The organism is Leisingera sp. ABM4_060 (assembly GCF_056158765.1).
This window is the reverse complement of sequence record NZ_JBSWTX010000001.1, coordinates 3,237,910-3,348,629: the sequence shown is the minus strand read 5'-3', so window position 1 is coordinate 3,348,629 and position 110,720 is coordinate 3,237,910. Positions and strand designations below refer to the sequence as shown.

At 63.8% G+C, this 110,720-nt stretch carries 109 protein-coding genes, 1 tRNA gene and 1 pseudogene (2 of these 111 only partly in view); 55 read left to right on the top strand and 56 right to left on the bottom strand.

The features are described from left to right. Positions 1-404, top strand: partial view of an IS5 family transposase gene (locus ACXAEH_RS16060; RefSeq protein WP_475030626.1) — the 3' end only. The gene continues 769 nt to the left of window position 1, outside the view; the window shows 404 of its 1,173 coding nt (coding positions 770-1,173); the start codon falls outside the window, past its left edge; the stop codon is at positions 402-404. Positions 405-661: 257 nt separating this feature from the next. Continuing rightward, positions 662-1,324 carry a hypothetical protein gene (locus ACXAEH_RS16055; RefSeq protein ID WP_475034171.1) on the top strand — a complete coding sequence of 221 codons (663 nt, stop codon included), beginning with the start codon at positions 662-664 and terminating at the stop codon, positions 1,322-1,324. Positions 1,325-1,634: 310 nt separating this feature from the next. On the opposite strand, the gene clpB is transcribed toward ACXAEH_RS16055, so the two are convergent. Next, positions 1,635-4,253 (bottom strand): ATP-dependent chaperone ClpB, encoded by a 2,619-nt coding sequence (gene clpB, locus ACXAEH_RS16050; RefSeq protein WP_475034169.1) that lies wholly within the window; start codon positions 4,251-4,253, stop codon positions 1,635-1,637. A 343-nt stretch (positions 4,254-4,596) separates the two neighbouring features. Here clpB and pyrF point away from each other — a divergent pair, with 343 nt between their 5' ends. Further along, entirely contained in the window at positions 4,597-5,313 is a 717-nt protein-coding gene (pyrF, locus tag ACXAEH_RS16045; RefSeq protein ID WP_475034167.1) for an orotidine-5'-phosphate decarboxylase, read from the top strand. Between the two features lie 397 nt (positions 5,314-5,710). Here the strand turns inward: pyrF and ACXAEH_RS16040 are convergent, their stop codons facing one another. Then, a complete protein-coding gene (locus ACXAEH_RS16040; RefSeq protein ID WP_475034166.1) occupies positions 5,711-6,133 on the bottom strand; it encodes an NUDIX hydrolase in 423 nt (140 codons plus the stop codon). A gap of 86 nt (positions 6,134-6,219) precedes the next feature. Here ACXAEH_RS16040 and ACXAEH_RS16035 point away from each other — a divergent pair, with 86 nt between their 5' ends. Further along, positions 6,220-7,473 carry a DNA polymerase IV gene (locus ACXAEH_RS16035; RefSeq protein ID WP_475034164.1) on the top strand — a complete coding sequence of 418 codons (1,254 nt, stop codon included), beginning with the start codon at positions 6,220-6,222 and terminating at the stop codon, positions 7,471-7,473. A gap of 27 nt (positions 7,474-7,500) precedes the next feature. Here the strand turns inward: ACXAEH_RS16035 and ACXAEH_RS16030 are convergent, their stop codons facing one another. Beyond that, positions 7,501-8,361, bottom strand: coding sequence for an N-formylglutamate amidohydrolase (locus tag ACXAEH_RS16030; protein ID WP_475034162.1), 861 nt, complete (start codon positions 8,359-8,361; stop codon positions 7,501-7,503). 162 nt (positions 8,362-8,523) lie between these two features. On the opposite strand from ACXAEH_RS16030, the gene ACXAEH_RS16025 reads away from it, so the two are divergent. Continuing rightward, positions 8,524-8,598, top strand: a tRNA-Val gene (locus ACXAEH_RS16025). Between the two features lie 78 nt (positions 8,599-8,676). Next, the gene (ykgO, locus tag ACXAEH_RS16020; protein WP_005648635.1) at positions 8,677-8,802 is read left to right on the top strand and encodes a type B 50S ribosomal protein L36; all 126 of its coding nucleotides are present in this window, start codon (positions 8,677-8,679) and stop codon (positions 8,800-8,802) included. 239 nt (positions 8,803-9,041) lie between these two features. Here ykgO and ACXAEH_RS16015 read toward each other — a convergent pair whose 3' ends face one another. Continuing rightward, the gene (locus ACXAEH_RS16015; protein ID WP_475034160.1) at positions 9,042-9,704 is read right to left on the bottom strand and encodes a LysE family translocator; all 663 of its coding nucleotides are present in this window, start codon (positions 9,702-9,704) and stop codon (positions 9,042-9,044) included. 229 nt (positions 9,705-9,933) lie between these two features. Between ACXAEH_RS16015 and ACXAEH_RS16010 the strand changes: the two genes are divergently transcribed. Both ACXAEH_RS16010 and ACXAEH_RS16005 read left to right on the top strand, forming a co-directional pair. Next, positions 9,934-10,950: a Fe(3+) ABC transporter substrate-binding protein gene (locus ACXAEH_RS16010; RefSeq protein ID WP_475034158.1), complete on the top strand. Its 1,017-nt coding sequence runs from the start codon at positions 9,934-9,936 to the stop codon at positions 10,948-10,950. Between the two features lie 220 nt (positions 10,951-11,170). Continuing rightward, positions 11,171-12,031: a CobW family GTP-binding protein gene (locus ACXAEH_RS16005; protein ID WP_475034156.1), complete on the top strand. Its 861-nt coding sequence runs from the start codon at positions 11,171-11,173 to the stop codon at positions 12,029-12,031. Positions 12,032-12,109: 78 nt separating this feature from the next. On the opposite strand, the gene ACXAEH_RS16000 is transcribed toward ACXAEH_RS16005, so the two are convergent. From ACXAEH_RS16000 to ACXAEH_RS15975, 6 genes are all read right to left on the bottom strand, one after another. Next, on the bottom strand, positions 12,110-13,789 hold the full coding sequence (locus ACXAEH_RS16000; protein ID WP_475034155.1) for an ABC transporter permease: 1,680 nt from the start codon (positions 13,787-13,789) through the stop codon (positions 12,110-12,112). A 146-nt stretch (positions 13,790-13,935) separates the two neighbouring features. Then, on the bottom strand, positions 13,936-15,153 hold the full coding sequence (locus ACXAEH_RS15995) for a phenylacetate--CoA ligase family protein (protein WP_475035605.1): 1,218 nt from the start codon (positions 15,151-15,153) through the stop codon (positions 13,936-13,938). Between the two features lie 17 nt (positions 15,154-15,170). After that, entirely contained in the window at positions 15,171-16,016 is an 846-nt protein-coding gene (locus tag ACXAEH_RS15990) for an ABC transporter ATP-binding protein (protein ID WP_475034153.1), read from the bottom strand. A gap of 115 nt (positions 16,017-16,131) precedes the next feature. Beyond that, positions 16,132-17,415: an ABC transporter substrate-binding protein gene (locus ACXAEH_RS15985; RefSeq protein ID WP_475034151.1), complete on the bottom strand. Its 1,284-nt coding sequence runs from the start codon at positions 17,413-17,415 to the stop codon at positions 16,132-16,134. Positions 17,416-17,508: 93 nt separating this feature from the next. Then, positions 17,509-18,585: a branched-chain amino acid ABC transporter permease gene (locus tag ACXAEH_RS15980; RefSeq protein WP_475034149.1), complete on the bottom strand. Its 1,077-nt coding sequence runs from the start codon at positions 18,583-18,585 to the stop codon at positions 17,509-17,511. 71 nt (positions 18,586-18,656) lie between these two features. Continuing rightward, the gene (locus ACXAEH_RS15975; RefSeq protein WP_475034148.1) at positions 18,657-18,920 is read right to left on the bottom strand and encodes a hypothetical protein; all 264 of its coding nucleotides are present in this window, start codon (positions 18,918-18,920) and stop codon (positions 18,657-18,659) included. A 102-nt stretch (positions 18,921-19,022) separates the two neighbouring features. On the opposite strand from ACXAEH_RS15975, the gene ACXAEH_RS15970 reads away from it, so the two are divergent. After that, entirely contained in the window at positions 19,023-19,355 is a 333-nt protein-coding gene (locus ACXAEH_RS15970; protein ID WP_475034146.1) for an SHOCT domain-containing protein, read from the top strand. A gap of 27 nt (positions 19,356-19,382) precedes the next feature. Here ACXAEH_RS15970 and ACXAEH_RS15965 read toward each other — a convergent pair whose 3' ends face one another. Together ACXAEH_RS15965 and ACXAEH_RS15960 are read right to left on the bottom strand one after the other, a co-directional pair. Next, complete coding sequence (locus ACXAEH_RS15965; protein ID WP_475034145.1) at positions 19,383-20,369, bottom strand: branched-chain amino acid ABC transporter permease; 987 nt, start codon at positions 20,367-20,369, stop codon at positions 19,383-19,385. 102 nt (positions 20,370-20,471) lie between these two features. Further along, positions 20,472-21,290: an ABC transporter ATP-binding protein gene (locus ACXAEH_RS15960; RefSeq protein WP_475034144.1), complete on the bottom strand. Its 819-nt coding sequence runs from the start codon at positions 21,288-21,290 to the stop codon at positions 20,472-20,474. Between the two features lie 88 nt (positions 21,291-21,378). Between ACXAEH_RS15960 and ACXAEH_RS15955 the strand changes: the two genes are divergently transcribed. Next, a complete protein-coding gene (locus ACXAEH_RS15955) occupies positions 21,379-21,564 on the top strand; it encodes a hypothetical protein (RefSeq protein ID WP_475034142.1) in 186 nt (61 codons plus the stop codon). A gap of 53 nt (positions 21,565-21,617) precedes the next feature. Here ACXAEH_RS15955 and ACXAEH_RS15950 read toward each other — a convergent pair whose 3' ends face one another. Next, positions 21,618-23,582, bottom strand: a complete 1,965-nt coding sequence (locus ACXAEH_RS15950; protein ID WP_475035603.1) for an AMP-binding protein — start codon at positions 23,580-23,582, stop codon at positions 21,618-21,620. A gap of 445 nt (positions 23,583-24,027) precedes the next feature. Here ACXAEH_RS15950 and ACXAEH_RS15945 point away from each other — a divergent pair, with 445 nt between their 5' ends. From ACXAEH_RS15945 to ACXAEH_RS15930, 4 genes are all read left to right on the top strand, one after another. Beyond that, a complete protein-coding gene (locus ACXAEH_RS15945) occupies positions 24,028-25,929 on the top strand; it encodes a hybrid sensor histidine kinase/response regulator (protein WP_475034140.1) in 1,902 nt (633 codons plus the stop codon). Further along, complete coding sequence (locus ACXAEH_RS15940; protein WP_475034139.1) at positions 25,926-26,630, top strand: response regulator transcription factor; 705 nt, start codon at positions 25,926-25,928, stop codon at positions 26,628-26,630. The genes ACXAEH_RS15945 and ACXAEH_RS15940 overlap by 4 nt, the downstream gene beginning before the upstream one ends. A gap of 67 nt (positions 26,631-26,697) precedes the next feature. Then, positions 26,698-27,096, top strand: coding sequence for an MAPEG family protein (locus ACXAEH_RS15935; RefSeq protein WP_475034137.1), 399 nt, complete (start codon positions 26,698-26,700; stop codon positions 27,094-27,096). A gap of 41 nt (positions 27,097-27,137) precedes the next feature. Beyond that, positions 27,138-27,365 (top strand): WGR domain-containing protein, encoded by a 228-nt coding sequence (locus ACXAEH_RS15930; RefSeq protein WP_475034136.1) that lies wholly within the window; start codon positions 27,138-27,140, stop codon positions 27,363-27,365. A gap of 87 nt (positions 27,366-27,452) precedes the next feature. On the opposite strand, the gene ACXAEH_RS15925 is transcribed toward ACXAEH_RS15930, so the two are convergent. Beyond that, on the bottom strand, positions 27,453-28,661 hold the full coding sequence (locus ACXAEH_RS15925; protein ID WP_475034134.1) for a hydantoinase/carbamoylase family amidase: 1,209 nt from the start codon (positions 28,659-28,661) through the stop codon (positions 27,453-27,455). 144 nt (positions 28,662-28,805) lie between these two features. Here ACXAEH_RS15925 and ACXAEH_RS15920 point away from each other — a divergent pair, with 144 nt between their 5' ends. From ACXAEH_RS15920 to ACXAEH_RS15905, 4 genes are all read left to right on the top strand, one after another. Next, positions 28,806-29,456, top strand: coding sequence for a histidine phosphatase family protein (locus ACXAEH_RS15920; RefSeq protein ID WP_475034133.1), 651 nt, complete (start codon positions 28,806-28,808; stop codon positions 29,454-29,456). A 21-nt stretch (positions 29,457-29,477) separates the two neighbouring features. Beyond that, positions 29,478-30,092, top strand: a complete 615-nt coding sequence (locus tag ACXAEH_RS15915; protein ID WP_475034132.1) for a glutathione S-transferase family protein — start codon at positions 29,478-29,480, stop codon at positions 30,090-30,092. An 11-nt stretch (positions 30,093-30,103) separates the two neighbouring features. Further along, positions 30,104-31,156, top strand: coding sequence for a saccharopine dehydrogenase (locus ACXAEH_RS15910; RefSeq protein WP_475035601.1), 1,053 nt, complete (start codon positions 30,104-30,106; stop codon positions 31,154-31,156). A gap of 145 nt (positions 31,157-31,301) precedes the next feature. Continuing rightward, positions 31,302-32,444 (top strand): saccharopine dehydrogenase family protein, encoded by a 1,143-nt coding sequence (locus ACXAEH_RS15905; RefSeq protein WP_475034130.1) that lies wholly within the window; start codon positions 31,302-31,304, stop codon positions 32,442-32,444. 157 nt (positions 32,445-32,601) lie between these two features. On the opposite strand, the gene ACXAEH_RS15900 is transcribed toward ACXAEH_RS15905, so the two are convergent. The 4 genes from ACXAEH_RS15900 to mutL all read right to left on the bottom strand — a co-directional run bounded on the left by ACXAEH_RS15900 (position 32,602) and on the right by mutL (position 37,703). Continuing rightward, positions 32,602-32,925: a DUF3775 domain-containing protein gene (locus ACXAEH_RS15900; protein WP_475034129.1), complete on the bottom strand. Its 324-nt coding sequence runs from the start codon at positions 32,923-32,925 to the stop codon at positions 32,602-32,604. An 87-nt stretch (positions 32,926-33,012) separates the two neighbouring features. Continuing rightward, positions 33,013-34,317 (bottom strand): adenylate/guanylate cyclase domain-containing protein, encoded by a 1,305-nt coding sequence (locus ACXAEH_RS15895; protein WP_475034128.1) that lies wholly within the window; start codon positions 34,315-34,317, stop codon positions 33,013-33,015. Next, on the bottom strand, positions 34,318-35,718 hold the full coding sequence (locus tag ACXAEH_RS15890) for a DNA recombination protein RmuC (protein WP_475034126.1): 1,401 nt from the start codon (positions 35,716-35,718) through the stop codon (positions 34,318-34,320). Positions 35,719-35,750: 32 nt separating this feature from the next. Then, entirely contained in the window at positions 35,751-37,703 is a 1,953-nt protein-coding gene (gene mutL, locus ACXAEH_RS15885; RefSeq protein ID WP_475034124.1) for a DNA mismatch repair endonuclease MutL, read from the bottom strand. 245 nt (positions 37,704-37,948) lie between these two features. Between mutL and deoC the strand changes: the two genes are divergently transcribed. Together deoC and ACXAEH_RS15875 are read left to right on the top strand one after the other, a co-directional pair. Beyond that, complete coding sequence (deoC, locus tag ACXAEH_RS15880; protein ID WP_475034122.1) at positions 37,949-38,938, top strand: deoxyribose-phosphate aldolase; 990 nt, start codon at positions 37,949-37,951, stop codon at positions 38,936-38,938. Positions 38,939-38,949: 11 nt separating this feature from the next. Further along, positions 38,950-41,286, top strand: coding sequence for an aldehyde dehydrogenase family protein (locus ACXAEH_RS15875; protein ID WP_475034120.1), 2,337 nt, complete (start codon positions 38,950-38,952; stop codon positions 41,284-41,286). 66 nt (positions 41,287-41,352) lie between these two features. Here ACXAEH_RS15875 and ACXAEH_RS15870 read toward each other — a convergent pair whose 3' ends face one another. After that, complete coding sequence (locus ACXAEH_RS15870) at positions 41,353-42,279, bottom strand: permease (protein WP_475034119.1); 927 nt, start codon at positions 42,277-42,279, stop codon at positions 41,353-41,355. A gap of 106 nt (positions 42,280-42,385) precedes the next feature. Here ACXAEH_RS15870 and ACXAEH_RS15865 point away from each other — a divergent pair, with 106 nt between their 5' ends. Continuing rightward, a complete protein-coding gene (locus ACXAEH_RS15865; protein WP_039125703.1) occupies positions 42,386-42,691 on the top strand; it encodes an ArsR/SmtB family transcription factor in 306 nt (101 codons plus the stop codon). Between the two features lie 79 nt (positions 42,692-42,770). Here the strand turns inward: ACXAEH_RS15865 and rpsO are convergent, their stop codons facing one another. The 3 genes from rpsO to ACXAEH_RS15850 form a co-directional block, all read right to left on the bottom strand. Next, on the bottom strand, positions 42,771-43,040 hold the full coding sequence (rpsO, locus tag ACXAEH_RS15860) for a 30S ribosomal protein S15 (protein WP_024088374.1): 270 nt from the start codon (positions 43,038-43,040) through the stop codon (positions 42,771-42,773). Between the two features lie 150 nt (positions 43,041-43,190). Next, entirely contained in the window at positions 43,191-44,153 is a 963-nt protein-coding gene (locus ACXAEH_RS15855) for a calcium-binding protein (RefSeq protein ID WP_475034117.1), read from the bottom strand. A 124-nt stretch (positions 44,154-44,277) separates the two neighbouring features. After that, positions 44,278-44,802 carry a DUF1643 domain-containing protein gene (locus ACXAEH_RS15850; RefSeq protein ID WP_475034115.1) on the bottom strand — a complete coding sequence of 175 codons (525 nt, stop codon included), beginning with the start codon at positions 44,800-44,802 and terminating at the stop codon, positions 44,278-44,280. A 132-nt stretch (positions 44,803-44,934) separates the two neighbouring features. On the opposite strand from ACXAEH_RS15850, the gene ACXAEH_RS15845 reads away from it, so the two are divergent. Further along, positions 44,935-46,191, top strand: coding sequence for a calcium-binding protein (locus ACXAEH_RS15845; RefSeq protein WP_475034113.1), 1,257 nt, complete (start codon positions 44,935-44,937; stop codon positions 46,189-46,191). 123 nt (positions 46,192-46,314) lie between these two features. Here the strand turns inward: ACXAEH_RS15845 and truB are convergent, their stop codons facing one another. After that, positions 46,315-47,226: a tRNA pseudouridine(55) synthase TruB gene (gene truB, locus ACXAEH_RS15840; RefSeq protein WP_475034111.1), complete on the bottom strand. Its 912-nt coding sequence runs from the start codon at positions 47,224-47,226 to the stop codon at positions 46,315-46,317. Positions 47,227-47,376: 150 nt separating this feature from the next. Between truB and ACXAEH_RS15835 the strand changes: the two genes are divergently transcribed. Further along, positions 47,377-48,030 carry an RluA family pseudouridine synthase gene (locus ACXAEH_RS15835; RefSeq protein ID WP_475034110.1) on the top strand — a complete coding sequence of 218 codons (654 nt, stop codon included), beginning with the start codon at positions 47,377-47,379 and terminating at the stop codon, positions 48,028-48,030. Positions 48,031-48,037: 7 nt separating this feature from the next. On the opposite strand, the gene ACXAEH_RS15830 is transcribed toward ACXAEH_RS15835, so the two are convergent. Beyond that, positions 48,038-48,586: a helix-turn-helix domain-containing protein gene (locus ACXAEH_RS15830; RefSeq protein ID WP_475034109.1), complete on the bottom strand. Its 549-nt coding sequence runs from the start codon at positions 48,584-48,586 to the stop codon at positions 48,038-48,040. A 111-nt stretch (positions 48,587-48,697) separates the two neighbouring features. On the opposite strand from ACXAEH_RS15830, the gene ACXAEH_RS15825 reads away from it, so the two are divergent. Both ACXAEH_RS15825 and ACXAEH_RS15820 read left to right on the top strand, forming a co-directional pair. Then, entirely contained in the window at positions 48,698-49,408 is a 711-nt protein-coding gene (locus ACXAEH_RS15825; protein ID WP_475034107.1) for an AzlC family ABC transporter permease, read from the top strand. Then, a complete protein-coding gene (locus ACXAEH_RS15820; protein ID WP_475034105.1) occupies positions 49,401-49,694 on the top strand; it encodes an AzlD family protein in 294 nt (97 codons plus the stop codon). Before ACXAEH_RS15825 ends, ACXAEH_RS15820 begins: the two co-directional genes overlap by 8 nt. Before the next feature lie 169 nt (positions 49,695-49,863). Here ACXAEH_RS15820 and ACXAEH_RS15815 read toward each other — a convergent pair whose 3' ends face one another. Beyond that, complete coding sequence (locus tag ACXAEH_RS15815) at positions 49,864-51,303, bottom strand: aldehyde dehydrogenase family protein (protein ID WP_475034104.1); 1,440 nt, start codon at positions 51,301-51,303, stop codon at positions 49,864-49,866. 313 nt (positions 51,304-51,616) lie between these two features. On the opposite strand from ACXAEH_RS15815, the gene ACXAEH_RS15810 reads away from it, so the two are divergent. Continuing rightward, on the top strand, positions 51,617-52,267 hold the full coding sequence (locus ACXAEH_RS15810) for a peroxiredoxin (RefSeq protein ID WP_475034102.1): 651 nt from the start codon (positions 51,617-51,619) through the stop codon (positions 52,265-52,267). Between the two features lie 45 nt (positions 52,268-52,312). Here the strand turns inward: ACXAEH_RS15810 and ACXAEH_RS15805 are convergent, their stop codons facing one another. From ACXAEH_RS15805 to ACXAEH_RS15760, 10 genes are all read right to left on the bottom strand, one after another. Beyond that, positions 52,313-52,990 (bottom strand): hypothetical protein, encoded by a 678-nt coding sequence (locus tag ACXAEH_RS15805; protein ID WP_475034101.1) that lies wholly within the window; start codon positions 52,988-52,990, stop codon positions 52,313-52,315. Between the two features lie 2 nt (positions 52,991-52,992). Next, entirely contained in the window at positions 52,993-53,706 is a 714-nt protein-coding gene (locus ACXAEH_RS15800; protein ID WP_475034100.1) for a glycosyltransferase family 25 protein, read from the bottom strand. Positions 53,707-53,793: 87 nt separating this feature from the next. Beyond that, positions 53,794-55,935: a polyribonucleotide nucleotidyltransferase gene (gene pnp, locus ACXAEH_RS15795; protein WP_475034098.1), complete on the bottom strand. Its 2,142-nt coding sequence runs from the start codon at positions 55,933-55,935 to the stop codon at positions 53,794-53,796. A 294-nt stretch (positions 55,936-56,229) separates the two neighbouring features. Beyond that, positions 56,230-57,549, bottom strand: a complete 1,320-nt coding sequence (locus tag ACXAEH_RS15790) for a M16 family metallopeptidase (RefSeq protein ID WP_475034096.1) — start codon at positions 57,547-57,549, stop codon at positions 56,230-56,232. Continuing rightward, a complete protein-coding gene (locus ACXAEH_RS15785) occupies positions 57,546-58,889 on the bottom strand; it encodes a M16 family metallopeptidase (RefSeq protein ID WP_475034095.1) in 1,344 nt (447 codons plus the stop codon). The genes ACXAEH_RS15790 and ACXAEH_RS15785 overlap by 4 nt, the downstream gene beginning before the upstream one ends. Before the next feature lie 166 nt (positions 58,890-59,055). Beyond that, entirely contained in the window at positions 59,056-59,577 is a 522-nt protein-coding gene (locus ACXAEH_RS15780) for a DUF3035 domain-containing protein (RefSeq protein ID WP_475034093.1), read from the bottom strand. 55 nt (positions 59,578-59,632) lie between these two features. After that, positions 59,633-60,115 carry a signal peptidase II gene (gene lspA / locus ACXAEH_RS15775; protein WP_475034092.1) on the bottom strand — a complete coding sequence of 161 codons (483 nt, stop codon included), beginning with the start codon at positions 60,113-60,115 and terminating at the stop codon, positions 59,633-59,635. A 13-nt stretch (positions 60,116-60,128) separates the two neighbouring features. Next, on the bottom strand, positions 60,129-61,718 hold the full coding sequence (gene purH / locus ACXAEH_RS15770; RefSeq protein ID WP_475034090.1) for a bifunctional phosphoribosylaminoimidazolecarboxamide formyltransferase/IMP cyclohydrolase: 1,590 nt from the start codon (positions 61,716-61,718) through the stop codon (positions 60,129-60,131). A 24-nt stretch (positions 61,719-61,742) separates the two neighbouring features. Beyond that, complete coding sequence (locus ACXAEH_RS15765; protein ID WP_475034089.1) at positions 61,743-63,485, bottom strand: heparinase II/III family protein; 1,743 nt, start codon at positions 63,483-63,485, stop codon at positions 61,743-61,745. Positions 63,486-63,585: 100 nt separating this feature from the next. Further along, positions 63,586-64,848: an RsmB/NOP family class I SAM-dependent RNA methyltransferase gene (locus ACXAEH_RS15760; protein ID WP_475034088.1), complete on the bottom strand. Its 1,263-nt coding sequence runs from the start codon at positions 64,846-64,848 to the stop codon at positions 63,586-63,588. Between the two features lie 79 nt (positions 64,849-64,927). On the opposite strand from ACXAEH_RS15760, the gene ACXAEH_RS15755 reads away from it, so the two are divergent. Further along, positions 64,928-65,119 carry a DUF1674 domain-containing protein gene (locus ACXAEH_RS15755; RefSeq protein ID WP_475034086.1) on the top strand — a complete coding sequence of 64 codons (192 nt, stop codon included), beginning with the start codon at positions 64,928-64,930 and terminating at the stop codon, positions 65,117-65,119. Positions 65,120-65,276: 157 nt separating this feature from the next. Here ACXAEH_RS15755 and dapB read toward each other — a convergent pair whose 3' ends face one another. Beyond that, positions 65,277-66,086: a 4-hydroxy-tetrahydrodipicolinate reductase gene (gene dapB, locus ACXAEH_RS15750; protein WP_475034085.1), complete on the bottom strand. Its 810-nt coding sequence runs from the start codon at positions 66,084-66,086 to the stop codon at positions 65,277-65,279. A gap of 95 nt (positions 66,087-66,181) precedes the next feature. Here dapB and rbfA point away from each other — a divergent pair, with 95 nt between their 5' ends. After that, positions 66,182-66,577 carry a 30S ribosome-binding factor RbfA gene (rbfA, locus tag ACXAEH_RS15745; protein ID WP_039162831.1) on the top strand — a complete coding sequence of 132 codons (396 nt, stop codon included), beginning with the start codon at positions 66,182-66,184 and terminating at the stop codon, positions 66,575-66,577. Then, on the top strand, positions 66,574-67,323 hold the full coding sequence (locus tag ACXAEH_RS15740; RefSeq protein WP_475034084.1) for a phosphodiester glycosidase family protein: 750 nt from the start codon (positions 66,574-66,576) through the stop codon (positions 67,321-67,323). The genes rbfA and ACXAEH_RS15740 overlap by 4 nt, the downstream gene beginning before the upstream one ends. A gap of 7 nt (positions 67,324-67,330) precedes the next feature. Here ACXAEH_RS15740 and rarD read toward each other — a convergent pair whose 3' ends face one another. From rarD to mutM, 5 genes are all read right to left on the bottom strand, one after another. Continuing rightward, on the bottom strand, positions 67,331-68,233 hold the full coding sequence (rarD, locus tag ACXAEH_RS15735) for an EamA family transporter RarD (protein ID WP_475034082.1): 903 nt from the start codon (positions 68,231-68,233) through the stop codon (positions 67,331-67,333). 164 nt (positions 68,234-68,397) lie between these two features. Further along, positions 68,398-69,807: a chromosomal replication initiator protein DnaA gene (gene dnaA / locus ACXAEH_RS15730; protein ID WP_475034081.1), complete on the bottom strand. Its 1,410-nt coding sequence runs from the start codon at positions 69,805-69,807 to the stop codon at positions 68,398-68,400. A 547-nt stretch (positions 69,808-70,354) separates the two neighbouring features. Continuing rightward, the gene (gene rpsT, locus ACXAEH_RS15725) at positions 70,355-70,618 is read right to left on the bottom strand and encodes a 30S ribosomal protein S20 (RefSeq protein WP_475034080.1); all 264 of its coding nucleotides are present in this window, start codon (positions 70,616-70,618) and stop codon (positions 70,355-70,357) included. Between the two features lie 212 nt (positions 70,619-70,830). Then, positions 70,831-71,607, bottom strand: a complete 777-nt coding sequence (locus ACXAEH_RS15720) for an enoyl-CoA hydratase (RefSeq protein ID WP_475034079.1) — start codon at positions 71,605-71,607, stop codon at positions 70,831-70,833. 63 nt (positions 71,608-71,670) lie between these two features. After that, on the bottom strand, positions 71,671-72,522 hold the full coding sequence (gene mutM, locus ACXAEH_RS15715; protein ID WP_475034077.1) for a bifunctional DNA-formamidopyrimidine glycosylase/DNA-(apurinic or apyrimidinic site) lyase: 852 nt from the start codon (positions 72,520-72,522) through the stop codon (positions 71,671-71,673). An 86-nt stretch (positions 72,523-72,608) separates the two neighbouring features. Between mutM and ubiE the strand changes: the two genes are divergently transcribed. Further along, a complete protein-coding gene (ubiE, locus tag ACXAEH_RS15710; RefSeq protein ID WP_475034076.1) occupies positions 72,609-73,361 on the top strand; it encodes a bifunctional demethylmenaquinone methyltransferase/2-methoxy-6-polyprenyl-1,4-benzoquinol methylase UbiE in 753 nt (250 codons plus the stop codon). Between the two features lie 3 nt (positions 73,362-73,364). Beyond that, positions 73,365-74,894, top strand: a complete 1,530-nt coding sequence (gene ubiB, locus ACXAEH_RS15705; protein ID WP_475034075.1) for a 2-polyprenylphenol 6-hydroxylase — start codon at positions 73,365-73,367, stop codon at positions 74,892-74,894. Positions 74,895-74,986: 92 nt separating this feature from the next. On the opposite strand, the gene ACXAEH_RS15700 is transcribed toward ubiB, so the two are convergent. Then, positions 74,987-76,162: an acetyl-CoA C-acyltransferase family protein gene (locus ACXAEH_RS15700; RefSeq protein ID WP_475034073.1), complete on the bottom strand. Its 1,176-nt coding sequence runs from the start codon at positions 76,160-76,162 to the stop codon at positions 74,987-74,989. A 194-nt stretch (positions 76,163-76,356) separates the two neighbouring features. Between ACXAEH_RS15700 and ACXAEH_RS15695 the strand changes: the two genes are divergently transcribed. Both ACXAEH_RS15695 and ACXAEH_RS15690 read left to right on the top strand, forming a co-directional pair. Then, positions 76,357-76,923 carry a helix-turn-helix domain-containing protein gene (locus tag ACXAEH_RS15695; protein WP_475034072.1) on the top strand — a complete coding sequence of 189 codons (567 nt, stop codon included), beginning with the start codon at positions 76,357-76,359 and terminating at the stop codon, positions 76,921-76,923. Between the two features lie 245 nt (positions 76,924-77,168). Then, positions 77,169-77,375 (top strand): cold-shock protein, encoded by a 207-nt coding sequence (locus tag ACXAEH_RS15690; protein WP_475034071.1) that lies wholly within the window; start codon positions 77,169-77,171, stop codon positions 77,373-77,375. A 63-nt stretch (positions 77,376-77,438) separates the two neighbouring features. On the opposite strand, the gene ACXAEH_RS15685 is transcribed toward ACXAEH_RS15690, so the two are convergent. Beyond that, positions 77,439-77,840: a VOC family protein gene (locus tag ACXAEH_RS15685; protein WP_475034069.1), complete on the bottom strand. Its 402-nt coding sequence runs from the start codon at positions 77,838-77,840 to the stop codon at positions 77,439-77,441. A gap of 160 nt (positions 77,841-78,000) precedes the next feature. Here ACXAEH_RS15685 and ACXAEH_RS15680 point away from each other — a divergent pair. Both ACXAEH_RS15680 and tdh read left to right on the top strand, forming a co-directional pair. Beyond that, positions 78,001-79,186: pseudogene (locus tag ACXAEH_RS15680) on the top strand (glycine C-acetyltransferase). A gap of 17 nt (positions 79,187-79,203) precedes the next feature. Beyond that, positions 79,204-80,232: an L-threonine 3-dehydrogenase gene (gene tdh / locus ACXAEH_RS15675; protein ID WP_475035599.1), complete on the top strand. Its 1,029-nt coding sequence runs from the start codon at positions 79,204-79,206 to the stop codon at positions 80,230-80,232. A 77-nt stretch (positions 80,233-80,309) separates the two neighbouring features. Here tdh and ACXAEH_RS15670 read toward each other — a convergent pair whose 3' ends face one another. After that, the gene (locus ACXAEH_RS15670) at positions 80,310-81,038 is read right to left on the bottom strand and encodes a metallophosphoesterase family protein (protein WP_475034068.1); all 729 of its coding nucleotides are present in this window, start codon (positions 81,036-81,038) and stop codon (positions 80,310-80,312) included. 158 nt (positions 81,039-81,196) lie between these two features. Between ACXAEH_RS15670 and ACXAEH_RS15665 the strand changes: the two genes are divergently transcribed. Further along, positions 81,197-81,676 carry a hypothetical protein gene (locus ACXAEH_RS15665; protein ID WP_475034067.1) on the top strand — a complete coding sequence of 160 codons (480 nt, stop codon included), beginning with the start codon at positions 81,197-81,199 and terminating at the stop codon, positions 81,674-81,676. Here the strand turns inward: ACXAEH_RS15665 and serA are convergent. After that, positions 81,648-83,243: a phosphoglycerate dehydrogenase gene (gene serA, locus ACXAEH_RS15660; RefSeq protein ID WP_475034065.1), complete on the bottom strand. Its 1,596-nt coding sequence runs from the start codon at positions 83,241-83,243 to the stop codon at positions 81,648-81,650. The two genes, ACXAEH_RS15665 and serA, sit on opposite strands and share 29 nt — an antisense overlap. A 63-nt stretch (positions 83,244-83,306) precedes the next feature. Then, the gene (locus ACXAEH_RS15655) at positions 83,307-84,488 is read right to left on the bottom strand and encodes a phosphoserine transaminase (RefSeq protein WP_475034064.1); all 1,182 of its coding nucleotides are present in this window, start codon (positions 84,486-84,488) and stop codon (positions 83,307-83,309) included. A 279-nt stretch (positions 84,489-84,767) separates the two neighbouring features. Between ACXAEH_RS15655 and serB the strand changes: the two genes are divergently transcribed. The 4 genes from serB to ACXAEH_RS15635 all read left to right on the top strand — a co-directional run bounded on the left by serB (position 84,768) and on the right by ACXAEH_RS15635 (position 86,998). Continuing rightward, on the top strand, positions 84,768-85,643 hold the full coding sequence (gene serB, locus ACXAEH_RS15650) for a phosphoserine phosphatase SerB (protein ID WP_475034063.1): 876 nt from the start codon (positions 84,768-84,770) through the stop codon (positions 85,641-85,643). 245 nt (positions 85,644-85,888) lie between these two features. Beyond that, positions 85,889-86,209, top strand: a complete 321-nt coding sequence (locus tag ACXAEH_RS15645; protein ID WP_475034061.1) for an ArsR/SmtB family transcription factor — start codon at positions 85,889-85,891, stop codon at positions 86,207-86,209. After that, positions 86,206-86,643 carry an SRPBCC family protein gene (locus tag ACXAEH_RS15640; RefSeq protein ID WP_475034059.1) on the top strand — a complete coding sequence of 146 codons (438 nt, stop codon included), beginning with the start codon at positions 86,206-86,208 and terminating at the stop codon, positions 86,641-86,643. The genes ACXAEH_RS15645 and ACXAEH_RS15640 overlap by 4 nt, the downstream gene beginning before the upstream one ends. A 34-nt stretch (positions 86,644-86,677) precedes the next feature. After that, positions 86,678-86,998 carry a YciI family protein gene (locus ACXAEH_RS15635; RefSeq protein WP_475034058.1) on the top strand — a complete coding sequence of 107 codons (321 nt, stop codon included), beginning with the start codon at positions 86,678-86,680 and terminating at the stop codon, positions 86,996-86,998. Between the two features lie 68 nt (positions 86,999-87,066). Here ACXAEH_RS15635 and ACXAEH_RS15630 read toward each other — a convergent pair whose 3' ends face one another. Further along, on the bottom strand, positions 87,067-88,065 hold the full coding sequence (locus tag ACXAEH_RS15630; RefSeq protein WP_475034056.1) for an asparaginase: 999 nt from the start codon (positions 88,063-88,065) through the stop codon (positions 87,067-87,069). A 191-nt stretch (positions 88,066-88,256) separates the two neighbouring features. Here ACXAEH_RS15630 and ACXAEH_RS15625 point away from each other — a divergent pair, with 191 nt between their 5' ends. The 3 genes from ACXAEH_RS15625 to rlmN all read left to right on the top strand — a co-directional run bounded on the left by ACXAEH_RS15625 (position 88,257) and on the right by rlmN (position 90,598). Continuing rightward, a complete protein-coding gene (locus tag ACXAEH_RS15625; protein ID WP_475034055.1) occupies positions 88,257-88,787 on the top strand; it encodes an invasion associated locus B family protein in 531 nt (176 codons plus the stop codon). A gap of 97 nt (positions 88,788-88,884) precedes the next feature. Beyond that, positions 88,885-89,280 carry a lysozyme inhibitor LprI family protein gene (locus ACXAEH_RS15620; protein WP_475034053.1) on the top strand — a complete coding sequence of 132 codons (396 nt, stop codon included), beginning with the start codon at positions 88,885-88,887 and terminating at the stop codon, positions 89,278-89,280. A 130-nt stretch (positions 89,281-89,410) separates the two neighbouring features. Further along, a complete protein-coding gene (rlmN, locus tag ACXAEH_RS15615; protein WP_475034051.1) occupies positions 89,411-90,598 on the top strand; it encodes a dual-specificity RNA methyltransferase RlmN in 1,188 nt (395 codons plus the stop codon). A 44-nt stretch (positions 90,599-90,642) separates the two neighbouring features. On the opposite strand, the gene ACXAEH_RS15610 is transcribed toward rlmN, so the two are convergent. Further along, positions 90,643-91,788: a M10 family metallopeptidase gene (locus tag ACXAEH_RS15610; protein WP_475034049.1), complete on the bottom strand. Its 1,146-nt coding sequence runs from the start codon at positions 91,786-91,788 to the stop codon at positions 90,643-90,645. Between the two features lie 385 nt (positions 91,789-92,173). Between ACXAEH_RS15610 and ACXAEH_RS15605 the strand changes: the two genes are divergently transcribed. Further along, positions 92,174-92,383, top strand: coding sequence for a hypothetical protein (locus ACXAEH_RS15605; RefSeq protein WP_475034047.1), 210 nt, complete (start codon positions 92,174-92,176; stop codon positions 92,381-92,383). Positions 92,384-92,407: 24 nt separating this feature from the next. Here ACXAEH_RS15605 and ACXAEH_RS15600 read toward each other — a convergent pair whose 3' ends face one another. After that, a complete protein-coding gene (locus ACXAEH_RS15600; RefSeq protein WP_475034046.1) occupies positions 92,408-93,256 on the bottom strand; it encodes an LOG family protein in 849 nt (282 codons plus the stop codon). 161 nt (positions 93,257-93,417) lie between these two features. On the opposite strand from ACXAEH_RS15600, the gene ACXAEH_RS15595 reads away from it, so the two are divergent. The 4 genes from ACXAEH_RS15595 (at position 93,418) to ACXAEH_RS15580 (ending at position 97,541) form a co-directional block, all read left to right on the top strand. Further along, on the top strand, positions 93,418-94,338 hold the full coding sequence (locus ACXAEH_RS15595; protein WP_475034045.1) for a threonine/serine dehydratase: 921 nt from the start codon (positions 93,418-93,420) through the stop codon (positions 94,336-94,338). A 48-nt stretch (positions 94,339-94,386) separates the two neighbouring features. Beyond that, entirely contained in the window at positions 94,387-94,986 is a 600-nt protein-coding gene (locus tag ACXAEH_RS15590) for a GntR family transcriptional regulator (RefSeq protein ID WP_475034044.1), read from the top strand. A 118-nt stretch (positions 94,987-95,104) separates the two neighbouring features. Beyond that, complete coding sequence (gene dapD, locus ACXAEH_RS15585; RefSeq protein WP_475034042.1) at positions 95,105-95,932, top strand: 2,3,4,5-tetrahydropyridine-2,6-dicarboxylate N-succinyltransferase; 828 nt, start codon at positions 95,105-95,107, stop codon at positions 95,930-95,932. 241 nt (positions 95,933-96,173) lie between these two features. After that, complete coding sequence (locus tag ACXAEH_RS15580) at positions 96,174-97,541, top strand: formimidoylglutamate deiminase (protein WP_475034040.1); 1,368 nt, start codon at positions 96,174-96,176, stop codon at positions 97,539-97,541. Here ACXAEH_RS15580 and ACXAEH_RS15575 read toward each other — a convergent pair. Further along, positions 97,538-98,071, bottom strand: a complete 534-nt coding sequence (locus ACXAEH_RS15575; RefSeq protein ID WP_475034039.1) for a HutD/Ves family protein — start codon at positions 98,069-98,071, stop codon at positions 97,538-97,540. The two genes, ACXAEH_RS15580 and ACXAEH_RS15575, sit on opposite strands and share 4 nt — an antisense overlap. 120 nt (positions 98,072-98,191) lie before the next feature. Here ACXAEH_RS15575 and ACXAEH_RS15570 point away from each other — a divergent pair, with 120 nt between their 5' ends. Further along, positions 98,192-98,539, top strand: a complete 348-nt coding sequence (locus ACXAEH_RS15570; protein ID WP_024092300.1) for a hypothetical protein — start codon at positions 98,192-98,194, stop codon at positions 98,537-98,539. 9 nt (positions 98,540-98,548) lie between these two features. Here the strand turns inward: ACXAEH_RS15570 and ACXAEH_RS15565 are convergent, their stop codons facing one another. The 3 genes from ACXAEH_RS15565 to ACXAEH_RS15555 all read right to left on the bottom strand — a co-directional run bounded on the left by ACXAEH_RS15565 (position 98,549) and on the right by ACXAEH_RS15555 (position 102,351). Then, positions 98,549-99,568, bottom strand: a complete 1,020-nt coding sequence (locus ACXAEH_RS15565; protein ID WP_475035597.1) for a transporter substrate-binding domain-containing protein — start codon at positions 99,566-99,568, stop codon at positions 98,549-98,551. Between the two features lie 134 nt (positions 99,569-99,702). Further along, positions 99,703-100,776, bottom strand: coding sequence for a Hint domain-containing protein (locus ACXAEH_RS15560; RefSeq protein ID WP_475034038.1), 1,074 nt, complete (start codon positions 100,774-100,776; stop codon positions 99,703-99,705). A 3-nt stretch (positions 100,777-100,779) separates the two neighbouring features. Further along, positions 100,780-102,351, bottom strand: coding sequence for a Hint domain-containing protein (locus ACXAEH_RS15555; protein ID WP_475034036.1), 1,572 nt, complete (start codon positions 102,349-102,351; stop codon positions 100,780-100,782). 331 nt (positions 102,352-102,682) lie between these two features. Here ACXAEH_RS15555 and dapE point away from each other — a divergent pair, with 331 nt between their 5' ends. Genes dapE through rnr form a run of 4 tightly spaced genes read left to right on the top strand, consistent with a single transcriptional unit; the run spans position 102,683 to position 107,145 of the window. Continuing rightward, a complete protein-coding gene (gene dapE / locus ACXAEH_RS15550) occupies positions 102,683-103,828 on the top strand; it encodes a succinyl-diaminopimelate desuccinylase (protein ID WP_475034035.1) in 1,146 nt (381 codons plus the stop codon). Then, positions 103,825-104,250: a GNAT family N-acetyltransferase gene (locus ACXAEH_RS15545; protein ID WP_475034033.1), complete on the top strand. Its 426-nt coding sequence runs from the start codon at positions 103,825-103,827 to the stop codon at positions 104,248-104,250. Before dapE ends, ACXAEH_RS15545 begins: the two co-directional genes overlap by 4 nt. Further along, positions 104,247-104,819, top strand: coding sequence for a TIGR04282 family arsenosugar biosynthesis glycosyltransferase (locus tag ACXAEH_RS15540; protein WP_475034031.1), 573 nt, complete (start codon positions 104,247-104,249; stop codon positions 104,817-104,819). The genes ACXAEH_RS15545 and ACXAEH_RS15540 overlap by 4 nt, the downstream gene beginning before the upstream one ends. A 52-nt stretch (positions 104,820-104,871) precedes the next feature. Beyond that, positions 104,872-107,145, top strand: coding sequence for a ribonuclease R (gene rnr / locus ACXAEH_RS15535; RefSeq protein WP_475034030.1), 2,274 nt, complete (start codon positions 104,872-104,874; stop codon positions 107,143-107,145). A gap of 35 nt (positions 107,146-107,180) precedes the next feature. Here rnr and ACXAEH_RS15530 read toward each other — a convergent pair whose 3' ends face one another. Both ACXAEH_RS15530 and ACXAEH_RS15525 read right to left on the bottom strand, forming a co-directional pair. After that, positions 107,181-107,603 carry a DUF1801 domain-containing protein gene (locus ACXAEH_RS15530; RefSeq protein ID WP_475034029.1) on the bottom strand — a complete coding sequence of 141 codons (423 nt, stop codon included), beginning with the start codon at positions 107,601-107,603 and terminating at the stop codon, positions 107,181-107,183. Then, positions 107,600-108,298: a glutathione S-transferase family protein gene (locus ACXAEH_RS15525; RefSeq protein WP_475034027.1), complete on the bottom strand. Its 699-nt coding sequence runs from the start codon at positions 108,296-108,298 to the stop codon at positions 107,600-107,602. The genes ACXAEH_RS15530 and ACXAEH_RS15525 overlap by 4 nt, the downstream gene beginning before the upstream one ends. An 84-nt stretch (positions 108,299-108,382) precedes the next feature. Between ACXAEH_RS15525 and ACXAEH_RS15520 the strand changes: the two genes are divergently transcribed. Together ACXAEH_RS15520 and ACXAEH_RS15515 are read left to right on the top strand one after the other, a co-directional pair. Continuing rightward, positions 108,383-109,075, top strand: coding sequence for a helix-turn-helix transcriptional regulator (locus ACXAEH_RS15520; RefSeq protein ID WP_475034026.1), 693 nt, complete (start codon positions 108,383-108,385; stop codon positions 109,073-109,075). 112 nt (positions 109,076-109,187) lie between these two features. Next, the gene (locus ACXAEH_RS15515) at positions 109,188-110,528 is read left to right on the top strand and encodes a lytic murein transglycosylase (RefSeq protein ID WP_475034024.1); all 1,341 of its coding nucleotides are present in this window, start codon (positions 109,188-109,190) and stop codon (positions 110,526-110,528) included. A gap of 126 nt (positions 110,529-110,654) precedes the next feature. Here the strand turns inward: ACXAEH_RS15515 and ACXAEH_RS15510 are convergent, their stop codons facing one another. Then, positions 110,655-110,720, bottom strand: partial view of an ABC transporter permease gene (locus tag ACXAEH_RS15510; RefSeq protein ID WP_475034023.1) — the 3' end only. Its footprint extends 1,146 nt past the window's final position; only the last 66 of its 1,212 coding nucleotides appear in the window; its start codon lies off the right edge, out of view; its stop codon occupies positions 110,655-110,657.

Sequence of the window (110,720 nt, the reverse complement as noted above, 5' to 3'; positions counted from 1 at the left end):
TTGTGCAAGGCGACCTAACCCACGCTGACGGCCGCGCCGAGCGAAAGGCTGCGCTGGACATGCTGCACCGCCACTCCCCCGGATCGACCCGGCGGCTGACCTTGGGAGCCGACAAGGGATACGATGCGGCCGAATTCGTCGCAGATCTCCGCCAGGCCTGCGTCACCCCGCACGTCGCCAGGAAGGCGCGGCATTCAGCAATCGACGGTCGCACAACCCGGCACAAAGGCTATGCCCTGTCCCAGAAGCACCGCAAACGGATCGAGGAGGCGTTTGGCTGGGCCAAGACCGTTGGCGGCATGTCCCAGACCGTCTATCGCGGCGCCGAACGGGTGCAGTCGCGCTTCATCCTGACGCTCGCAGCCGGAAATCTCGCCCGGCTGCCCCGGTTGCTGGCGGAATGAGGCTGGAGGGGGGGACGCAGGCCTGCTTCCAGCCACCCAATCCGGAAGACCGATGAGAGAACTCATTCCACCACGGAGAACAGCGTCCCACTGGCCTGACTAATTCAGCGGCCTGTTAAGGTCAGGCCTTTTCCTTTTTTTACGACGCCTAAATTGTTTCCCTGTTATTCCTAGACCGCGAGACGGGCGGATCACTGCAAAGATCACCCTGCCTGCCGCAATCTTTTTTGAACAGGAATTCAGGTCCATTACTGCCGATGAAGCTTTTTCTGCACATGCCAAAATGCGCTGGCACATCCATAAGAGACATGGTGGCCCGCCTCGCTCCGCAGTCCTTGAAGCTGGACTACCAAAGCCATTTCAGAATTCCGGCGGCACAAAGATCAGAAACAGTTCTGTCAGCGCTTCTTAACCCTGTGCCGGTTGAACAAGACAAAATTGTGTTCGGGCACTTCTTCCCGGTTAAGTACCTGGGGGACCGCTCAGCGGAAAGAAAGGGCCTGACGCTGGTCACAATTTTACGCGACCCCCTCCAAAGGATGTATTCTCATTACAAATACTGGGTCTCCCTGGATCATGCAGATCATTACCTTTGGAAAACCATGCGGCGCGAAGACTGGGGGTTTGAAGACTTCGCCTTCAGCCAGGAGATGCGAAACTTTTACGCTCAGTATCTCACGCACACGCCTTTAGGAGCGTTTTCGTATATCGGAACCTATGAAAACTTGGAGGCCTCGACCCGGCACTGTCTGGATTTGCTCGGAATAAAGCCGGAAGAGAGCGCCACTCTGCCCAAGATCAATATCACCGAAAACAAGCAAGAGCTTTGCATGGACCCAGGTCTGGTGCGTGCGTTTCGCGACTTCCATTGCGAAGATTACCTGATTTACGACTACGCCTTAAGCAAATTCAACCGCTAGGGCCAGGATCCGTCAATCCTGCGGACAGGGGGCCAGCACAGGATAAATGGAACCCGCCGTCAAGACGGGCGGCATTTCCATTGAAAGATGCCTGGGCGGGTGGAAAGCGCGGGAAAGCCGCGCTTCTGCTTCTTTCTGGTTGAAAATACTCCGGGGGTTTGGGGGCCGGCCCCCAATCGGCAACGGATTCGGCTCCTGACCCCAATCCACCGCCAGACCCCCCTTGCCATTTAAAACTGCATCGGCCTTCGGCAAGGCCAAAAGCGGAAGAGCCCGCCATCACTGGCGGGCTTTCCTCAGTCTCTCCCCCTCAATGCACCACGGCATCGTCGGGCCTGGGCCGTTCCGACGTCCCCAGCCGGTCGCCGATGATCAGCCCGTCGCTGCCGGCCGAGACCGGGACGGTGTCGCCGTCCTTGATCTCGCCGCCCAGCAGGGCCTCCGCCAGCGGGTTCTGCAGCGCACGCTGGATCACCCGCTTCAAAGGCCGGGCGCCAAACACCGGGTCATAGCCCTCATCCGCCAGCCAGGTCTTGGCGGCCCCGTCCAGCTCCAGCGCGATCTTGCGGCCGGCCAGCCGCTTCAGCAGCCGCGCCAGCTGGATCTCGACAATGCCATCCATATCGGCACGCGCCAGACGGTCAAAGATGATGGTCTCATCCAGCCGGTTCAGGAACTCAGGCCGGAAATGCGCCTTGACCGCATCCATCACATCGCGCCGCGCGTCCGAGGCATCTGCGCCCTCCGGCAGCTGGCTCAGCGCCTGCGCGCCGAGGTTCGAGGTCAGGATGATCAGCGTCTGCTTGAAGTCCACGGTGCGGCCCTGGCCGTCGGTCAGCATCCCGTCGTCCAAGACCTGCAACAGCACGTTGAACACATCCGGATGCGCCTTTTCCACCTCGTCGAACAGCACCACCTGATAGGGGCGGCGGCGCACGGCCTCGGTCAGCACCCCGCCCTCGTCATAACCGACATAGCCCGGCGGTGCGCCGATCAGACGGGCGACCGAGTGCTTCTCCATGAACTCCGACATATCAATGCGCACCATCGCGTGCTCATCGTCGAACAGGAAACCGGCAACCGCCTTGGTCAGCTCCGTCTTGCCAACGCCGGTCGGCCCGAGGAACAGGAAGGAACCCAGCGGCCGGTTCTCGTCGTTCAGACCCGCACGCGCCCGGCGCACCGCATTGGCCACCGCAGTCACGGCAGCATTCTGGCCGATCACCCGGCGGTGCAGCTCATCTTCCATGCGCAGCAGCTTCTCGCGCTCGCCCTCCAGCATCTTGGAGGTCGGAATGCCGGTCCAGCGCTCCACCACCTCGGCGATCTGCGCAGGCCGCACGGCTTCCTCCACCATCAGGCCCTTTTCCTCGCGGCCCTCGGCATCCGCCAATTGCTTCTCCAGCTCCGGGATCACGCCATATGACAGCTCGCCTGCACGGGCCAGATTGCCCTCGCGCTTGGCAATCTCCAGATCGGCGCGGGCGCGGTCCAGCTGCTCCTTCAGGTCGCGGGCCGAGGCCAACTTGTCCCGTTCCGACTGCCACTGCGCGGTCATCTCGGCGGATTGCTCCTGCAGGTCCGAGAGTTCCTTCTGCAGCGTCGTTAGCCGTTCCTTGGAGGCCGCATCATCCTCCAGCTTCAGCGCTTCTTCCTCGATCTGCATCTGCAGGATCTGCCGGTCCAGCGCATCCAGCGCCTCAGGCTTTGAATCCACCTGCATCCGCAAGCGCGAGGCCGCCTCATCCACCAGGTCAATCGCCTTATCCGGCAGGAAGCGGTCGGTGATATAGCGGTTCGACAGCGTCGCCGCCGAAACCAGCGCCGCATCGGCAATCCGCACCCCGTGGTGCAGCTCGTACTTCTCCTTGATGCCGCGCAGGATCGACACGGTGTCCTCCACCGTCGGCTCGGTCACCATGACGGGCTGGAACCGGCGGGCCAGGGCCGCGTCCTTCTCCACATATTTGCGGTACTCATCCAGCGTGGTCGCGCCGACGCAATGCAGCTCGCCGCGCGCCAGGGCCGGCTTGATCAGGTTGGCCGCATCCATCGCGCCATCCGATTTTCCTGCCCCGACCAGCGTGTGCATTTCGTCGATAAACAGGATGATCTCGCCCGCGGCCTCAGTGACCTCGGTCAGAACCGCCTTCAGGCGTTCCTCGAACTCGCCGCGGTATTTCGCACCGGCAATCAGCGCACCCATGTCCAGCGACAAGAGCTGCTTGTCGCGCAGGCTCTCCGGCACATCGCCGTTGACGATGCGCAGCGCCATGCCCTCGGCAATCGCCGTCTTGCCCACGCCCGGCTCGCCGATCAGCACCGGATTGTTCTTGGTGCGGCGGCTCAGCACCTGCATAGAACGGCGGATTTCCTCGTCACGCCCGATAATCGGGTCGATCTTGCCCTCGCGCGCCGCCTCGGTCAGGTCGCGCGCGTATTTCTTCAGCGCGTCATAGCCTTCCTCAGCCGTTGCCGAATCAGCGGTGCGCCCCTTGCGGATATCGTTGATCGCCTCATTCAGCTTCTGCGCTGTGACGGCGCCGGCCTCCAGGGCCTCCTTCGCCTTGGATTTCACCATGCACAGCGCCATCAGCAGACGCTCAACCGGGACAAAGCTGTCGCCTGCCTTCTCGGCAATCTTGGCGGCCTCATCCAGCACCTTGGCGGTCTGCCCATCCAGATAGATCTGGGCCGCATCGCCGCTCACCTTGGGCTGCTTGGCGACAGCAGCCTCCACCGCCTCCGCGACACGTGCAGGCGCGCCGCCCGCGCGGGAGATCAGGTTGCTCGCCAGCCCCTGATCATCATCCATCAGTGCTTTCAGAATATGCTCCGGCACCAGCCGCTGGTGCCCCTCGCGCATCGCAATGGTCTGCGCGGCCTGCACGAATCCCCGTGCACGCTCCGTGAACTTGTTCAAGTCCATCTTGCTCTCCTTTATCAAGCGCCCTGTCTTTGGCAGCGCCCGCTAGGCGGCACGCCCCGGTCCGGGCCTCAAGGTTCAATTTGGGAAGCGATCCCGCCGCTTCAACCCATAGTCGCCGCAAAAGGTGAGCAAATCCCTGACCTGCGTCAACTTTGCACCCAGCCCGCCGCCACCGGGCGCAACCGCGCCGCGCGCCAGCGCGGCGCCCGGCCCAAAACTGCAATCTGTCCCGCAGGGGCAGCTTCAGGTGCGGGAGCGCCCCGCTGCGCCTTGCCGAACCGCCGCCCCTTGCGTATGAAACGCCAGTTTCACGCCAAACCTGCCAGCCACAAAGGACCCCGCCATGACCCAAGCCCCGCGCGCCGACGACCGCCTGATTGTTGCCATGGATGTCCCCAACGCGATTGCAGGTCTTAAACTGGCCGAACAGCTGGGCGATGCGGTTTCCTTCTACAAGATCGGGCTGGGAATGCTGACTGGCGGCGGGCTGGCGCTGGCCAATGAGCTGAAGCAGGAACACGGCAAGCGCATCTTCCTCGACATGAAACTGTTCGACATCGGCGCCACCGTGGAAAACGCGGTGCGGGGCCTGGCGCAGTTCGACCTCGACTTCCTCACCGTGCATGGCGACCCTTATGTGGTGCGCGCCGCCAAGGAAGGCGCGGCCGGCAAGGGCCTCAAGATCCTCGCTGTCACCATCCTCACCTCGCTGGACCGCCAGGACCTGGATGGCGCCCTGATTAAAGACGGTGCAGTGCGGGATTTGGTACTGGAGCGCGCAGGCAACGCCTTTGCCGCCGGCGCCGACGGGGTGATCGCCAGCCCGCAGGAGGCCGCCCTGATCCGCGCCCTGCCCGAGGCGGAGGGCAAGCTGATCGTGACCCCGGGCGTCCGCCCCGCCGGTGCCGCCCTTGGCGACCAAAAGCGCGTCGCCACCCCGGCCAATGCCATTGCCGATGGCGCCGACCACATCGTGGTGGGCCGCCCGGTCTGGCAGGCCGAAAGCCCCCGCGCCGCGGCTGAGGCCATCCTGGCCGAACTCGCCAGCGCCCAAGCCTGACAGCTGAACCGCAGTTGAAACACTCCGTTCAGGCGTGATTTGCCTGCGCCGGCAGCGGTGCAGGCCGCTTCTGCCTAAAAATTAGGCAGAAATAAATCTTTTGCGATAAGCACATGCTGCCGCCTCTGGCTATGGCGCAAAAGTATAGTGACGCCACGTCAACCCCCTCTTTTCGCTCAAGAAACCCGCCAAAGCCAGGCGTTCTGCACCCAATCGTCCTGTGCCCCAAAAACCACACAGGATTTGCCGCTGGCTGCCCTCTGCCCCCGCATTCTTTGCGAAACAGCGGCGCCTGCGCAATTCTATGCCTGAGACACTCCCCAGACGGGCTTTTCTTCCTGAGACCCGTCACCTTCCCCCCGCATACCAGCGGGGGATCTTTCTTTTCAGGCCACAGTCACACAGACCGCACCGCAAGGTATTCCCGCAGCCGCTCGGCAAAATGCGGCACCGCCAGCGGGTGCGCGCAATAGGCCTCCGGCGCCATCAAGGCCCAGCCCTGCCCTTCGTTGCCAAACCGGATGTCCGCAGCCGCTGCCGCAGGCAGATGCGCGGCAAAGAACCAGACCCGCCCGTGCGGCCGCTGGTACGCTCTGGACCAGATCAGCACATCCGGCTTCAGCGCAAGCCCCACCTCTTCATAGGTCTCGCGCAGCGCACAAGCCGCCGGGCTTTCTTCCGCCTCGCGCCCGCCGCCGGGCAGGTCCCAATGGCCGGGATAGGGAATATCCGGCTTGTCATCGCGCTGGATGACCAGCAGATCCTGCCCTAGAAACACCGCCAGCTTTGCGCCGGCAAAATTGTCGCCTGATGCTGTCATGATCTGTCACTTGGCAACCTGCCGCGCTAAAGACAAGGCCTGCGACGCAAGCTAGACTTACCCTGCCCGAAACCAGCGACCGCCCGATGCACGCCCTCTGCCGAGACTGCCTGAGCCAGATCCCTCCCGCCCGGCGCTGCCCCCATTGCGGCAGCCCGCGGATCAAGGCGCATGCGGAGCTGTTCTCCCTCACCATCGCCCATATGGACTGCGACGCCTTCTATGCCAGCGTCGAAAAACGCGACAATCCGGACCTGGCCACCAAGCCGGTGATCATCGGCGGCGGCAAGCGCGGCGTGGTCTCCACCGCCTGCTATGTCGCCCGCATCCGCGGCGTGCGCTCTGCCATGCCGATGTTCCAGGCGCTGAAACTCTGCCCCGATGCGGTGGTGATCAAACCCCGGATGAGCGTTTACGTCGAAGTCAGCCGCGCAATCCGCAAGATGATGAATGAGCTGACCCCGGACGTAGAGCCGCTGTCGCTGGACGAGGCCTTCATGGACCTCACCGGCACTGAAAAACTGCATGGCGCACCGCCCGCAGTGATGCTGGCCCGGCTGGTCAAACGCATGAAGGATGAACTGGGCGTTACCGGCTCCATCGGCCTCTCCCACAACAAATTCCTGGCCAAGGTTGCCTCCGATCTCGACAAGCCGCGCGGCTTTTCGGTGATCGGCAAGGCCGAGACCGCGGATTTCCTGCGCGAAAAACCGGTGCGGCTGATCTGGGGCATCGGCCCGGCCGCCCAGGCCAGCCTGGACAAGGCGGGCATCCGCAGCTTCTCCGACCTGTTGCGCTGGGACCGCGAAGCGCTGCACAGCCGCTTCGGCTCCATGGGCGACCGGCTCTGGCACCTCGCACGCGGCCAGGACCGCCGCCGGGTCTCCGCCAATGCGCCGGTCAAATCGATCTCGAAGGAAACCACTTTCTTTGAAGACACCGCCAGCCTGGAGGTGCTCGACGGCCATCTCTGGCGGCTGGCCGAGCAGGTCTCGGACCGGGCCAAGGCGCGGGAGTTGGCCGGGCGGGTGGTGACCCTCAAGCTCAAGCGCGCCAACCATTCGGCACTGACCCGGCGCGTCACCCTGCACAGCCCCACCCAGATCGCTGACAAGATCTACCGCACGGCGCGCGCACTTCTGGATCAGGTGGGCAATGAAGGCCCCTACCGGCTTTTGGGCTGCGGTATTTCCGACCTGGTCCCCGAATCGCAAGCGGATGACAGCGGCGACCTGCTGGACCCGAAAGCCGGGCAGCGCGCCGACGCCGAACGCGCCACCGATGCCATCCGCAAACGGTTCGGGGAAGGCGCGATTCTGAAAGGCCGCGCCCTGCGCTGAGGCGCTGTCGGCTGCACAGTTCTGACGCTATTCTGCCGCCAGCGGCATCTCCTCCTGCCCGATCACCGCAATTTCCGCAGTCACCTGGCGCAGCACCTTCTGCAGCGCCGCGAAGTTCCCATTGGGCCGGACATTGGCCTCGTCCATATAAAGCGCCCGGTCGATCTCCACCTGCACCGCGTGCTGGCCCCGCGACGGGCGGCCATAGGTCTGGGCGATATAGGCGCCGGCAAACGGCGTGTTGCGGGCTACCTTCAACCCGGCCGCGGCAAAGGCGGCCTCGATCCGGTCCACCACGGCGCTGTCCGCCGCCGCACCGAAGCGGTCGCCCAGCACCACTTCGGGCTTGCCGCCGCCGCGCGGCGCCATGGTGTCGACCGCCTCATGGGGCATCGAATGGCAATCCACCAGAATCGCCTGCCCGCAGATCCTGTACGCCTGGTCCAGCAGCCCCTTCAGCGCCTTGTGGTAGGGATGCCAGTAGCAGCGGATCCGGCGCTCCGCCTCCGCCATCGGCAGCTTGCCCCGGTAAATCGCCCGGCCGTTGGCAACCACTCTGGGAATCACCCCCAGGCCGGACGCCACCCGCGGATTCTGCCCCCGCTTTTGCACCCCGGTGATCAGCGCCGGATCCAGCTCATCGGGCGATCGGTTCAAATCCAGATAGGCCCGCGGCTTGACCGCGGTCAGCAGCGGCGCGCCAAACTCCGGCGCGGCGGCAAACAGCTGGTCGACAAAGGCGTCCTCGGAACTGCGGATGGCTTTACGGCCGAGAATCGTTTGTTCCAGGAAGGAATCGGAATAGTCCGTGCCGCTGTGCGGAGAGGCAAAAACCACGGCCGAGGCCAGTTTCTGCGGCGAAATCACGGAAAACGCTGTGTCAGGCATCCTTGCTCCGGTGCTTCTTCTGCAAGAAACAGCATAGAGCGGAAATTTCTGCGGTCAAAAGCTCTTGCGCACCCCGGCGACTCTATTTATAGACCCCCTCACCGGCGCGGCACCCCGCGCCCCTTTCACTTCTAAGGGGCAGGAGGCAGCGCAGGCCAGAGTGGGCGATTAGCTCAGCGGTAGAGCACTTCGTTGACATCGAAGGGGTCACAAGTTCGATCCTTGTATCGCCCACCATTCATTCACTGCTTCGGCTCCGGCCCAAGCACCCGCTAACCTAGGCGCTGGTTCGCGCCGCAGACAAGGAGAGAGACCATGAAGGTCAAGAACTCGCTCCGTTCGCTGAAGAACCGGCACCGCGATTGCCGGGTTGTGCGCCGCAAAGGCCGCGTTTACGTGATCAACAAGACCCAGCGCAAGTTCAAAGCGCGCCAGGGCTGAGATCCGCAAACAGCGACACGCAGAAAACCGCATCATCCGATGCGGTTTTTTTGTGTTTTGAGGCCAATGTCCGGGGCAAGCCCAGGCAGGGAACTCCCGCGCCCGCAGATCCCCCGGCTGGCGCCGGGCGATGCTTGGCGGCCTTGGGCGTGGCACCGCGCCCTGCGCGGTGCCACGCCCAACGGGAGCGGATTCCGCCAGGAACCCGGCGACGGGCGGGAGCTTCCCCCGTTATTCGTTCAGCGCAGCCCCCGGGCTTCTGCGGCACTGCCCTGCCCGGCCAGGATCAGCCGCAGCCCCAGCCCGATCATCACCACCCCCGTAAACCGCTCCTGCCAAGCCACGAGCGCAGGATTCCGGGCCAGCCAGTGCCCGGCAGAGCCCGCGGCCAAGGCAACCCCGCCCAGCGACACAACCCCTGCCAGCTTCTGCAAAGTGCCGAGGATCAGGAACTGCAGCCAGACCGGGCCCGCGCCGGGGTCCACAAACTGTGGCAGGAAGGCAAACATGAACAGGAGCGACTTGGGGTTGGTCAGGCTGTTGACCGCCCCTTGCTGCACTGCCTGCCAGGCCGTGACCACCCGCACCTCGCGCAGCTCCGCTGCCGGGCGCAGGCTAGAGCGCAGCATCTTCAGACCGAGCCACATCAGATAGGCCGCGCCAACCCAGCGGACCGCGTCCAGCGCCTGCGGATAGGTGGCCAGCAGCGAGGCAAACCCCAGAACCAGCAGCCCGACCTGCACCACACCGGCAACCAGAACCATTCCCGCCACGGTGAGCAGCGCCACCCGCCGCCCCTGGCCGATCCCGCGCCCCATCACCAGCATCATGTCCGGCCCCGGCGACAGCTCAAGCAGAGCCAAGGCGGCAAGAAAGGCAATCAGTGTTTCAAATGCGGGCATGTCCGCCTCCGTGCTGGGTTCCGCCCTGTTTAGAAAAACCTGCGCGCCGGCTCCGTCCAGCCTGCGACAAGGAAGAGCGAAAACTGCCCTTCCGGAACAAAACCGCAAGAGGAGTGCTGCTGCGGCAAACTTTCCGAGTATTTCAGTCGGAAATTCATTGCATCTTTCGCCAATTGCTTTAATCGACTCTTTCAGTCGGATAACAAGCCACCAAACAACGGGACATCCCATGCTGAAAGCCACCACCGTACTTGCAGGCGCGCTGAGTGCTGCCATTGCCACCTCTGCCGCAGCCGAAGGCGAGCTGAACATCTATTCGTCGCGCCATTATGACACTGACGAGCAGCTCTACTCCGAGTTCGAAGAGGCAACCGGCATCACCATCAACCGCATCGAAGGCAACGCGGATGAGCTGATCGCCCGGATGAGCGCCGAAGGTGAAAACTCTCCCGCTGACATCCTGATCACCGTCGACACCTCGCGGCTGACCCGCGCCAAGGAGGCCGGCGTGCTGCAAAGCATCAGCAGCGATGTGCTGGAGGCCCGCGTGCCCGCCTACCTGCAGGACGCGGACAACCAGTGGTTCGGCTTCAGCCAGCGTTCCCGCATCATCTTCTACGACAAGAACGAAGTCTCCAACCCGCCGCTGACCTATCTGGATCTGGCTGATCCCGCCTACAAGGGCATGGTCTGCATCCGCTCCTCCAAGAACACCTACAACCAGACCCTGCTGGCCTCGATCGTGACCCATCACGGCGCTGAAAAAGCCCGCGAATGGGCCGACGGCGTGGTCGCCAACATGGCCCGCGACCCGCAGGGCGGCGACACTGACCAGATGCGCGGCCTGGTTTCCGGCGAATGCGAAATCGCGGTCGGCAACAGCTATTACTTCGCCCGCTCGATCCGCAAGAACGTCAAGGGCGTCTCGGACAGCCGCGACATGATCGGCTGGCTGTTCCCCTCGCAGAACACCGAAGGCGCCCATATGAACCTGTCCGGCGGCGGCGTGGCCCTGCACGCCCCGAACAAGGAAAACGCCGTCAAGTTCCTGGAATACCTCGCCAGCGATTCCGCCCAGGCGTATTTCTCGGCCGGCAATGACGAATACCCGGCGGTCCCGGGTGTCGGCCTGGCCCCCTCGGTCGCGGCGCTTGGCCACTTCAAGCCGGATGACGTGAACCTGTCGGAGGTGGCCAAGAACCTGCCCGAGGCGCAGAAGATCTTCAACGACGTGGGCTGGCGCTAAGCCCTCGCGGCACAAGCCTTCGGAAAGGCGCGGCATTGCCGCGCCTTTTTGTAACTTTGCGTTTCCCAAAATCCACAACCGCCGGCCCCGGCCAGATAAACCGCTGATGCCGTGCCTTTTACTAGACCCCCCTGACCCCGCGGCCTATACCTCGCCCATCTTGAATTTCGGGGGGAATCATGCAGTCGGGAGAACGCCACGCTCTGGGGGACAGGAGCGTATGAACCGGTTGCCGGTAACGATTGTCAGCGGCTATCTGGGCGCGGGTAAAACCACCCTGATCAACCGCTTGCTGGCCGAGGATCACGGGCTCAGGCTCACCGTGATCGTCAATGACTTTGGCGCGGTCAATATTGACGACGCACTGATCCAGGAAACCGAGGGCGGCAAGCTGGCCCTGACCAATGGCTGTGTCTGCTGTTCGATGGACGGCGACCTCACGCTGGCGCTGCATCAGGCCCTGAACCGGCCGGAGCGCCCCGACCACCTGGTGATCGAGGCCAGCGGCATCGCCGACCCGGTGTCCATCGCCAATACCGTGCTGAACGAAAGCGGCCTCAGCTATGGCGGTATCGTTACCCTGGTGGATGCGGTGAATGCCGGAAACCTGCTGAACGATCCGCTGGTTGCGCCGCAGGCGGAACAGCAGATCCGCGCCGCCGATCTGGTGATTGCCACCAAATGCGAAGAGATTTCCCAGCCTCTGTCTGCGCTGCTGGACCAGGCTGGCGCCCGCACCCCGACCGTACTCAACGGCTCGCCTGTCGCCGAACTGCTGTTCGACGTCGTGCCCTTGCCGAAGGGCCGCGCGGTTGCGGCGCACCCCGCCTATACGGCTTGGCAGCACCGCAGCAGCGAGGTGCTGGACCGCCGTGCCTTGGGCGACAAGCTGGCGGACCGGCCTGCGGGCCTTTACCGGATGAAAGGCTTCGTGCTGACCACCGGCGGCGCCTATGAGCTGCATGTGGTCGGCCGCCATGTCGAAGCCAAGCGCTGCGACGCGGCTGAAACCGTTCTGGTGGGCCTGGGCCCTGCGGACCGGGTGTCCCGTGACGAGATTGAGGCCTGGTGGGCGGCCTGAGCCGCTCTTCCCAGCCGCAGCCGGATCAAGAAAATTCAGAATTTTCTTGCCAAGAGTTTTCCTTAAAACTCTTGGCGCCTAGCGGCGCCGGCCTACCTGGCGGCAAATCAGGATGACCGGCAGCAACCCTACCGCCACGATCACCAGCGAGGGCACCGCGGCGCCCTCCAGCCGCTCATCTGCCGCCAGCCTGTGGGCCTGCACCGCCAGCGTGTCAAAATTGAAGGGGCGCATGATCAGCGTCGCGGGCAGTTCCTTCATCACATCGACAAAGACAATCAGCAGCGCGGTCAGCAGGCTCGGCGTCAGGATCGGCAGATGCACCCGCCGCAGCATCCCCATCGGTCCCTGCCCCAGTGAACGCGCCGCCGCGTCCATGTTGGAGTGCATGGTGGCCTGGCCGCCCTCATAAGCCCCCAGCGCCGCCGCCATGAAGCGCACCCCATAGGCCGCTACCAGCAGCCAGATCGACCCGGTGACCAACAGCCCGGTACGGATGCCGAAGGCCTCGCGCATCCAGGCATCCAAAGCATTGTCAAAGGCGGCAAAGGGCACGATCAGCCCCACCGCAATCACCCCGCCGGGCACCGCGTATCCCAATCGCGCCAGATAGGCTGCCAAGGCAGACAGCCGCCCGGGCCGCAGCCGCTGATAAAACCCAAGGCACACCGCCGCCGCCACTGTCAGCACTGCGGCCGCCGCCGCCAGGGTGATCGAATTGGTGGTGAAATCGGTATAGCGGCGGCTGAGCAAATTCTGCTCGGAGTCGAAACTCATCGTGAACAGAATAATCACCGGCAGCAGGAACCCGAGAACCACCGGCACCGCGCAAAAGAAAACAGCCGCAGCCGCCTTGATGCCGCTCAGCTCAGACGGGGGCATCTGGTTGTGGTGCTTGCCCGCGTGGTGGTATTTCGCCCGCCCCCGCGTCGCCCGCTCCACCACTGCCAGCGTCAGGGCAAAGCCCAGAAGGCACAGCGCCAGCTGCGCCGCGCCGCCGCGGTCCGCCAGAGAGAACCAGCTGGTGTAGATGCCGGTGGCAAAGGTCTGCACCCCGAAATAGGAAACCGTGCCGAAATCGGCGATCGTCTCCATCACCGCCAGAAGCACGCCCGAGGCAATCGCAGGCCGCGCCATCGGCAGGCTGACCAGCCAGAACGCAGCCCAGGCATTTTTACCCAGCGCCCGCGCCGCCAGAAAGGCGCCGGCGCTCTGCTGCATGAAGGCCGCCCGCGCCAGCAGGTAGACATAGGGATACAGCACCAGCACCAGCATCGCCGCCGCGCCGCCGGTGGAGCGGATCTCCGGGAACCAGTAGTCCCGCGGCCCCCATCCGGTTATCTCGCGCAGGGTGGCCTGCACGAGGCCGGGATGGTCCAGGATATGGGTATAGGCATAGGCCAGCACATAGGCCGGAAAGGCCAGCGGCAGCACCAGCGCCACCTCCAGGAAACGAACACCCGGAAACCGCGCCATGGTGACCAGCCAGGCCGCGCCGGTGCCAATGGCAAAGGTGCCAAGCGCGACCATCGCCACAAGCGCCAGCGTGGTCAGCGAATAGCCCGGCAGAACCGTGGCCGCCAGATGGCGGATGGTACCGGTGCCGCCGAACAGCGCCGCCAAGGCCACCGCCAGCATCGGCAGCACGCAGGACAGCGCTACCGCCCAGGCCAGCACGGCAAAGGCTCCGCCCCCGCTCTTGCCGCGGCGGCGGCGGCCCTTGGGCGCATATTCTATGGGATCATCGGCGGCAGTCATGGGTCCGGCTGTTTATTCGCACCGCCCTATTACGACCATTCCAGTCAGAAATTCCAGCCAGAAAGCGTTCGCCGGCCCCGTACCGGCCCGGAACAGCAAACGGGCGCCGCAGCCGGGCACCCGTTTCCCACCGCATTAGCGCCGTTTCACTCGTAACTGCGCTGATCCTCGATCACCAGCCCGTCCTTGGGCAGCGCTCCCGGCGCCACCACCTCGACGGCGCCCTTCAGCTTCAGGACCTCAATGACTGAGCGGGCAAAGGCGGCCTCATCGCCGCCCTCGGCTTCGATCTGCACCGTCATCGCGTCCATCTCGCCATCGCGGCTGGCCACCACCCGCGCCTTGACAATCTCGTCATGCTTGTCGACCAGCGCCGCCACCTGCTCCGGGCGCACAAACATGCCCTTGATCTTGGTGGTCTGATCGGCCCGGCCCATCCAGCCCTTGATCCGCATGTTGGTGCGGCCGCAGGGCGAGACACCCGGCATCACCGCCGACAAATCGCCGGTGGCAAAGCGGATCAGCGGGTAATCGGGATTGAGCGTGGTCACCACAACCTCGCCCACCTCGCCAGGGCTAACTGGGTTGCCGGTGCCAGGGGTGACAATCTCGACGATCACATGCTCATCGACAATCATCCCCTCCATCGCCGGGCTTTCATAAGCGATGTTACCCAGATCGGCGGTCGCATAGCACTGCAGACAGGAGATCCCGCGGTCGGCATATTCCTGGCGCAACGACGGGAACAGCGCGCCGCCGCCGACCGCAGCCTTGGAGAACGCCAGCTCCACGCCCATCGCATCCGCCTTGTCCAGGATCACCTTCAGGTAATCCGGCGTGCCGGCATAGGCAGTGGCACCGACATCCCGCGCCGCGGTCACCTGCAATTCGGTCTGGCCGGTGCCGGCAGGCAGCACCGCCGCCCCCACTGCCCGGGCACCGTTTTCAAAGATCATGCCCGCAGGCGTCAGGTGGTAGCCAAAGCAGTTCTGCACCACATCGCCGGCGCCAACCCCGGCAGCGTTCAGGAACCGCCCCATCCGCCACCAGTCACCGTCCACCCCGCCGGGTTCATAGATCGGGCCGGGGCTCTGAAAGACATGGGCAAAGCCATGCGCGGGCTTCACGGTAAAGCCGCCAAAAGGCGGATTGGCCGCCTGCGCCCGGCTCAGCTCAGACTTGCGCAGCACTGGCAGCGCCGCCAGCGCCTCAGCTGAAACTACCGCCGCCGGGTCCACCTCCGCCAGCAGTCCAGCATATCCCGGCGCAGAGCGCGCACGGGCAATCTGCTCCGGCAGTGCCGCCGCCAGATCAGCGGCGCGCTCATCGGCGCTGCGGGTTTCCAAGGTGTCAAAATAGCTCATCACATCACCATCCCGCATCAGCTCAGCCACCTCTTGCGGCGGCGGTAGGAGCGCACGTCGCGGAAGCTCTTGCGCCCTTCATCCGACATGCCGAGGTAGAATTCCTTCACATCCGGGTTCTCCCGCAGCTCCGCCGCAGGCCCGTCCATCACAACCCGGCCCGACTCCAGGATATAGCCGTAATGGGCATACCTGAGGGCCACGTTGGTATTCTGCTCCGCCAGCAGGAAGGTCACGCCTTCCTGTTCGTTGATCGACTTCACGATCTCAAAGATCTGCTCCACCAGCTGCGGCGCCAGCCCCATCGAGGGCTCGTCCAGCAGGATCGTCTCCGGCCGCGACATCAGCGCGCGGCCCATCGCCACCATCTGCTGCTCCCCGCCCGAGGTATAGCCCGCCTGCGATTTGCGGCGCTCCTTCAGGCGCGGGAAGTAATGATAGACCATCTCCAGGTCTTTCTGGATATCCGCTCCGCTGTCAGAACGGGTATAAGCACCGGTCAGCAGGTTCTCTTCCACCGTCAGGTGCTCAAAGCAATGACGGCCCTCCATCACCTGGATGACGCCCTGCTTCACCAGGTCCGCAGGGTCCAGCGCGTGCACGTCGCGGCCGCGGTATTTGACCGATCCCTTGGTCACCTCGCCGCGCTCCGAGTGCAACAGGTTCGATACCGCCTTCAGCGTGGTGGTCTTGCCGGCCCCGTTGCCGCCCAGCAGCGCGGTGATGCCGCCCTTGGGCACATTGAGGCTGACGCCTTTCAGAACAAGGATCACGTGGTTGTAGATCACCTCGATATTGTTGACCTCCAGCAGGGTCTCGGCCTGCACATCTGCGGTATCGGCAGTGTTCGCTGCATCCAGCATCAAAGCGTGTCCTCATGCCTGTCCCGGATCTGAACCGGGACCGTGTCGCGCGGTGCGGCGGCTCCCCGCCGCACCTGTTGTTCCCGGCCCTGCCCAGGCAGGGCCGCATGTGCCCTTACTTGCAGCGCGGCTCGATGTTGTTCTCAGCCGCATAGGCCGCCGAGTCCTCGTCGATCAGCTTGCCGATCACCTCGCCGTCGGTCGGCTTGAAGTCGGAGATCGCGTTCCAGGTCTTGCTGCCGGCATCCCATTGAACAACGCCCACCAGGCCGGGGCCGCCGTGGTTGTCGCAGCTGACCTTAAACTCAGGGCCAAAGCCGGACATGCCCAGCGCTTCCATCTTGGCGTTGGTCATCTCCAGCGCCTCCATGCCGTCGCGCATCATCGCAGCGGTGATCTCACCGGTGCCGTGCATCTCCTGCGCGGTCTTGGCTGCCTCGGCCGCCAGCATCGCCGCATAAAGGCCGCGGTTGTACTGAACAGAGCCCAGCTGGTCGCCCGCGCCGGAGGCCTTGCCGGAGTCGACGACAAACTTCTGCAGGTCGTCATAAACCGGGTAGTCCATGCCCAGGCCGGTAAAGGTCAGCGCCTTGTAGCCGGTGGCCTTGGCGCCCGCGGGCTCCACGTCAAACTCGGCACCGGACCACCACACGCCGATGAAGTTCTCCATCGGGAAGCGGATGTTGGCAGCTTCCTGAACCGCAACCTGGTTCATCACGCCCCAGCCCCACATCACCACATAATCGGGCTTCTCGCGGCGGATCTGCAGCCATTGGCTCTTCTGCTCCTGGCCCGGGTGGTCCACCGGCAGCAGCGTCAGGTCGAAACCATGCTTGCTGGACAGCTCTTCCAGCGTGCGGATCGGCTCCTTGCCATAGGCCGAGTTGTGATAGACCAGCGCCACTTTCTTGCCGCTGATGTTGCCATCGTTGATTTCCAGCAGGTGGTTCACCGCGCCGGATGCACCGTTCCAATAGTTGGCCGGGTAGTTGAACACATTGCTGAACACTTCGCCGTTTGCCGCCGAGGTGCGGCCATAGCCCATGGTGTGCAGCGGGATGCCATCCGCGGTCACCTTGGGGATCAGCTGATAGGTGATGCCGGTGGACAGCGGCTGATAGACCAGCGCGCCTTCGCCCTTGGTCGCCTCATAGCATTCCACACCTTTCTCGGTGTTATAGCCGGTCTCGCATTCGATCACCCGGGCCGGAACACCGCCGATGCCGCCATCGCGCTCATTCAGCAGGGTGAAATAATCGTTGTAGCCGTCCGAGAACGGAATGCCGCCCGCGGCATAAGGCCCGGTCCGGTAGCTGAGATCCGGGAACACCAGATCCGCCATCGCCGGACCGGCTGCCATCGCGGCGCCCAGCGCCAGTGTGGTCAGTGTCTTTTTCATCGGCTTATATCCTCCCTTGGTTTTGTCCGATGTTCGCAGGATGCGGGGGCTGGTCTTGCTTTTCTCCCCGCAGGTCTCAAGGCCGTGCCCGCATCAATGCGGGAAGGGCCACAGTCTCAGCTTCTCCTTGGCGACGCGCCACAGCTGCGCCAGCCCGTGCGGCTCCACGATCAGGAAGAAGACAATCAGCGCGCCGACAATCACCAGCTGGAAATGCGCCACGATATCCGTCGGCCAGTTCAGCAGGTCGACGCCCACAACCTTCAGGATCACCGGCAGCAGCACCAGGAAAGCCGCGCCCGCGAAGGAGCCAAAGATCGACCCCAGCCCGCCGATGATCACCATGAACAGCACCAGGAACGACTTGGTGATGCCAAAGGCCTCGCCGACCTCGACCGCGCCCAGGTAGACCGCAAAGAACAGCGCGCCGGAAATCCCGATGAAGAAGCCGGAGACCGCAAAGGCCGTCAGCTTGGCCTTCAAGGGGTTCACCCCGATGATCTCGGCCGCGATGTCCATATCACGGATCGCCATCCAGCTGCGCCCGACGGTGCCGCGTGTCAGGTTGCGGGCGATCAGCGCGCAGATGGTCAGGAAGATCAGGCAGAACAGATAGGTCGCCCAGGCCGAGGCATTGGGCCCGGTCACAATGATGCCAAAGGTATCGCGCTCCGGCGCATTGATCTGACCCGAGGCCGAGTAGTTGTAGAACCAGGGCACCCGGTTGAACAGCCACACCAGAAAGAACTGCGCCGCCAGCGTCGCCACCGCCAGGTAAAACCCTTTGATGCGCAAACTGGGCAGCCCGAACAGCACGCAGACCAGCGCGGTGATGCCGCCTGCCAGGATCACATGAATGAACATGCTGACCTCCGGGAAGGCGGTCATCAGTTTGTAGCAGGCATAAGCCCCTACAGCCATGAACCCGCCGGTTCCCAGGCTCACCTGCCCGCAATAGCCGACCAGGATATTCAGCCCGATTGCCGCAATCGAATAGATCAGGAACGGCAGCAGGATCGCATTGGCCCAATAGTCGTTGATCAGGAACGGGATCAGACCAAAAGCCACCGCCAGCACCACGTAGTACCGGTAACGGTCGAACTTGATCGGGAAGGTCTGGCTGTCATCGGCATAGGAGACTTTGAAATCCCCGGCTTCACGGTAGAACATGTCTCAGATGCTCCCTTTCTTGTTCAAACGGGCCCCGGTGCGGGCGTCTGTCTTGATGGTTGCTGCCGGGGTCATTCGATCTGCCCCCATTGCGCCTGCGCCGCCTCGCGCTGCGCGCGGGTCATCCGGGCCGAGGGCTTTGCATAGCCGCTCTGCTCGCTGCCGCGCACCAGCCGCAGATAGGCGATGATGCCGGTGATCAGCCCCGAGGCCGCCAGCAGGGCAGCGGTCACCAGCTGCGCCTCCGTGTAGCCGTCCGCCGTCAGCGCCAGGAACCCAAAGGCCCAGAATCCCGCCCAGGCAATCACGTTGATGATGGCGATGGCCTTGTTCATGACAGGCCTCCGCCGTTAACCACTTTGGCAGAATTCCGGGTTTGGACACATTTTGCCCACTTCTTTTTGCCACCCTGCTCTTGGGTAAAGTGAGTGGAAGCAATGACCGCAATTCTGGAGGAAGTCCGGCGGCTGGAGGCTGCCCGGGAGAAAGGTGAAATCTCAGCGTCCGAATACGCAGCGGCCAAGGGCCGGCTGCTGGAGTTGGTCGAGGATGCAACCGTTCTGCCGCCGTTCGAGTTTGAGAAGCCGAAGCGCAGGGCGTCCTCCGCAGCACCCGGCCCCTGGGGGCTGATGCTGATCGGTTTATGCGCAGCCGGGCTTCTGACCTTCATTGCCGGGCAGCTGATCGGTGACCTCACCATCGCCTTCACGCTGGTCACCTGCATCTTTGCCGGCATTGTGGTCGCCGCCTTCCGCAAGCTGGAGGGCTGACCGGACAGGCCGCAGCCCATATGCGCCTCAGACCCGTTCAATGATCTTCTCCCCGAACAGGCCCTGCGGGCGGAACACCAGAAAGATCAGCGCCAGCACATAGGCAAACCAGTTCTCGGTGGCGCCGCCGACCATCGGGCCGATGGCAAATTCGAACAGCTTCTCGCCGACACCGATGATCAGCCCGCCGACAATCGCGCCGGGGATCGAGGTGAAGCCGCCCAGCATCAAGACCGGCAGCGCCTTCAGCGCGATCAGCGACAGCGAGAACTGCACGCCGGACTTGGTGCCCCAGACGATGCCCGCAACCAGCGCCACGAAACCGGCAACCGACCAAACCAGAACCCAGATGAAGTTCAGCGAGATACCAACCGACAGTGCTGCCTGATGGTCATCCGCTACTGCGCGCATCGCCCGGCCCTGTTTGGTGTATTGGGCAAAGCAGACCAGACCCGCCACCAGCAGCGCCGCAATCACCGTCGCCACGATATCCAGATTGTCGATAAAGAAGCCGTAGCCAAAAATGTTGTATGTGGTCTCGTCGATCCACAAGTTGATGCCCTGCGGCAGGCCCACGTCCAGCGTCTTGATCTCGGACCCCCACATCAGGTCGGCCACGCCCTCCAGGAAATAGGCAAGCCCGATGGTGGCCATGAACAGGATGATCGGCTCCTGCCCCACCAAATGCTTCATCACCAGGACCTGCACCAGCCAGGCGAGCAGCACCATCACGCCAACCGTCACCGCAATCGCCAGCACCGCCGGGACATTCCAGCCGAAGTGATGCACGTGGGTGCCCAGCATCGCGTTGATCAGATGCGCAAAGGGCACCTGCCCCTGCATGATCCCCACCAGCGTCATCGCCGCAAACAGCGCCATCACGCCCTGGGCATAGTTGAAGATGCCGGAAGCCTTGTAGATGAGGACAAACCCCAGCGCGACCAGCGCGTAAAGCACGCCCGCCATCAGGCCGTTCAGCGTCACTTCCATCGCAAAGACGAGTTGTTCGGGCATTAGAGGCTCTCCTCGGAATTCTGCGCTGCGGCGGTGCACAGGCGGTGCACAGGGGGTGTACGGGTGTCACCCCGCCGGTGCCGGGTGTTGCTGCGATGCAACTCAGTCATGGCTGACCCCCAGATAAGCGTCGATCACATCCTGGTTGTTGCGCACCTCATCGGGTGTGCCGTCACCGATCTTCTTGCCGTAGTCCATCACCACAACCCGGTCGGAGAGGTCCATCACCACACCCATGTCGTGTTCAATGAGGGCGATGGTGGTGCCGAATTCGTCGTTCACATCCAGGATGAAGCGGGACATGTCCTCCTTCTCCTCGACGTTCATGCCGGCCATCGGTTCATCCAGCAGCAACAGCTTCGGCTCTGCCGCCAGCGCACGCGCCAGCTCGACCCGTTTCTTCAGGCCATAGGGCAGCCGCGAAACCGGCGTCTTGCGGATGTGCTGGATCTCCAGGAAGTCGATGATCTTCTCCACCACCTCACGGTTTTCGGTCTCTTCCTTCTCCGCCTTGCCCTTCCACAACGCCTGCGAAAACAGTCCTGTTTTCATATAGTTGAGCCGCCCAGTCATGACGTTGTCCAGCACGCTCATACCTTCGAACAACGCAATGTTCTGAAAGGTGCGGGCGATGCCCTGGCGAGCCACCTCATAGGGGCGCATCGGCGGGCGCTTTTCGCCGTGGAACAGTACCTCACCCTCCTGCGGAACGTAGAACCCGGAGATCACGTTCAGCATCGAGGATTTGCCGGCACCGTTCGGGCCGATGATCGCGCGGATTTCGCCCTCGCGGATGTCAAAGGAGATATCCTGGATCGCCACCACGCCGCCAAAGCGCAGTGTGATGTTCTTCATCTCCATCACCACGCCGCCGATGGTGCGGCCGTCGTCGGTCACGTAGCTTAAGGAATTGTCAAGCATAACAACGGCCTCCATTATTCTGCCACATAGAAATTTTAAGATTTCCATGCGATACTTGTGAAAAACGAGCAGCAAGGAGATCGAAACAATGTTTGGCGAACTCGAGCATTCCTGCCTTCTGAAGATGGCCATCGAATGCAAGGAAATGGGCCTCAGCCAGTCCGAAAGCCTGGCCTCGATTATCGAGCAGACACATGGGTTCAGCTCCCCCTTCAAGATCGGCCAGGTGGTGCATACGGCCTTCCACCCCGGGCTCAACCCCGACCTGGTCTGAAACCCGTCCGGCCTGTCCGGCACGGGGCAGGGGTATTTCCGGAGACACGTGCATCATTCCGCGGCCACCTTGTGAACGGCTGCCGGCCTCACATCCGCATCGACAATGCTCAGCGTTGCGCTGATGGACCCCTTGCGGCCATCCTCGTAAGTCACTTCGGTGGTTGTCGAAATCTGCTCGGACCCGTCATAGAGCGCGGTGATGATATCGGCGAATTTCTCCTCGACGATGCGGCGGCGCACCTTGCGGGTGCGGGTCATTTCCCCGTCATCGGCATCCAGTTCCTTGTGCAGCACAACAAAGCGGTGCACCTGGCAGCCTGACAGCATCTCGTCCTCTGCCACCGACTGGTTCACCGCCGTCACATGCTCGCGGATCGACTGCAGCACCTGCGGGTGGCCCGCCAGCTCCTGATAGGACGCATAGGCGATATTGTTGCGTTCTGCCCAGTTGCCCACCGCCGTCAGGTCAATGTTGATGAAAGCCACACAGCGGTCGCGGCCGTTGCCGAACAGCACCGCTTCAAGGATGTCCGGGTAGAATTTCAGCTTGTTTTCCACGTACTTGGGCGCAAACATCGCGCCCGATGCCATCTTGCCCACGTCCTTGGCGCGGTCGATGATCCGCAAATGGCCGGAGCTTTCCTCGAAGAAGCCTGCGTCGCCGGTGGCGACCCAGCCCTCCGCATCCTTGGTCGAGGCGGTGGAGTCTGGATTGTTGAAATACTCCACAAAAGTGCCAGGCGAGCGGTAGTGAATCTCGCCATTGTCGTCGATCCTGATCTCGACTTCAGGCGCAGGCACGCCAACGGTATCGGCCCGCACCTCGCCATCGGGCTGCACGGTGATGAACACCGTGGCCTCGGTCTGGCCGTAAAGCTGTTTCAGGTTGATCCCCAGCGAGCGGTAGAAATCAAAGATCTCCGGCCCGATCGCCTCGCCCGCGGTGTAGCCCACCCGGATGCGGCCATAACCCAGCGTGTCCTTCAGCGGACCGTAAACCAGCACATTGCCCAGCGCGTATTTCAGCCTGTCCATCAGACCTACGGGGCGGCCGTCCAGAATGTCGCCGCCGACCTTCTTGGCGTGCGCCAGGAAATGGTGGAACATCTTGCGCTTCAGGGCGCCTGCGTCCTCCATCCGGATCATCACATTGGTCAGCTGGCCCTCAAACACCCGGGGCGGGGCAAAGAAATAGGTCGGGCCGATCTCGCGCAGGTCGGTCATCATGGTGCCCGCGCTTTCCGGGCAGTTGACGCAGAAGCCGCACCAATAGGCCTGGCCGATCGAGAAGATGAAATCTCCCACCCAGGCCATCGGCAGATACGACAGGATGTTCTCGCCTTTGGTGAGATGGTCGAACTCGGCCGAGTTCTTGGCGCTTTCGATCACGTTGCGGTTCGACAGCACCACGCCCTTGGGCTTGCCGGTGGTGCCGGAGGTGTAGAGCATCACGCAAGTGCTGTCATAAGTCAGCTTGCCCCGGCGCGCGTTCAGCTCGCCGATCAGCTCGTCATAGGCCGCCCGGCCCTGGTCCTGCACGTGGGAGAACTGATGCAGCTGGGTGTGGTCGTATTTCCGCATCCCGCGCGGGTCGAGATAGATCATATGCTCGAACTGATGCAGCTGATCCTGGATCTCGATCACCTTATCAGCCTGCTCCTGATCGCCCGCAATCACAAAGCGCGCGCCGCAATGGCCCAGCACATAGGCCATCTCCTCAGCCACCGCGTCCTGGTAAAGCGGCACCGGAATGGCGCCCACCGCCTGGGCGGCAACCATCGACCAATAGAGGTAGGGGCGGTTGCGGCCGATGATGGCGACAAAATCGCCCTCATTCACGCCAAGGTTGATGAGCCCCAGCGCCAAAGCCTCGATTTCCTTTGCCGTCTCGGCCCAGGACCAGCACTGCCAGATGCCGAATTCCTTTTCCCGGTAGGCCGGCGCGTCTGCGAATTGCGCCGCATTGCGTTGAAGCAGCGCCGGCAGGGATTGCATCCCTTCGGCGCCCATCTGCATCTGAGCCAACTTTCTCTCCTCCCTTTCCGGCGTTGCTGCCGGACTGGCCGCTGTCCGCGGCTCTGGCCCCGATTAGGGACGCCCATATGTTAGCCCGTCAACTTTTTCCTGATGTTTTCCCAAATCTTACAAATTGTAACAGCGCAGATCGCCTTGTTTTACGGGCTGTTACGCGTGCCTCTGGCAGGCCTGCGCCCGTCATTCTTTCACGCGGCCTGCAAAGCCGCCCCGCATTCGCGCGGGATGCGCACAAACCGGTGGAATTCCGAATCGCGGGCGACAAGAAGAGTTGCGGACAAACTGAATCCCCGCCATCCGCGGCCTGCGGCGTCGGCAGCAATCAGAAGCTGAATTAACGCCTGACGCCGCGGCAGCTTGCCACGCGCGGCGGAATGCCGGTTTGCCCGTCCGGCACCGCAGTGCTAGCCATGAAGCGGGGGAGAATATGGACCGAACCAGCAAGCAACGCGCCGCCATGACCACCGCCGGGCTGAACCTGATCGCCCAGGCGCTGTCGATCTATGACAACGATCTGCAGCTGGCCGTGTGCAACCGCCGCTTTCAGGAGATGTTCAATCTGCCGGACTATCTGGTGCAGCCCGGCGCCTCCTTTGCCGACACCATCCGCTTTCTGGCCGAGAACGGCGAATATGCCCCGGAAACGGATATCGAGGCCATTGTGCAAACCAGGGTCGACCAGGCGCTGGACTTTGTGCCCCACTATCTGGAACGCGAGCGCCCCAACGGGCAGATGATCTCCATCGAAGGCTCGCCGCTGCCGCAGGGCGGCTGGGTCACCGTCTATACCGATATCACCCGCACCAAGCGGGCCGAACAGCTGCTGCGCTCCCGCTCCGAGGAGCTGTCGGAGAAGCTGATCGCCCACACCGAGGAACTGTCGGCTGCCAACCGCCAGCTCGCCGCCACCAACACCGCGCTGGAAGAAGCCAAGCGGCAGCTGACTGAAATCGAGGGCCGCACCCGCCTCACGACCGAGATGATGCCGGCCCATATCGCCCATGTGGATGCGGATGGTTATTACACCTACACCAACCGCCGCCTCAGCTCGGTCTTTCCCAGCCGTCCCTCGGACATTCTGGGCATGCATATTGCCGACGCATTGGGGGAAACTGCATTCGAACGCATCGAGCCGCATTTGCTGACCGCCTACAAGGGCGGCAGCCCGGTGTTCGAGTTCACCGAAAGCCACGGCAGCCGCCGCATCCGCGTGGCCTTTACCCCGGATCAGCATGGCGGCGTCTACATCCTATCGATGGATGTCACCGAGGAGACCCAGGCCCGCGTCGCCCTGCAGCAGGCGCGGCGCCGCGAGATGGCGGCACAGATGACTTCCGGCCTGGCGCATGATTTTTCTAACCTGCTGACCATCATCCTCGGCATGCAGAGCAAGCTGGACAGGACGGCGCTGGACGACGCCTCCGCCGAACTGGTCCAGGGTACGCTTTCGGCCGCGCGCCGCGGCGGGCGGCTGCTGAACCGGATTGCCGAAATGACCGGCCAGCGCACCCTGCGCCCGCAAGCCACCGACATGCACACGCTGCTGGGCGAACTGAAAATCCTGGCCTCCCCCTCGCTGCCGCAGGGGATCGGCCTCAGCATCCTCGACAATATGCCGGACGAGGTGCTGCTTCTGGACAGCGGCAAGTTGCAGGACGCGCTGCTGAACCTGATCCTGAACGCCCGCGACGCCTGCGGCACCACCGGGCAGATCACCGTCAGCGCCCATGCGGTCGGCCAGACCTGGGTCGAGATCGCGGTATCCGACACCGGTCCCGGCTTCTCTCCCGAAGCGCTGGAAAAGGCGCTGAACCCCTTCTTCACCACCAAGGGCAGCGAAGGCTCCGGCCTCGGCCTGCCGATGGTCTACGACATGGCCAAACTGGCAGGCGGCGACATGCGGATCCGCAACGGCGTCTCCGGCGCCGCGGTCACCCTGCGCCTGCCGTACCGCCTGGCACCGGACGCACAGGGCGGCATGGCGCTCTTGGTCGAGGACAGCGAGGAGCTGCGCGCCACCTTCCGCGACATGCTGATCGACCTCGGCTATACGGTGATCGAAGCCGCCAGCGTTGACGAAGCCTGCGCGCTCACCGCCGATCTGCCGGACATCGCGCTGGTGCTCTCCGACATCAAGCTGGAGGGGGAGGCCACCGGCATTGACCTCATTGCCCGGCTGGACGGCTCCGGCCTGCCCTGCATTCTGATGACCTCCTTGCCTGTCAGCGACCCATTGTTTCGCAAGGCATTGAAATGCAGCCCGGTTTTGCGCAAACCTTTCACCACGCACCAGCTGTCCGAGCTGATCAAACCGGAGCCCGCCGCATGACACCCCCCCTGGTCACCATCCTGGACGACGAGCCGGAAATCCGGCAGATCCTGACCGAGACGCTGGAGGACGCGGGCTTCCGCACCCAAAGCTTCGCCCGCGCGCGCGAGTTCGAGGCGGCGCTGAACCGGGTGACACCCGACGTCTGCCTGGTCGACTTGTCGCTGCCCGACACCGACGGGCTGGCGCTGGTGCATCGGCTGGCGCTGGAGCAGGGCGCCGCGGTCATCATCATCTCCGGCCGCGCCCAGGTGCAGGACCGGGTCACCGGGCTGGAGCTTGGCGCCGACGATTACATCACCAAACCGTTTGACCCGGCCGAGGTGGTCGCCCGCGTCCGCGCCCGCCTGCGCAGCGGCCCCCGCACAGCCGCACCTGCCAGCGACACGGCCCGTTTCTCCGGCTGGACTGCTCACTTCGACCGCTACGTGCTGGAGGACACCCAGGGCGAAGAAACCCCGTTTTCCCATGCCGAGGGCGAAGTGCTACGGCTGTTCCTGGACAGCCCGAAACGGCTGATCTCCCGCGCCCAGATGCAGGAGGCGCTTGGCGGCGCAGCCGGCGAGAGCTTCGACCGGGCAATGGATGTGCGCATCTCCCGCCTGCGCACCAAGCTGCGCGAAGACCCCAAGAACCCCAGACTGATCAAGACGATCTACGGCGCGGGCTACATCTTCCTGGGTGATGTGGATTGGGCATAGCGCCGCGAAAGTAGAAAACCGCTACCTCCGCACTACGCTCAATCTGATCAGACAGAAGGAGCGAAAGATGACGCAGCTGCAATATTTTACCGCCCTTTCGGGCCTGTGGGTGGCGCTGGCCTGGTTGCCATACATTCTCGACCGGGTCATGGTGCGCGGGCTGATGGGCGCCATGGCCAATCCTGGCCCCGGCGATCTGCCGCAATCCCTTTGGGCCCAACGCGCGCACCGGGCACATATTGTCGGGGTCGAGCTTTTTGCCGCTTTTGCACCACTGGCCATTCTGGCCTCTGTGATCCGCCCGGCCGAAGAGCAGCCGGGGATGCTTGGCCTCACCTTCTTCTTCGGCATGGCGGCGCATTACGTCATCTATGCAATCGGCATTCCGGTGCTGCGCACGGCCGCCTTTGCGGTGGCAGCGCTCTCCACCGCCCTGCTGGGCCTCACATTGCTGGGCGCAGCATAGAGTTTCTTGTCCAAGCGATTCGCTTGCCGTAGAATCAGCATATGGCCACCTGTCTGCTCTACCGCCAATCCCCTTCGCGCCCGTCGCGGTTCTACCGCATCGAACTGGCGATAAACCTGTTCTCGGAGGTTTCGGTCCTGCGGGAATGGGGCATTGCCGGCGGCAACGGGCAAACTGCCATCAGCATCTACGGCAACCTGCGCGAAGCGTCGCTCGCTGCCGACAAGCACCGCAAGCGGATGCTCAAACGCGGCTACGGCCGGGCCTGATCCGCGCCGCGCCAGCGGCGCCCGGCCCAAATGTGAAGGCCCTCCGGCAGGAAGGCCGGGAACAGGCGGGAGCACCCCGCCGGCAGCTCACCCCGACAGCGCCCGGGCGGCCCGGTCCAGAACCTGCAGCCCCAGCACCAAATCCGCTTCTTCGGTATCTTCGTCAAAAGCATGGCTGATGCCGCCGATGGACGGGACAAACAGCATCCCCGCAGGCATCACCGTGGCCATATTTGCCGCATCATGCAGCGCCCCGGAGGGCATCTTTTGCCACTTTCCCGGCGCCAATGCCTCCGCCGCAGCACAAAGCTCCCCCTGAATGCGCGCATCCATCGCCGCAGGTTCAATGCCCATCACCGGCCCCAATGCTGCTGTCACGGCATATTCCGCCGAAATCCCCTGTGCTGCCTCCCTGATAATCTCTTCCATCCGCGCCAGCCGCTCCGCATCCGCATCCCGCCACTGCATGGAAAACTCCACTCGCCCCGGCACCACCGACGACGCGTTGGGATGCAGGGCAACATGGCCGATGGTCCAGACCGTGGCGGGTGCCACCACATTGGAAAACCGGCTTGTTAGAGCCATATTGAAGGCCGACAGCGCCTGAAACGCGTCCCGGCGTAGATGCATCGGCGTGGTGCCCGCATGGTTCTGGCGGCCTTCAAAAGTGATCCGCATGTCGCGGATGCCGACGATATCCGTCACCACCCCGATCCTGCCGCCGGTCTCATCCAGATAAGGCCCTTGCTCGATATGCATCTCCAGAAAGCCAAAGAACCGGTCTTGCGGCAGGAAGCCGCCCGCCAGATCCGCCATCCGGGCGCGCATGGCTGCCAGCGTATTGCCCTGGATGTCGGTAAACCCGTCCGCCACTTCCAGTGCCAGCTTGCCCGTCCAAATGTCCGAGCCGGTCAGCACTCCGAACCGCCCCTCCTCATCCTGGAAACTGGCGCAGGAGATGGGCGGCCCCCCCGCCTCCCTGGCCGCGCGGGCAATTTCCAGCCCGGCCACAACGCCCAGCGCACCGTCCAGCCAGCCGCCCTCGGGCTGGCTGTCGCTGTGCGAGCCCACCAGCAGGCTGCGGTCCCCGGAGGTCCCTGCCAGGCCGAACAGATTGCCCAGCGGGTCGAAATGCGGCTCTAAACCAGCCTCTTTCATCCGTCCGGCCAGCCAATTGCGCGCCGCGATATCCGCCTCGGAATAGGCCTGCCGCACCACCCCCTTGCCCGCCCCCGAGGCACCAAAGCTGCGCAAGCGATGCAAGTCATCAAGAAATCGCTGAGGATCAAGCGGCATGGCGGAACTCCAATCTGTCTGCCGCACACTGCGCCAGGAATGAGCCGCGCTCAATGAAATTGAGTCCTGCGGTGGCAAACCCTCTCTTCCCTCTGCCCCGAACCTCCCCTAAAACTCGCCCGGAAACAACGGAGCCGCTGCCCCATGTCCCACATCACGCTGATCCGCCACGGCCAGGCCAATACCGGCGCCCGGGACGAGGCCAGCTATGACCGGCTCAGCGATCTGGGCCACCAGCAAGCAGCCTGGCTGGGAGACCATCTGCGGGCCAGCGGCAATCATCATCCGCGCGTCTACTGCGGCACCCTGACCCGGCATATCGAGACCGCAGCCTCGATGGGTCTTGCGGATCCGGTACAGGACGCGCGGCTGAACGAGATGGAGTATTTCACCCTCGCCGAGGCGATGCGCGACCAGCACGGGCTGGCTGTTCCTGAGGAGCGCGAAGGTTTCGTGGACCACCTGCCCAAAGTCTTTGCCGCCTGGGCCGCAGATGAGATTGCCGATCCGTACGAAAGCTGGAGCAATTTCGAAACCCGGACCCGCACCGCGCTTGAGGAAATCGCCGCGGGCGACGGCCCGGCACTGGTGGTGACCTCCGGCGGGCTGATTTCGATGGCACTGCGCCAGGTAATGGGGCTGGATACCGCCGCCATGGCGCGTGTTGCGCTGGCAATCATGAACACCTCGATGCACCGGCTGTTCCCGATCGGCGGCCACCTCAGCCCGGTTTTGTTCAACGCGGTGCCGCATCTGGAAGCGCCGGACCGCCATTTTGCCCAGACACATCTCTGAACGCTCTGAGGGAGGAAGACCATGCAGCTCTATTACGCCCCCAACACGATCTCGGTGGCGGTGGCCATCGCCCTGGAAGAAGCCGGGGTCGAGTATGAGGCCGTGAAGGTCGACTTTGCCGCCAAGGAACAAACCGGTGCGGCCTATGCCCAGATAAATCCTAAGGGCCGGGTGCCCGCGCTGGCAGTCGAAGGCGGCATCCTGACAGAGACCGGTGCGCTGCTGGAATACATTGCCGACATGGCACCGGAAGCGCCCTTGCGCCCGCAGGATCCGGTGCTGCTGGCGCGGATGCGCGAGGTCATGTTCTACCTCGCCTCCACCATGCATGTGAACCACGCCCACAGAAAACGCGGCCACCGCTGGGCCAAAGAACGCACCAGCTGGAAAGACATGCAGAAAATGGTGCCCCAGACCATGGCGGCATCCTGCGAATACATCAGCCAGGCGGGCCTGCGCGGGCCGTTTGTGCTGGGGGATGAGGTCAGCATCGCCGATTGCTATCTCTACACCATCTGCACCTGGCTGGAAGGCGACGGCGTGACCGTTGCGGACTTCCCCAAAATCCAGAACTTCATGACGGCAATGGAACAGCGCTCGTCGGTGCGCGCGGTCTATGCCAAGGGAATGCTTTGAAGGACATGACGATGACGCATCTGTGGGTACGGGCCGAACAGCGCCCCAACGAAGACCGGGTGGGCCTGACGCCCGAAGGCGCCAAGGCGCTGCTGGCTGCGGGCATCAAGGTCACGGTCGAGGAAAGCTCTGTGCGGGCCATCCCTCTGCAGGGCTACATTGATGCAGGCTGCGGGATCGCGCCGGAGAACTCCTGGCCCCAGGCGCCCGCAGATGCGATCATCTTCGGCCTCAAGGAACTGCCCGAAGATGGCACCCCGCTGCCGCACCGCCACATCATGTTCGGCCACGCCTTTAAGGGCCAGCATTCCGGCAAGGCTCTGCTGGAGCGGTTCAAGGCCGGCGGCGGCACGCTGTATGACCTGGAATACCTGGTAGACGAGACCGGCCGCCGGGTTGCGGCCTTCGGCTATTGGGCGGGCTATGCAGGTGCCGCCGTTACCCTGAAGTCCTGGGCCGCGCAGCAGCGCGGCAAAGTTTGCGGGCCGGTTGGTGTCTACGGCGGCAAGGACGCTCTGCTGGCGGAACTCGGCGCGGAACTGGACGCCCTGAACGCAGACCGCCCCTCTGCCATCGTCATTGGCGCACTTGGCCGGGTTGGCACCGGCGCTGCCGACCTCTGCGAGGCGATGGGCGTGGCAGTTTCCAAGTGGGACATGGCTGAGACCGCCAGCGGCGGCCCCTTCCCGGAAATTCTGCAGCACGACCTGTTCCTGAACTGCATCTTTGCCCGCCCCGGCACGCCGGTGTTTGTCCCGCGCGAGGCGCTTGGCGCGGACCGCCAGCTCACGGCCATTGGCGATGTCGCCTGCGACCCGGACAGCGATTACAACCCTGTGCCGGTCTATGACCGCGCTACCACTTGGGACGCCCCCGCCCTGCGGGTGGCAGACAGCCCGGTGCTCGATGTGATGGCGATCGATAACCTGCCGTCGATGCTGCCGGTCGAAAGCTCCGAAGATTACGCCGCCCAGCTGCTGCCCTCTCTGCAAACCCTGACCGATCTGGACAGCGGCGTCTGGGGCCGGGCCAAGGCCACCTTCCTGGAGCATTTGCCCAAATGACGGTTTTGTTCGTTCACGGAGAGGGCAGCGCCCATCCGCGGGCGAACACGAAGCGCCCGCCCAAGGGGGCGGACGGGCGCCGCCCGGCTACCAGCCGGGCACGAGGGTTCTTCTGCCCCCGTACCATTCGCAAGGGAGACATCTCATGACTATTCATTGGTGCGGCACCGGCCTGTCCGCCATTCCCGGCCTGCGCCGCCTGCTGGAAGCAGGCCACGACGTGGCGGTCTGGAACCGGACCACAGACAAGGCGCGCGAGGCGGTGGGCGATTTGACCACCAACATTCACGCCTTCAGCATCGCCAACCTGGGCCAGATGCTGAGCCCACATGACGTCATCGTCTCGATGCTGCCCGGCGACTGGCACGTGCCGCTGGCCGAGCTGGCAATCGAGCGCGGCGCGCATTTTGTGTCTTCCTCCTACATCGCGCCGGAAATGCGCGCGCTGGACCAAAAAGCCAAAGACGCCGGCGTCTGCCTGATCAACGAGGTGGGCCTGGATCCCGGCATCGATCACCTGATGGCGCATGCGCTGGTGGCCGACTACAAGGCCTCCGATGCCTATGACGCCGAAAACGAGATCAGCTTTATCTCCTACTGCGGCGGCATCCCCAAGACCCCGAACCCGTTCCGCTACAAATTCAGCTGGTCGCCCTTGGGCGTGCTGAAAGCGCTGCGTTCGCCCTCCAAATCGATCCGTGACTTCAAGGAACTGGACGTCGCCCGCCCCTGGGACGCAATCTCCTCCTACGAGGCGCCGCTGCCGGCCCCCGAAAGCTTTGAGGTCTACCCGAACCGCGACTCGATCCCCTTCATGGGCCAGTACGAGTTCGGCGAGGACTGGAAAGTGAAGGAGTTCGTCCGCGGCACCCTGCGCCTCAACGGCTGGGCCGATGCCTGGGCCGATGTGTTCAAGGAAGTCGAGACGCTGGAAGGCGCCGAAGGCGACGCCCGCCTCAAGGAGATGTCCGACCAGTTCTGGGCCGAAAACGCCTATGATGAGGGTGAGCCCGACCGGGTGGTGCTCTGCGTGGGGCTCAAGGCCGAAAGAGGCGGTGCCGAAGCCTGGCACAAGACCTATGTGATGGATGCCTGGGGCGACGACCGCGGCACAGCAATGGCCCGCCTGGTCTCCTACCCGGTCTCCTTTGCCATCGAAGCTGCGATGAACGGCAAGATTGCCGCCGGCGTGCACGCCGCGCCGAGCGACGCTGGCCTTGTCGAAAAATGGATGGGTGAAATTGGCAAACTGGCCCAGCACCTGGACGTGATCGACCACAAGGCCTGAGCCGGCGGTGCATTCCTACGGTTAACCGCGGGGATCCCCTGTTCTTCTGGCGTCAAAATATCCCGGGGCCCGGGGCAGAGCCCCGGACGTCTGCCCGAAACACAAAGGGCGCCGTCTCCATCGGCGCCCTTTTTCCTTGCAAACAGGTCGAACAGCCTCAGCGCCCGATCACATCATCCTCGACGTCATGCACATCGATGCCCAGCGCCTCCAGCCCGGCCTCCAGGTTGTCCGCCAGATGCGGGGTGCCGATCAGGTAGTCGGAGGTCGGCGTGGTCGCCTCCTGGCGGGCGGTATAGATCGCCTCGCCGAGCTCCTCCGGCTCGAAACTGCCGCGCCCGACCCACATGATGCCCACCAGTTCAGCCTGCTGATCCTCGCCCATCCGGTCGATGAAAGCGCGCAGTTCTCCTTCGGCCCGGCCCAGCTCGCGGGCCATCATTGCCACCTGTGCCACTTTGCGGGCCGAGATCTCCAGCATTGCTCCATTCCTTCTGTTCGCTGCCTCAGCATATCAAAGCGCAGGCCAAACGCCTAAGTCTTTGATCTGGGGCAAACGGGAGGCGGCTCAGCCCTGCGCCTTTTCAAAGAGGGCAAGCCCGCTGCGGCGCCCGCGCAAGAGCTCCGGCGGCAGCGCAGACCAGCCGTCGCGCGCGGGCTCTGCGCCCGCCGCTTCCAGCACTGCGGCAGAGGCGATCAGCGCCGTGCCCTGCGCCTTGGTCAGCTGCTCCAGGCGCGCGGCTGTGTTCACCGTGTCGCCGAACACCGAATACTCCAGCCGCTCCGGCGTGCCGGTCACGCCCGAGAACACCTCGCCCCAATGGATACCGATGCCAGCCCCCAGACCATCTTCCCCTGCCTGCTCCCGGGCGCGCCGCCAATCTTCCATTTCCACCAGCAACCCCTCGGCGCAATCCAGCGCCAGCGCCGCGCCGTTTCGGCCTTCAAACAGGATCATCGCCGCATCGCCGATGTATTTGTCGATCAGTCCGCCAGTCCGGGCCGCCACCGTCTCAACACGGGTCCGGAACTCGGTGATCAAGCGGCTCACCTCCTGCGGCGCGCGCCCCTCGCACCAACTGGTAAAACCGCGGATGTCAATGAACAGCACCGCCATCTTCTGCTGCCGCCCCTCCTGCAGCGCGGCCAGCCCGCCGCCCGCCAGGCGGCCCGCCATCTGGGCCGGCAGGTAGCGGGTCAGATTGGCCTTCTGCCGCGCCTCTTCCAGCGAGTGGTGCAGCAGCCCCCGCATCCGCAGCGCCGCCACCAGCAGCACCAGCCCGGCCAGCGAAATCATCAGCACCCGCATCAGGTTCGGCGGCGTTGCCATGGCGAGATGCACCCGCTGGACCGCCTCAGCAGACAGGGTTGCAGGCTCCCAGAACACCAGCCAGATAAAGCCGGCTGCGACCAGCAACACCTGATAGGCCAAGAGCAGCGGATTGAACCGCAGCACCCCAAAGGCCAGCACCAGCGGCGCCATCCAGGCCGAGGGCATGGCAAAAACAACATCGCCCGAAAGGCTGGAATTCACTAGCGACAGCCAGGAGTTTAGAAACAGGAAGACACAGTCCGCGGTCACCGCCGCCCAGATCATCCAGCGCCGGAACACACCTTTGCGAATTGCCGCAAAGCTCAGGATACCCACCGCCATATAGGCCAGCAGCATCGCCGCCGCGAGGCCGACCTGATGCCACAGGTAGTCCTGATCCACCGTCTGCACTGCATCAACGGCCAGTACCAGCGCCGCCAGCAGCCCGGCCGATACGGCAATCCTGAGCAGCGCCACAATGCGCTCGGCCTCAACCTCGGCTGCACGCAGCAGCGCGGCCTCACCCGGAGGGCTAGCTTGCAGAACCAGCGGCAGCCGCATCTAGTCCTCCGCCAAGAGGGCCATCTGCCGCGGTTCCGTCTCAACCTGGCCCGGATCCTCCAGCTCGGCGCCTTGCGCCACCACGCCCATCGCTTCGAACTTGCGGGCCGAGGGCAATACCCGCGCCTCCAGCGAGCCCACCGCCTTGTTGTAATTGTTCACCGACGAGGACAGCGACTTGCCCACCGAAGCCAGGTTCTTGGAGAAGGTCGAGAGCCGGTCGTAGAGCTCCTTGGCAGTCTTCTGCACCTCCAGCGCATTCTCCGCCATCTTCTCCTGCTGCCAGCCATAGGCGATGGATTTGACCAGCGCCATCAGGGTGGTCGGAGTGGCGATCAGCACCCGGTTTTCGAAAGCATATTCGATCAGCCCGGGGTCCGCCTCAGCAGCTGCGGAGACAAAGGTTTCGCCGGGGATGAACATCACCACGAAATCCGGGGTCTCGCCCAAGGCGCTTTGATAGGCCTTGGAGGCCAACTGCTTCACATGGGTTTTCACATGGCCTGCGTGGCGCAGCAGAGCGGCCTGCTGCTGGTCCGGTGTCTCCGCCTCCAATGCATCCAGGTACGCTTCCAGCGGCGTCTTCGCATCCACCACGATGCTCTTGCCGCCGGGAATGCGCACCACTGCATCGGGACGGCGCTGGCCCTCATCCGTGGCAACCGATTTTTCCAGCTCATAATCCACATGTTCGGCCATGCCGGCCATCTCGAACACCTGACGCAGCTGCATCTCGCCCCAGCGGCCGCGGGTTTTTGGCGCCCGCAAAGCCTGCACCAGCTTGCGGGTCTCGCCGCCCAGCGCCGCCTGGCCCTCGGCCAGATGCTTCACCTGCGCCTTGATGGCGCCATAGGCCTCGTTCCTGGCTTGTTCGATTTCCTTGATCCGCTCGCCGAACTGGCCAAGCTTCTGGTCCAGCGGCTTCACCAGGCCTTCAATCGCCGCGTGGCGCTTGGCCAGATCCTCGTCGGCCGATTTGCTGTGCGCCTGGAAACGCTCGCTGACCAGGCTCAGGAAGCTTTCGGAATTCTGTTTCAGCACGCCATTGGCCAGCGATGCAAACTTATGCTCCATCTGCTGGTTCATGTGGCTCAGCTCTTCCAGCCGCGCCGCGTGCTCCGCCTTCAGGGCCTGCACCTGCGCCTCGGCCTGATAGCGGGCCGTGCGCTCGTTCTCCTGCACCCGGCGCAATGTTGTCAGTTCATCCGCCAGTTCCGGCAGCCGCGCAACCTCTGCCTTCAATCCAGCATTATGGCTGCGCAGGTCGGCATTGGCCTGCTCCAGACGCCGGCTGTGCCCGCGCAGCCGCAACCCGGCGACCGCCAGGAGCGCCGTCAAAGCTGCCAGCCCGTAAATAGCCCAATGGGCTTGCTCCGGCGTCAAAGCCTGTTCCAATGTCACTGCTCGCCCTCCCTTTTGGCGGGGGTTCTGTTTCAGCTGCGCCCGAACAGGCGCTCGATATCTGCCAGTTTCAGCTCGACATATGTCGGGCGGCCATGGTTGCACTGACCGGAATGGGGGGTGGCCTCCATCTCCCGCAAGAGCGCATTCATCTCTTCGCCCCGCATCCGGCGGCCGGAGCGGATCGAACCATGGCAGGCCACTCGGCTGAGGATCGCTTCGATCCTGGCTTGCACCAGCTGGCTTTCACCCTGATCCGACAGCTCATCCAGGATGTCCTTGAGCATCGCCTCGGCGTTGACCTCGCCCAGGATTGCCGGGGTTTCGCGCACCGCAACGGCATTGCCGCCAAAGGCCTCGATCCCGAGACCGAATTTGGCCAGTTCCTCTGCCACGCCCAAAAGGCAGGCGCAGTCGTTGTCGCTGAGTTCCACGATTTCAGGGATCAGGAGCGCTTGCGCCGCAACGCCGTTTTCCGCCATCTGGCGTTTCAGTTTTTCATAGACCAGCCGCTCATGAGCCGCATGCTGGTCGACAATCACCATGCCGTCGGCGGTCTGGGCGATGATGTAGTTTTCATGCACCTGGCCGCGTGCCGCACCCAGCGGCAGGGCCTCGGCCCCGGGCACGGTGCCCTCGGGCGCATCCGCCAGGCCCGGGGCCATTGGCGCCTCCGGGGCCTCCGTCACCCGGCCGCTGTAGGCGCCTGCCAGCTCAGCAAACCCTGCTGGTGGCGGCGCATCCGCAGGCGTCGTGTGCGGCAGACCGGGGGATTGCGCCGCATAAGAGGCGTGCCGTGCGCCATAAGACGGCCGGTCCATCTGATAGATCCGCGGCGCCCCTGTTGCAGTGGGCTGTTCAGGCTTCATTGCCCCCAGTGCAGCGCCACCCACGGTGGTTGAGGCGCGGTGGCCTGCCTCTGCCAGCGCGTGGCGCAGAGACGACACAATCAGCCCGCGTGCCAGGCCAGGGTCGCGGAACCGCACCTCGGATTTGGCCGGATGCACGTTCACATCGACCAGCTGCGGATCGCAATCAATGAACAGCGCCGCCGCCGGATGCCGGTCGCGGCTGAGGAAGTCGAAATAGGCCGCGCGCAGCGCGCCGGTCAGCATCTTGTCCTTCACCGGCCGCGTGTTCACAAACAGGAACTGCGCCACCGCCGCGCCGCGGGAATAGGTTGGCAGTGCCGCATAACCATAAAGCCGGATGCCTTCGCGGGTGGCGTCGATCTTCAGCGCATTTTCAGCAAACTCGCGCCCCAGCACCGAGGCCAGCCGCCCGTGCAGCGCATCAAACAGGTCGCCAGACAAAGGGTCGGCGCGGAAGGTCACCCGCCCCTCGCCGCCACCGGAGACATCGCGCAGGGTGAAGCCCACCGAAGGCTCTGCCATCGCCAGCCGTTTCACGGTATCGCCAATTGCCTGCGCCTCGGCCCGGTCGGTGCGCATGAATTTGAGCCGTGCAGGCGTCGCAAAGAAAAGATCCCGCAGCTCAACGATGGTGCCTGCGCGCAGGGCGGCCGGTTTCACCGGCTCCAGCTTTCCGCCGGAGACCCGGATCTGCGCCGCCTCATGCCCTGCAGCACGGCTGGTGATCGTCAGCCGCCCCACCGCCCCCAAAGACGGCAGCGCTTCGCCGCGGAAGCCGAAAGTGTGGATGTTCAGCAGGTCCGAGCCGTCGATCTTGGAGGTCGCATGGCGGCTCAGCGCCAGCGGCAGGTCCTCCGGGGTCATGCCGCAGCCATCATCGGTCACCCGGATCAGCGTCTTGCCGCCATCGGCAATCTCTACCGTGATCCGTGCGGCCCCGGCATCAATGGCGTTTTCCACCAATTCCTTGACCGCCGAGGCAGGCCGTTCCACCACCTCGCCCGCGGCAATCCGGTTGATGGCGCTGTCATCCAGCTGGCGGATCACAGGCCGGTTGCCTGAAAGACCGTCTGCTTGTGGTTTTTCGCTGATATGGGGGTCTGCACTGTTCATACCGCTAAATTTAGCATGTGGAGGCGATTTTGCCACCGGAATGCGCAGCCCTGGGCTCAAAGACGCGGAAAACACGATTTTCACACCGCGCCGCCGGATTCAGGAGCTGCACAGGAGGCCCGGTCCGGTCTTCACGGCTATTTTTTGTCCATTCAGTCAAAAAACCTGCCTGCACGCCCCGGCGCTTGCTTGCCAAGATGCCGCACCCGTGCGATTTTCGCACGGAACTCTTCCGAGGATTTCCAATGGATAGCCATACCGCTGAACGAAGCGCGCAGCTGCCGCAGCTGGCCGAGCCGCGCAATCCCGGCATGGAGCTGGACCTGGACTGGGTCGCTGCCGTGCAGGCCAATACATCGGCCATCGAACGCCGCTGCGCCACCTTGCCGGGACGCCGCAGCGTCAAGAAGGACCACCAGGCCGCCTGGCTGCTGAAAGCGGTCAGCCTGATTGACCTCACCACCCTGTCCGGCGACGACACCGAAGGCCGGGTCCGCCGCCTGTGTGCCAAGGCGCGCCAGCCGGTGAATGGCGCGCTGCTGCGTGAGCTGGGCATGGAGGGCCTCACCACCGGCGCGGTCTGTGTCTATCACGACATGATCGAAACGGCTGTGACAGCGCTGAAGGGCACCGGCATTCCCGTGGCCGCGGTCTCCACCGGTTTCCCGGCCGGCCTGTCGCCGTTCCACCTGCGGGTGGCGGAGATCGAGGAAAGCGTCAAGGCCGGCGCCGAAGAGATCGACATCGTAATCTCCCGCCGCCATGTGCTGACCGGCAATTGGCAGGCGCTTTATGACGAGATGAAGGCCTTCCGCCAGGCCTGCGGCGACGCCCATGTGAAGGCGATCCTGGCCACCGGCGAGCTGGGATCTTTGCGCAATGTGGCACGGGCTTCGCTGGTTTGCATGATGGCCGGTGCCGATTTCATCAAGACCTCCACAGGCAAGGAAAGCGTCAACGCCACGCTGCCCGTCTCGCTGGTGATGATCCGGGCGATCCGCGACTATTACGACCGCACCGGCTACCGCGTCGGCTACAAGCCTGCGGGCGGCATTTCCAAGGCCAAGGACGCACTGGTGTACCTTGCGCTGATGAAGGATGAGCTGGGCGACCGCTGGCTGCAGCCCGACCTGTTCCGCTTTGGCGCCTCTTCGCTCTTGGGCGATATCGAGCGCCAGCTGGAACATCATGTCACCGGGGCATACTCCGCCGGCTACCGCCACTCCATGGGCTGAGGGCTGAACATATGACCATCAAAGAGATTTTCGACACCATGGAATACGGTCCCGCCCCCGAAAGCGCTGCCGAGGCCCTGGCCTGGCTGGTTGATCAGGGCAGCCGGTTCGGCCATTTTATCAACGGCGAGTTTACTGCCCCCGGCGACGGTTTCGACAGCAAGAACCCCGCCACCGGCGAAGTGCTGGCGACGCTGACTCAAGCCGCGCAGGCGGATGTAGATGCAGCGGTTGAGTCCGCTCGCAAGGCCCAAGGCGGTTGGGCTGGTATCGGCGGCGCAGGCCGCGCCAAATACCTCTATGCCATCGCCCGGCTGCTGCAGAAGCACGCCCGCCTCTTTGCCGTGCTCGAAACCCTGGACAACGGCAAGCCGATCCGCGAGAGCCGTGACATCGACATTCCCCTCGCCCAGCGGCATTTCTATTACCACGCCGGCATGGCCCAGCTGATGGAAAGCGAGCTGCCGGATGCAGAACCCCTCGGTGTCTGCGGCCAGATCATTCCGTGGAACTTCCCGCTCTTGATGCTGGCCTGGAAGATTGCCCCGGCCATCGCCATGGGCAACACCGTCGTTCTGAAGCCCGCGGAATACACCTCGCTCACCGCGCTGCTGTTTGCCGACATCTGCCGTCAGGCAGGCCTGCCCAAGGGCGTTGTGAACATCGTGACAGGCGACGGCGCCGTGGGCGAAATGATCACCGCAGCGGATGTGGACAAGATCGCCTTCACCGGCTCCACCTCCGTCGGCCGCAAGATCCGCGAAGCCACCGCAGGCAGCGGCAAGGCGCTGACGCTCGAACTCGGTGGCAAGTCGCCCTACATCGTCTTTGACGACGCCGACATCGACTCGGCAATCGAAGGCCTGGTCGATGCAATCTGGTTCAACCAGGGCCAGGTTTGCTGTGCAGGCTCGCGGCTCTTGGTGCAGGAAGGCATTGCCGATCGGTTCCACACCAAGCTCAAGGCCCGCATGGACGGCTTGCGTATCGGCAACCCGCTCGACAAATGCATCGACGTTGGCGCTGTGGTCGATTCGGTGCAGCTGAACACCATCAGCGAAATGGTCGCCGCCAACCAAGCGGGCCAAATGCATCAGGCGCAGATCGAGATGCCCGCAGGCGGCTGCTTCTACCCGCCAACGCTGATCCAAGGCCTCACCCCCGCCGATCCGCTGATGCAGGAAGAGATCTTTGGCCCTGTGCTGGTTTCCTGCACCTTCCGCACCCCGGCGGAGGCGGTAGAGCTCGCCAATAACACCCGTTACGGCCTCGCCGCCACGCTTTGGACCGAGAACGTCAACCTGGCGCTCGACATGGCGCCGAAGCTGGTCGCAGGCGTGGTCTGGATCAACGGCACCAACATGTTTGACGCGGCGGCCGGTTTCGGCGGCGTGCGCGAAAGCGGCTTTGGCCGCGAAGGCGGCTGGGAAGGCCTCGCCGCCTATACCCGCCCCAAAACCAAGTCCAAACCGCTGGCCAAGGTGGAAGCTCTCGAAGGCAACGGTGCCCCGGCAGACCCGCTGGACCGCACTGCCAAGATGTATGTCGGCGGCAAGCAAGCCCGCCCGGACAGCGGCTACAGCCAGGCCATCTACGGCAGATCCGGTACGCTCTTGGGCCACGCGGGCCTTGCCAATCGCAAGGATGTGCGCAACGCGGTTGAGGCCGCGGCAGGCGCCGCCAAGTGGTCCAAGGCCACCGGCCACCTGCGGGCGCAGATCCTGTACTACATTAGCGAGAACCTCTCTGCCCGCGCCGATGAATTCGCCGCCCGCATCGACGCGATGACCGGAAAGAAGAGCGGCGCGGCTGAAGTCGAAGCCTCGATCCAGCGCTTGTTCTCTGCGGCCGCCTGGGCCGACAAATACGACGGCCAGGTGCATGGCGTTCCGATCCGCGGCGTGGCGCTGGCGATGAAGGAGCCGGTGGGCGTGATCGGCGCGCTCTGCGCCGATGAGGCACCGCTGCTGGGCCTTGTTTCCGCAATGGCGCCGGCGATTGCCATGGGCAACCGGGTGGTGCTGGCGGCCTCCGAGCCCTTCCCGCTGGCGGCAACGGATTTCTACCAGGTGCTGGAAACCTCGGACGTGCCCGCAGGCGTGGTCAACATCCTGACCGGCAGCCATGCGGAGCTGGCCAAACCGCTAGCCTCGCACCTGAACGTGGACGCGGTATGGAGTTTCTCCTCCTCTGACCTGTCGGCGCAGATCGAGGCAGCCTCGGCAGGCAACCTGAAGCGCACCTGGGTCAACAACTGCACAGCGACGGACTGGACACAGGACCAAACCAAGCGCTTCCTGCAGGAGGCCACCGAGATCAAGAACATCTGGGTGCCCTACGGCGAATAAACCGGCTCAAAACGCACAACGGCTGGCCTCCCCCGAGGCCAGCCTTTTTCTTTGCCTGTCCAGGGATCAGGCGCCCAGCGGCGTCAGCGCATAGATCAGCCCGGCCCCGACCGCCATCGTCAGGATCACCGCCAGGAAGGCCAGGATCATCGGCATCCGGAAAATGGCGCGCAGCAGGATGACCTCGGTCAGGCTGGCCCCGGCACTGCCGATGATCAGCGCCATCACCGCGCCCAGCGACATGCCCTTGGCCGCCAGCGCCGCCGACAGAGGGATCACCGCCTCCGCCCGGATGTAAAGCGGGATGCCGATCACCGCGGCCACCGGAATGGCAAACAGGTTGTCGCTGCCCGCGTATTCGGTGATCAGCCCGGTCGGCATGAAGCCGTAAATGAACGAGCCGATGGCAATGCCGCCCAGCAGATAGGGCAGCACGCCCTTGAAGTCCTTCCAGACCGATTTCCAAAGCCGCAGCCAGCGGTTTTCTTGCTTTACGGCTTTGCCGCATGAGCTGCCGCAGCTTTTGGCGGCCGGTTCATCGTAGGCGGAGGGCTCCACGTGGCGTTCAAATCCCAGCGCCTCAAGAATGACCCCTGCGGTAACGGACACGACCATCGCAATCAGAAAGTAGACCAGCGCCACCTGCCAGCCGAATGTCACAACGAACAGCCCGATGATCACCGGGTTCAGCAGCGGGCTCGAAAACAGGAACACCATCATCGGGCCAAACCCGGCCCGCGCCCTGAGCAGACCTTTCAGGAAGGGGATCGTCGAGCAGGAGCAAAACGGCGTGATCGCCCCCATCAGCGCGGCCACCACATAGCCGCGGCCCTTGCGCGAGCTGAGCACCGCCTGGATGCGGGCCGGCGAGATATACTCCTGCAGCACCGCCACGCCGTAGCTGATCAGCAGGAACAGCGCCGTCAGTTCCACGGCGAGGAAGAGGAACATGCCGCCCGCATCCAGCAGGGCGGCAGTGACTTCAGGTGACATCGGGTGAGTCTCCGAATCTAAATTACTGGTTTTTTCGAAATATTGAACATCGCAGTGCATGTCAATATATTACCGGTAAACTCGTAACATCAGCATGGGAGCGTTTATGGACGTCGACGAAATTGCCAAAGTTCTCAAAGAGCTGGGCCATCCGCACCGCCTGCGGATTTTCAAGCGGCTGGTGAAGTCAGGCTTTGACGGGCTGCCGGTCGGGGTGCTGCGCGAGGATCTGGATATCCCGCATTCCTCGATGACTCACCATGTTGCCAGCCTGGTGGAGGCCGGGCTGATCAAACAGCAGCGGGAGGGGCGCATCCTGCGTTGCGTGCCGCAATACGGCCGACTGTGGGACGTGATCGCTTATTTGCAAAGCGAATGCTGCCTGGATGAACGCAGCTCAGCGGCAGGCTGAGAGGCCGCCGGCATGGGGCGGCCAAAAGAAAACGCCCGCTCCATTCGGAACGGGCGCAGAAATCCGGGATAAGCGCGGATTAGCGGCGGATACCCAGGCGCTTGATCAGGTCCTGGTAGCGGGCCTCATCCTTGCCTTTGGTGTAGTCCAGCAGCTTGCGGCGCTGAGCAACCATCTTCAGAAGGCCACGGCGGCCGTGGTTGTCCTTCTTGTGGGTTTTGAAGTGCTCAGTCAGGGTGTTGATGCGCGAGGTCAGGATTGCAACCTGGACTTCCGGGGAACCGGTGTCGCCGTCTTTGGTTGCGAATTCTTTCATCAGGCGTGTTTTTTCTTCGGCAGTGATCGACATCGGGGTCTCCTTCATAGGTTAGAGTGGATGGCGCAGGCCGGGATGTCGTCCAGCACAGGCCCATGGAGAAATCCGCCGCGGAATTGCAGCAGATGCGGGCGTATAAGATGTTTCCGCTGCAAAGGCAAAGGATATGTGCCCGCGCCCGGGTTACTGCGGCAGCAATCCGGTCTGTGCGGCTGAAGCCCGGTCAATCAGCACGAGGTCCGCAACACTCAGCCCGTCAGCCCCCGAGAGCCGCAGCGCAGGTTCACCGTCGACCAGAATCAGCTGCTCACCTTCGGCTTCCGGGTTTGCCTGCACCTCAACCGCGGGCTCTTCGCCGTCCGCAAAATCCCAGACCAGAACCAGCTGATCCTCGCCGGCATCATAATCCATCAGCTGAACCGCGGCCCCGGTGCCGGTCCAGCTGCCCATCATGAACTGATCTTCGCCGCTGCCGCCGGTCAGGACATCGCCTGCCCCGGCTATCAGCGTGTCATCGCCATCGCCGCCATTGACGTAATCCAGCTCCGATCCGTCTCCGGCACCGGACACCACGTCATCGCCATAGCCGCCAAACAGCGCGTCTTCGCCTGCGCCGCCGGTGATGCTGTCATCGCCGTCATTGCCATGCAGCGAATCCTGTCCGGCGCCGCCTTCCAGCCAGTCCTGATCCTGACCGCCGTGCACTTCATCCGCACCTGCACCGCCAAACAGGCTGTCGCTGCCGAAATGGCCATACAGCCTGTCATCCCCTGCGCCGCCATCCAGCGCGTCCGCCCCGTCCTCGCCATGCAGCAGGTCCTGGCCGTCACCGCCGGAGAGGCTGTCAGCGCCCGCGCCGCCATGCAGAACATCGGCGCCCGTGCCGCCGTCCAGCCAGTCACCGCCGCCATAGCCGCCGATCTGGTCGTCGCCGCCGCCGCCGCTCAGGCTGTCGGCTGCGCTGCTGCCTGCAATGATGTCGGCACCTTCCGTGCCGGCCACAGTGTCCCCGGCAGGTTCTATGTAACCGCCGTCAAGACCGTCATCCTCCGGCCCGCCAGCACCATTCTGCGCCCCGGTATCTTCCTCATCCGCCGTTTCGGACTCAACCAGGACGGCACCGCCAACCGCCACAAGCCCCAACATACTCGCCAGCCACAACATATCCCGCTCACACCTCAGCAGACACTAATACCCGGCCGCAATATCGCACGCCAGGATTGCATTTTCAAAACAAAAAGAGAACACCGGTTAACGGGCGCAGCAGTTTTCAAACCCCGGCAGTTCCTCCCGGCCACAGCTCCGGCTGGCGGCTGTATGCGATATACAAGGGGTGTTTCGGATGACCTGCCTTGCTGAGCCCCAGGTGAAACAGCGGCATGCCGGTGGCCCGCAGCGCCGCCTCTATCCGTGCGCCCTGGCCGCGGTGCTCGCCATGGGTGCCCCAGGCGCAGATCACAGTGTCAGCCCAGGCCATCCCGTCCAGAACCGCGGCCAGGTTGTTCGGCCCCTCCGGCGCCTCCAGCCGCCGCATTTCCCGCGGGTCGGTCACCCGGCAGGCAAAGATATTGGTGGCCCGGAAACCGCCGAATCCCAGCGCCCGCGCGCGGCGCTCGCAGCGCTCGATGGTGGGGTCGTTCTGCACCTCGGTAGCGGTTGAGGGGTTCAGCATCACGAACATCACCCGCCGCCCCTCGGGCTGCCAGACCCGGGTCAGGCTGTAGCGGTAGGTTTCGCAATCCGAATAGACGGCAATCGAGGGCGCATCGCCTTTGGTGTGGGTCCGGATAATCATCGGCCGTCTGTAGCAGGGCTGTCCGCCCTGTCAAATGCGGCTAGTCACAATAGAGAACATTGCTGAAACCTGAAGGTGCTGATACACTTAACAAGTGTTTGAAACGCGTTATTTCTATCCAGGGTATTCGAAATGGAACTGCTACTGCTCCTCGGATTTGGCGTTGCTGCAGCCGGAATTGTCTTTTCAGGAGACGATGACGAGGAGCTGGTGTCAGTCGTCATCCCCGAACCGCCAGGTCCGGTCTTCGGGCAAGAGGGCGAAGATGAGCTGCTGACCGGATCGGACGAGGGCGAAACCATCGTTGGGAATGACGGCGATGCTGATACTCTCGATGGCGGGGGCGGCAATGACTATCTTGGCTTTGGCACCGGCAATTCTGTCACAGGCGGTGACGGCGCAGACCGGTTTGACCTGATCGGCGGCGGCAGCGCAGGCACAGTCATAGAGGACTTTGATCCCGCTGCTGACAGTCTGCGTATGGAAGAGACGCATCAGGAAGTGGCACTGTATCAGACAGAGGATGGCACTGGCCTGCGCTTAGTCGAGACCCAGGGCATGACCACGGTCCTGACCCTGAACAATCTCTCATTGGAAGACGGGCAAACCTTGGATGTTGAATTTTATGGCGCGCATCTGGAAGACGGGCCGTATTCGGTATCCTTTGAGGCGCCTGCGGACAGCGGCCCGCACACGATTGATGCCCAGCGCGGTACCAGCGGCGCTGACAACCTGGCAGGCACTGCCGGCGATGACCTGATCTTTGGCGAAGGCGGCGCTGACACGATCACCGGCGGCGAGGGCAATGACTCGCTGTTCAGCGGCAGCGGCACAGTGCATGATCCGGACTCTTACAACCATTATCCTGGCGATCTGACCCAGGTCGGCGATGACGGCGATGTGCTGGACGGCGGCGCCGGGGATGACCAATTGTGGATCGGGCCGGGCACCACCGCCACCGGCGGCGCGGGCGCCGACAGCTTCCACGCCTTTGCCAATGTCTACGACGCGGGCACCCCGGCGGCAGAGATCACCGATTTTGACCCGTCTGAAGATAAGCTGATGATCGACTTCCCGGTCGTTGCCGGCTTCGGGTCTTTTTCCAGCTTCAGCTTCGAGGACGCCATCGCCGGGCTGAGTGCCGCGTACGACGCGGATCAGGACAGCACCCTGATCGCAATGGACGGCATTGCGATTGCAACCCTGCCCGGAGACCAGACGGAAATCAGCATCGCCTTCCACGACGATTATTCAACTGATGAAGACCGGTGGCGGGATGCAGAGGGCAATGTGATCAGCGCCGAACAGGGGGCAGCAGCCAGCATCCTTCTGACCGCTCAGCAGGACCAAACGGTTCTTGGCACCAATTACGATGCCAGGCCCGCCTGACCGAAACACAAATCAACCCTAAGGAGAATAGGTCAGCAGCATTGCCCAAATGTTTCGCGCGCGAAACATTGCATCACTAATGCTGACCTTTTTAGTTTACCCGCTCCCGGCGCAGCCGCCGGATCACTCCGGCTGCACAAACACCCGGCTGGGGTGCAGCTCGCCCGACTTGTAGATGCCCACGGCTACTGCCTTGCCCTCCAGCGAGGCCCAGGCCTCGTCGCCGTATTCAATATCCGAGGCCATCACCATGCCCGGGTTGCCGTTGCGCAGCCGCACCGCGCCCTGCGGGGTGCATTTCAGCTCAGGCAGGTCGGCCAGCCCCTCTTCCAGCGGCCGCAGGTACTGGTCCAGTTCGGTGGACTTCGCCAGCTCGTCCACCAGCTCCAGCGAGATCCCCTCTTCTGCGTCGAACGGGCCAGACCAGATGCGGCGCAGCTGCTTCACATGGCCGTGGCAGCCCAGCGCCGCGCCAAGGTCGCGCGCGATCGAGCGCACATAGCCGCCCTTGCCGCAGGTCATTTCCAGCACCACGTGATCTGCGTCCGGGCGGTCCAGCAGGATCAGCTCCTCGACCCACAGCGGGCGGGCCTCGATCTGCACATCCTCTCCGTCACGGGCGAGCTTGTAGGCGCGCTGGCCGTCAATCTTGACCGCCGAAAACTTGGGCGGCACCTGCATGATCTCCCCCAGAAAGGGCAGCAGCGCGTCCTTGATCTGTTCGTCGCTGGGGCGCGCATCGCTCTCGGCAATCACCTCGCCCTCGGCATCATCTGTGTTGGTGGCCTGGCCCAGGCGCACGGTGAACGTATAGGCCTTCAGAGCGTCGGTGATATAGGGAACGGTCTTGGTCGCCTCGCCCAGTGCGACCGCCAGAACGCCGGTTGCCTCCGGGTCCAGGGTGCCCGCATGGCCGGCCTTCTTGGCATCCAGCGCCCAGCGCACTTTGTTCACAACCGCCGTGCTGGTCAGCCCTGCGGGCTTGTCCACCACCAGCCAGCCGGAAATATCGCGCCCTTTGCGTTTGCGTGCCATGCCATGTCCCCATGTGTTCAGTGAGGCGCGCCGGTTACCGGATCGCCGGGACAGTGTCAATTTAGCAAATGGCGGGCGTCGCAGGGAAGTGCCTGTCGCCGGGTCAGGCCCCGCTTGCCCCTGCCCGCCTGGGACGCTAGGCAGGCGCCCATGGCCGTTTCAAGCGAATACACCCCGCCGCAGGACCCGCTGGAGATCCTGCACCATGACGCCGAACTGCTGGCCGTGAACAAGCCTGCCGGCCTTTTGTCGGTGCCGGGCCGCGGCGCGCATCTGGCCGACTGCCTGATCACCCGGATCCAGGCGGTGTTCCCCGAGGCGCTGCTGGTGCATCGGCTGGACCGCGACACCTCTGGCGTGATGGTGTTCGGCCTTAGCCCCCATGCGCAGCGGCATCTGTCGATGCAGTTCGAAAAGCGCACCGCCAAAAAGGCCTATGTTGCGCGCATTGCCGGCCGGCTGGAACCGCGCAGCGGCACCGTGGACCTGCCGCTGATCGTCGACTGGCCGAACCGGCCCAAGCAGATGGTCTGCCATGAGACCGGCAAACCGGCCGTCACCGACTGGCGGGTGATGAAATACGAGGAAGACGCCACCCGTGTGCGGCTGACGCCTAGGACCGGGCGCTCGCATCAGCTGCGGGTGCATATGCTGTCGCTGGGCCATCCGATCCTGGGCGACCCGCTCTATGCCAGCGGCGGCGCATTGGAGCATCCGCGGCTGATGCTGCATTCCGAAGAGCTGCGGATCAAGCACCCGGACAGCGGCGAATCCCTGAAGTTCCGGGTCAAACCTTCCTTTTAGAGCCTGATCACGGCGCTTCCATCACCATCATGAACAGCGTATCCGCCTGCAGCGCCTCATAGCTGTGCGGATGGTCGCCCGGGTAGCTGTAGTAGTCGCCGGCCTGCAGCACTTCCTCCTGCCCTGCCGGCCCCACGCGCATCTGCCCGGTGCAGACCAGCATGTGCTCCACCGTGCCGCGCGGATGCGGCTGGGCACGGCGGATTTCCCCTGGCTGCATCACCACCCGGTAGACATCCCGGCGCATGTTGGGCGGGCAGCGCGACAGCAGCACCGCAGTGAAGTCCGACTGCTCCGATTCCAGAACCTCGCCCTCTGCGGCGCGGACCAGTTTAGTCGCCGGTGCCTCGGTCTCAAACAGCAGGCTCAGCGGCACATCCAAGGCGGCGGCCAGCGCCCAAAGCGTCTCTACACTGGGATTTCCGTTGCCCGCTTCCAGCTGCGACAGGGTGGATTTGGCAATGCCTGCCTCGGCCGCAAGTGCCGAGAGCGACTTCCCGGCCCGGCTGCGTTCCCGCTGGATAGCGGCGGCGATCATCTGATGCGGTGCTGGCATGTTCTGTATTTCGCCCCTCTGTTCGACTTGACGAACGATCTGTTCGTTCGATATGCAATTCATGTGTTCGGTATAGACGAACATATGAGCCGCTTCCAGAGGAGACCGCCCATGACCATGCAAGATCTAGCCCCGCCCTCGTCCCGAAAGGAACTGGCCGCCGGTCTGCGGGACATTCTGCCCTTGGCGGCAGGGGTCGGCGTCTACGGGCTGGCCTTCGGGCTGCTGGCTGCGCAGGCGCAGATGGGCGCGCTGCAAACCGGCGTGATGGGCAGCATCGTTTTTGCCGGCTCGGCGCAGATCATCGCGGTTGAGCGGCTGATCGCGGGCGCCGGAGCCGGGGCCGCCGTGCTGGCCGGGCTGGCGCTGAACCTCCGGCTGCTGCTGATCACTGCGTCGCTGCGCACAGAGTTTACCGGGCGGCCCTGGTGGCAGGTCCTGCTTGGCCTGCATGTGGCATCGGATGAGAACTGGGCGCTGATGCACGCAGCCCGCGCCCGCGGCCGGCCTGCCGGCGATTGGTACCTGGCCGGCGGCGGTCTGGCGTTGGTTGCGGTCTGGGTGCTGGCCACGGTGGCAGGAGCCACGCTTGCCACAGCGGTGCCGGAGCCGCGCGCGCTCGGCATGGATTTTGCCTTTACCGCTGCTTTCATCGCCATCCTGCGCGCGCTGTGGAACGGGCGGGTGTCGCTGCTGCCCTGGACCGGCGCCGCAGCCACCGTGCTGCTGACCGGCTTGCTGACACCTCTGGACCCCACCTGGACGCTCATCCTGGGCGGTCTGGCTGGTGCAGCCCTGGCCGGAGTGACGGGCCATGACTGAGACCTGGGTGATGATCCTTGGCCTGGCGGCAGCCACCTTTGCGGTGCGTCTCTCAGGCTACCTGCTGGGCCGGAGGCTGCCGGAGCACGGACCCTGGGCGCGCGGATTGCATGCCTTGCCGGGCTGCCTGATCCTGTCGCTGGTCACTTATTTGCTGATGCAGGGGGGGCCGCAGGAATGGATCGCAGGCACAGCCGCCTTGTTGGTGGCGCTCACCAGCCGCAGCCTGCCACTGACGATGGGTGCTGGAATCGCCGTAATCTGCCTGCTTAGAGCCTATTTCTGATTTCATAGCCCTTTGCCCGTGCGCAGCACGGGCCACGCCCAAGCCGGAAGGCGGCCCGGCACAGCCGGGGGGCCTGAGGGCGCGGGAGCACCACCCGGCACAGCTTCTCTGCACGCAAAAAGAAAGCCGCCCCGGAAGGCGGCTCTCCATAAGGTCCGTAGCGAAGGGTTTATTCAGCCGCCCAGCCGCCGACGGCTTTGACTTCCAGGAAATCCTCGATCCCCCATTTGCCGCCCTCGCGGCCCTTGCCGGACTGCTTCATGCCGCCAAAGGGCGAACCTGCCGAGCGGGACTTGCCGTTCATCTCCACCATGCCGGAGCGCAGCGCGCGGGCCATGCGGTTGGCGCGGGCGCCGTCCTGGGTCTGCACATAATTGGTCAGACCGTAAGGCGTGTCGTTGGAGATCTCGACCGCCTCCTCTTCACTCTCGAAGGGGATGATCGATAGCACCGGGCCAAAGATCTCTTCGCGGGCGATGGTCATCTGGTTGTTCACATCGGCAAAGACAGTGGGCTTCACATAGTAGCCCTTGTTCAGCCCGTCCGGACGGCCGGTGCCGCCGGCCACCAGTTTGGCGCCTTCGTCGATGCCCTTCTGGATCAGATCCTGGATCTTGTTCCACTGCAGCTCATTGACCACCGGCCCGATGTGGCGGCCTTCCTGGCTGGCCGGGCCAACCTCGACTTTGGCGGCCACTTCCGCTGCCTCGGCAACCACGCGGTCATAGATGCTCCGCTGCACCAGCATGCGCGAGGGTGCGTTACAGCTCTGGCCGGTGTTCTGCATCATGTGCAGCACGCCGCGCTTCACCGCTTTCTCGTCAGCATCCTCAAAGATCACATTGGCGCCTTTGCCGCCCAGCTCCAGGTCGACCTTTTTCAGGGTCGGCGCCGCAGCCTGGGTGATCGCAATACCTGCGCGAGTGGACCCGGTGAAAGAGATCATATCCACATCCGGATGCGCAGTCAGCTGCGAGCCAACACCCGGACCGTCGCCGTTCACCAGGTTGAAGACGCCTGCCGGGAAGCCGGCCTCATCCATCAGCTCTGCAAAGATCATCGCATTCAGGGGGCTCTGCTCCGATGGCTTCAGCACCATGGTGCAGCCGGCCACCGCTGCCGCGCCGACCTTCAGGGTCACCTGGTTCATCGGCCAGTTCCAGGGCGTGATCAGGGCGCAGACGCCGACCGCCTCGTGGATGATGCGGTCGTTGGGGCTGCGGTCGTTCAACGGCGCGTCAAAGTCGAACTCCTTGGCCGCAGTGATGAAGTTGCGCAGGTGCCAGCTGCCAGCGCCGACCTGCGAGCTGCGCGACATGTCGATCGGCGCGCCCATCTCCAGCGACATCGCCTGGGCCAGGTCTTCGGCGCGGGCCTCATAGACGTCGATCAGTTTTTCGACCAGCGCGATGCGCTCTGCCACCGGGGTGGCCATCCAGCCCGGCAAGGCCGCCTTGGCGGCGGCGACAGCGGCGTTGGTGTCGGCTTCCGAGCCCAGCGAAATTACCGCACAGGGGTCTTCGGTCGAGGGGTTGATCACCTCGAAATCATTGGCGGCAGCAGGGGCGACCCACTGGCCGTTGATGTAAAAGTCGCGTTTCTCGATCATCTGGGATCTCCCAATTCAGATGTTCTCTCCCGGGTGTTCCGCCGGTTTGGCGGCTACTGTGTCACCAGGCCGGAAAGGGGGCAAGGGGCTTTGGCTGCATAATTTGATCAAATTATGTGCGGTACTGTCAACGCTTCTGTTTCAGCGTCCACAAGCAATTGCCAGCTAAGGAAATTGCAGAAACCGGGTGGCATCGCGCCCGGGGGGCTGTAACGTGGCAGCAGAGCACTTAGGTAGCATTCGAGGCAACTCGAAATCCGCCAGGAAAAGATAACAACCCGACACAACAACCTGACTTTAGGAGGACAATGCCATGGGTTTGCGCATTAACGACGTGGTTCCCGATTTCACTGCAGAAACCGATCAGGGCAGCATCAGCTTCCATGACTGGATCGGCGACAGCTGGGCGATCCTGTTTTCCCACCCCAAGGATTTCACCCCGGTCTGCACCACCGAGTTTTCGGCCGTTGCCCAGTTGAATGACGAATGGGCCAAGCGCAACACCAAGGTGATCGGTGTTTCCGTTGATGGCGTCGAAGAGCACAAGGGCTGGAAGAAGGACATCGAAAGCTATGGCAATGCAGCCGCAGGCTTTCCGATCATCGCTGATGGCGGGCTGGAGGTGTCCAAGCTCTATGACATGCTGCCTGCCGACGCCTATCTGCCCGACGGCCGCACCCCTGCCGACAGCGCCACCGTGCGGTCCGTCTTCATTATCGGCCCGGACAAGCAGCTGAAGCTTTCGATGACTTACCCGATGACCGTGGGCCGCAACTTTGCCGAGATCCTGCGCGCGCTGGACGGTCTGCAGATGAGCGCCAAGGGCGTGGCCACCCCTGCGAACTGGGTACCCGGCGAAGACGTGATCATTCCGCCCACCGTTTCGAACGAAGATGCCAAGGCAAAATTCGGCGAGTTCGAGACCATCTTCCCCTATCTGCGCAAAACCAAGGCGCCGGAATAACCGGCGCCTCGGCTGATCCCCTGATCTCCCGGTTTCGCCGGGAGGTCAGAACAGCTTGAACCGTTTTTTCGGTGCAAGCGTTTCAATGTATCCTGCAAAATCATACCGGCCGCTGATGGTATCCCGTGCAACGGCCTCGAACAGGGCGACCGTCTTCTTGTGGCGCGACTGGAACAGGTGGAAGAAGTCCATCTCGCCATAGAAGGTGCCAAGGCCGAAGACGCCCCTGTCCGCCAGAGCCCATTTCGGCTGGATTGCAAACCGTGGGAAGGTCAAGGAAACCGGGATGCCCGCAGCCTCTGCCTTGTCGGTCAGCACCTGGGCCACATCCGACGTGTCAGTCTTTTCCAGGTCGGGGCGGCCGAAGTTTTGGAACATTTCCGGGCGCAGCCCCATGAACATCGGGCCGGCATAGATTCTGTCAGGGTCCTTGTGGTTGGCTACTTGCGCCAGGCCCGCCAGCGCGCCCTCGCGCGCGTCCTGGGCCATCTTTTCAACGGCAGCCCGGTTGAGGGGAAAGGCATCGATATCGGCGATCAGAACCGTATCGCCATCCGCCTCGCTGAGCGTCTTGTGCAGCCATTGCGCATGGCTGCGGCTGTCATCCAGGCATTGCACCAGCTCGATGCCGAAGTGATCGAACACCGCCTTTTGCGCCTGCAGCAGGCTGGCCGGGATATTGCTGCGGTAATAGGTGTATACCTTCAGCGGCTGTGAGGGCATTTTCAGGTCCTTCGCTGATTGATGTGGTTTGCAAGCAGCCGGCCAAGGCGCAGGAGTGTATAACGCAGCCCCTTGGCCTGCGCCGACCTGCGTCCGGTGTAGATCTCGCTTTCGGCGTCTTCCGGCGGCAGCAGCGGCTGCAGCAGGGCGGCCCCGTTGCCGCGCTGGGTTGCCCACAGCTGCAGGTACACATCCACCGGATGGCACAGCAGCCGGTCCGATTGCAGAAAGGCCTGCGCGGCGTCGCGGCGCCACAGCAGGGCGGTGGTCGTCACCGGAAAGTAATGCGCCTGCACCAGGCCCAGACCGGCATCCAGCTGCGTGGTCCTGTGCCGGGGTTTGCGCCCAAGGTTCACGATCCCGGTCTCCGCAGGCAACGCCTGGCACAGCGCGGCAAGCTGCGGCCCCAGGTTTTCGGGCACAAGGGCGTCGTCTTCCAGAACCACCGTGAACGGCGACGCAGATTCCGCGGCGATACGTGCGGCGGCCAGATGGCTCAAATAGCAGCCAACCTCGCCGGCCAAAAGCGGGCGCCCCATGTGCTGCAGGGCTTTTTGCGGATCATAACCGGAGCCGCCCTGGGCAATCGCTAAGGCACCGTCTACGGCTGCCAGCCGCTCAAACGCCACGCCGGCGCGTTCCAAACCTGCACCGATGCGCGCAAGGCGGTCCGCCGAACGGTCCAGGTTGATAACGATGACAGGGGGCTGTTGCACGGTTTCATCCGCCGGAATTGGAAACCGGAAAAGGTGCGGCCCGACCGCAGGCGATGCGGTCAGGCCTGTTTCAAAAGCGGACTGGGATCAGTCGGCTTTTTCTTCTTTCTTCTCCGGCGAGATTTCTTCGCCGGTTTCCTGATCGACAATCTTCATCGACAGGCGGACCTTGCCGCGGTCGTCGAAGCCCAGAAGCTTCACTTTCACTTCCTGGCCTTCCTTCAGAACGTCCGACGGATGGTTCAGGCGGCGGTTTTCGATCTGGGAGACGTGCACCAGGCCGTCACGCTTGCCGAAGAAGTTCACGAAGGCGCCGAAGTCGACGATCTTCACAACCTTGCCGGTGTAGATCTGGCCCTCTTCCGGCTCTGCCACGATCGAATAGATCATGTCATAGGCCTTCTGGATGGCTTCGCCGTTGGGGCTGGCGATCTTGATCACGCCGTCGTCGTTGATGTCGACCTTGGCGCCGGAAGTTTCCACGATCTCGCGGATCACCTTGCCGCCGGAGCCGATCACTTCACGGATCTTGTCGGTCGGGATCTGCATGGTTTCGATGCGCGGGGCGTGGACCGAGAACTCGTTGGTTTCGGACAGCGCCTTGGCCATCTCACCCAGGATGTGCATCCGGCCGTCCTTGGCCTGGGCCAGGGCTTTCTCCATGATTTCCGGGGTGATGCCGGCAACCTTGATGTCCATCTGCAGCGAGGTGATGCCGTTTTCGGTACCCGCCACCTTGAAGTCCATGTCACCCAGGTGGTCTTCGTCACCCAGGATGTCCGACAGGATCGCGTAGGAGCCGTCGTCTTCCAGAATCAGACCCATCGCAACACCGGCAACCGGCGCTTTCAGCGGAACGCCTGCGTCCATCATCGACAGCGAGCCGCCGCAGACGGAAGCCATCGAGGAAGAGCCGTTGGATTCGGTGATTTCCGACACCACACGCACGGTGTAGGGGAAGTCGGTCGGGGCAGGCAGAACCGCCTGCAGCGCACGCCAGGCCAGCTTGCCGTGGCCGATTTCGCGACGGCCCGGGGAGCCGACACGGCCCACTTCGCCAACCGAGTACGGCGGGAAGTTGTAGTGCAGCAGGAAGTTGGATTTGAAGTTGCCGTGCAGCGCGTCGATGAACTGCTCGTCGTCGCCGGTGCCCAGGGTGGTCACAACCAGGCCCTGTGTCTCGCCGCGGGTGAACAGCGCCGAGCCGTGGGTCCGCGGCAGCAGGCCGGTTTCCGACACGATGTCGCGGATCTCGTCGGTCTTGCGGCCGTCGATACGCTTGCCGGTCTTGACCACGTCGCCGCGCAGGATGCCCGCTTCCAGCTTCTTCAGCGCGGAGCCGAGGTTGGCGTCTTCCAGCTGCTCTTCGGTCAGCTTTCCCTTGATGGTCTCACGGGCAGCGGCAACAGCGGCGGTGCGCTCCTGCTTGTCGGTGATCGCAAAGGCAGCGCGCATCTCGGTCTCGCCTGCGGCTTTGACCGCCTCATAGAGGTCGGCGTAATCCGGCGGGGTGAAGTCGAAGGGCTCGTTTGCGGCTTCTTCAGCAAGCGAGATGATCAGGTCGATCACCGGCTGGATCTGCTCGTGCGCGAATTTCACCGCACCCAGCATCTCGGCCTCGGACAGCTCATAGGCTTCCGATTCCACCATCATCACCGCGTCTTTGGTGCCGGCAACAACCAGGTCCAGGCGCTGCTCGGGGTTCAGGCGCAGGTCCTGCATGTCGTCGACGGTCGGGTTCAGAACGTATTCGCCGTCCTCGAAGCCAACGCGCGCACCGGCGATCGGGCCCATGAAGGGCGCGCCGGACAGGGTCAGCGCAGCGGAGGCCGCGATCATTGCAACGATGTCCGGGTCATTGACCAGATCGTGGCTCAGCACGGTGCACATCACCAGCACTTCGTTCTTGAAGCCGGGGACGAACAGCGGGCGGATCGGACGGTCGATCAGACGCGCGGTCAGGGTTTCTTTTTCGGTCGGGCGCGCTTCGCGCTTGAAGAAGCCGCCGGGCACCTTGCCCGCAGCATAGTATTTTTCCTGATAGTGCACGGTCAGCGGGAAGAAGTCCTGGCCGGGCTTCTGCTGACGGGCAAAGGTCACGTTGGCCATGACCGAGGTCTCGCCCAGGGTGGCAATCACGGAGCCATCCGCCTGGCGGGCAACTTTGCCGGTTTCCAGTGTGAGCGTCTCTTCGCCCCACTGCATCGATTTTTTCGAAACGTTAAACATCTAGCGTATCCTGATTGGGAGCGCTCCCGGCCCTCCGGGTCTCCCGTTTGCGTGGCGGCCCCATTGCCGCCGGCCCAATCTATCTTTCTTTCGCGTGCCAGGGCCCGGGCACATCGTCTCAGATAGGCCCGCCCATACAGCAGTTTGCCCCCGATTGAAAGGAAAAGCGGAAAGCCGCGCGGTGCGGCGGCAGGCGTCAGCGTGAAGCCGCCCGGATGCCCGCCCGGCAACAAAAAACGCCCGCTCCATGCGGGGCGGACGCTGATCGGGACTGATCCATAGCCAGGAGCGGCCTCAGTTCGTGGTCTCCAGCCCTTCCGGGCGGCCGGCGATGGTGAAATGAAGCCCTTCAGGGTCCATGAACTCAGCCGCAAAACGGTTGATGTCTTCCAGGGTGACCGCATTGATGCGGTCGTTGCGGGTTTCCACATAGCTGACTGGCAGATTGTCCATCTGCATCCCCGCCAGGATCGAGGCAATGCGGCCATTGCCGTCAAAGCGCAGCGGGTAAGCGCCGGTCAGATAGGTCTGGGCGTCCTTCAGCTCTTTCGCGGTTACGCCTTCCTCGGCCATGCGGCGCCATTCGCCCCGGATCACCTCCACCGCTTCAGCCATCTTGCCGTTGGCCGAGGCCACCGACCCCATGTAGACCGCTGCCAGATCACGCGGCACCAGATAGGAATAGACCCCGTAGGTCAGTCCGCGCTTTTCCCGCACTTCGGTCATCAGCCGGGTCTCGAAAGAGCCGCCGCCCAGGATCTGGTTCATCACATAGGCGGTAAAGAAATCCGGGTCCTCGCGCTTGATGCCTTTCTGGCCGAACAGGGCCACCGACTGCGGGGTATCAAAGTCGACAACCGTGATACCGCCCTTGATCGTCACGTCAGCCGGGCCCGGGATCGGCGCGCCCTCTGCGGGCAAGGTGCCCAGCAGGTCATCCAGCAGCACGCCCAGTTCCTCGGCGGTGATATCGCCGACCGCACTGACATAGAGCCTGTCGCGGGCAAAAACCGCCTCATAAGCGTCAAAAATGTCCTGACGGCTGAAGGCAGCGACCGTCTCCAGCGTGCCCTTGCCGTCGCTGCCGTAGGGATGCTCGCCAAAGGCCATCCGGGAGAAGGCCTCTCCCGCAATCTTGTTCGGGTTCTTGGCATCCGAACGCAAGCCCGCCAGGACCTGCGCGCGGACCCGGTCCAGCGCGTCCTGATCAAAGCGCGGCTCAAACAGGGTCTGGCGCAGCAGAGCCACGGCGTCGGCGCGGTTTTCGGTCAGGAAACGGGCCGAGATGGACACCGAATCCTTGTCGGCATCATAAGAGAAATCGGCAGCCAGCGATTCCAGCGCGCGGGTATACTCCTGGGCGCCCATATCGCCGGAGCCTTCCTCCAGCAGACCGGTCATCAGATAGACCGAACCGCGCTTGCCCGGTGCATCCAGCGAGGTGCCGCCGCGGAAGCGCAATTCCAGTGCCGAGAAGGGAATCGCGTGATCCTCCACCAGCCAGGCGGTGATGCCGCCGGGCGAGGTCACTTCCTGGATCCTGATGCCGGCCAGGGCGGGCAGCGCCATAAAACAGGCCAGCAACGATGCGGCGAAAAGCTTCAGCGGGTTCATTGGGTCACCTCCTGATCGCGCGTCATCCAGCCTGTTACCGACGCCTGCGGGCGCAGCACTTCCTTGGCGGCGGCGATGATCTCATCCGCCGTGACCGATTGCAGGATTTTCGGCCAGTCCTGCACGTCCTGAACCGTCAGCCCGATGCTGAGCGCCTGGCCATAGCGGTTGGCAATGCCGTTCACATTATCGCGGTCATAAATCTCGGCGGCACGCAGCTGCAGCTTGATCCGCTCCAGCTGGGCCTCGTCCACCCCCTCTTCCAGGAAGCGGGCGATGGTGGCGTCCAGTGCCGCCTCGGCATCTTCCATACTGATCCCTTCGGCCGGGACAACCAGAAAGGTGAAGGACGTGTCATCCAGCGCGCTGCCCGAATAGAAGGCGCCGGTATAGACCGCAACCTGCTGGTCGAATTGCAGCGCGTTGGCCAGATAGGAGGTATTGCCGCCGCCCAGAAGCTCCGCCAGCAGGTAGAGCGCCGCCGCTTTCTCCTGGGCGCCGCTGTCACGCTCGGGCGCCAGGTAGGAGCGCTGCACATAGGGCTGCGCAACCCTGGGATCCTCGAAGGTCAGCCGCCGGGCCGCAGTTTGCGGCGGCTCCTGGCTGCGGAAGCGTTCCGGCAGCTCCGGGTTGGCCGGGATCGCTCCATAGTACTTCTCCGCCAGCGCCTTCACCTCTTCCGGAGCGACATCGCCGGAGACCACCAGGATCGCGTTATTGGGCGCATAGTAGGTCCTGTAAAAGGACAGCGCGTCCGCCATGTCGAGGCTTTCCATCTCGTGGCGCCAGCCAATCACCGGCTGGCCGTAGCGGTGGTTCAGGTACTGCACCGCATGCATCTGCTCGCGGAACAGCGCGACAGGGTCATTGTCGGTGCGCTGGTTGCGCTCCTCCAGGATCACTTCGCGCTCGGTGACGATATCCTCCTCGCTGAGACGGAGGTTGGTCATCCGGTCGCTTTCCATCTGCATCATCAGTTCCAGCCGGTCGGCGGCAACACGCTGAAAGTAAGCAGTATAGTCATAGCTGGTGAAGGCATTGTCCTGGCCGCCATTGGCGCGCACCGTGGCCGACAGCTCGCCCGGTTCCAGCTTGTCAGTGCCCTTGAACAGCAGATGCTCCAGGAAATGGGCTACACCGGACTGGCCCGGCGGTTCATCCGCGGAACCGGCCCGGTACCAGACCATCTGCTGCACCACAGGTGCGCGGTGATCCTCGATCACCACCACATCCATGCCGTTATCCAGGGTAAACGCGGTCACCGCCTCATCTTCGGCCCGCAAAGGGGCGGACAGGGCAGCACTCAGCGCTGCGGCGGCCAATGTGATCCTTCGGATCATCTGGCATCCTCCAATGTTCTGCACCTATGCCCTTGCCCAGGCCGGTGCGGTTACTGCTCTGGCGCCCATTGCAGCCACAAAATGCCGCTGTTGGCCAGCAGAAAGACTGCTGCCAACCTACGCTGCTGCTGGCGTCTTACAAGATCGGCTGGCAGAAAAGTGAGGATCAGAAACCGTCCACGGGCGGTGCCGAGGGTGTAGCAACCCCAGCCCGGCGGAACTGCTCGTTGGCCGTATGCGGATCCAGCGTCTGCTTTTCGTAGAGCTGCTCATAGCGGTCAACCGGGAACAGTTTGATCCGGCCGACCCGGCGGTTGCGGTGGCGGAAGGCTGCATCTTCCTCTGCCACGGTTTCGCGCACTCCCTGCTCGACACCATAACGGCTGGAGGCAGTCACAAGCGCGGCGTCACTGGAAGGCACGCCAGCGCCCGGCACCAGCGCCGAAGGATTGCCGCCCAGGGCAGCCACGGCTTCGGCTTGCGGGTTCGGGTCGGTCAGATTGCCGCCGCCGGGCGTCGGGGCCGGCAGGCTGCTGTAATTTTCCGGCGTGCTCAGCGGCTTGGACGGCAAGACCAGGAATTCATCCGGGCCGGTGCCGGGTTTCTCGATAAGGCGCAGCCCCTTTTGCGCGCAGCCGGCCACTGCCAGCGCGCCAGTCAGAACGATCACACCGAACGGGATCCGCATTGCCCCAAACTCCTGCCTGTTTCCCGGCGCTTTTAAACCATTTGCCGGCCAAGGTCTACGCAGGCTTTTTGCGCCGCCCGTCGAAGAAGATCAGCCCCGCCGCGCCCGCAAAGATAAAAATGTCGGCGACGTTGAACACAAAGGGGTTCTGGATACCGCAGCAGGAGGTGTTGAGGAAATCCAGCACATACCCATAGAGCAGCCGGTCGGCGACATTGCCGAGGGCGCCACCGATCACCATGCCGGCTGACAGCTGCATGCCCCAGACCTTATCCTGCCCCCGGCTGATCCAGACCGCCAGCGCCGCGCAGATCATCACAGACAGGCCGATCAGGATCCAGCGCGCGGCCTCGTCGCCGCCGCCGAACAGGCCGAAATTGATGCCGGTGTTTTCGCCGTAGCGGAAATTGAGCAGCGGCGGCAGCACGTCGATCCGGTGGCGCTGGTCCAGTCCCATCACATGGATCACCCAGTATTTGCTGGCCTGATCGGCCAGCAAGGACAGGGCGGCGCCCCAGATCATGCAACGTGCTGCCATTGTTTCGCTCTGCTTAGTGGCGGAAGTGGCGCATGCCGGTGAACACCATGGCGAGGCCTTTTTCATTGGCCGCCTTGATCACCTCGTCATCACGCATCGAGCCGCCCGGCTGAATGACGCAAGTGCCGCCCGCTGCCGCCGCTTCCAGCAGGCCGTCGGCAAAGGGGAAGAACGCGTCCGAGGCCACCGCACAGCCCTTGGCAAGGCTTTCTTCCAGACCCAGTTCGGCGGCCATGCGGCCTGCCTTGGAAGCGGCCACATTGGCGCTGTCCAGACGGCTCATCTGGCCGGCGCCGACACCGACGGTGGCATTGTCCTTCACATAGACGATGGCGTTGGACTTCACGTGCTTGGCGACCTTCCAGGCAAACAGCAGGTCCTGCATCTGCGCATCAGACGGCGCCTTTTCGGTCACTACTTTCAGGTCATCCATGCCGACGTAGCCGACATCCTTGTCCTGCACCAGCATGCCGCCGGCCACCTGCTTGTAGGCGGTGATTGCTTTGCGCGGGTCGGGCAGGCCGTCGGTCAGCAGCAGGCGCAGGTTTTTCTTGGCGGCAAAGATCTCTTTCGCCTCATCCGATGCGCCCGGCGCAATCACCACTTCGGTGAAGATCTCGGTGATCTTGGCAGCGGTTTCGCCGTCCAGCGGCTGGTTCAGCGCCACAATGCCGCCAAAAGCCGAGGTGCGGTCGCAGTCGAAGGCTTTCTGATAGGCCTCAGCCAGGGTTGCGCCTTTGGCGACACCGCAGGGGTTGGCGTGTTTGATGATTGCCACGGCGGCACTGTCCGCCGGATCAAACTCCGCGACCAGCTCATAGGCCGCGTCGGTGTCGTTGATGTTGTTGTAGCTCAGTTCCTTGCCCTGCAGCTGCACGGCGGTTGCCACGCCCGGACGGTTGGAACCGTCGGTATAGAAGGCCGCTTCCTGATGGCTGTTCTCGCCATAACGCAGGGTCTGCTTCAGCTCGCCGGCAAAGGCACGGCGGCGCGGGGTTTTCTCTTCGATCGCGGAGGCCATCCAGTTCGATACAGCAGCGTCATAGGCAGCGGTGCGGGCATAGGCGGTCTGCGACAGGCGCTGGCGGAAGGCGTAAGAAGTCTGGCCATCGTTGGCGTCCAGCTCTGCCAGCAGCGCGTCATAGTCCTGCACGTCGGTCACGACGTTCACAAACAAGTGGTTCTTGGAGGCCGCGCGGATCATCGCCGGGCCGCCGATGTCGATGTTCTCGATCATCTCATCATAGCCGGCACCGCGCGCCAGCGCTGCCTCGAACGGGTAAAGGTTCACGACCAGCAGGTCGATGGCGCCGATGCCGTGCTCAGTCATCGCAGCAACATGGGTGTCGTTGTCGCGCAGCGCCAGCAGACCGCCATGCACCATCGGGTGCAGGGTCTTGACGCGGCCGTCCATCATTTCCGGAAAGCCGGTCACGTCCGACACGTCCTTGACGGTCAACCCAGCATCGCGCAACGCCTTGGCGGATCCGCCGGTGGACAGCAGTTCAACACCGCGCGCAGCCAGCGCCTTGCCCAGCTCGATCAGGCCGGTCTTGTCGGATACGGAAAGCAGCGCACGGCGTACGGGGTGAAGGTCGGTCATAGCAGGGCAGGTCCTTTTAAAGGCTCAGTCAAACGTCTCGGGTTCGTCCCGGTTCAGGTCTCGCACGGCAACTGCAGTCTCCTGCGCCTTGCTGAGCGTCCACCGGACGCGGGTGGCATACTCCATCGCCCGCCCGGATAAAACGATCTGCTTTGCCGCACGCGGCTTCAAGCGGGTCTTTTCCAGGTAAACGCTCGGCTCCAGCGACAGTTTGCAGGTGCCGTCATGACGGAAAACCCAGATTTCCCCGCTCTTGAGCGCCATGGATACTGCTGCGCCGCCCAAGTCAAGGGCCGTGTCCACTTCGGGGTGCAGATGCAGGCGGAGATCAAAGCCGATACTGCCCTCGGGCGCGGCATCGCGCACCTTGGTGAATCGGCGCCTGGCGGCATCATCAAGTGCCACCAGCATATCTTCGCCGCTCAAGGACCGCCCGTCAAAGGACAGATCCAGCGTGCGTGCATGGGTCAGGCCGAAGTGCGCGGCATAGCCATTGTGCCCGCCTTGGAAGCGGCAGCCATTGGCCAGATCGCTGATCTCCAGAGGCACGTCGTCCGGCGCCTCGATCAGCTCTTCATGGCCGGTGGTTTTGTGCGGCGCGGCCAGCCGGGCGCTGGAATGGCCCTCGATGCACAGGGTGGTATGCGAAGGGGTTGCCCGCCCGGCACGGCGCCATTCGGTGCCAAACGACTCGCCCGAGCCGCAATTCACAATCAAGGGCCGCCGCCCTGAAGTCAGTTCAAAAGCCATGGTCGAGGCGTGGCCGTAGTTCGATGCCTTGCCCTTGGGCGGCGGCGAAGCATCGACAATCACCGAGGTGCGCCGCGCTGACAGGCGGGCAAACCCCATCGCCAGCCCGTCTGCATGGCGCTCGGCTACGTGGCTGGCAGCCAATGCGTGATCCAGCCGCCCTTCCAGCCCGCGGCCGCCGCCATGGAAGCGCGCCAGCCCGCCGTCGCAGTGGCGCAGGGTGCGCAGGGTCGGGGCGATCCTTTCGATGGCCGCGGAATGGGCCGGTGGCACGGCCCGCCCGGCCTCGTGCAAAGCTGCTGCTGCCCAGGTCAGCAGGGTAAAGACCTCCAGCAGCTCCTCGGGGTTACGGGTGGGCAGGCCGCCCTGCTCATCAATCTGCGCTTCGCATTCCGCCGCCAGCGCTTTGACCGCTGGATCCGCCAGCTCTTCACGCCCCTGCAAGGCTAGCCCTGCATAGATCAGCCCGCACAAGGCCTCGAACCTGGGCAGCCCGGGGGCAGCGCCCTGCCAGCGCTGCGCCAGATACCAGGTCTGACGCGCCAAGGAGCCATAGAAAGCCTCGGTTTCCTCCTGCTCCTTGCCGCTCAAGAGGAACAGAGCGTGGTTGATCCAGCGGATCACCCGCCGCCCGGTCAGATCCGGCAGCCAGGCCAGCCCGCCGCCGCGCCCGTGCTGCGCGATCCAACCCCAGACCCAGCGCTGCGCCTTGGCGCGGGCCTTGAAGTCGCCCACGGCGGCCAGGTCGTCGAGCCAGGCAAACCCGTGCCGCTCCGCGTCAAAGGCGGCATCGGGGGCGGTGACCTCCCACAAGCCGGTATCAGGCGATTCGACCAGGTAACCCGCAAACAGGAGATTTCCCGCCACCAGCTGCCGCCCGCGGGCAAAGCTGCCAATGGTGCGCGGTTCAGGCTGTGAGACAAAACCCGTCGCGGCCGGTTGGCTGCGGGCCCGCCAGGCGTAATACCGGTTCAGCAGCCGGGTGCCGCGGCTTGCCATTCTGTCGTAAGTGGACATGCTCTTTTGCCTCGCGCCAGGGATTTACCAGGGCGTTTTAGCGCGAGCATAACGCGGGGTGCGGCGCAAGTCACCGGCGAATGGCGGAGCCGCCCCGGGGTCACGCGGATTTGCGCAAAAGGGCCATGTAGAAACCGTCCATGCCGCCGCGCTCTGCCCAGTAATCGGGGCGCAGCCGCAGCCCGCCTTCCTCGGTGACCCACTCCGGCTCCACACCCGCGATCTGCAGCCCGTCACGGTCAGCCGTCATGTCCCCGAACATCTCCAGCGCTTCCTCGACATGGCATTCGCCCTCATCCGGCAGCAGCGAGCAGGTGCAGAACATCAGCCGCCCGCCGGGCTTCACCAGGCTCCAGGCATGGGCAAGCATCTGTGCTTGCAGCTCGATCAGTTCGCCGAATTCACTGCCGTCCTTGGCTTGCGGCAGATCCGGGTGACGGCGGATGGTGCCGGTGGCGGAGCAAGGCGCATCCAGCAGCACGGCGTCATACTGGCCTTGCTGCTCCAGTGCGTCGCCAACAACCAGCTCCGCCTCCAGCCCGGTGCGGACAAGGTTCTCCTTGAGGCGTGCCATCCGCGGTTCCGACGCATCCACGGCCGTTACTTTTGCACCTGCGGCAGCCATCTGCATGGTCTTGCCGCCCGGCGCGGCACAGAGTTCCAGGATGCTCTCTCCGGCTTGCGCATTCAGGATGCGGGCAGGCAGAGCAGCGGCGGCGTCCTGAACCCACCAGTCCCCGGCTGCATACCCCGGCAGCGCCGACACCTGGCCCGCACTGGCAATCCGCACCGAGCCTGTCGGCAGGCCCTCGCCACCCAAAGCAGAGAGATCAGCGCCCTGCTTGCCGGTCACGTCCAGCGGTGCGCCTGCAAAATGCGCAGCTTCAATGCCCAGCATCACCTCCGCACCCCAGGCCTGCACCAGCGGTTTGCGCAGCCAGTTCGGCAGCCGCGGGGTGCGCAGCTTGGCCCATTCTACCGGGCCATCGTCCGCCACCTTGCGCAGCACCGCATTGACCAGCCCCTTGAGCTGCCCGTGGCGGCGGTGTTTCGAGACAATCGCCACCATCGCATTCACCACCCCATGCGCGGCACCGCCCGAGCACAGTTCCACTGTGCCCAGCCGCAAGGCGTTCCTCACCATCAGCGGCGGGGTTTTCTTCAGATGCTTCTTCAGGATCCGGTCGGCACGCTCCAGCCCGCGCAGGGTTTCCACTGCCAGCCGTTGCGCCCGGGCGCGGTCCTCGGGCGCCAGCTTCTCCAGCGCCCCCGCGGCATAACATTCCGCCAAGAGCCGCCCCTCTCCTAAAACCTGGTCCAGCAGGTAGACAGCGGTGCGGCGGGCGTGATTGGCATCGGACATCTGAGAACTCCTTCAGGCGCCCGGGTTGTTTGCGCCGGACAGGGGCGTATATCATGGCGCGAGCATAAAGGAACCCGCGATGAGCGAAGAGACTGCGCCCGAAAACAAAGACCTGCCGCCCGCCGCCCTGCGCGCCCTGGCCGAGGCAGAGGACCGCCGCAAGGCTGCCGAGGCGCAGGAGCCACGCCCGGCGGAGCTTGGCGGCCGCGACGGCCCTGATCCCGCGCGGTATGGCGACTGGGAAAAAAAGGGCATCGCTGTCGATTTTTGAGACAAGCGCGGGGGCCAGCCCCCGCACCCCCGGAGTATTTGGGGAAAGATGAAAACCCTTGAATTCTCTTTTGTGACAATACTCCCGCCCCGCTGCCCGGCAGGCGGCTTTGCCAGCGAGAGGGGAGGCAGCGGCCCGTCAGGGCCGCATTCTTGCGTTAGAGGCCTAGCACATCCACCATGTCGTACTGGCCCGGGCTTTTGTCCTGGCCCCAGAGCGCGGCTTTCAGCGCGCCGCGGGCAAAGATGGCGCGGTCCGTCGCCATGTGGCGCAGCACGATACGTTCACCCGCAGCGGCAAACAGCACGTCATGCTCGCCCACGATGTCGCCGCCGCGAATGGCGGTAAAGCCGATGTCGCCGCGCTTGCGGGCGCCGGTGATGCCGTCACGGCCGGAATCACGAACGTCGGCCAAATTGACGCCCCGGCCCTCGGCAGCGGCTTCGCCCAGCATCAGGGCGGTGCCCGAAGGCGCGTCCACCTTGTGGTGGTGATGCGCCTCGATCACTTCGATGTCGAAATCCTCGTCCAGAGCTGCCGCGACTTTCTTGGTCAGCTGGGTCAGCAGGTTCACCCCCAGGCTCATGTTGCCCGCCCGCACGATCACCGCGTGGCGGGAGGCCGGCTCCAGCTGGGCGATCTGCTCATCACTCATGCCGGTGGTGCCGATTACATGCACCGCACGGGCCTGGGCTGCGAGCTTGGAAAAGGCCAGCGTTGCCTCGGGTGCAGTGAAGTCGATCACAGCTTGCGCCTTGGAGAAGGCTTCAAGCGCATCCGCGGTCACAGTGACGCCGACCGGCTGGCCGCCCATTGCCTCGCCCACGTCGCGGCCGACCCAATCGTGGCCTTCACGCTCAACCGCGCCTGCCAGCGTGGCCTTGTCGCTTTCCAGCACCGTCTTGATCAGCATCTGCCCCATGCGGCCCGATGCGCCGGTAATCACGATCCCTGGTTTGCGGGTCATTGGCCCATTCCTTTTTCAAACTGGTTCAAGCTGGATTTGTCCTACAGTGCCGGGCAGCGCTTGGCAAAGCCTGCGATCCGGCATAGATCGGAATCATGGCTAAGAACAAATTCCACGACGGCCCCGGGCCCTCCCAGCGCCAGCTTCGCGTCGGCGAACTGATCCGCCGCACCTTGTCCGAGGTGCTGGCGCGCGGCGATGTGCATGACCCGGACCTGAACCGCATGTCGATCACCGTGGGCGAGGTGCGCACCTCACCCGATCTGAAAATCGCCACCGCCTTTGTGCTGCCGCTGGGTGGCAAAGGGCAGGAGGATGTACTGAAATTGCTGGCCCGCAATAAGGCTGAGCTGCGCCGCAGTGTCGGCAAAAAGCTGGGGCTGAAGTTCACCCCCGATCTGCGTTTCCGGCTGGATGAAACCTTCGACCAGATGGATGACACCCGCCGGATGCTGTCCCAGGACGCGGTGCGCCGCGACGTGGAAGAGTGATCCGCCGGGCCGGATTGCTGCTGGCCGCGCTGTGGGCCGCTCCGGCGGCAGGCGCGGTGGATTGCAGCGATGCGGCCTACGGCGGCAACCGCTATTCGATCTGCGAAGTGGATGCGTCACAGGAGCAGCTGCGGTTGTTCCTGCGTGACGGCGAGGGCCAGGTTTACGGGCATTTCTCGACCCTGAATGAAGCACTGGCGGCGGACGGCAAGGCCCTGGCCTTTGCCACAAATGCCGGCATGTATCACGCCGACCGCTCCCCTGTTGGCCTCTATGTCGAGAACGGCGATCAGGAGATGCGGCTGGTGACCAATGCAGGCCCCGGCAATTTCGGCCTGCTGCCCAATGGGGTGTTCTGCATCCGCAAGGGCCGGGCCGATGTGTTTGAAACGCTGGTCTTTGAAAAATCCACCCCGTCCTGCGCCTATGCCACTCAATCCGGGCCGATGCTGGTGATTGATGGCGAATTGCACCCGCGTTTCCTGCCCGATTCGGACAGCTATTATGTGCGCAACGGCGTCGGCACCTCGGCGGATGGCAGCCGGGTGGTCTTTGCCATTTCGCGCAACGCGGTGACCTTCCACCAGTTCGGCAGCCTGTTCCGCGATCATCTGAAGCTGCCAAATGCGCTCTACTTCGACGGTAATATCTCGCGCCTGCACGCGCCGCAGCTGGGGCGCAGCGATGCAGGCTTCATGATGGGGCCGGTTGTGGGTGTGGTTGAGGACGCGCCCGCGGGCGAGTAATCAGGCTCTAACCCGCCCGTTTGCGCATCTGCTGCAGCATCGGCACCGTGTAGATCACCAGCGCCGCCCAGATCATCGGGAAGGCAATCATCCGGGCCCGGCCGAATTCCTCGCCAAACAGCAGCACTGCCGCCAGCATGATCATCGTCGGCGCGATGTATTGCAGGATGCCCATCGTCGACAGCCGCACCAGCTTGGCGCCATTGGCGTAGACAATGAGCGGCACCGCAGTGACCACGCCGCAGCCCAAGAGCAGCGCGGTGTCTGAAAAAGAGACGCCGAAATTGCTGCTGCCGGTCGCGGTGAGATAGGCGAAGTATCCCAGCGCCGGAGGCAGCAGAATCAGTACTTCCAGCAGGAAACCCTGATTGGGTCCGATCGGCAGCGACTTTTTGAAGAAAGCATAGAACCCCCAGGTGAGGGTCAGGCTGACCGCCACCCATGGCACCCGGCCAGCCTCCAGCGTCAGCACCACCACCGCGGCAGCAGCCAAGGCAACCGCAGCCAGCTGTGCCTTGCTGAGCGGCTCGCGCAGCAGCAGCGCCCCCAACGCAATGCTGAACAGCGGATTGATGTAATAGCCAAGCGCCGCGTCCAGCGCCCGCCCGGCAGCGATCGACCAGACGTAGATCCCCCAGTTGACCGAGATCAGAGCCGCGGTGATGCAGGCCATGCCCAGCATCCGCGGGTTCTTCAACGCTGCCCGCAGATCCTTGGTGCGGCGCAGGATGATCAGCAGCGCCCCCGCCACAGGCACCGACCAGATCACCCGGTGGGTGACAATCTCGGCCGCGGGAATATGTGAGAGCGCCTTCATGTAGAGCGGCAGAAAACCCCACAGCAGATAGGCGGTGATGGCAAAGGCCAGCCCGCGGGGGGTGTCCATGTTTTCAGGGGTTTGCTGAGTCATGCGGCGCTCCTGTGCAGGGCGCCGTTATGACTGGTTTTGCGCGGCTTGAAACTTCGTTTTCTGTGATACCGGGCATTCAGCGGCGTTATGGGTACCGGCAGCGCAACAAAAAAACGGCCCCGGAAACCGGAGCCGCAAGTCATGTTTTGGGGTGTGGATGCGCGTCAGGCTTCCAGGGACCGGCGCAGCATTTCCACGTCTTCGGCAATCTGCCCGTCGGTGAGCTTCAGCTCCTCAATGCGCTTGACGCCATGCATCACGGTGGTGTGGTCGCGCCCGCCAAAGCGGCGGCCGATTTCCGGCAGGCTGCGGCTGGTCAGCTGCTTGCACAGATACATCGCCACCTGGCGCGGGCGCGCATAAGAACGCAGGCGCTTGGGGCCGATGATGTCGGACATGCGGATGTTGTAGTACTCCGACACCTTGCGCTGGATCTCCTCGACGGTGATCTTGCGCTCGGAGGCGCGCAGCACGTCAGCCAGGCAATCCTGGGTCAGGTCCATGTCGATCTCGCGGCCGACCAGCGAAGCAAAGGCGAACAGCCGGGTCAGCGCGCCCTCGAGCACACGCACGTTGGTCGAAATACGGTGCGCCAGGAACTCCAGCACGCCGTCGGCAATGCGCAGATCCGGGTAGGTCTCGCGCTGCTGTTGCACCTTGGTCTGCAGGATGCCCAGGCGCAGTTCGTAATCGGTCGGATGCAAGTCTACCACCAAACCGCACTGCAGGCGGGATTTCACCCGGTCCTCCAGGTCCTTGATCTCACCCGGGGCGCGGTCGGCAGAGATGATGATCTGCTTGTTCTGATCCACCAGCGCGTTGAAGGTGTGGAAGAATTCCTCCTGCGTAGAATCCTTGCCCGCGATAAACTGGACGTCATCCACCATCAGCACGTCGACCGAGCGGAACAGGTGCTTGAAGTCCATCATCTTGCGCTCACGCAGAGCCTGCACAAAGCGGTACATGAACTGCTCTGCGGAGAGATACAGCACGTTCAGATGCGGGTTCTTGTCCTTCAGCTCCCAAGCAATGGCGTGCATCAGGTGGGTTTTACCCAAGCCCACGCCGCCATACAGAACCAGCGGGTTGAAGGTCACCGGACCGCCCTCGCCGACACGGCGGGCAGCGGCATGGGCCAGCTCGTTCGGCTTGCCGACCACAAAGCTGTCGAAGGTAAAGCGCGGATCCAGCGGCGCAGCCTGCAGTGCTTCCAGCGTGTCCTTGCCAGCAGCTGCGGCGGGAGCCGCCGCAGGCGCCGTCATGACCTCCAGATCGTCGTGGCCGCCGCCGTAGGACTCAGCCGTGACCGGCTGGGCCGGGCGCGCCGGGCTGTTGGCAGCAACCCTGAAAGCCAAACGCTGCACCGGCTCGCCGGCCATGGTCAGCTCATGCAGGATCAGGTCTGCAAAGTTCTGGCTGACGTAATTTCCCATGAAATTCGTCGGCACTTTGAAGACGGCGGTCCCGCCGTCCACAGTGTCAAATTCAAGAGGCTCAATCCAGGTCGTGTAGTTGTTCTGACCAACCGTCTTCAGCAGCCGGTTCCTGAGCTGTCCCCATTTTTCTTCTGTCATGCTGCGCCTCACGCGTCCCCAAAAAGCAGCGGCCCATTTACCGGGCCAATTCTATCGTTCCCCCCAAATCAGCCGGGGGCCGTTCACGCGCAGGAGCATTGTGTGCGGTCCATTGCTGGCCGCATTGCCCGAAGGCTTTACGTTCGTCTAAGAACAGCAAAAACAGCCGCGAAAGGCGGCATCTGCCGTCACGAACATTGTCGCACACAATTGAGACAAGGCTGCTGCTTGGTAACCAATACAGCAGTGGGTCCCGGACAAATTCGGCACCAGCGTGCCGTCTGTTCCGGACAACCTGACAACCTTGATGCCCGTCAAGATTGCCGCGAGCAGCCTGTCCCCCCAGCGAGTGAATCGCTGACTTATTGGTAGCAATTCGAGGGGGGCAGCAGCAACGAAACTATGATGTTGACTCTGCCTTTGTGGATAAAGAATCTCTCGCGCCCGCAGCAGCCGTCCAAGGCTTTCCCAAAAAAACAAGGCGCTGCAATCTGCAGCGCCCTGACATCTTTTCAACAGTTCTTGAGACCGCCTAAGCGAACAAATCTCAGCCCAGTGCCTTCACGCGCGCGGACAGGCGCGAGATTTTCCGGGAAGCGGTGTTTTTGTGATACACACCCTTGGTGACGCCGCGCATCAGCTCGGGCTGAGCCGCGCGCAGAGCTGCGGTTGCAGCTTCCTTGTCGCCGGAAGCGATGGCTTCTTCTACTTTACGCAGGTAGGTGCGGATGCGCGAACGACGGGCTTTGTTGACGGCAAAGCGCTTTTCGTTCTGACGTGCGCGCTTTTTGGCCTGGGGCGAATTTGCCATGGTGTCTGACCTTATCTTCGGGTTCTGTTTCTATCGGACGCAATGCCAGCCAGCCCCGGATCATCCACCGGTGTGATTTTAGCCAAAGCGGGCTGCACGCGCATGTATGGGGCGGCGTTTATCCAACTCGGTGCAGAATTGCAAGGGCGCCACCCCTGAAAGCCTAACGGCAAGCCTTCAGGCCCGCCGTTCTGCCGTGTTGTGACCAAGCTTTACTTGTCCCGGAACTGCGCCTCGCGCTTTTCCAGGAAAGCTGCCATGCCCTCTTTCTGGTCTTCGGTTGCAAACATCGAGTGAAAGACGCGGCGTTCAAACAGCAGGCCTTCGTTCAGCGGCAGCTCATAGGAGCGGTTCACCAATTCCTTTACCGCCATCGCGGTCAGCAGGGATTTCTCGGCGATCTTATGCGCCGCGGCGGTGGCTTCCTCGATCAGCTTCTTGGCCGGCACCACCCGTGACACCAGACCTGCGCGCTCGGCTTCCTCGGCGTTCATGAAGCGGCCCGTCAGGTTCATGTCCATCGACTTGGACTTGCCCACAAACCGGGTCAGCCGCTGAGTGCCGCCAATGCCGGCCACAACGCCGAGGTTGATTTCGGGCTGGCCGAACTTGGCGGTTTCGGCGGCGATGATGAAATCGCACAGCATCGCCAGCTCGCAGCCGCCGCCCAGCGCATAACCCGCAACCGCCGCGATCACCGGCTTGCGGATCGCCGAGATCCGGTCGTTGGCATCGGCAAACAGGTTGGTGGCAAACACTTCGGTAAAGCTCAGCTCCGACATCTCCTTGATGTCGGCGCCGGCGGCAAAGGCCTTCTCGGAGCCGGTCAGCACAATGCAGCGCACCTTGTCGCTGGCATCAGCTTCCTCAAGAGCATCGCAAAGCTCGCCAATGAGCTCCTGGTTGAGCGCGTTCATCGCCTCTGGGCGGTTCAGTTTAATAAGGCAAACGTGGTCCTGCACATCGACGGTGATCGTCTCGTAGGCCATGATTTCTCTTTCGGTTGTTCCGTTCAGTCCCGAGTCCTTACCAAAAGGGTCCCCCTGATCAAGCTATCTTTGGCACTTTACACAGTAGAAGGTGGAGCGCCCGGACTGGGTGATTCTGGCAATTGACCCGGCGCAACCCGCGCGCCTGCACGGTTCGCCCTCGCGCCCGTAGGCGTCAAAGGAGTGCTGGAAATATCCAAGTTCACCAGAGGCTTGCCGGAAATCTTTCAGCGACGATCCCCCCGCCTGGATTGCGTCCTGCAGCACTTCGCGGATGATCGGCACCAGGGCTGCCACCCGTTGCGCGGCAATCTGCCCGGCCTTGCGGCGTGGCGAAATTCCCGCACGGAACAACGCTTCGCAGACGTAGATGTTACCAAGGCCCGCGATGATTCCCTGATCCAGTAATGCCGATTTCACCGGCGTGTTGCGCCCCTGGAAGGCCGCCACCAGGTGATCCTCATGGAAATCATTGCCCAAGGGCTCCGGCCCCAGCACCGCCAGCAGTTTGTGCGACTCGGCCGTCGCAGTCTCCAGCAGATCCATCGCCCCGAACCGGCGCGGATCGTTGAAGGTGATGCGGGCGCCGTTGTCCATGTCCAGCACCACATGGTCGTGCTTTTCCGCCTGCGGGTGCTCATGGGCAAACTGCCCCAGCGGATCGCCAGACACCGTCATACGTCCCGACATGCCGAGGTGAATGAGCAGAGTCTCATCTGTGTCGAGATCGGCCAGGATGTATTTCGACCGCCGCCGCAGCGCATTGACCTTTGCCCCGGTCAGCCGCTCCGCCATCCGATCCGGAAACGGCCAGCGCAGATCCGGGCGGTTCACGGACGCCTTTGTGATCACCGCCCCCTCCATCGCAGGCGCCAAACCGCGTTTCACCGTCTCGACCTCGGGCAATTCTGGCATTACACCCCTCCTGAACCAACGGGCCGCATTGTGCCTGCCCTACAGCGCCTTATAACAAGGGCGGAATTCAGCAAACGGCAAGCCTCATGAGCGATAGCAGCGACAATACCACCCATTTCGGGTTCGAAACCGTCCGCGAGGAGGAGAAGGCAGGCCGCGTGCAGGGGGTCTTCAATTCGGTCGCCTCGAAATACGACATCATGAACGATGTGATGAGCGTGGGCATCCACCGGGTCTGGAAAGACGCGATGATGGACTGGCTGGCGCCGCGCCCGGGCCAGCGGCTCTTGGATGTGGCCGGCGGCACCGGCGACATTTCCTTCCGCTTCCTGAAACGCGCAGGGTCCGGCCATTCCACCGTGCTCGACCTCACCCGCCCGATGCTGGAAGAAGGCCGCAAACGCGCCGAGGCCGAGCAGATGGCCGACAGCCTCGACTGGGTCACTGGCGACGCGATGAAACTGCCGTTCAAGGACAACACTTTTGATGTCTATACGATCTCCTTCGGCATCCGGAACGTGACCCGCCCGCAGGAGGCCCTGAACGAAGCCTACCGGGTGCTGCGCCCCGGCGGGCGGCTGATGGTGCTGGAGTTCTCGCAACTGCCGAACGACGGGCTGCAAAAGCTCTATGACCTCTATTCCTTCAACGTGATCCCGCGGATGGGGCAGATGATTGCGGGCGACTACGACAGCTATCAGTACCTGGTGGAATCGATCCGCAACTTCCCCGACCAGGAAACCTTCCTGGGCATGGTGAAACAGGCAGGGTTCGACAACGCCAAATACCGCAACCTGTCTATGGGCATCGCCGCCCTGCACTCCGGCTGGAAGATCTGATCCATGCGCGGCCCTCATAATATCCTGCGCCTGATCCGCACAGGCGCCACCTTTGAGCGCACTGGCGCCATGCATTCGGTGCTGGAGGCGTTCGAGGCGCCCAAACCCCTCCGGATGCTGGCGCGGGCCTTAGGCTGGCCGTTCAAATGGCTGGGCTACAAGGGCGACCCCGCGATGCCGCCGGAAACCCGCGCCCTGAACGCGCTGGGGCCTGCCTACATCAAGTTCGGGCAGGTTCTCTCGACCCGGCCTGACGTTGTGGGCAAGGATCTGGCCAACCAGCTGCGCGTGCTGCAGGACAAGCTGCCGCCGTTCTCCCGCGCCGAAGCGCTGGCCGAGGTGGAAAAGGAACTGGGCCGCCCGGCCTCGGAAATCTTCTCGGACTTCAGCGACCCTGTGGCCGCCGCCTCCATCGCCCAGGTCCACCGTGCCACCCTGGCCGAGACCGGCGAGGGAGTGGCGGTCAAAGTGCTGCGCCCGGGCATCGAGCGCGCTTTCAACAAGGACGTGGACGCCTTCTATTTCGCCGCCCGCATCGTCGACCTGTTCGCCCCCGGCGCCCGCCGCCTGAAACCGATGGATGTGATCGAGCATTTCGACGGCGTTGTGCAGGGTGAACTGGACCTGCGGCTGGAAAGTGCCGCGGCTTCGGAATTTGCCGCCAACACCACCAAAGACGAAGGCTTCCAGCTGCCGGAAATCCGTTGGGCCTATTCCGCCCGCCGGGTGATGACCATGGGCTGGGCCGACGGCATCGCGCTTGGCGACAATGACGCGCTGGATGCGGCAGGCCACGACCGCAAGATCCTGGCCGACCGGGTGCTGTCATTGTTCCTGCGCCACGCGCTGCGCGACGGTTTCTTCCACGCCGACATGCACCAGGGCAACCTCAAGGTGGCCAGCAACGGTGACATCATCGCCTATGACTTCGGCATCATGGGCCACATCGACGAATACACCCGCCGGGTCTATGCCGAGATCCTCTATGGCTTCATCAAGCGCGATTACAAACGTGTGGCCGAGGTGCATTTCGAGGCCGGCTATGTGCCCGCCAACCGCGATGTCGACGAATTCGCCCGCGCCCTGCGCGCCGTGGGCGAGCCGATCTTCGGCATGGATGCCTCGCAAATCTCCATGGGACGGCTGCTGAACTATCTGTTTGAAGTCACAGAACGTTTCGGCATGGAAACCCGCACCGAACTGATCCTGCTGCAGCGTACCATGGTGGTGGTCGAGGGGGTCGCGCGTTCGCTGGACCCGCATATCAACATCTGGGAAGCCGCCCGTCCGGTGGTCGAGGATTACATCAAGAAATCCATCGGCCCGCGCGCGGTGGCCTCCGACCTCCTGGACACCGCCAAGGTGATGGCCCGCTTTGGCCCGCGCCTGCCAGCCCTGGTCGAACAGGCACTGATCGCCCAGGCCCAGCAGAACGGGGTCCAGAACCGCGGGCCCCGCGCCTGGCTCGCCCCTGCCCTTGCCGGAGCTGCCGGCGGTGCAGGCCTTCTTGCGGTGGTCCTGCTGCTGATCTGAGCACTGGCAAGACCTGCCGCTTCTTTCTGGTCAAAAATACTCCGGGGGGAGCGCCGTAAGGCGCGAGGGGGCAGCGCCCCCTCTTCTGCCGGTTACAGCCGCTCTATCGCCAGCGCGATGCCCTGGCCGCCGCCGATGCACATGGTGACCAGCCCTTTGGAGCCGCCAGTGCGTTCCAGTTCATACAGTGTTTTCAAAGTGATGATCGCCCCGGTTGCTCCTACCGGGTGACCCAGAGCAATGGCGCCCCCGTTGGGGTTTACCTTGGCCGGATCCAGCCCCAGCTCCTTGTTCACCGCCAGCGCCTGGGCGGCAAAGGCTTCGTTTGATTCGATCACGTCGAAATCACCCGCTGACAAACCGGTTTTCTCCAGCAGGTTCCGCACCGCGGGCACCGGGCCAATGCCCATCACTTCGGGACGCACGCCTGCATGGGCATAGCCCAGAATCCGGGCCTTGGGTTTCAGCCCGGCCCGCTCAGCCGCCGCCGCCGTGGCCAGCACCATCGCCGCCGCACCATCGTTAATTCCACTGGCATTTCCGGCAGTTACCCGGCCGTCCTTCTGAAAGACCGCCTTCAAGCCCGCCAGTTTCTCCAGCGAGGTGCCCTTGGGGTGCTCGTCCACTTCAAACGGCACCAGATCGCGTTTGATCTTCACCTCCACCGGCGTGATCTGCGATTTGAAATGCCCCGCCTCGATTGCCCCGGCGGCGCGGGTCTGGCTGGCGAGGGCAAATTCATCCATCTGGGCGCGGGTGATGCCGTGTTCATCGGCGACATTCTCGGCCGTTACCCCCATGTGGCCGGTGCCAAAGGGGCAGTTCAGCGCACCCAGCATCATGTCGAGCGATTTCACATCGCCCATCTTCGCCCCCCAGCGGCTTTGCTGGATGATGTAAGGGCTGCGCGACATGTTCTCAGCGCCCCCCGCCAGGGCAAATTCCGCATCTCCCATGGCAAGTGACTGATAAGCCGATACAATTGCCTGCACGCCAGAACCGCAGAGGCGATTCACGTTCATCGCCGGCACTGCATCCGGCACTCCTGCCTGCATCGCTGCAACCCGGCTCAGATACATGTCGCGGGGTTCGGTGTTGATGATGTGGCCGAACACCACATGGCCGATCTGACCGCCCTCCACCCCAGAGCGTTCCAGCGCCGCCTTGGAGACGGTTGCGGCCAGGTCGATGGGCGCGGTGCCCGCCAAAGCGCCGCCGAAAGTGCCGATGGCGGTGCGGGCGCCGTCCAGGATCACGATGTCGGTCATTGTCTCATTCCTCCTCAGGTCCAGCGCCACTATGCACCCGCAGCATGGGCCTGTCTGCCCGGACGTGCCGTCATTGAAACGCTGCGTCACCACCCGTGCACCCCTTGTACACCCCCTGTGCACCGCCGCGGCGCAGCATCCGCGTTTTGCCAGAGCATTTGACAAATCCGCCTCGCCGGCGCAGAGAATCCGTCATGACGGAAAACACAGACGATATCCTGACCCTGCTGCCCGCCCGCCTGAAGGAGGCACGCCGCGCGCAAGGCCTGAGCCTGGAAGCGGTGGCGAACCTGTCCGGCGTCAGCCGCTCGATGGTGAGCCAGATCGAGCGCGGCGAAAGCTCCCCTACCATTGCAACGCTGTGGAACCTGACGCGCGCCTTGCAGGTGGATTTTGCCGGGCTTCTGGAAGCAGGCGACATGCAGGACCGGATCGAGGTGCTGCGCGCGAGCGACGTGCCCAAGATCGAGAACATGGGCCAGGGCTGCCGCATCCGCATCCTGTCGCCGCCAGAGGAGGCCGGCGGGCATGAGGTCTATGACATCCGGTTCGATCAGGGCGGCGCGCTGGTCAGCCAGCCCCACACCCGCGGCGCGGTGGAGCAGCTGACGGTGCTGGAAGGCGAGATCGCGGTGAGTTCCGGCAATGCCAAGGACCAGCTGCAGGCCGGCGACACCGCCCGCTATGCCGCCGATGTGGCCCATTCGATCACCGCCCCCGAGGGGCCTGCGCGGGTGTTTCTGATCGTGAAGAATGCGTAAGGCAGGTTTTTCATCCTGAGCTTACAAGACACTCCGGCTTTCATCGGCCTAAAACCCCCACCTTGTGCCTTTTATGCACATTCCCCTTGAACAACTCGGGGGGACAGACCATATGAAGGGCGCTAACGTTATTCTTGTCGATCCACTGTCTCCCGTTTTCGCGGCGTTATCAGTCTCTCGATCCAGACCGACTACGCCAGGCTGCCGCACCAACGCGGGCAGCACATACTTAGGAGACTACGGATATGGCCACCGGCACCGTAAAATGGTTCAACACCACCAAAGGCTACGGCTTCATCGCACCCGACGGCGGCAGCAAAGATGTGTTCGTGCACATTTCCGCTGTTGAGCGTTCCGGCCTGACCGGCCTGGCAGACAACCAGAAAGTCACTTTCGACATCGAGCCCGGCCGTGACGGCCGCGAGTTGGCTGTGAACCTGTCGCTGGACTAAGCCAGACAGCTTTGCTGATTGGAAGCGCGGCTCCCTTTGGGGGCCGCGTTTTCTTTTGGGGTGTCAGCCTTTGTTGTTTTCATCCCAAAGCCTGGGTTCCCACAGCTCCACCTTGTTGCCTTCCGGGTCCATGATCCAGAGGAAGCGACCATTTTCGTGCGTCTCAGGGCCTTGCAGGATCGGGATGCCCGCCGCCGTCAGCTGCGCGATCATGCCGTCCATGTCATCGATGCGGTAGTTGATCATGAAGGAGGCCCCGCTGGGGCTGAACCAGGTGCTGTCCGGATCAGCCGCGGCCCAGACGGTGAGACCGCCGTCCTCACTCCTGTCCTCTTGCCAGTTCAGAATGGCACCGCCGAAGTCCGTCAGCTCCAGCCCGAGGTGGCCGCGGTACCATGCGGCCAGCGCCTGGGCACCGCCGCGGGCCTTGATGAATACGCCGCCGATGCCGGTGACCTTTGCCATGGCTGTGCCCTCCCTGCCTTTGGCAGATAGTCCGCTTTGGCGGATTTCCACCCGCATCATCCGGTTTCACGGATTTTTTTCCGGGATAGTGAATTCCTGTATTCCGGACGGACGTCCGTTATGATAGACACGCGACTCGAGACACCAAGGGAGTTTGCGCATGTCCACTGCTTTTCTGACCGACATCTCCAACACGCTGGCCCGGATCGAGGCTGAGGGGCTGTACAAGCGCGAGCGAATGATCACCTCCCCGCAGGGGGGCGGGATCACCGTCGGGGACCGGCAGGTGATCAACCTCTGCGCCAACAACTATCTGGGTCTGGCCGACCACCCGGCGCTGATCCAGGCGGCCAAGGACGCGATGGAGCCGAAGGGCTTCGGCATGGCGTCGGTGCGGTTCATCTGCGGCACCCAGGACATTCACCGGGAGCTGGAGCAAAGGCTGGCCAAGTTCCTGGGCAAGGATGACGCGATCCTGTTTGCGGCCTGTTTCGACGCCAACGGCGGGCTGTTTGAGCCGCTGCTGGGGCCGGAGGATGCGATCATCTCGGACAGCCTGAACCATGCGTCGATCATCGACGGGGTGCGGCTGTGCAAGGCCAAGCGCTACCGCTATCTGAACAGCGACATGAACGACCTGGAGGCCTGGCTGAAGCAGGCCCGCGAGGACGGCGCGCGGCATATTATGATTGCCACCGACGGCGTCTTCTCGATGGACGGCTATCTGGCGAAGCTGCCGGAGATCCGGGCCCTGGCGGACAAATACGACGCGGTGGTGATGGTGGATGACTGCCACGCCACCGGCTTCATGGGGGCGACGGGGGCCTGGCACGCCGGAGCATTTCGGGGTGGACGTGGATATCGTCACCGGGACTTTGGGCAAAGCACTTGGGGGGGCCATCGGCGGTTACATCGCCGGGCCGCAGCCAGTGATCGACCTGCTGCGGCAGCGGGCGCGGCCCTATTTGTTCTCCAATTCGCTGCCGCCATCCATTGTTGCTGCCGGGCTGGAAGCGATCCGGCTGGTGGAGGAAGGGGACGGGCTGCGATTGCGGCTGTTCGAGAATGCGAAATACTGGCGCGCGGGACTGGAAGGGCTGGGCTTTGACCTCTTGCCCGGTGAGCATCCGATCATCCCGGTGATGCTGGGCGAGGCGCAGCTGGCGCAGGATATGGCGGCACGGCTGTTTGACGAGGGCGTCTATGTCTCCGGCTTCTTCTTCCCCGTCGTGCCGCGCGGCCAGGCGCGGATCCGCACCCAGATGAATGCGGCGCTGACGCAGGAGGAGCTGGACCGCGCGCTGGCGGCATTCGGCAAGGTTGGCAAGGAACTGGGAGTGATCTGATGGGCCGTCCGAACACAATGAAGGCGCTGGAGAAAAGCCATCCTGAGGAAGGCCTGTGGATGGTGCAGGCGCCGGTGCCGGAGATCGGCCCCGACGAGGTGCTGATCAAGGTCAGGAAGACCGGTATCTGCGGCACCGACATCCATATCTGGAACTGGGACGAATGGGCATCGCACACCGTGCCGGTGCCGATGATCACCGGCCATGAGTTTGCCGGCGAGATCGTCGAGATCGGCCGCAATGTGGAGGATCTGCAGGTCGGCCAGCGCTGCTCCGGCGAGGGGCATCTGATCAAGACCGACTCGCGTCAGAGCCGGGCCGGCAAGTTCCACCTGGACCCGGGCACCCGCGGCATCGGGGTGAATGAACAAGGCGCCTTTGCGCAGTATCTGAAACTGCCGGCCTTCAACGTTGTGCCGCTGCCGGATGACGTGCCGGATGAGATTGGCGCGATCCTGGATCCCTTGGGCAATGCGGTGCATACCGCCTTGAGCTTTGACCTCCTGGGCGAGGACGTGCTGATCACCGGCGCAGGCCCGATTGGTATCATGGCGGCGGCGGTGGCGAAACATGCCGGCGCGCGGCATGTGGTGATTACGGACATCAACCCGGACCGGCTGGCGCTGGCGGAACATGTGGTGCCAGCGGTGCGCGCGGTGAACGTGGCGCAGGAAGAGCTGCAGGACGTGGTGCACGAGTTGGGCCTGAAACAGGGGTTTGACGTCGGGCTGGAGATGTCCGGCAATCAGGCGGCGCTGGACCAGATGGTCGAGGCACTGGTGATGGGCGGCAAGATCGCGCTATTGGGCATTCCGCCGGGCAAATCGCCGGTGGATTGGAGCCGCATCGTGTTCAAGGCGATCACCATCAAGGGCGTCTACGGGCGCGAGATGTTCGAGACCTGGTACAAGATGATAGCGATGCTGCAGAACGGGCTGGATGTGAGCCGGGTGATCACCCATCGGTTCTGCGTTGATGAGTTCGCCGAAGGCTTTGCGGCGATGAAATCAGGCTCCAGCGGCAAGGTGGTGCTGGACTGGGCGTGACGGCGGGTTGAGGGGGCTTTGCCCCCTCGCACCTTTCGGCGCTCACCCCCAGGATATTTTCAGCCAGATGAAAGGGATCAGGGACGGAGCGGCTGGCGGCCGGTGTCCGTCAGCAGCCAGCAATCGCGGCCTTCGAAAACGGCTGTTGAGAGCGGGCGGCCGTAGCCGGCACCGCTGTCGAGGTTGATCCGGTTGATGCAGTGTTCTGCCCGTTTGGCCGGGGTGTGGCCATGCACCACCAGCCAGGGGTGGGCGCGTTCGTCCTTGAGGAACTCCTGACGGATCCAGATCAGGTCGTCCTCGCTTTGCGCCTCAAGCGGCAGGCCGGGGCGGATGCCTGCGTGCACAAACAGCAGTTCCCCCTCCTGATGGTACGGCTTGAGGCCGTTTAGGAAGTCCAGATGCGCCTGCGGCACCGCGGCGCGGGCGCGGGCGTGAATCTGGTAGATGCGGCCGCCCTCTGCAACCTCGACGCCGTAGGATTGCAGGGTCTCGATGCCGCCCAACCGCTCATGCAGCCAGTGGTAGCCGACCAGCAGCTGGGAATCGTTGCGCGGGTAGTCCTCGAGGAACATCGAGAACATCCGGTCATGGTTGCCCTTGAGGCAGATCCAGTTGCGCCCCGCGGCCTGGCCCTGCATCAGCCGGTCGATCACGCCGCGGCTCTCGGGGCCGCGATCGGTGTAGTCGCCGAGAAAGACGATGCGGGCGTCCTCGCCGCCGTCGGCTTCGATCCGCTGCAGCGCGTCTTCCAGCATGGTGCGCTGGCCGTGGATATCTCCGATGGCATAAAGGGGGGCGGTCATGGTGCGGCTCCTGTGTGCAGGCTTGGCGGCAGTGATGGCGCATTGCGACGGCGGGCTCAACCCCCCGGGGTGCTGCCGGAATGGGGGCTGGCCAAATGGAGTGTCTGCACCACCTTTAGCCGGGAGACTATTGCCAGGGACAATGCCGGGAGGGAACAATGACGGGAATTGCACGATGGTTCATGCTGGCCGCTGTGGCCTCGGCACTTGGCGGCATGGTTTGGGGCATCCAGATGTCGGCGAGCCAGGATCACCTTCTGTCGCCGGCGCATGGGCATTTGAACCTGCTGGGCTGGGTCAGCTGCGCGATCTATGCACTGTACTACCACCTGCTGCCCGAGGCGGCGGAGGGAGCCTTGCCGCGCTGGCATCTGGGCAGCGCATTGCTGGCCCTGGCGCTGCTGGTGCCGGGCATCCCGCTGGCCATCCAGGAGCGGACTGACGCGCTGGCGCAGGCCGGATCGGCGGCGGCGCTGCTGTCGATGCTGATCTTTGCAGCGGTGGTTCTGCGCAGCCGTCCGGAAAAGGCGGTGTTCACGCCTGCGCTGAAACTGAGAGGCCGCCCCCGCACAGGAATGCAGGAGCGGTCTGCGGCAGTGTTCAGGTCGCTCAGACGACGTCGAACTCCAGCGGCTTGATCTGGTTGAACAGACCGGTTTCGGCCAGCTGGGCCCGGGCCTCTGCCGGCACCCGCTCATCCACATAGAGGAGCGCGATGGCTTCGCCGCCGGCTTCGGACCGGCCCAGGGTGAAGTTGGCGATGTTGACGCCGCTGTCGCCCAGGGTGTGGCCCAGGGTGCCGATGATGCCGGGCACGTCCTCGTTGGTGGTGTAGAGCATATGGGCGCCGACATCGGCCTCGATGTTGATGCCCTTGATCTGGATGAACCGCGGCTTGCTGTCCGAGAACACGGTGCCGGCCACCGAACGCTCGCGCTTGGAAGTGACGGCGGTCACCTTGATGTAGCCGTCGAAGGAGCCGGACTTGTCCTGGTTGGTGGTGGAGATCTGGATGCCGCGCTCCTTGGCGACCACCGGGGCGGAGACCATGTTCACCTCGGGGTTGGAGCGTTTCATGATGCCCGCGATCACCGCGCAGTTCAGCGCATCCAGGTTCATACCTGCGGCTACCCCGTCGTATAGGATGTTGATCGCCTTGATCGGCTCATCGGTCATCTGGCCCACAAAGCTGCCCAGATGGTCGGCCAGCTTGATCCAGGGGCCCATGACCTTGGCTTCCTCGGCCGTGACGCTGGGCATGTTGAGCGCGTTTTCCACCGCGCCGGTCAAGAGGTAGTTGGACATCTGTTCCGCCACCTGCAGGGCGACGTTTTCCTGTGCTTCGGTGGTGGCGGCGCCCAGGTGCGGGGTGCAGACCACGTTCGGCAGGCCAAACAGGGCGTTTTCCTTGGCCGGTTCAACCGAGAACACGTCGAAGGCGGCGCCTGCCACATGGCCGGAGGTGAGGAGTTCCGCCAATGCGGCCTCGTCCACCAGGCCGCCGCGGGCGCAGTTGATGATGCGTACGCCCTTCTTGGTCTTTTCCAGGTTCTCCTTGGACAGGATGTTGCGGGTCTGGTCGGTCAGCGGCACATGCAGGGTGATGAAATCGGCCCGCGCCAAGAGCTCGTCCAGTTCCACCTTTTCGACACCCATCTTGTCGGCCTTCTCGGTGCTGAGATAGGGGTCGTAGGCCGCCACTTTCATCTTGAGGCCGCGGGCGCGGTCGCAGACGATGCCGCCGATGTTGCCGGCGCCGATCACGCCCAGGGTCTTGCCGGTGAGCTCAACCCCCATGAACTTGGATTTCTCCCACTTGCCGGCATGGGTCGAAGCCGAGGCCTCGGGCAGCTGGCGGGCAACCGCGAACATCATGGCGATGGCATGTTCGGCGGTGGTGATCATGTTGCCGAAAGGCGTGTTCATCACGATCACGCCGCGTTTGGAGGCGGCTTCCTTGTCGACGTTGTCGGTGCCGATGCCGGCCCGGCCGACGACCTTGAGGTTGTCCGCCTTCTCGAGGATCTTTTCGGTCACCTTGGTGGCGGAGCGGATGGCGAGGCCGTCATACTGGCCGATGATCTCGGCCAGCTTGTCCTTGTCCTTGCCCACGTCGGGCAGGAAATCGACATCAATGCCGCGATCGCGGAAGATCTGGACGGCGGCCTCGGAGAGTTTGTCGGAGATGAGAACTTTGGGAGCCATGGGTTTGGTCCTTAGAATGTCTGTGCTGGGACGGCGGGCGCTGCCGCCCGCCTTTAAGGTTGCTCAGGCCGCTTCGGTCTGCGCGGCGATCTCGGCCTCAAAGGCCCATTTGATCCAGGGCATCAGCGCGGCCACGTCGGCGGCCTCCACCGTGCCGCCGCACCAGATGCGCAGACCGGCGGGCGCGTCGCGGTAGGCGCCGATGTCATAGGCCACGCCTTCCCCCTCCAGCCGTTTGGCAACGGCCTTGGCAAAGGCGGCACCGTCCAGGATGCGCGGGTCGGTGAATTTGAGGCAGACAGAGGTGTTGGAGCGGTTCTCCGGCTGTTCTGCCAGGAAGGCGATCCACGGGTTGTCCTGCACAAAGCTTTGCACCGCAGCGAGGTTGGCGTAGGCGCGTTCGCGCAGGCCTTCCAGCCCGCCGATGGAGCGGGCCCAATCAAGCGCCAGCAAGTAATCCTCCACCGCCAGCATCGAGGGCGTGTTGATGGTGGCGCCCTGGAAGATGCCGTCGATCAGCTTGCCGCCTTTGGTCAGGCGGAAGATTTTGGGCAGCGGCCAGGCCGGGGTGTAGCTTTCCAGCCGCTCCACCGCGCGGGGGCTCAGGATCAGCATACCGTGCGCCGCCTCGCCGCCCAGCACCTTCTGCCAGGAGAAGGTGGTCACATCCAGCTTGTCCCAGGGCAAGCGCTGCGCGAATGCGGCGGAGGTGGCATCGCAGATGGTCAGCCCTTCGCGGTCTGCCGGGATCCAGTTGCCGTTGGGCACCCGCACTCCGGAAGTGGTGCCATTCCAGGTGAAGACAACGTCATTGGAGAAATCGACGGTGCCGAGATCGACGATCTGGCCGTAATCGGCAGTCTTGACGGTGGCGTCCAGCTTGAGCTGTTTCACCACGTCGGTGACCCAGCCGGAGCCGAAGCTTTCCCAGGCCAGCATCTCGACCCCGCGGGCGCCGAGGAGGTTCCACATCGCCATTTCCACCGCGCCGGTGTCGGAGGCGGGCACGATGCCGATTTTGTAATCTGCCGGAATGCCCAGGATCTCGCGGGTGCCTTCGATTGCGGCCTTCAGGCGCTCCTTGCCCACGGCAGCCCGGTGCGAGCGGCCCAGCGGCGCATCCGCCAGTTTGGCAACATCAAAGACAGGAGGTTTGGCGCAAGGCCCCGAGGAAAAACGCGGATTGGCCGGCCGCGTGTTAGGTTCGCGCACGGAAGCGTGCGACGCCGGTTGTTCAATAGCCATAAATGCTACCCTTCCAGATAAGCGCCCCTCGTTGGGGAGGGGTGTCCCGCCTTCAGAGCTAGGCCGCTGCAGCGCGGCATGCAACCGGAAACTTGGAAAAATACGGCCAATGGAACGCTTTTTGCGACACGTTTTTCCACCATCGGAAACAGCCGGTTCAAAATGAGGGCAAGCTTTATGCCTTATAATGACCGATGTTTTTGACGGTTTCCCGCAGGCTGGCCGATCCGGAGACGGACCGCTATGACAAAGGGAATCCAATTGGAACGGAGCCCGCCGATGTTTGCTGCCACCCTGCTTTGCAACCCTGCCCAACCGGTGCTGGAGCCTGCGCTGATCGAATCGCTGCGCAATGCCTGGGGCGGCGGCGAGGCGGAATGGCTGGCCCTCGGCGTGGCGGCCGAGTTCCGTCTGGAACAGATGCCGGACAACCGCTGGGACGTCTGGGCCGAGCTGCAAGGTATGGGGGTGGACCTGGTTATCCAGCCCGCTGAGGGACGGAAGAAGAAAATGCTGCTGGCCGATATGGACTCCACCATGATCCAGCAGGAATGCATTGATGAGCTGGCCGAGGAAGCAGGCGTTGGCGCCCGGGTCAAGGAGATCACCGCCCGGGCGATGAACGGTGAATTGGACTTCGAAGGCGCGCTGACCGAACGGGTCGGGCTGCTGAAAGGCCTGCCGGAGACGGTGATTGCCAAGGTGCTGGCCGAGCGCATCACCTTGATGCCCGGCGGCAAACAGCTGCTGGCGACGATGAAGGCGGAGGGCGCTTATGCGGCGCTGGTCTCGGGCGGGTTCACGGCGTTCACCGCGCAGGTGGCGGCGGAGCTGGGCTTTGACGAGAACCGCGCAAATACATTGCTGGTTGAGGAGGGCAGGCTGACAGGTGCGGCCGGCCGCCCGATCCTGGGCCGCGAGGCCAAGGTCGAGGCACTGGAGCAGATCAGCGCCCGGCTGGGGATCAGCGCGGCGGATGTGATGGCCGTGGGCGACGGCGCCAATGATCTGGGCATGCTGAAGCGTGCGGGCGCCGGGGTTGCCCTGCACGCCAAGCCCTCGGTTGCGGCGGAATGCGATATCCGCATCAACCACGGCGACCTGACCGCGCTGCTTTATATCCAGGGATATGCCCAGGACGGCTTCAAAGGCTGAACCTAAATCAGGAAGCAGGATCAGCACGCCCTCCCGCGCCCGCAGGTGCGGCTGCTGGCGCAGCCACCCCTTGGCGGCCTTGGGCCAGGCTCAGCGCCATCGGCGCTGAGCCTGGCCCAACGGGAGGCGGCCTGTTCGCAGAACAGGCCGGCGACGGGCGGGAGCGCCTCTGCGGCCTGAGACTGTGTCATGTTTCCCGGAACTTTTTCCTTTTCATAATTAACAAACGCGTTAATAATTAAACCATGACCCCGCTTTTGAAATCTTTTGCCGCCCTGTCGGATGAAACCCGCATGTCGATTGTCGACCAGCTGATCTCTGAAGGAGAACTGCCCGCAGGCAATCTGGCCCCAGCGGCTGGCATTTCGGCGCCGGCAATTTCGCGCCATCTGAAGGTGCTGCGCGAGGCCGGGCTGGTCAGCCAGCGGGCCGATGGCACCAAGCGGCTCTATTCCGCCCGGCCGGAGGGGCTGCGGGTGATTGCCGAGTGGACTCAATCCCGCCGCGCTTTCTGGGAGGGCAGCCTGGACCGGCTTGAGGCCGCCATGATGGAGGATGAAGCATGAGCGGCCTGCAGCTGCAGAGGATGTTTCCGGTCAGCCCCGGGAGCCTGTTTGCTTGGGTGACGACCCCGGAAAAACTGCTGAAATGGTGGGGCCCGGAGGGCGTGCACATCCCGGAGTATGATCTGGATTTCAGCCGCACCGGCCCCTGGTATTCCATTATGCAGAACAGCGACGGGCAGCGGTTTCATGTTTCCGGCCAGGTGACCCATGTGGATGCGCCGAAATCGGTCGGCTTCACCTGGGCCTGGCACGGCGAGGACGGCCGCCGCGGCGCCGAAAGCCATGTGACCTTTACCATTGCCGCCGCCGGAGACGGAGCGGTGCTGCTGATCGACCACCGCGACCTGGGCGATGATGAGATCGCCGCCAGCCATGAGCGGGGCTGGACCTCCACCCTGCGCAAGCTGGAAGCGCTGCTCAGTCAAGCGGCCTGAACCACCATCCGCTAGCAACCAAGGGAGAAGACCAATGCCACAGTTCATTTTTGCGTACCACGGCGGCAAAACCCCGGAGAGCGAGGAGGAAGGCGCCAGGGTCATGGAAGCCTGGAAAAACTGGATGGGGTCGATGGGCGAGGCCCTGAAAATCCCCGGCGCGCCGGTGGGCATGTCCAAGACCGTCAGCAGCGGCGGCGTGGCGGATGACGGCGGTGCCAACCCGATCTCGGGCTACACGGTGGTCGAGGCCGCGGACCAGGATGCCGCCTGTGAAATGGCCAAAGGCTGCCCGATGGTGGTGGACGGCAGCGGCTCTGTCGAAGTGGCCGAAATCATCGAGATGGATATGTAACGCCAATGCCCCGGTCCGGGACCGGGGCATTTTGCTTCAGACTTCTGAACAACCGTTCGGCTGCGTCTTTAAAACAGCAGCTCCGCTGCGGGGCGGATCGAACCGCACTCCAGCCCGCGGCGGCTGTAGAGCATCTTGTTCATGTATTTGCGGGTCTCCGGGTGGTCAGCATCCAGCACGCCGAGGCTGACCATGAGCGCCGCAATCGCGCATTCGCTGGCGCGGGTGCTGCCATCGGAGATCTTCAGCGCAACGCCCAGCTTTTGCTCCGGCAGGATGGCGATGAACACCGCCTCGGCGCCGGTCTTGATTGCCACTTTGCCGTCCATTGCGCGCATCAGGTTGGTGCAGCAGCGGGTTTCGCCGGCCACCAGTTCGGGATGCGCCGTCATGGCCGCGACCAGCTGCTGCGCCGCCTCTGACGGGCGGTCGGAGCGGTCTGCGGCACTGGCGAACCAGGCCATCGAACGGGCCAGCCCGGTGACGGTGGTGGCAAAATTCGGGGCCGAGCAGCCGTCGATGCCATAGCCGGGGCTGTCCTGGCCGGTGGTTTCCTCAAATGCCGCAAGGCAGGCCTGCTGCACCGGGTGGCTGACCTCGATGTATTCCGCGCCGCCGCCCAGATACTGGTTCAGGGTCAGAAAGCCCGCGTGTTTACCGGAGCAGTTGTTGTGCACCTGGCAGGGGCTGTTGTCGGTTTTGATCAGCGCGTTGCGGGCCGGGATGTCATCCGGCAGCTGCGGGCCGCAGCGGAAGTCGTCATCGCCAAGCCCCAGCTGATCGAGCCAGGCGTTAACCCGGTCCGTGTGGATATGGGCGCCGTTGTGCGAGGCGCAAGCCAGCGCCAGCTGTTCCGGGTTCAGACCATAGCGCGCGGCGGCGCCGGAGGTGATCAGCGGCAGCGCCTGGATCATCTTGGCGGAGCTGCGCGGATAGATCACCGCATCCGGGTCGCCCCAGCTGCGCACCACCTGGCCGGTGTCGTCACAGATGACGGCGTGGCCCAGGTGCAGGCTCTCCAGGATCGGGCCGCGCCAGACTTCGGCCATGGGCACAGGTTTCGCCATGATGTCTCCCCTCATGTTTCCGTGCGGTTTTTCTGGGCGAAAACCTGCCAAAACGCACTTTCGCCCGTGGTGCTAGTTACGTTAGTGTGCTTGTGTAGCGCAAGCGAGGGGATCGGGACCAGACAGCGGTTGAACGCTGCGGGCCCTTTGCTTGATTTTGAGGTATGAGAACAGTCTTGGAGTCGGGACAAATGGCATTGAAACTCGCCCGCGTGGCTGCGGGCCTGTGTCTGGCAGCATTGGCAACCACTGCAGTTGCGCAGGAGACATCGAACAACCGGGTCGCTGCGAATGTGGACTGGAGCGTCTTTGAAGGCGACAACCCGGCGGAGTGCTGGGGCGTGTCGGCGCCGAAAGAGACCGTGAACACCCGCGACGGCCGGGTGGTGGCAGTGCGCCGCAGCGAGATCCAGCTGTTTGTCACCTTCCGCGACGCAAGCACGCCCAAGGGCGAGATCAGCTTTACCGGCGGTTACCCGTTTGCACCGGGCTCTACCGTGAACATGGCTATCGGCGAGTCACAGTTCGAACTGTTCACCGAAGGCGAATGGGCCTGGCCGGCCACGCCCGCGGATGATGCCAAGATCATCACCGCGATGAAGCGCGGCTCCAATGCGGTGATGACCGCGCGCTCGGCGCGGGGCACCCAGACCAAGGACACGTTCTCGCTGCTGGGCTTTACCGCTGCGGTGGAAGACGCGGAAAAGCGCTGCAGCAAGTAACACCGCTGGCAGCAAACAGATCAAACCCCGGCCCCTGCCGGGGTTTTCTTGTTTGAAAACGCTAAGCCGCGTAGCATGGGGGCAGGAGGTGCTTGCCATGCAGAAACCAGCAATACTCCCACTCACTTGCCTTGCAGTTGCGCTGCTGGCCCCGTCTGCCTTTGCAAATCCGGCGCTGGAATGCGGCGAGGGCAGCCAGGAGGAAATCGGTTCCTGTGTTGCCGATGACGAAGAAGGCGTGGAGGCGGCGCTGTTCAACGCGCTGGAAGCCGCCATGGTGACGGCGGCGGAACGCGACAATGCCAGCGGCGGAACAGCGGTCGAGGCGGCGCTGATGCAGAGCCAGACCGCCTGGGAGGCCTTCCGGGTGGCGCATTGCGCCTTTGCTGGCGCCGCCCATGCGGTGCGCGAGGATGCCGGCATTGCGACGCGGGCCTGCTGGACAACCCTGGGCCGCGCCCGGGTCGAGGAGCTGGTAAGGTTTTCCAACTGAACGCACACCGGGCCGCTGCCCGGGCCGCCCGGATTATGCGCCTGAATTTTGCGCACAAGGATTCCTTTTGATCTTTGCCCGAAATCCTATATAGAGCCGCATCCGCCCACCAGCATCCGAGGCTTTTGCCATGACCGCCAGCGCGCCGATCACCCAGGACGTAATGACCCTGCCCCGCAAGGAGCCCGAGGGGGGCAAGATCAATCTTGTCGGCCTGACCCGCGACCGTATGCGCGAGGTGCTGATCGAACATGGCACACCGGAGAAACAGGCCAAGATGCGCGTGGGTCAGATCTGGCAGTGGATCTACCAGTGGGGCAAACGCGATTTCGCGGATATGACCAACTTGGCCAAGGCCTACCGCGCGCAGCTGGCCGAGACATTTGAAATCCGAATCCCCGAAGTGGTGAGCAAGCAGGTGTCGACCGATGGCACCCGCAAGTACCTGGTGCGGATCAACGGCGGCCATGAGGTTGAGGTGGTCTATATCCCCGAGGATGACCGCGGTACCCTGTGTATTTCCAGCCAAGTGGGCTGCACCCTGACCTGCTCTTTCTGTCATACCGGCACCCAGAAACTGGTGCGCAACCTGACCCCGGCGGAAATTGTCGGCCAGGTGATGATGGCGCGCGACGACCTGGAGGAATGGCCGGTGCCGGGTGCGCCCAAGGATGAAACCCGCCTGCTGTCGAACATCGTGCTGATGGGCATGGGCGAGCCGCTTTACAACTTTGACAATGTGCGCGACGCGATGAAGATCGCGATGGACCCGGAAGGCATCTCACTGTCGCGCCGCCGCATAACCCTGTCGACCTCCGGCGTGGTGCCGGAGATTGCCCGTACGGCTGAGGAAATCGGCTGCCTGCTGGCGATCTCCTTCCATGCCACCACCAACGAGACCCGCGACGTCTTGGTACCGATCAACAAGCGCTGGAATATCGACGAGCTGTTGCAGGCGCTGGCGGATTACCCCAAGGCGTCGAATTCCGAGCGGATCACCTTTGAATATGTGATGCTGGACGGAGTGAACGACACCGACGAGGACGCGCACCGGCTGATCGAGCACATCAAGCGCTACAACATCCCGGCCAAGATCAACCTGATCCCGTTCAACGAATGGCCGGGCAGCCCCTACAAGCGGTCCTCGAACAACCGGATCCGGGCGTTTGCCAATATCGTCTATCAGGCCGGCTATGCCTCGCCGATCCGCAAGACCCGCGGCGATGACATCATGGCGGCCTGCGGCCAGCTGAAATCGGCCACCGAGCGCGCCCGCAAGAGCCGCAAGCAGATCGAGGCCGAAGCCGGAATGAAATAACCCGGCCGGCTGCGGCGGGACTCTGGCTGCGTCTTCGGGTATTTTCAGGTGAACAAGAAGTCGTCCGCATCAAGCTTACCTGTGTAATTGGCCAGCTTGATGTCGTGGTGTCCTTGGTAGCTGATGAAAGTATGGCCACTCTGTTTGGTTATGGTCAGGTCGCTGAACTCTTCCACTGAAGTGTCAAGGAACTCAATCCGGTCATTTCCCTTGCCGAAGTCTTTGATCACTTCGTCTTCCCAGTAGTCGGCTGACACGAAGACAAATACGTCATCCCGCTTGCCGCCGAACAGAACATCGGAACCAGCACCGCCTATCAGGCGGTCACCGCTCATTCCGCCGTATAGCCTGTCGTCGCCCCGTCCACCCCACAGCGTGTCCCGGCCATCGTAGCCTTTGAGCAGATCCCCCTCGTCACTGGCTCCGGAATAGGCATCCCGGCTCGTTCCGCCGATCAGCACATCTCCCTGCTTGCCGCCGAACAGGGTATCCTTGCCGTACCCTCCGAAAATCGTGTCTTGACCCTTGTTGCCAAAGAGTTTGTCATCGCCTTCGCGCCCAAAGACCTTGTCGTCACCGGCGGCGGCAAAGACCTTGGTGTCCCGCTCCACGGCAAGAACTTTTTCAGCGCGGGAGCTGGCTTTGATGACCACTACGGAATCGGAATTCACGTACGCCTTCCAATCAGCGGTCCGCCCTGCGCCGCCGTAAATGTGCTTCAATGCCTGCAGATCCAACGGCCCCAGCTCGCTGACATTGTAGCCGGCGTAGGAATAGGTCATCACCGTGTTTTCCTGGTTATCCAGATGCTCTGCCAGCGTCGGGTTGCCCTCATGCGGGTGTTTCAAACCCAGCGCATGTCCGACCTCGTGCAAGATGGTTTCAAAGCCAAAACTGCCGGGAGAGATTTTGCTGCCCTCAATTGCAACATCCCCCTTACTGGTAGTGAAGCTGCTGGCCCAGGGCAGGTTTGCCCAGCCCGCCGCGCTGCCGCCGCTATAGCCGAACACGTTGATCATGGCGCGGCCGCTGGTTTCCACGAACAGGATTCCGGCGGCGTCTTCATACTGTTCCAGGGCCTGGCGGAACACCGCCCGCTTGGCGCTGCCATAGGACCAATAGCTGGTAGCGCCGTAAGGATCGCTGGCGGGATCGGCCAGCTCTGCGGTCTCAACGAAACTGTAGGTCACCACTGCCGGCGTTCCCGGGCTGCTCAAACTGTTCCAGCGGCCCAAATTATTCGACGTGTAATATAGAAGTGCCGTGTAATCGCTAACCACTGACATAATAACGCTCCGCCACTATGCCCTGCCGGAAATAGCCTGCTAACGAATGCGGCCTGGATGAGACCGCCGCAGGACGGTGCAGGGCCAAGTAAAGATTGGTCCCGCCAGTGTGGCAGCTTTTTGCGCATTCCGCGATCTTTTCCTGCGGATTTTTGCCGGCTGTTCCGGGCCTGCCGCGGGCGAACCGGGGCCCGGCGCCTTATTATTTCCCAATTGCGGCTGAAATTTCGCCCATCCTGGCGGACAGTTTCCAATTCATGGACAGTCAAGATTTCAGAAGGAACCCAAAATGTCCCAGATGGAATACAAGCCCACCCCGGTCGAGCCCGCGGTTCTGGAGCTGATCCGCAGCGAACGTGAAAAAGCGCTGAGCGCGCGTGAATGGAAATTCCGGCTGCGCGGCTATGGATATGCCGTGAAGACGATTGCCGGCACCCAGGTTCTTACCCGCCTGACCACTGGCGCCGAAGTCGGCCAGCTGCCGCCGGAGTTTGCATAACCCCAGCGGCCGCCGCAAGCAGCGTCAGCGTTCGCGGCCCGGCAGGCTGTCGCGCGGCGGCGCCGGCTGCCAATTGCCGATGATCTCCACCGCTTCCTTGGCGGTGTCGACAAAGCGGAACAGGTCCAGATCCTGATCCGAGATGGTGCCGGCATCGGCCAGTGCATCCCAATTGATGATCTTCTCCCAAAACGCCTTGCCGAACAGCAGGAAGGGCACCCGCTCCATGCGCCCGGTCTGGATGAGGGTCAGGCTCTCGAACAGTTCATCCAGGGTGCCGAAGCCGCCCGGGAACACGGTGATCGCCCGCGCCCGCATCAGGAAATGCATCTTGCGGATCGCGAAGTAGTGGAAGTTGAAGCTGAGGTCCGGCGTCACATAGCCGTTGGGCGCCTGTTCATGCGGCAGCACGATCGAGAGACCAATGGAATGGCCGCCCGCATCCTCGGCGCCGCGGTTGCCTGCCTCCATCACGCCGGGGCCTCCGCCGGTCACGATGACATTCTTGCGGCCGCCGCTCTCTTTGGACATTTCGGTCATCAGCCGGGCGAATTCGCGCGCCTCATCATAGAAATGCGACAGGTCCGCCAGCGTTTGGGTGCGCGCCTGATCCTTGTGCTGCGGGTCCGGAATGCGGGCACCGCCGAACATCACGATGGTGCTTTCGATCCCATGCTCGTTCAGCATCAGCTCCGGCTTCAGCAGTTCCAGCTGCAGCCGCACCGGGCGCAGCTCCTCGCGGCACAGAAACTCCTCATCCGCAAAGGCCAGCTGGTAGGCGGGCGCCTGGGTTTGCGGCGTGACAGGCACATGTTCGGCCCGGTCGCGGTCGGAGTGAGCATCGCGGAAACGGCTGTGGCGGTCTTCGGTCATGGAAAATCCCAGCATTAAACAACAGGACTCCCTTTGTAGCCGTCCCGGGGCCTTAGCGCCAATCAAGAATGCAGGATCGCGCCATATCTCTTGCACCCGTATGGCTTGCACATGGCTGCACTGCGGCTTAGGTCCGGCACAGCAGGCAAGGAGGAATGCGCATGAATTGGCATCACGGCATTACGGCAGCGGCAGAACGCATCCGCCCCCACGTGCAGCGGACCCCGGTGATGCAGGCGCAGGGCTTCGGGCTGGGCTATCCGGTGGAACTGAAGCTGGAGCACATGCAGCACACCGGCAGCTTCAAGGCCCGCGGCGCCTTCAACACACTGCTCAGCCAGGATGTTCCGTCAGCAGGCCTGGTCGCGGCCTCGGGCGGCAATCACGGCGCCGCCGCGGCCTATGCCGCGCATCAGCTGGGCCATAAGGCGCGGATCTATGTGCCCGAGATGGCCGGTCCCGCCAAGATCGCCCTCATTGAGCGCACCGGCGCCGACCTGCAGGTGGTGCCCGGCGCCTATGCCAACGCGCTGGAGCAGGCCCAGGCCTATGAAGCGGAAACCGGCGCCATGCAGGTCCATGCCTATGACGCGCCGGCCACGGTTGCGGGCCAGGGCACCTGCTTTGCCGAATGGCAGGATCAGGGGCTGGAGGCCGATACCCTGCTGATCGCGGTCGGCGGCGGCGGGCTGATTGGCGGCGCGCTGGCCTGGTTCCAGGGTGCAAAGAAGATCGTCGCGGTGGAGCCGGACACCTCCTGCGCGCTGCATGCCGCGCTTGAGGCTGGCCAGCCGGTGGATGTGGATGTTTCCGGCGTTGCCGCCAATGCCCTTGGCGCCAAACGGATCGGCAGCATCTGCTACGGGCTGGCCACGGCGCAGGGCATCGCCTCGCTCACCGTGCCGGACAGCGCCATCACTGCGGCCCAGACTGCTCTGTGGCGCGAGCGGCGGATCCTGGTCGAACCGGCCGGGGCCGCCGCCCTGGCAGCACTGATGTGCGGCGCCTACCGGCCTGAACCGGGCGAACGTGTTGCGGTTCTGGTCTGCGGCGGCAACATTGCCCCGGACCCCCTCGGCTGATCCTCGATAATCCTTGCAGGGTTTGCGCCGCCCCGCTATCGCCAAGACATGTCCGCAACCATTGCCGATACCATCTACCGCTCTTTGAGCGAGCGCATCATCACCGGCAGCCTGCCTGCCGGGGAAAAACTGCGCCAGGACCATATCGCGCGCGAATTCGAAGCCAGCCATGTGCCGGTGCGCGAGGCCCTGCTGCGGCTCGAGGCGCATGGGCTCGCCAAATCCGAACCCCGCCGCGGCACCCGCGTCAGCGCCCTGGACCCCTCCGAGATCCGCGAGGTGATCGAGATGCGGGTGGCGCTGGAGGTGCTGGCCCTGACCCACGCCTTTGCCCGGCTGACGGATGCGGATATCGCCGCCGCCGAAGAGGCCCGCCTCGCCTGCGATGCGGCCGAGGACATGGCCAGCTGGGAGCGCCTCAACCGCGCCTTCCACCACGTGATCCTGTCGCCCTGCGCGATGCCGCGGCTCTTGGCCTCAATCGACGATCTGCACATCGCAGCCGCCCGGCATCTGTTTGCCAACTGGCAGCATCAATGGACCCGCCGGGTTGATACGGACCACGCCGCAATCGTCCAGGCAATGGCGCGCCGCGACCCTGCCGCAGCCTGCGAAATCCTGCGCCGCCACCTGCGCCGGGTGCGCTGAAGCGGCGCAACCCGGCAAAACGCCGTCAGGGACGGCAATTTGGACGCAATCCGGACATGACCTGCAGGCAGATTGCCGCTATGTAACCCCGAATCTAACCGATGCCGGAGGAACACCCATGTCCAACGCCCAGCTGGAAGCAGCAATCGAAGCCGCCTGGGAGGCGCGCGACACCATCACCCCCGCCACCACCGGCGAACAGCGTGAAGCCATTGAAGACACCCTGAACGCGCTGGACTCCGGTTCGCTGCGGGTGGCCGAAAAGCTGGACAGCGGCGACTGGCACGTGAACCAATGGGCCAAGAAGGCCGTGCTCCTGGGCTTCCGCATCAAGGACATGGAAATCCACGAAGGCGGCCCGCAGGCCGGCGGCTGGTGGGACAAGGTCGACAGCAAGTTCAACGGCTGGGGCGAAACTGACTGGAAATCCGCGGGTTTCCGCGCGGTGCCGAACTGCGTGGTCCGCAAATCCGCCTATATCGCCCCTGGTGCGGTTCTGATGCCCTCTTTCGTGAACCTCGGCGCTTATGTCGATGAGGGCACCATGGTTGACACCTGGGCCACCGTCGGCTCCTGCGCCCAGATCGGCAAGAACGTGCACCTGTCCGGCGGCGTCGGCATCGGCGGCGTGCTGGAGCCGATGCAGGCCGGCCCCACCATCATCGAGGACAACTGCTTCATCGGCGCCCGTTCCGAAGTGGTCGAAGGCTGCATCGTGCGCGAAGGCTCGGTTCTGGGCATGGGCGTGTTCATCGGCAAGTCGACCAAGATCGTCGACCGCGAGACCGGCGAAGTGATGTATGGCGAAGTGCCGCCCTACTCGGTGGTTGTGGCCGGTTCCATGCCCTCCAAGAACAACATCAGCCTCTACTGCGCGGTGATCGTGAAGCGCGTCGATGAAAAGACCCGCTCCAAGACCGGCATCAACGAGCTGCTGCGCGACTGATCCGCGCCGCAGTATTGAAACAAGGGAACGCGCCCCAATCGGGCGCGTTTTTTCATTGGGGCTTTGCCCCAAACCCCAGGATACTTCCAGCCAGATGAAGACTGGATCCTTTATTCATCTGGCCCGAAAATATCCCGGGGTGAGGCCGCAAGGCCGAGGGGCAGCGCCCCTCCTTTGCAAAACTCTTGCCGGATATTAAACCTGCCGCTATTGATATTACATCTATACATAAGAGGGTCAAATGCAGACAATATTTGCCCAGCGCGCCCGGCTGCCTGAAGGATGGGCCGAGAATCTCCGGCTGACCGTGAAAGATGGCCGGATCATGTCGCTGGAAAGCGGTGCCGAACCGCAGGCCGGGGATGCACGGGCGGATGTGTTGCTGCCGTCACTCGGCAATTTGCACTCCCACAGCTTCCAGCGCGCGATGGCCGGGATGACTGAATACCGCACCGCCGGCAAGGACAGCTTCTGGACCTGGCGTGAGCTGATGTACCGCTTCATGGACCGCATCACCCCGGAGCAATACGAGGCGATTGCCGCGTTGGTGTTCATGGAAATGCTGGAGGCCGGATATGCCTCGGCGGGGGAGTTCCATTATGTGCACCACCAGCCGGGCGGTGCACATTTCGACTCGATGACGGAACTCAGCGAGCGGGTCTTTGCAGCCGCCAGCCAGACCGGCATCGGCCTCACCCATTTGCCTGTGCTTTACACGTACGGCGGGGCTGGAAAACAGGCTCTGAACGGGGGGCAGCAGCGGTTTGGAAACTCGGTGGCGGAGTTTTCCGAGCTGGTCGCCCGTGCCCGGGAGATTGCTGCGCGGGATCTGCCGCAGGACGCCTGCGTCGGCATTGCGCCGCACTCACTGCGCGCCACCTGCCCTGAGGATCTGGCAGAGGTGCTGCAGGTTCAGAACGGGCTGCCGGTGCATATCCATATCTCCGAGCAGCCCAAGGAAGTGGCCGATATCAGCGATTGGCTGGGTGCGCGGCCGGTGGAGTGGCTGCTGGACAACGCCGCTGTCGACGGCAAATGGTGCCTGATCCACGCCACCCATATGACCAGCGCCGAGACTATTGGCATGGCCCGCTCAGGCGCTGTAGCGGGCCTCTGCCCGATCACCGAAGCGAACCTGGGCGACGGGCCGTTCAACGGGGTGGAATACCTGGCGCATGCGGGTGTTTTCGGCGTTGGATCAGACTCTAACGTGCGGATTTCGCTGCCTGAGGAGCTGCGCACACTGGAATACTCCCAGCGCCTGCGCGACCTGGCGCGGAACGTGCTGGTGCCGGGTGAGGGCTCGGTTGGCGAGACCCTGTATATGGGCGCAGCAAAAGGCGGCGCGCAGGCTTTGGGACGCGATGCCGGGCGGATCGAGGAAGGTGCACTGGCAGATCTGGTGGCGATTGACAGCAGCGTGCCGGCCCTTTGTGCGCTGAAGCCGGAACAGTTGCTGGACGGGCTGTGCTTTGCCGCTGGCGGCGACACCGTGACCGACGTCTGGAGCGCAGGGCGCCATGTGGTGCAGCAGGGCCGCCACATCGCCCGCGACAGCGTGGTTGCGGGTTACCGGAGCGCGATCAAAGAGCTGCTGAACAGTCTCTAAACAGGCTGAAACCGCACGTGAATGACAGCGCCGCCTTTGGCAACCTCGCCGCTGGCGGCGGCTTCCGTTGCGAGCCCTTCTCCGGGGCCGAACCGGTCTTTTTCACTGAATTCCAACGTGCCTGATACAACAAAGAAGGCTTGGCTGCCTGCAGTGCCGGTCACCTGCCCCTCGCTCAGAACCTTGATCTCTGCTGACACAAGCTCTGGATCATAGATCACGTTGAAGGCCTTGCAGGCTCCGGCGCGCAGGCGGCAGTCCAGCTCCATGCCGCCGTCAAACGCCAGCGGCTCCAGCGGGCGCGCCTCCAGGCGGGATCCCGCGCTGGAAAGAACGTGACCTGCTCCCTCAACGATGCAATGGATGCGGGACAGGCCGGGAAAGGCGGAGAACGGACCGCTCCGCCCTATGTCTGCAAGGCTGATGCGCCAGATCAACTGACCGTCTTCCTCTTGCGTGGCCAGCTCGCGGGTCTCGCCGCCACCGTTTTTCCACGGCACCGGAGGGGCAGTGTGAGCGGAGAAGCGCATCGGTGTGTCCTCTTGAGACAAAGAATAAGCCTAGACATAATATTGAAACCTTAACCGCCGCAAGAGCCGCCCGCAGCAAATGGATTGACCATCCCCCTGCCCCGGCGCTATGGCGGCGGCATGGAAAAGAAGAAACCCTCCCGCCAGCAAGTCTATACCCTGCTTGTCCAGATCGGCCGCAAGGACGGGGACGGGCTGCCCGACGGCGCCACCGGTGCGGCGCTGATGATCTATGCCTCCGGCGTGGACGAGGCCGAGGCGGTGCGCGAAACCGTGGCGATCCTCAAGCAGGCCGATACCGCGCCGCTGGATGTGACCGGCTATGGCACCCTGGAAGAGCGCGAGGCCGAGGGTCACGAGATCGGCGACGAGGAACGCGCGCTGATGCAGCGGGCGCTGGAGGAAAACGCGGTGATCGTCGCGCAGATGACCCCGTTCTTTGACGGCGAGGAGCCGGTGTTCCACTAACCGCCGGCGTCAGTTCTGACTGCCGAACCATTTGCGGTAGAGGGCGTCGTAGCTGCCGTCCTCCTGCATCGCCAGGAGTGCCTGGTTCACATCCTCCACCAGCGGCGAGCCGGCCGGGAATACCAGCCCGTAATTTTCACGCAGGAAGGGCTGGCCGATGGTGTGGCCGTATTGGTGGCCGCCTTGCTGGACGTAGAAATTCAGCACCGGCGCATCAAAGACCACTGCCGTCACGCTGCCGCTTTCGAATGCTGCCAGCATGTCCTGCAGCCCGGTATAGGCGGTAAAGTCGATTTCGCGCCGGGTCAAAAAGCCCGCGGCGGTTGAACCCTCAATGGTACCCACGGATTTCCCGTAAAGGTCGTTGACCGAGTTCACCGAGCCGCTGATCGCCTCCACCGTCATTACCGCGGTGATCTTGGCGACAAAGACCGAGACGATGAACAGCGACGACACCACCAGCACCACGCCGAACATGCGCCCCACCGGGGTACGCGGCACCCGCTCCTCGAACCCGCCATTCACCACCAGGTTCAGCGCCCACCAGAAGGAGGGGAACCAGGCCTCGTTCAAAGGCCGGTCGAAATAGGGCTGGGCTCGGCGCTCGAACACCCACATCAGCATGCCGCCGCCGAACAGCAGCAAAAAGGCGATACCGATCGCCGCTGCCAGATCCCAGGACAGCAGCGCACGGATCAGCGACGGCTGGCGCACCTCATCCGCCTGCACCATGATCTGCAACCCGCTTTCGAAGATCGGATGGCTGAAGTCCATCACCACTTCGCGCGAGGCGGTGATGGAGATATTGGCCGCCGCCAGATCCGCCTCGCCGCTGCGCACGCCGTCCAGCATCTCCGCAAAGCCGGATACCCGGTTGACCTGATACTCCCAGTCCAGCCGTTCCGCCAGGATCTTCAGCAGTTCCAGCGAGAAGCCGGTATCGCGGCCCTCCTCGGCCATCGAGAACGGCGGGCGGGTGACGGTGTTGACCGTCAGCACCTGCGCAGAAAGCAATTGGCCCCAAAGCATCAGCAGGGCGGCAGTGATCAGGCGGAAGTACAGCAAGGAAACGCTCAGCGGCAGGCCTCGGGGACGGTTTGAAATTCCTTAGGCGGTCCGGCTTTTTCACGCAAGCGCCTTGACGGAAAAGCAGGCAGACTGTGTCAGGCAGTCCGCCGTTCGGCCAACACCGCGGCATCAAAGGCCCGCAGCACCGGGAATTTCGGCTGCCGGTGCTCGGGCAGTGCAGCGGCGCCGAGCGGCGCCAGCTGGCTGGCCGCCAGCCGCTCGGGATCTCGGCGCAGGCGGCCCAGGTACAGGCTCTCGGTCATGGCGCCGGCCGCCAGCAGCGGCTCATGGTCCGGCAGCACCGCCTGCCGGTAGGTGATCAGCGGCGCCTCTGCCTTGCCCGGCAAGGCGGTGCCGGTGCCAAGAAGGGTTTCGGCCGGCACCAGAACCGCAGGCTGGCCGAACAGGTATTCGACCTCGGAGCCGGACAGAACCAGCCGCTGGAACGGTGCCACGTGGATATCCTGCTGCAGCCCGAAGTAAGGCGCCCTGAGCCGCACCGGCGCAAAGGCGCCCAGCGCCGGCACCTGGCGTTCCACCACCTGCAGCACCGGCACTGCCTCGCCGTTGCTGTCCAGCACCAGATCGCCCCGCTGCAGGCTGCCCAGCGGCCGGTAGCCATCGGGCGTGGCAATAGGGGTGGGCGGCAGCAGCGCCGGAACCGGGCCCGCGGGCTCCAGGCTGCTGGACAGGGCCAGATAGTTCACCGGCGGCGCCACATAGCCAAGCGGCCCGGTCAGCGCCTGCAAATCACGCAGCCGCCAGGGTTTCGGCGCTGCCAGCGCGGCAACCTGCATCTGGCTGCCGTCGAGCCGTTCCAGCGTCAGCCGCCCGCGGCGGGCCGGCGCATCCCAGGCATAGATCAGCCGCAGCCCGCCGGTGCGGCCCAAGGCGGTCGGGTTCAGGGTCCGGTGCAGCACCGCGCCGCCCTGCTGCAGCACAAAGCTCAGACCGCCGCCGGGCACCGCCTGCAGCGACAGCCGCAGCGGCCAGTCGCCGCCCTGGGAATACAGCAGCAGCGGTTCCGGACGGGCGCTTTCCGGCAGGTGGAATTCCAGCATCAGCGAGCCGCGCACCAGCAGCGCATCGCCGTCCGGCAGCCCCGCCGCCAGCAGCGCCTGCGGGTCGCACCAATTGCGCCCGCCCCCGGAAACCGCGAACCAGGGCATGCGTCAGGCCGCCTCGACCGCGGCAAGCAGCTGGCCTTCAAATCCTTTCAGCGACGGCCGCGCCGACGGGCTGTAGCCGGCACCGGTTTCCGGATCGAGTTCCGGAAACAGGGTGCAGATCTCCTCCGCCACCGGCCGCTCGAACAGGGTGAGGATCCGCGGGCCGGGCAGGAAGCTTTCGGTTGCCAGCCCTTCGGAATAGATCACGTGGTGGCGGTCGAACATCAGATGCACATAGGTCACCTCGCCGCCCGGACAGCGGGCAACGCTGCGGCCGTTGACCAGATCCTTGGCTGCCACCAGCACCTCTTCCTCGCCAAAGAACAGCTCGGCATGGGCACCGCGCACCAGCACCCGGTGCTGCGGCGAAACCAGCAGTTCGCCATGGTCGCCAAAAGCGCCGGCGGCGATGCGGATCGGGGCAAAGTCCTCCTCTGCCGCCACCGCCCGGCCGCCGCTCCAGCACAGCGGCTGGGCGCCATCGTCGCGGGTTTCCACCAGGTCGCCCGGCATCAGCTCCTCCACCGGAACCTCGCCATAAGGCGTGCGGATCCTTGTGCCCGCCACAAAACAGGGAATGGAGCTGGCGTTGACGAAACCGACATCGGAGTTGACCCCGTTGGTCACCTCATAGGTGAAATTGAAATCCTCGACATCGCCGTCGCCGACCAGGGTCAGCGTGCCGTCGGCGTTCAGCTGTACCTCCTGGCCGGTGTTCAGCGTCACTACGGACCCGGCCGTCACCGCGGTGCCATTGATATGGGTAATCGACAGGGTGCCGCCCGAGTTGTTCACATCATTGGCCAGCACGTCGATGGTCTTGCTGCTGTCCGGCGCCACAAAGACATTGTCGGTCATCGCCACCAGATCGGTCTGCACCGAGTCGGCGGCAATCAGCAGGTTACTGTCATAGCTGCTGTCGCTCACATCCGCGATGCCGATGCGGATATCGTTCACCTCGCCCGGGTTGACGTGCATCGTCAGGGTCATGGTGATGGTGAGACCGTCCATCTCGGTGTTGAAATCGTCACCCGCGTTGTCGAGGTAGAGGTTCTCGTTGATCGAAGAACTGATGTTGCTGGGGTTGGCCTGGCCGTTGCCGACCTCCATCAGCACCTGCTCGCCGTTGACCCAGACCGCCACCACGTCCTGATAGACCGAGTTCTGGAATTCCGGAAACTCCTCGGAGGAAAAGACGAACTGCATCGTCATCACATCCGAATCCGGAACAAAACTCACATCCAGATAGGAAGCGTCAAAGGTATTGGTGCCCGCCGCGGCATTGAAATCCGCATTGTTGCTTTCGCCCGGTGTGTTGGTCGAGGTCTGGGTGGAGCGGTTGGGATCGCCGCTGGAGCGGGTGAAATGGCTGGCCCGCCCGGTCGACAGGATCACGCCTGAGTCGCCGGGGGTAGCGCCAGGTGCCAGCGCGTCGCCGCCTGAATAGATCGCCGAGGACTGGCTCCAGCCCGAATAGGAAGCGGCGGTAACGGTGGCCCCGTCGCCAAAAATAGTCTGCGCCATCTGCACCGCAGAGGCGTTTGTCTGATAGTTAAGCTCGGCGCCTGTTGCCATGATCTGCCCACCCCTTGCCTGTCAGAGGCCGGACAAACGAGGCGCGCAGGCTTGGTGCCCGCTGCTGGATCACAGAAGGGCAGCGGCGTTGCGCTGCCTGGTTCCGGTCGGCCTTTTTGCGGCCTGTTATGCTCGTTTGGATGCCCTGCCTCGGGTCATTTATTAACGATGTCTTAACATGGTCCGCACCAGCGAGTCAGCCGCGCCCGAATTCCGCTGCAAAACCGCTGCTTTTGCGCCACATTTACGGTTGCAGCCTGGCGCAGCGGTGAATTGCGCCCCGGGCCATTCCGCGCTAGCCATTGCGGACCGGAATTCCAGGAGCCACCCCATGCCGCAGACCGATCCCGCCCGCCTGACTGCCGACCTGATCCGCTGCCCTTCGGTAACGCCCGAGGACGGCGGCGCGCTGGTGCTGCTGGAGAAGCTCCTGAACGAGGCGGGCTTTGACTGCACCCGCACCGACCGCGGCGAGGTTTCCAACCTGTTTGCCCGCTGGGGCGCCAAGGGCCACGCCAGGACTTTCGGCTTCAACGGCCACACCGATGTGGTGCCGCTGGGGGATGAGGCCGCCTGGACCATGCCGCCCTTCGGTGCTGAGGAGAAAGACGGCTTCATGTACGGCCGCGGCGCCACTGACATGAAGTCGGGGGTGGCCGCTTTTGCCGCCGCCGCTGTGGATTTCGTGAAGGACACGCCCCCGGACGGCGCCATCATCCTCACCATCACTGGCGACGAGGAAGGCCCTGCCGTCGACGGCACCACCGCGCTGCTGGACTATATGCAGCGCGAGGGCGAGCAAATGTCGGTCTGCCTGGTGGGTGAGCCCACCTGCCCCAACGAGATGGGCGAGATGATCAAGATCGGCCGCCGCGGCTCGCTCACCGCCTGGTTCACGGTGACTGGCGTGCAGGGCCACTCTGCCTATCCGCACCGCGCCAACAACCCGCTGAACGCGATGGCACGGCTGATGGACCGTTTGGCCAGCCATGAACTGGACCAGGGCACGGCGCATTTCGATGCCTCCACCCTGGCCGTGGTCACCATCGACACCGGCAATACCGCCACCAATGTGATCCCGGCGCAGGCGACCTCGGCCGTCAACATCCGTTTCAACGATTCCCACAGCGGCGCCAGCCTGACCGATTGGCTGCAGGACGAGGCGGACAAGGTGACAGCAGAGTTCGGCGTTGAGATCGGCATGAAGGTCAAAGTGTCCGGAGAAAGCTTCATCACCCCGCCCGGTGCGCTGTCGGAACTGGTCTCGGCGGCGGTGGCAGCGGAAACCGGCAGGGCGCCGGAGCTGTCCACCACTGGCGGCACCTCGGATGCCCGGTTTGTGAAGCACCACTGCCCGGTGGTTGAGTTCGGCCTGGTTGGCAAGACCATGCATCAGGTGGACGAGCGGGTCGAGGTGGCCCAGATCCACCAGCTGAAATCCATCTACTCCCGGATCCTGCGGGATTACTTCGCATGAGCCTGAGCATCAGCGTCACGGACGACCTTGAGACCTGCTTTGCCCTGCGCCACCAGGTGTTTGTGGTGGAGCAAGCCGTGCCGGTGGAGGAGGAACAGGACGCGCTGGACGCCTCCGCCACCCATCTGCTGGCGGTTCAGGACGGTGTGCCGGTGGGCACCGCGCGGATAGCCTTCAAGGACGGCAGCGCCAAGATCGGCCGCGTCTGCGTGCTGCAACCCGCTCGCGGCACCGGCCTTGGCGCCAAGCTGATCGAAGCCGCGGTTGAGACTGCCAAACAGCGGCCAGGCATTGCCAGGGCCGTGCTCGGCGCCCAGATCCACGCTATTGGATTCTATGAGAAACTCGGCTTCACTGCATTCGGCCCGATCTATGACGATGCCGGTATCGATCACCGCGACATGGTGCGTGATTTCACGTGAAACGCACCCTGGTCATCATGGTCAAGGAACCCCGTCCGGGACGGGTCAAGACCCGGCTGGGCAAGGGCATCGGCGTGATCCCGGCCACCTGGTGGTTCCGCCATCAATCCGCCCGGCTGATCCGGCGCCTGCAAGATCCGCGCTGGCAGATCGTGCTGGCGGTAGCGCCGGACACGGCGGTGACCTCCAAGGTTTGGCCTGCCGCACTGCCGCGCCTGCCGCAAGGCAACGGCGACCTGGGTGTTCGGATGAAACGGATGCTGCAATCCCCGCCTGGCCCCGTCTGCCTGATCGGCGCCGACATCCCCGGCATCACCCGCGCCCACATCAACCGCGCCTTTGCAGCGCTTGGCAATCACGACGCGGTTTTCGGCCCTGCGGATGACGGCGGCTATTGGCTGGTGGGGGCAAAACACCCCTCCCGCCTGCCCCGCACCCTGTTCGAAAATACCCGCTGGTCCACCGAACATGCGCTGGCCGACACGCTGCAAACCCTGCCCGGATACCGCATCGCGCTGACCGATACTCTGCGTGACGTCGACACTGCCGCCGACCTGCCCTGCCGCTGACCCAAGCGCTTTTCACCATGACGCCGCCCCCGCGCCGTGTTACGCGGGACATATGAGCCGTATTCCCTCCAAGGCCGAAATCCTCGACTGGATCTCCGCCAACCCGACCCATACCTCCAAGCGCGACATTGCCAGGGCCTTTGGCATCAAGGGCGCCGACCGGATCGACCTCAAACGCATCCTCAAGGAGCTGGAGGCGGAGGGCCACTTGCAGAAACGCAAGAAGACCTACCGCGACCCGGACCAGTTGCCCCCCGTTACGGTGCTGGAGGTGAAGGCGCCGGATGCGGATGGCGATCTCTATGGCCGGCCGCTGGAATGGCACGGCGAGGGCGTGGAGCCGGTTATCCTGATCCTGCCCAAGGCCTCCGACCCGGCTCTGGGCCAGGGTGACAAGGTGCTGGCCAAGCTGCAGATGGTCCCGGATCAGGACCACAACTACGAGGCCCGTCTGATCCGCCGCATCGGCAGCAACCCGAAACGGGTGCTGGGCATCTTCCGCGCGGGCTCCGAGGGCGGGCGGGTTGTTCCGATCGACAAGGCTTCGTCCAACGAATGGATGGTGCTGCCCGATGGGGTGAACGGCGCCAAAGACGGCGAGTTGGTCGAGGCAGAACAGGCCGGCCCCAAGGGCCGCATGGGCCTGCCCCGTGCCCGCATCGCCGAACGGCTGGGCGACCCCACTGCACCCAAGGCGGTTTCGCTGATTGCGATCCACCAGCATGGGATCCCCGATCACTTCCCCGACAAGGTGATGGCCGAGGCGGACGCCGCCAAGCCGATGGGCCTGAAAGGGCGTCACGACCTGCGTGAGCTGCCGCTGGTCACCATCGACCCGGCCGACGCCCGCGACCATGACGACGCCTGCTACGCCCATGCCGACGACGACCCCAAGAACCCCGGCGGGCATGTGATCTGGGTGGCAATTGCCGATGTGGCCGCCTATGTGCGCCCTGGCTCTGCCCTGGACCGCGAGGCCCGTAAACGCGGCAATTCCAGCTATTTCCCGGACCGGGTGGTGCCGATGCTGCCGGACCGGCTGTCGGGCGACTTGTGCAGCTTGCACGAAGGCGTGCCGCGCGCCTGTATCGCGGTGCGGATGCAGGTGGATGCCGAGGGCAACAAGCTCAGCCACAAGTTCGTGCGCGGGCTGATGCGCTCTGCCGCCTCGCTGCATTACGCAGAGGTGCAGGAGGCGCAGGACGGCAGTCCGAACGAAAAAACCGCACCGTTCCTCGACGATGTGATCAAGCCGCTTTATGCGGCATATGAGGCTCTAACAAAGGCACGCGCCGTGCGCGAGCCGCTGGATTTGGACCTGCCGGAGCGCAAGATCGTGCTGGATGACGATGGCAACGTGACCTCCGTCGCCTTCCGCGACCGGCTGGATGCGCACAAGCTGATCGAGGAGTTCATGATCCTCGCCAATGTCGCCGCCGCTGAAGAGCTGATCAAAAAACGCTCGCCGCTGCTGTTCCGGGTCCATGAGGAACCGGCACAGGAGAAGCTGGAAGCGCTGCGCGAGACGGCCAATGCTGCCGGGCTGAACCTCGCCAAGGGCCAGGTGCTGCAGACCCGGCATCTGAATTCGCTGCTGAACCAGGCGGCCGGAACCGATGATGCGGAGCTGATCAACATTTCGACCCTGCGGTCGATGCAGCAGGCCTATTACAATCCCGAGAACTTTGGCCACTTCGGCCTGGCGCTGCGCAACTACGCGCATTTCACTTCACCGATCCGCCGCTATGCCGACCTCATCGTGCACCGCTCGCTGGTCACCTCGCATGGCTGGGGCGACGACGGGCTGGACGCCGATCAGATCGAACGGCTGGAGGACACCGCCACCCATATCTCCGATACCGAACGGCGCTCGATGATTGCCGAGCGGGACACCACGGACCGCTACCTGGCATCGTACCTCAGCGAACGGGTCGGCAATGAGTTCGAAGGCCGGATCAGCGGTATTGCCCGCTTTGGCGCCTTCGTGAAACTGGACGAAACCGGCGCTGACGGGCTGGTGCCGGTGCGCTCGATCGGGCGGGAGTTCTTCCATTTTGATGCGCAGGCGGGGACGCTGACCGGGTCGGACACCGGCATGACCCTCTCCATCGGCCAGCGGGTGACCGTGCGGCTGGTACAGGCGGCAGCCGTGACCGGCGGGCTGGAGCTTGAGCTGCTGGCGCTGGAAGACGCGCCGCTGCCCTCCGGCGGCGGTCAGCGGGGACGGCGCAGCCCGGCGGGACGAACCGTCAAACGCAAGGCCGCCAAGTCCAAGCACAAGGCCGCCAAGGTAAAGCGCAAAGTAGAGCGCAACCGGCGGAAGTAAGCGCCTGTCCCCGCGGGGACAGGCCTTGGTTTTCCTCAGGCTGACGCTTCCAGCGGCGGGCGGATGCGGTAGGTCAGCGCCCGTTTGATCAGCCATCCGTGGCGGATCGGTTCGATCTCCGCCGGGGTGTTGAACAGCACTGCCCGGGTGCCCTCGAACCGGTCCCATGCCGGAAAGGCGGCGGCGAACTCCGGGATCAGCCGGCTTTGACAATGCACAAACAGCGCAAAACGCGCGCCCTTGGGCACGCCAAGCCGCAATGTAGAGCCTGTTTTGCGCTCCGGTGTGAGGTAAGCAGGCTGGCCCCACCGCAGCGCTTCTTCGATCCTTCCGGCCTCGGGAGTCCCGGCCGCCGTTTCGAAGATCAGCCTGCGCAGGGCCAGCAACCCCTCGCGGGCCTGCGGGTCCGGCAGGTCAAATGCAGCTTCGATCTGTGCGCTGGCAAAGGGCGGGATCATGGCAGAGGCACCGTTTCGAACACACGGTCAACGTAGGGCTGAAGCACGCCGTCGTCCAGAATGCGGTTCACCAGCGCGGTTCGAACAGGTGTGGTGCCCATGGCTTGCAGCATTGAGGCGACGCTGAAATCAGCGCTGGAAATTTTTGCGCCAAACAGGAAGTCCTGCCCCTTCAGCAGAGCTGCAATGGCGCGCAGGTCCTGGTCCAGACGTTCGTTGCGTTCTGCCGCGCTGAACCGGGTGGTGCCCTGGAACATCAGGCCATTTTGCACGGATTTTCGAATGGAGCGGGTCACAGGGCCGCGGATCAGGGCCGGGATTTCATGGAAGTAGCTGTCGCGGATCGCGGGCCAGACGGCGTCATTGTCCCAGCGGTCGCACACCACGTGGAAATAGAGCGTGTCTTCGGCCATGCGGATCAGCATCTGCGCCTGCGCCCGGTCGCGGGAGCCCAGCCCGGGATCAAAGTCGGTGCCACGCTGCTCCAGCCAGGCGCGGATGGCGCTGCTGTCGGGCACCAGCCCGCCGGGCGTGCGCAGCACCGGCAGCTTGCGGTGCGGCATCTTGCGGGGATCATTCAGGTCCTCGCGCGCCCAGTTTTGGCCAGAAAAGGCCAGTAATAGAGCCGCTTTTACGCAGAAGGGGCTGAGACTGAAGACGGGGCCGTTGTTTGGAAAAGTCAGAAGGGTAAGCATGAGGGTATCCTGTTCATTCGGGTTGGCGGAACCCTAGATCCGCATGGTGACAAAAACTGTCATCAGGCGTAGAGAGAATAGGCCATGTCCCGCACCCTTCGCCTGTTCCAGCTGATGCAAGCCTTGCGGCTTGGCCCCGGCCCGCATACTGCGGCGCGGCTGGGGGAGGAGCTGTGTGTGTCACCCCGCAGCATCCACCGTGATATCGCCACCCTGCGGGAGATGGGGGCGGTGATCGATGGCGAAGCGGGCTATGGGTTCACCCTGATAGAGGACAACGCGCTGCCGCCGATGGGGTTTCGCGATACCGAACTGGAGGCGCTGGTGCTGGGCCTGCGGGAGGTGGAGCAGATCGGTGATCCGGAACTGGCCACCGCGGCATCGGAAGCCCTGCGCAAGCTGCAGGCGCGGCTGCCGCAGCGGCAGGCCCACAGGCTGCGCCATGCGGTGCTGGCGCCCTACCGCTTTGACCGGCCCATCCCGCCGGCGATTTCGGCGCAGAAACTGCGGCAGGCCGCCTGGGACGAGGTCGAGGTGCGCTTTGGTTACACCGACGGCCATGGTGCGGTGACCGAGCGGCAGGTGAAACCCCTGAGCGTGGTCTATTTCGACCGCTCCACCGTGCTGCTGGCCTGGTGCGGCTTGCGCGACGATCTGCGGATGTTCCGGCTGGACCGGATGCGGGGACTGGAATTGACCGGCCAGAGTTTCCGTCCGCACCGGGTGCCGATGCTGCGGGATGCGCTGGAGCGGCTGCGGCAGGAGCACAGACCCTAGGGTCCTGACCCCGATGCCGGCAGGCGGGCCTTTGCACATGACCAAATCCCGCTCTTTACCCGGGCCCTGCCGCGGGTAGACTGGAGCGGAGCAGTGGATAAAGAGGTGCATCATGCGCAAATGGATTGCGGCCTCGCTGATGGCAGGCGGAGCAATGGCGGCAGAGGCCGCACCGAACAAGTCGCCGGTCAGTTCTTTGCGGCCGGCGCAGCGGCCGGATGCAGCGGTACAGGAGGTGCGGGATGAGAGCTATCAGCTGGCCGCGGCAGGCGCGTTGAGGCCGGTGGCACGGCCCGCAGCCCCCTTGGCGGCAAAGCCGGAACCTGCGGCAGCAGAGTTGAATTTTGACGGCTGGGTCACCGGGTTCCGCGACCGGGCGCTGGCGCAGGGGATCACTGCCCCGGTTCTGGACAGCGCTTTTGACGGGGTCCGCTATGACCCCGAGGTGATCCGGCGCGACCGCAACCAGTCGGAGTTCACCAAGACGATCTGGGATTACCTGGACAGTGCCGCCTCAGCCTTGCGGGTGAAGAACGGCAAGGCGGCGATGCGTGCACAGCAGGCACGGCTGAACCAGATCGAGGCGCAATACGGCGTCGAAAAGGAGATCGTGGTGGCGATCTGGGGGCTGGAAAGCAGTTACGGCGCCTTCCGCGGCAAGATGAATGTGATCCGCTCGCTGGCAACGCTGGCCTTTGACAGCCGCCGCGGCGCCTTCTTTGAAGGCCAGCTGCTGGCGGCGCTGAAGATCCTGCAGGCAGGCGATGTGGCCGCGCGCAAGATGACCGGCAGCTGGGCCGGCGCCATGGGGCATACGCAGTTCATCCCGACGTCCTATCTGGATTACGCGGTGGATTTCACCGGCGACGGTAAGCGCGATATCTGGTCGGACAACCCGGCCGATGCGCTGGCCTCGACCGCCGCCTATCTGAAACAATTCGGCTGGGTGAAGGGCCAGCCCTGGGGGGTGGAAGTGGTTCTGCCCGAGGGGTTTGACTACAGCCTGGCAGACCGGGAGATCGAAAAGCAGCCCGCGGAATGGGCAGCGCTTGGCATCAAAGGGCTGGACGGGCGCGCGGTTGGTGATCATGGGGCTGCATCCATCCTGCTGCCTGCGGGCCATCAAGGGGCGGTCTTCATGATTTTCCAGAACTTTGCGGTGCTGGAGCGCTACAACACTGCGGATGCCTATGTGATCGGGGTCGGGCATCTGGCCGACCGGATCGGCGGCGGCGCAGAAATCCAAGGCGGCTGGCCGCGCGGCGACCGGGCCCTGAAGCTGTCGGAGCGGGAAGAAATGCAGGAACGGCTGACCCGTGCCGGGTTCGACACCGACGGCATAGACGGCAAGATCGGGCCGAAGACCATCGGCGCGGTGCGGGCCTATCAGGTGGCAAACGGGCTGACACCGGACGGCTATGCCTCGCCGCAGCTGCTGGAACGGCTGCGGTAGCAGGAAGGGGGGCGCTGCCCCCTCTTGGCCTTTGGCCAATTCACCCCCGGGATATTTTCAGCCAGATGAACAAGGGAAAGGCCCCGCAATGCGGGGCCTTTGCTGTTGTGGAGGATACGGGTGCGGTCAGGTTGGCGACATGCCGCGCAGGCGCTCGGAGCGGCGGCGCAGCATTTCCACTGTGGCCAGCAG

Coding starts and splice junctions, on each gene's coding strand:
- ACXAEH_RS16055 (WP_475034171.1), top strand. CDS start 662: ATGAAGCTTTTTCTGCACATGCCAAAATGCGCTGGCACATCCATAAGA.
- clpB (WP_475034169.1), bottom strand. CDS start 4,253: ATGGACTTGAACAAGTTCACGGAGCGTGCACGGGGATTCGTGCAGGCC.
- pyrF (WP_475034167.1), top strand. CDS start 4,597: ATGACCCAAGCCCCGCGCGCCGACGACCGCCTGATTGTTGCCATGGAT.
- ACXAEH_RS16040 (WP_475034166.1), bottom strand. CDS start 6,133: ATGACAGCATCAGGCGACAATTTTGCCGGCGCAAAGCTGGCGGTGTTT.
- ACXAEH_RS16035 (WP_475034164.1), top strand. CDS start 6,220: ATGCACGCCCTCTGCCGAGACTGCCTGAGCCAGATCCCTCCCGCCCGG.
- ACXAEH_RS16030 (WP_475034162.1), bottom strand. CDS start 8,361: ATGCCTGACACAGCGTTTTCCGTGATTTCGCCGCAGAAACTGGCCTCG.
- ykgO (WP_005648635.1), top strand. CDS start 8,677: ATGAAGGTCAAGAACTCGCTCCGTTCGCTGAAGAACCGGCACCGCGAT.
- ACXAEH_RS16015 (WP_475034160.1), bottom strand. CDS start 9,704: ATGCCCGCATTTGAAACACTGATTGCCTTTCTTGCCGCCTTGGCTCTG.
- ACXAEH_RS16010 (WP_475034158.1), top strand. CDS start 9,934: ATGCTGAAAGCCACCACCGTACTTGCAGGCGCGCTGAGTGCTGCCATT.
- ACXAEH_RS16005 (WP_475034156.1), top strand. CDS start 11,171: ATGAACCGGTTGCCGGTAACGATTGTCAGCGGCTATCTGGGCGCGGGT.
- ACXAEH_RS16000 (WP_475034155.1), bottom strand. CDS start 13,789: ATGACTGCCGCCGATGATCCCATAGAATATGCGCCCAAGGGCCGCCGC.
- ACXAEH_RS15995 (WP_475035605.1), bottom strand. CDS start 15,153: ATGAGCTATTTTGACACCTTGGAAACCCGCAGCGCCGATGAGCGCGCC.
- ACXAEH_RS15990 (WP_475034153.1), bottom strand. CDS start 16,016: ATGCTGGATGCAGCGAACACTGCCGATACCGCAGATGTGCAGGCCGAG.
- ACXAEH_RS15985 (WP_475034151.1), bottom strand. CDS start 17,415: ATGAAAAAGACACTGACCACACTGGCGCTGGGCGCCGCGATGGCAGCC.
- ACXAEH_RS15980 (WP_475034149.1), bottom strand. CDS start 18,585: ATGTTCTACCGTGAAGCCGGGGATTTCAAAGTCTCCTATGCCGATGAC.
- ACXAEH_RS15975 (WP_475034148.1), bottom strand. CDS start 18,920: ATGAACAAGGCCATCGCCATCATCAACGTGATTGCCTGGGCGGGATTC.
- ACXAEH_RS15970 (WP_475034146.1), top strand. CDS start 19,023: ATGACCGCAATTCTGGAGGAAGTCCGGCGGCTGGAGGCTGCCCGGGAG.
- ACXAEH_RS15965 (WP_475034145.1), bottom strand. CDS start 20,369: ATGCCCGAACAACTCGTCTTTGCGATGGAAGTGACGCTGAACGGCCTG.
- ACXAEH_RS15960 (WP_475034144.1), bottom strand. CDS start 21,290: ATGCTTGACAATTCCTTAAGCTACGTGACCGACGACGGCCGCACCATC.
- ACXAEH_RS15955 (WP_475034142.1), top strand. CDS start 21,379: ATGTTTGGCGAACTCGAGCATTCCTGCCTTCTGAAGATGGCCATCGAA.
- ACXAEH_RS15950 (WP_475035603.1), bottom strand. CDS start 23,582: ATGCAGATGGGCGCCGAAGGGATGCAATCCCTGCCGGCGCTGCTTCAA.
- ACXAEH_RS15945 (WP_475034140.1), top strand. CDS start 24,028: ATGGACCGAACCAGCAAGCAACGCGCCGCCATGACCACCGCCGGGCTG.
- ACXAEH_RS15940 (WP_475034139.1), top strand. CDS start 25,926: ATGACACCCCCCCTGGTCACCATCCTGGACGACGAGCCGGAAATCCGG.
- ACXAEH_RS15935 (WP_475034137.1), top strand. CDS start 26,698: ATGACGCAGCTGCAATATTTTACCGCCCTTTCGGGCCTGTGGGTGGCG.
- ACXAEH_RS15930 (WP_475034136.1), top strand. CDS start 27,138: ATGGCCACCTGTCTGCTCTACCGCCAATCCCCTTCGCGCCCGTCGCGG.
- ACXAEH_RS15925 (WP_475034134.1), bottom strand. CDS start 28,661: ATGCCGCTTGATCCTCAGCGATTTCTTGATGACTTGCATCGCTTGCGC.
- ACXAEH_RS15920 (WP_475034133.1), top strand. CDS start 28,806: ATGTCCCACATCACGCTGATCCGCCACGGCCAGGCCAATACCGGCGCC.
- ACXAEH_RS15915 (WP_475034132.1), top strand. CDS start 29,478: ATGCAGCTCTATTACGCCCCCAACACGATCTCGGTGGCGGTGGCCATC.
- ACXAEH_RS15910 (WP_475035601.1), top strand. CDS start 30,104: ATGACGCATCTGTGGGTACGGGCCGAACAGCGCCCCAACGAAGACCGG.
- ACXAEH_RS15905 (WP_475034130.1), top strand. CDS start 31,302: ATGACTATTCATTGGTGCGGCACCGGCCTGTCCGCCATTCCCGGCCTG.
- ACXAEH_RS15900 (WP_475034129.1), bottom strand. CDS start 32,925: ATGCTGGAGATCTCGGCCCGCAAAGTGGCACAGGTGGCAATGATGGCC.
- ACXAEH_RS15895 (WP_475034128.1), bottom strand. CDS start 34,317: ATGCGGCTGCCGCTGGTTCTGCAAGCTAGCCCTCCGGGTGAGGCCGCG.
- mutL (WP_475034124.1), bottom strand. CDS start 37,703: ATGAACAGTGCAGACCCCCATATCAGCGAAAAACCACAAGCAGACGGT.
- deoC (WP_475034122.1), top strand. CDS start 37,949: ATGGATAGCCATACCGCTGAACGAAGCGCGCAGCTGCCGCAGCTGGCC.
- ACXAEH_RS15875 (WP_475034120.1), top strand. CDS start 38,950: ATGACCATCAAAGAGATTTTCGACACCATGGAATACGGTCCCGCCCCC.
- ACXAEH_RS15870 (WP_475034119.1), bottom strand. CDS start 42,279: ATGTCACCTGAAGTCACTGCCGCCCTGCTGGATGCGGGCGGCATGTTC.
- ACXAEH_RS15865 (WP_039125703.1), top strand. CDS start 42,386: ATGGACGTCGACGAAATTGCCAAAGTTCTCAAAGAGCTGGGCCATCCG.
- rpsO (WP_024088374.1), bottom strand. CDS start 43,040: ATGTCGATCACTGCCGAAGAAAAAACACGCCTGATGAAAGAATTCGCA.
- ACXAEH_RS15855 (WP_475034117.1), bottom strand. CDS start 44,153: ATGTTGGGGCTTGTGGCGGTTGGCGGTGCCGTCCTGGTTGAGTCCGAA.
- ACXAEH_RS15850 (WP_475034115.1), bottom strand. CDS start 44,802: ATGATTATCCGGACCCACACCAAAGGCGATGCGCCCTCGATTGCCGTC.
- ACXAEH_RS15845 (WP_475034113.1), top strand. CDS start 44,935: ATGGAACTGCTACTGCTCCTCGGATTTGGCGTTGCTGCAGCCGGAATT.
- truB (WP_475034111.1), bottom strand. CDS start 47,226: ATGGCACGCAAACGCAAAGGGCGCGATATTTCCGGCTGGCTGGTGGTG.
- ACXAEH_RS15835 (WP_475034110.1), top strand. CDS start 47,377: ATGGCCGTTTCAAGCGAATACACCCCGCCGCAGGACCCGCTGGAGATC.
- ACXAEH_RS15830 (WP_475034109.1), bottom strand. CDS start 48,586: ATGCCAGCACCGCATCAGATGATCGCCGCCGCTATCCAGCGGGAACGC.
- ACXAEH_RS15825 (WP_475034107.1), top strand. CDS start 48,698: ATGACCATGCAAGATCTAGCCCCGCCCTCGTCCCGAAAGGAACTGGCC.
- ACXAEH_RS15820 (WP_475034105.1), top strand. CDS start 49,401: ATGACTGAGACCTGGGTGATGATCCTTGGCCTGGCGGCAGCCACCTTT.
- ACXAEH_RS15815 (WP_475034104.1), bottom strand. CDS start 51,303: ATGATCGAGAAACGCGACTTTTACATCAACGGCCAGTGGGTCGCCCCT.
- ACXAEH_RS15810 (WP_475034102.1), top strand. CDS start 51,617: ATGGGTTTGCGCATTAACGACGTGGTTCCCGATTTCACTGCAGAAACC.
- ACXAEH_RS15805 (WP_475034101.1), bottom strand. CDS start 52,990: ATGCCCTCACAGCCGCTGAAGGTATACACCTATTACCGCAGCAATATC.
- pnp (WP_475034098.1), bottom strand. CDS start 55,935: ATGTTTAACGTTTCGAAAAAATCGATGCAGTGGGGCGAAGAGACGCTC.
- ACXAEH_RS15790 (WP_475034096.1), bottom strand. CDS start 57,549: ATGAACCCGCTGAAGCTTTTCGCCGCATCGTTGCTGGCCTGTTTTATG.
- ACXAEH_RS15785 (WP_475034095.1), bottom strand. CDS start 58,889: ATGATCCGAAGGATCACATTGGCCGCCGCAGCGCTGAGTGCTGCCCTG.
- ACXAEH_RS15780 (WP_475034093.1), bottom strand. CDS start 59,577: ATGCGGATCCCGTTCGGTGTGATCGTTCTGACTGGCGCGCTGGCAGTG.
- lspA (WP_475034092.1), bottom strand. CDS start 60,115: ATGGCAGCACGTTGCATGATCTGGGGCGCCGCCCTGTCCTTGCTGGCC.
- purH (WP_475034090.1), bottom strand. CDS start 61,718: ATGACCGACCTTCACCCCGTACGCCGTGCGCTGCTTTCCGTATCCGAC.
- ACXAEH_RS15765 (WP_475034089.1), bottom strand. CDS start 63,485: ATGTCCACTTACGACAGAATGGCAAGCCGCGGCACCCGGCTGCTGAAC.
- ACXAEH_RS15760 (WP_475034088.1), bottom strand. CDS start 64,848: ATGTCCGATGCCAATCACGCCCGCCGCACCGCTGTCTACCTGCTGGAC.
- ACXAEH_RS15755 (WP_475034086.1), top strand. CDS start 64,928: ATGAGCGAAGAGACTGCGCCCGAAAACAAAGACCTGCCGCCCGCCGCC.
- dapB (WP_475034085.1), bottom strand. CDS start 66,086: ATGACCCGCAAACCAGGGATCGTGATTACCGGCGCATCGGGCCGCATG.
- rbfA (WP_039162831.1), top strand. CDS start 66,182: ATGGCTAAGAACAAATTCCACGACGGCCCCGGGCCCTCCCAGCGCCAG.
- rarD (WP_475034082.1), bottom strand. CDS start 68,233: ATGACTCAGCAAACCCCTGAAAACATGGACACCCCCCGCGGGCTGGCC.
- dnaA (WP_475034081.1), bottom strand. CDS start 69,807: ATGACAGAAGAAAAATGGGGACAGCTCAGGAACCGGCTGCTGAAGACG.
- rpsT (WP_475034080.1), bottom strand. CDS start 70,618: ATGGCAAATTCGCCCCAGGCCAAAAAGCGCGCACGTCAGAACGAAAAG.
- ACXAEH_RS15720 (WP_475034079.1), bottom strand. CDS start 71,607: ATGGCCTACGAGACGATCACCGTCGATGTGCAGGACCACGTTTGCCTT.
- mutM (WP_475034077.1), bottom strand. CDS start 72,522: ATGCCAGAATTGCCCGAGGTCGAGACGGTGAAACGCGGTTTGGCGCCT.
- ubiE (WP_475034076.1), top strand. CDS start 72,609: ATGAGCGATAGCAGCGACAATACCACCCATTTCGGGTTCGAAACCGTC.
- ubiB (WP_475034075.1), top strand. CDS start 73,365: ATGCGCGGCCCTCATAATATCCTGCGCCTGATCCGCACAGGCGCCACC.
- ACXAEH_RS15700 (WP_475034073.1), bottom strand. CDS start 76,162: ATGACCGACATCGTGATCCTGGACGGCGCCCGCACCGCCATCGGCACT.
- ACXAEH_RS15695 (WP_475034072.1), top strand. CDS start 76,357: ATGACGGAAAACACAGACGATATCCTGACCCTGCTGCCCGCCCGCCTG.
- ACXAEH_RS15690 (WP_475034071.1), top strand. CDS start 77,169: ATGGCCACCGGCACCGTAAAATGGTTCAACACCACCAAAGGCTACGGC.
- ACXAEH_RS15685 (WP_475034069.1), bottom strand. CDS start 77,840: ATGGCAAAGGTCACCGGCATCGGCGGCGTATTCATCAAGGCCCGCGGC.
- tdh (WP_475035599.1), top strand. CDS start 79,204: ATGAAGGCGCTGGAGAAAAGCCATCCTGAGGAAGGCCTGTGGATGGTG.
- ACXAEH_RS15670 (WP_475034068.1), bottom strand. CDS start 81,038: ATGACCGCCCCCCTTTATGCCATCGGAGATATCCACGGCCAGCGCACC.
- ACXAEH_RS15665 (WP_475034067.1), top strand. CDS start 81,197: ATGACGGGAATTGCACGATGGTTCATGCTGGCCGCTGTGGCCTCGGCA.
- serA (WP_475034065.1), bottom strand. CDS start 83,243: ATGGCTCCCAAAGTTCTCATCTCCGACAAACTCTCCGAGGCCGCCGTC.
- ACXAEH_RS15655 (WP_475034064.1), bottom strand. CDS start 84,488: ATGGCTATTGAACAACCGGCGTCGCACGCTTCCGTGCGCGAACCTAAC.
- serB (WP_475034063.1), top strand. CDS start 84,768: ATGTTTGCTGCCACCCTGCTTTGCAACCCTGCCCAACCGGTGCTGGAG.
- ACXAEH_RS15645 (WP_475034061.1), top strand. CDS start 85,889: ATGACCCCGCTTTTGAAATCTTTTGCCGCCCTGTCGGATGAAACCCGC.
- ACXAEH_RS15640 (WP_475034059.1), top strand. CDS start 86,206: ATGAGCGGCCTGCAGCTGCAGAGGATGTTTCCGGTCAGCCCCGGGAGC.
- ACXAEH_RS15635 (WP_475034058.1), top strand. CDS start 86,678: ATGCCACAGTTCATTTTTGCGTACCACGGCGGCAAAACCCCGGAGAGC.
- ACXAEH_RS15630 (WP_475034056.1), bottom strand. CDS start 88,065: ATGGCGAAACCTGTGCCCATGGCCGAAGTCTGGCGCGGCCCGATCCTG.
- ACXAEH_RS15625 (WP_475034055.1), top strand. CDS start 88,257: ATGGCATTGAAACTCGCCCGCGTGGCTGCGGGCCTGTGTCTGGCAGCA.
- ACXAEH_RS15620 (WP_475034053.1), top strand. CDS start 88,885: ATGCAGAAACCAGCAATACTCCCACTCACTTGCCTTGCAGTTGCGCTG.
- rlmN (WP_475034051.1), top strand. CDS start 89,411: ATGACCGCCAGCGCGCCGATCACCCAGGACGTAATGACCCTGCCCCGC.
- ACXAEH_RS15605 (WP_475034047.1), top strand. CDS start 92,174: ATGTCCCAGATGGAATACAAGCCCACCCCGGTCGAGCCCGCGGTTCTG.
- ACXAEH_RS15600 (WP_475034046.1), bottom strand. CDS start 93,256: ATGACCGAAGACCGCCACAGCCGTTTCCGCGATGCTCACTCCGACCGC.
- ACXAEH_RS15595 (WP_475034045.1), top strand. CDS start 93,418: ATGAATTGGCATCACGGCATTACGGCAGCGGCAGAACGCATCCGCCCC.
- ACXAEH_RS15590 (WP_475034044.1), top strand. CDS start 94,387: ATGTCCGCAACCATTGCCGATACCATCTACCGCTCTTTGAGCGAGCGC.
- dapD (WP_475034042.1), top strand. CDS start 95,105: ATGTCCAACGCCCAGCTGGAAGCAGCAATCGAAGCCGCCTGGGAGGCG.
- ACXAEH_RS15580 (WP_475034040.1), top strand. CDS start 96,174: ATGCAGACAATATTTGCCCAGCGCGCCCGGCTGCCTGAAGGATGGGCC.
- ACXAEH_RS15575 (WP_475034039.1), bottom strand. CDS start 98,071: ATGCGCTTCTCCGCTCACACTGCCCCTCCGGTGCCGTGGAAAAACGGT.
- ACXAEH_RS15570 (WP_024092300.1), top strand. CDS start 98,192: ATGGAAAAGAAGAAACCCTCCCGCCAGCAAGTCTATACCCTGCTTGTC.
- ACXAEH_RS15565 (WP_475035597.1), bottom strand. CDS start 99,568: ATGCTTTGGGGCCAATTGCTTTCTGCGCAGGTGCTGACGGTCAACACC.
- ACXAEH_RS15560 (WP_475034038.1), bottom strand. CDS start 100,776: ATGCCCTGGTTCGCGGTTTCCGGGGGCGGGCGCAATTGGTGCGACCCG.
- ACXAEH_RS15555 (WP_475034036.1), bottom strand. CDS start 102,351: ATGGCAACAGGCGCCGAGCTTAACTATCAGACAAACGCCTCTGCGGTG.
- dapE (WP_475034035.1), top strand. CDS start 102,683: ATGCCGCAGACCGATCCCGCCCGCCTGACTGCCGACCTGATCCGCTGC.
- ACXAEH_RS15545 (WP_475034033.1), top strand. CDS start 103,825: ATGAGCCTGAGCATCAGCGTCACGGACGACCTTGAGACCTGCTTTGCC.
- rnr (WP_475034030.1), top strand. CDS start 104,872: ATGAGCCGTATTCCCTCCAAGGCCGAAATCCTCGACTGGATCTCCGCC.
- ACXAEH_RS15530 (WP_475034029.1), bottom strand. CDS start 107,603: ATGATCCCGCCCTTTGCCAGCGCACAGATCGAAGCTGCATTTGACCTG.
- ACXAEH_RS15525 (WP_475034027.1), bottom strand. CDS start 108,298: ATGCTTACCCTTCTGACTTTTCCAAACAACGGCCCCGTCTTCAGTCTC.
- ACXAEH_RS15520 (WP_475034026.1), top strand. CDS start 108,383: ATGTCCCGCACCCTTCGCCTGTTCCAGCTGATGCAAGCCTTGCGGCTT.
- ACXAEH_RS15515 (WP_475034024.1), top strand. CDS start 109,188: ATGCGCAAATGGATTGCGGCCTCGCTGATGGCAGGCGGAGCAATGGCG.